The organism is Silanimonas sp. (genome assembly GCF_027530345.1).
Lineage (GTDB): Bacteria > Pseudomonadota > Gammaproteobacteria > Xanthomonadales > Xanthomonadaceae > Silanimonas.
The window spans coordinates 1-111,304 of sequence record NZ_JAPZQK010000002.1 but is presented as its reverse complement, the minus strand read 5'-3'; the positions used below and the strand labels follow the sequence as shown (position 1 = coordinate 111,304).

Annotated in this window: 105 protein-coding genes, 12 tRNA genes and 1 other RNA gene; 86 read left to right on the top strand and 32 right to left on the bottom strand. The window is 69.3% G+C overall.

Annotated features, from left to right (window positions below; genetic code table 11):
• The first annotated feature begins 1 nt into the window (after position 1).
• Positions 2–1,093, top strand: a complete 1,092-nt coding sequence (gene cgtA / locus O9255_RS00730; protein ID WP_297864905.1) for an Obg family GTPase CgtA — start codon at positions 2–4, stop codon at positions 1,091–1,093.
• Positions 1,094–1,195: 102 nt separating this feature from the next.
• On the opposite strand, the gene rpsT is transcribed toward cgtA, so the two are convergent.
• Positions 1,196–1,465, bottom strand: a complete 270-nt coding sequence (rpsT, locus tag O9255_RS00725; protein ID WP_297864904.1) for a 30S ribosomal protein S20 — start codon at positions 1,463–1,465, stop codon at positions 1,196–1,198.
• 119 nt (positions 1,466–1,584) lie between these two features.
• Here rpsT and murJ point away from each other — a divergent pair, with 119 nt between their 5' ends.
• From murJ to O9255_RS00680, 9 genes are all read left to right on the top strand, one after another.
• Positions 1,585–3,144 carry a murein biosynthesis integral membrane protein MurJ gene (murJ, locus tag O9255_RS00720; RefSeq protein ID WP_297864903.1) on the top strand — a complete coding sequence of 520 codons (1,560 nt, stop codon included), beginning with the start codon at positions 1,585–1,587 and terminating at the stop codon, positions 3,142–3,144.
• A gap of 21 nt (positions 3,145–3,165) precedes the next feature.
• On the top strand, positions 3,166–4,140 hold the full coding sequence (locus O9255_RS00715) for a bifunctional riboflavin kinase/FAD synthetase (protein WP_297864902.1): 975 nt from the start codon (positions 3,166–3,168) through the stop codon (positions 4,138–4,140).
• Complete coding sequence (ileS, locus tag O9255_RS00710) at positions 4,137–7,016, top strand: isoleucine--tRNA ligase (protein WP_297864901.1); 2,880 nt, start codon at positions 4,137–4,139, stop codon at positions 7,014–7,016. The genes O9255_RS00715 and ileS overlap by 4 nt, the downstream gene beginning before the upstream one ends.
• Positions 7,017–7,025: 9 nt before the next feature.
• Entirely contained in the window at positions 7,026–7,547 is a 522-nt protein-coding gene (gene lspA / locus O9255_RS00705; protein ID WP_297864900.1) for a signal peptidase II, read from the top strand.
• Positions 7,544–8,500 carry a 4-hydroxy-3-methylbut-2-enyl diphosphate reductase gene (ispH, locus tag O9255_RS00700; protein ID WP_297864899.1) on the top strand — a complete coding sequence of 319 codons (957 nt, stop codon included), beginning with the start codon at positions 7,544–7,546 and terminating at the stop codon, positions 8,498–8,500. The genes lspA and ispH overlap by 4 nt, the downstream gene beginning before the upstream one ends.
• A 37-nt stretch (positions 8,501–8,537) precedes the next feature.
• A tRNA-Thr gene (locus O9255_RS00695) sits at positions 8,538–8,613 on the top strand.
• An 81-nt stretch (positions 8,614–8,694) separates the two neighbouring features.
• Complete coding sequence (locus O9255_RS00690) at positions 8,695–9,741, top strand: hypothetical protein (protein ID WP_297864898.1); 1,047 nt, start codon at positions 8,695–8,697, stop codon at positions 9,739–9,741.
• Positions 9,742–9,812: 71 nt separating this feature from the next.
• Positions 9,813–11,207 (top strand): DNA repair protein RadA, encoded by a 1,395-nt coding sequence (radA, locus tag O9255_RS00685; RefSeq protein ID WP_297864897.1) that lies wholly within the window; start codon positions 9,813–9,815, stop codon positions 11,205–11,207.
• Positions 11,208–11,222: 15 nt separating this feature from the next.
• Complete coding sequence (locus O9255_RS00680; RefSeq protein ID WP_297864896.1) at positions 11,223–12,074, top strand: DUF1444 family protein; 852 nt, start codon at positions 11,223–11,225, stop codon at positions 12,072–12,074.
• Positions 12,075–12,086: 12 nt separating this feature from the next.
• On the opposite strand, the gene ccsA is transcribed toward O9255_RS00680, so the two are convergent.
• On the bottom strand, positions 12,087–12,893 hold the full coding sequence (gene ccsA, locus O9255_RS00675) for a cytochrome c biogenesis protein CcsA (protein ID WP_297864895.1): 807 nt from the start codon (positions 12,891–12,893) through the stop codon (positions 12,087–12,089).
• Positions 12,894–12,997: 104 nt separating this feature from the next.
• Between ccsA and ffh the strand changes: the two genes are divergently transcribed.
• The 6 genes from ffh (at position 12,998) to O9255_RS00645 (ending at position 17,102) form a co-directional block, all read left to right on the top strand.
• Positions 12,998–14,374, top strand: coding sequence for a signal recognition particle protein (gene ffh, locus O9255_RS00670; protein ID WP_297864894.1), 1,377 nt, complete (start codon positions 12,998–13,000; stop codon positions 14,372–14,374).
• 149 nt (positions 14,375–14,523) lie between these two features.
• Positions 14,524–14,772 carry a 30S ribosomal protein S16 gene (gene rpsP / locus O9255_RS00665; protein ID WP_297864893.1) on the top strand — a complete coding sequence of 83 codons (249 nt, stop codon included), beginning with the start codon at positions 14,524–14,526 and terminating at the stop codon, positions 14,770–14,772.
• 43 nt (positions 14,773–14,815) lie between these two features.
• Complete coding sequence (rimM, locus tag O9255_RS00660) at positions 14,816–15,322, top strand: ribosome maturation factor RimM (protein ID WP_297864892.1); 507 nt, start codon at positions 14,816–14,818, stop codon at positions 15,320–15,322.
• Between the two features lie 11 nt (positions 15,323–15,333).
• Complete coding sequence (gene trmD / locus O9255_RS00655; RefSeq protein ID WP_297864891.1) at positions 15,334–16,086, top strand: tRNA (guanosine(37)-N1)-methyltransferase TrmD; 753 nt, start codon at positions 15,334–15,336, stop codon at positions 16,084–16,086.
• Positions 16,087–16,179: 93 nt separating this feature from the next.
• A complete protein-coding gene (gene rplS / locus O9255_RS00650) occupies positions 16,180–16,557 on the top strand; it encodes a 50S ribosomal protein L19 (protein ID WP_297864890.1) in 378 nt (125 codons plus the stop codon).
• A gap of 71 nt (positions 16,558–16,628) precedes the next feature.
• On the top strand, positions 16,629–17,102 hold the full coding sequence (locus O9255_RS00645) for a S4 domain-containing protein (protein ID WP_297864889.1): 474 nt from the start codon (positions 16,629–16,631) through the stop codon (positions 17,100–17,102).
• 3 nt (positions 17,103–17,105) lie between these two features.
• On the opposite strand, the gene mutS is transcribed toward O9255_RS00645, so the two are convergent.
• A complete protein-coding gene (mutS, locus tag O9255_RS00640; RefSeq protein WP_297864888.1) occupies positions 17,106–19,694 on the bottom strand; it encodes a DNA mismatch repair protein MutS in 2,589 nt (862 codons plus the stop codon).
• A 50-nt stretch (positions 19,695–19,744) separates the two neighbouring features.
• On the opposite strand from mutS, the gene O9255_RS00635 reads away from it, so the two are divergent.
• The 21 genes from O9255_RS00635 (at position 19,745) to O9255_RS00535 (ending at position 35,675) form a co-directional block, all read left to right on the top strand.
• Positions 19,745–20,254, top strand: a complete 510-nt coding sequence (locus O9255_RS00635; protein ID WP_297864887.1) for a CinA family protein — start codon at positions 19,745–19,747, stop codon at positions 20,252–20,254.
• Between the two features lie 77 nt (positions 20,255–20,331).
• Complete coding sequence (lexA, locus tag O9255_RS00630) at positions 20,332–20,976, top strand: transcriptional repressor LexA (protein ID WP_297864886.1); 645 nt, start codon at positions 20,332–20,334, stop codon at positions 20,974–20,976.
• 174 nt (positions 20,977–21,150) lie between these two features.
• Positions 21,151–22,185 (top strand): recombinase RecA, encoded by a 1,035-nt coding sequence (gene recA, locus O9255_RS00625; protein ID WP_297864996.1) that lies wholly within the window; start codon positions 21,151–21,153, stop codon positions 22,183–22,185.
• On the top strand, positions 22,182–22,721 hold the full coding sequence (locus tag O9255_RS00620) for a regulatory protein RecX (RefSeq protein WP_297864885.1): 540 nt from the start codon (positions 22,182–22,184) through the stop codon (positions 22,719–22,721). Before recA ends, O9255_RS00620 begins: the two co-directional genes overlap by 4 nt.
• A 107-nt stretch (positions 22,722–22,828) precedes the next feature.
• Positions 22,829–25,483, top strand: a complete 2,655-nt coding sequence (gene alaS, locus O9255_RS00615) for an alanine--tRNA ligase (RefSeq protein WP_297864884.1) — start codon at positions 22,829–22,831, stop codon at positions 25,481–25,483.
• 180 nt (positions 25,484–25,663) lie between these two features.
• Positions 25,664–25,879: a carbon storage regulator CsrA gene (csrA, locus tag O9255_RS00610; protein WP_297864883.1), complete on the top strand. Its 216-nt coding sequence runs from the start codon at positions 25,664–25,666 to the stop codon at positions 25,877–25,879.
• A 42-nt stretch (positions 25,880–25,921) separates the two neighbouring features.
• Positions 25,922–26,014, top strand: a tRNA-Ser gene (locus O9255_RS00605).
• Positions 26,015–26,164: 150 nt separating this feature from the next.
• Positions 26,165–26,241: transfer RNA gene (locus O9255_RS00600), tRNA-Arg, on the top strand.
• Positions 26,242–26,360: 119 nt separating this feature from the next.
• A tRNA-Pro gene (locus O9255_RS00595) sits at positions 26,361–26,437 on the top strand.
• A 70-nt stretch (positions 26,438–26,507) separates the two neighbouring features.
• Positions 26,508–26,584, top strand: a tRNA-Arg gene (locus O9255_RS00590).
• 11 nt (positions 26,585–26,595) lie between these two features.
• Positions 26,596–26,672: transfer RNA gene (locus tag O9255_RS00585), tRNA-His, on the top strand.
• A gap of 54 nt (positions 26,673–26,726) precedes the next feature.
• Positions 26,727–26,802: transfer RNA gene (locus O9255_RS00580), tRNA-Lys, on the top strand.
• A 34-nt stretch (positions 26,803–26,836) separates the two neighbouring features.
• A tRNA-Leu gene (locus O9255_RS00575) sits at positions 26,837–26,921 on the top strand.
• 103 nt (positions 26,922–27,024) lie between these two features.
• Positions 27,025–28,323, top strand: a complete 1,299-nt coding sequence (gene tig, locus O9255_RS00570) for a trigger factor (RefSeq protein ID WP_297864882.1) — start codon at positions 27,025–27,027, stop codon at positions 28,321–28,323.
• Between the two features lie 18 nt (positions 28,324–28,341).
• Positions 28,342–28,965 (top strand): ATP-dependent Clp endopeptidase proteolytic subunit ClpP, encoded by a 624-nt coding sequence (clpP, locus tag O9255_RS00565; RefSeq protein WP_297864881.1) that lies wholly within the window; start codon positions 28,342–28,344, stop codon positions 28,963–28,965.
• A gap of 106 nt (positions 28,966–29,071) precedes the next feature.
• Positions 29,072–30,361 (top strand): ATP-dependent Clp protease ATP-binding subunit ClpX, encoded by a 1,290-nt coding sequence (clpX, locus tag O9255_RS00560; protein WP_297864880.1) that lies wholly within the window; start codon positions 29,072–29,074, stop codon positions 30,359–30,361.
• 123 nt (positions 30,362–30,484) lie between these two features.
• Positions 30,485–32,950: an endopeptidase La gene (gene lon / locus O9255_RS00555; RefSeq protein ID WP_297864879.1), complete on the top strand. Its 2,466-nt coding sequence runs from the start codon at positions 30,485–30,487 to the stop codon at positions 32,948–32,950.
• Between the two features lie 195 nt (positions 32,951–33,145).
• A complete protein-coding gene (locus O9255_RS00550) occupies positions 33,146–33,418 on the top strand; it encodes an HU family DNA-binding protein (protein WP_297864878.1) in 273 nt (90 codons plus the stop codon).
• 16 nt (positions 33,419–33,434) lie between these two features.
• Positions 33,435–33,509 (top strand) — tRNA-Val (locus O9255_RS00545).
• A 10-nt stretch (positions 33,510–33,519) separates the two neighbouring features.
• A tRNA-Asp gene (locus O9255_RS00540) sits at positions 33,520–33,596 on the top strand.
• A gap of 69 nt (positions 33,597–33,665) precedes the next feature.
• Entirely contained in the window at positions 33,666–35,675 is a 2,010-nt protein-coding gene (locus O9255_RS00535; protein WP_297864877.1) for a peptidylprolyl isomerase, read from the top strand.
• 135 nt (positions 35,676–35,810) lie between these two features.
• On the opposite strand, the gene O9255_RS00530 is transcribed toward O9255_RS00535, so the two are convergent.
• Positions 35,811–36,608 (bottom strand): enoyl-ACP reductase, encoded by a 798-nt coding sequence (locus tag O9255_RS00530; RefSeq protein ID WP_297864876.1) that lies wholly within the window; start codon positions 36,606–36,608, stop codon positions 35,811–35,813.
• Positions 36,609–36,689: 81 nt separating this feature from the next.
• Complete coding sequence (locus O9255_RS00525; protein WP_297864875.1) at positions 36,690–37,913, bottom strand: lytic transglycosylase domain-containing protein; 1,224 nt, start codon at positions 37,911–37,913, stop codon at positions 36,690–36,692.
• 45 nt (positions 37,914–37,958) lie between these two features.
• On the opposite strand from O9255_RS00525, the gene O9255_RS00520 reads away from it, so the two are divergent.
• The 4 genes from O9255_RS00520 to O9255_RS00505 are packed head-to-tail and all read left to right on the top strand — an operon-like array spanning position 37,959 to position 41,302.
• Entirely contained in the window at positions 37,959–38,639 is a 681-nt protein-coding gene (locus tag O9255_RS00520) for a methyltransferase domain-containing protein (RefSeq protein ID WP_297864874.1), read from the top strand.
• Between the two features lie 22 nt (positions 38,640–38,661).
• Positions 38,662–39,111 (top strand): ribonuclease HI, encoded by a 450-nt coding sequence (rnhA, locus tag O9255_RS00515; protein ID WP_297864873.1) that lies wholly within the window; start codon positions 38,662–38,664, stop codon positions 39,109–39,111.
• Positions 39,108–39,818, top strand: a complete 711-nt coding sequence (dnaQ, locus tag O9255_RS00510; RefSeq protein ID WP_297864872.1) for a DNA polymerase III subunit epsilon — start codon at positions 39,108–39,110, stop codon at positions 39,816–39,818. The genes rnhA and dnaQ overlap by 4 nt, the downstream gene beginning before the upstream one ends.
• On the top strand, positions 39,815–41,302 hold the full coding sequence (locus O9255_RS00505; protein ID WP_297864871.1) for a serine/threonine-protein kinase: 1,488 nt from the start codon (positions 39,815–39,817) through the stop codon (positions 41,300–41,302). Before dnaQ ends, O9255_RS00505 begins: the two co-directional genes overlap by 4 nt.
• Before the next feature lie 3 nt (positions 41,303–41,305).
• On the opposite strand, the gene O9255_RS00500 is transcribed toward O9255_RS00505, so the two are convergent.
• Together O9255_RS00500 and O9255_RS00495 are read right to left on the bottom strand one after the other, a co-directional pair.
• On the bottom strand, positions 41,306–42,010 hold the full coding sequence (locus O9255_RS00500) for a protein phosphatase 2C domain-containing protein (protein WP_297864870.1): 705 nt from the start codon (positions 42,008–42,010) through the stop codon (positions 41,306–41,308).
• 13 nt (positions 42,011–42,023) lie between these two features.
• Positions 42,024–44,912 carry an autotransporter outer membrane beta-barrel domain-containing protein gene (locus tag O9255_RS00495; protein ID WP_297864869.1) on the bottom strand — a complete coding sequence of 963 codons (2,889 nt, stop codon included), beginning with the start codon at positions 44,910–44,912 and terminating at the stop codon, positions 42,024–42,026.
• A gap of 114 nt (positions 44,913–45,026) precedes the next feature.
• Between O9255_RS00495 and O9255_RS00490 the strand changes: the two genes are divergently transcribed.
• The 4 genes from O9255_RS00490 (at position 45,027) to O9255_RS00475 (ending at position 48,871) form a co-directional block, all read left to right on the top strand.
• Entirely contained in the window at positions 45,027–47,024 is a 1,998-nt protein-coding gene (locus O9255_RS00490) for a caspase family protein (RefSeq protein ID WP_297864868.1), read from the top strand.
• 99 nt (positions 47,025–47,123) lie between these two features.
• Positions 47,124–47,214, top strand: a tRNA-Ser gene (locus O9255_RS00485).
• 47 nt (positions 47,215–47,261) lie between these two features.
• Positions 47,262–48,446, top strand: a complete 1,185-nt coding sequence (locus O9255_RS00480; RefSeq protein ID WP_297864867.1) for an acyltransferase — start codon at positions 47,262–47,264, stop codon at positions 48,444–48,446.
• Between the two features lie 14 nt (positions 48,447–48,460).
• Positions 48,461–48,871, top strand: coding sequence for a DUF6165 family protein (locus O9255_RS00475; protein WP_297864866.1), 411 nt, complete (start codon positions 48,461–48,463; stop codon positions 48,869–48,871).
• Here the strand turns inward: O9255_RS00475 and O9255_RS00470 are convergent, their stop codons facing one another.
• Positions 48,872–49,918 (bottom strand): glycosyltransferase family 9 protein, encoded by a 1,047-nt coding sequence (locus O9255_RS00470; RefSeq protein WP_297864865.1) that lies wholly within the window; start codon positions 49,916–49,918, stop codon positions 48,872–48,874.
• 27 nt (positions 49,919–49,945) lie between these two features.
• Here O9255_RS00470 and O9255_RS00465 point away from each other — a divergent pair, with 27 nt between their 5' ends.
• Together O9255_RS00465 and O9255_RS00460 are read left to right on the top strand one after the other, a co-directional pair.
• Positions 49,946–50,680: a 3-deoxy-D-manno-octulosonic acid kinase gene (locus tag O9255_RS00465; protein WP_297864864.1), complete on the top strand. Its 735-nt coding sequence runs from the start codon at positions 49,946–49,948 to the stop codon at positions 50,678–50,680.
• Positions 50,677–51,444: an MBL fold metallo-hydrolase gene (locus O9255_RS00460; RefSeq protein WP_297864863.1), complete on the top strand. Its 768-nt coding sequence runs from the start codon at positions 50,677–50,679 to the stop codon at positions 51,442–51,444. Before O9255_RS00465 ends, O9255_RS00460 begins: the two co-directional genes overlap by 4 nt.
• On the opposite strand, the gene ffs is transcribed toward O9255_RS00460, so the two are convergent.
• Together ffs and O9255_RS00450 are read right to left on the bottom strand one after the other, a co-directional pair.
• An RNA gene (gene ffs, locus O9255_RS00455) (signal recognition particle sRNA small type) lies at positions 51,431–51,527 on the bottom strand. The genes O9255_RS00460 and ffs overlap by 14 nt on opposite strands.
• Positions 51,528–51,564: 37 nt before the next feature.
• Positions 51,565–51,657 (bottom strand) — tRNA-Ser (locus O9255_RS00450).
• A 153-nt stretch (positions 51,658–51,810) separates the two neighbouring features.
• On the opposite strand from O9255_RS00450, the gene dnaX reads away from it, so the two are divergent.
• The 4 genes from dnaX to O9255_RS00430 are packed head-to-tail and all read left to right on the top strand — an operon-like array spanning position 51,811 to position 54,943.
• Positions 51,811–53,571 (top strand): DNA polymerase III subunit gamma/tau, encoded by a 1,761-nt coding sequence (dnaX, locus tag O9255_RS00445; RefSeq protein ID WP_297864862.1) that lies wholly within the window; start codon positions 51,811–51,813, stop codon positions 53,569–53,571.
• A 3-nt stretch (positions 53,572–53,574) separates the two neighbouring features.
• Positions 53,575–53,904, top strand: a complete 330-nt coding sequence (locus O9255_RS00440; RefSeq protein ID WP_297864861.1) for a YbaB/EbfC family nucleoid-associated protein — start codon at positions 53,575–53,577, stop codon at positions 53,902–53,904.
• 34 nt (positions 53,905–53,938) lie between these two features.
• Entirely contained in the window at positions 53,939–54,538 is a 600-nt protein-coding gene (gene recR / locus O9255_RS00435) for a recombination mediator RecR (RefSeq protein ID WP_297864860.1), read from the top strand.
• Between the two features lie 60 nt (positions 54,539–54,598).
• Positions 54,599–54,943, top strand: a complete 345-nt coding sequence (locus tag O9255_RS00430) for a histidine triad nucleotide-binding protein (protein ID WP_297864859.1) — start codon at positions 54,599–54,601, stop codon at positions 54,941–54,943.
• 6 nt (positions 54,944–54,949) lie between these two features.
• Here O9255_RS00430 and O9255_RS00425 read toward each other — a convergent pair whose 3' ends face one another.
• Genes O9255_RS00425 through O9255_RS00415 form a run of 3 tightly spaced genes read right to left on the bottom strand, consistent with a single transcriptional unit; the run spans position 54,950 to position 58,859 of the window.
• Positions 54,950–56,914 carry a DUF3488 and transglutaminase-like domain-containing protein gene (locus O9255_RS00425; RefSeq protein WP_297864858.1) on the bottom strand — a complete coding sequence of 655 codons (1,965 nt, stop codon included), beginning with the start codon at positions 56,912–56,914 and terminating at the stop codon, positions 54,950–54,952.
• A complete protein-coding gene (locus tag O9255_RS00420; RefSeq protein ID WP_297864857.1) occupies positions 56,911–57,897 on the bottom strand; it encodes a DUF58 domain-containing protein in 987 nt (328 codons plus the stop codon). The genes O9255_RS00425 and O9255_RS00420 overlap by 4 nt, the downstream gene beginning before the upstream one ends.
• 2 nt (positions 57,898–57,899) lie before the next feature.
• A complete protein-coding gene (locus tag O9255_RS00415; protein ID WP_297864856.1) occupies positions 57,900–58,859 on the bottom strand; it encodes a MoxR family ATPase in 960 nt (319 codons plus the stop codon).
• Positions 58,860–58,890: 31 nt separating this feature from the next.
• On the opposite strand from O9255_RS00415, the gene O9255_RS00410 reads away from it, so the two are divergent.
• On the top strand, positions 58,891–60,450 hold the full coding sequence (locus tag O9255_RS00410; RefSeq protein WP_297864855.1) for a glycosyltransferase family 39 protein: 1,560 nt from the start codon (positions 58,891–58,893) through the stop codon (positions 60,448–60,450).
• 18 nt (positions 60,451–60,468) lie between these two features.
• On the opposite strand, the gene O9255_RS00405 is transcribed toward O9255_RS00410, so the two are convergent.
• The gene (locus O9255_RS00405; protein ID WP_297864854.1) at positions 60,469–60,969 is read right to left on the bottom strand and encodes a hypothetical protein; all 501 of its coding nucleotides are present in this window, start codon (positions 60,967–60,969) and stop codon (positions 60,469–60,471) included.
• Between the two features lie 144 nt (positions 60,970–61,113).
• Between O9255_RS00405 and O9255_RS00400 the strand changes: the two genes are divergently transcribed.
• The 13 genes from O9255_RS00400 to O9255_RS00340 all read left to right on the top strand — a co-directional run bounded on the left by O9255_RS00400 (position 61,114) and on the right by O9255_RS00340 (position 71,724).
• Positions 61,114–61,647, top strand: coding sequence for a YceD family protein (locus O9255_RS00400; protein WP_297864853.1), 534 nt, complete (start codon positions 61,114–61,116; stop codon positions 61,645–61,647).
• 3 nt (positions 61,648–61,650) lie between these two features.
• The gene (gene rpmF, locus O9255_RS00395; protein ID WP_297864852.1) at positions 61,651–61,845 is read left to right on the top strand and encodes a 50S ribosomal protein L32; all 195 of its coding nucleotides are present in this window, start codon (positions 61,651–61,653) and stop codon (positions 61,843–61,845) included.
• Positions 61,846–62,015: 170 nt separating this feature from the next.
• Positions 62,016–62,990, top strand: a complete 975-nt coding sequence (locus tag O9255_RS00390; protein WP_297864851.1) for a beta-ketoacyl-ACP synthase III — start codon at positions 62,016–62,018, stop codon at positions 62,988–62,990.
• Positions 62,991–63,090: 100 nt separating this feature from the next.
• Positions 63,091–64,032 carry an ACP S-malonyltransferase gene (fabD, locus tag O9255_RS00385; protein WP_297864850.1) on the top strand — a complete coding sequence of 314 codons (942 nt, stop codon included), beginning with the start codon at positions 63,091–63,093 and terminating at the stop codon, positions 64,030–64,032.
• A 57-nt stretch (positions 64,033–64,089) separates the two neighbouring features.
• Entirely contained in the window at positions 64,090–64,833 is a 744-nt protein-coding gene (gene fabG / locus O9255_RS00380) for a 3-oxoacyl-ACP reductase FabG (RefSeq protein ID WP_297864849.1), read from the top strand.
• Between the two features lie 107 nt (positions 64,834–64,940).
• The gene (gene acpP / locus O9255_RS00375; protein ID WP_297864848.1) at positions 64,941–65,180 is read left to right on the top strand and encodes an acyl carrier protein; all 240 of its coding nucleotides are present in this window, start codon (positions 64,941–64,943) and stop codon (positions 65,178–65,180) included.
• A 94-nt stretch (positions 65,181–65,274) separates the two neighbouring features.
• Positions 65,275–66,513, top strand: coding sequence for a beta-ketoacyl-ACP synthase II (gene fabF / locus O9255_RS00370; protein ID WP_297864847.1), 1,239 nt, complete (start codon positions 65,275–65,277; stop codon positions 66,511–66,513).
• Positions 66,514–66,517: 4 nt separating this feature from the next.
• The gene (locus O9255_RS00365) at positions 66,518–67,939 is read left to right on the top strand and encodes an aminodeoxychorismate synthase component I (RefSeq protein ID WP_297864846.1); all 1,422 of its coding nucleotides are present in this window, start codon (positions 66,518–66,520) and stop codon (positions 67,937–67,939) included.
• Complete coding sequence (pabC, locus tag O9255_RS00360; protein ID WP_297864845.1) at positions 67,929–68,717, top strand: aminodeoxychorismate lyase; 789 nt, start codon at positions 67,929–67,931, stop codon at positions 68,715–68,717. The genes O9255_RS00365 and pabC overlap by 11 nt, the downstream gene beginning before the upstream one ends.
• The gene (gene mltG, locus O9255_RS00355; protein WP_297864844.1) at positions 68,717–69,748 is read left to right on the top strand and encodes an endolytic transglycosylase MltG; all 1,032 of its coding nucleotides are present in this window, start codon (positions 68,717–68,719) and stop codon (positions 69,746–69,748) included. Before pabC ends, mltG begins: the two co-directional genes overlap by 1 nt.
• A gap of 1 nt (position 69,749) precedes the next feature.
• The gene (gene tmk / locus O9255_RS00350) at positions 69,750–70,391 is read left to right on the top strand and encodes a dTMP kinase (RefSeq protein ID WP_297864843.1); all 642 of its coding nucleotides are present in this window, start codon (positions 69,750–69,752) and stop codon (positions 70,389–70,391) included.
• A complete protein-coding gene (gene holB, locus O9255_RS00345; protein WP_297864842.1) occupies positions 70,388–71,371 on the top strand; it encodes a DNA polymerase III subunit delta' in 984 nt (327 codons plus the stop codon). The genes tmk and holB overlap by 4 nt, the downstream gene beginning before the upstream one ends.
• Complete coding sequence (locus O9255_RS00340) at positions 71,371–71,724, top strand: PilZ domain-containing protein (protein ID WP_297864995.1); 354 nt, start codon at positions 71,371–71,373, stop codon at positions 71,722–71,724. The genes holB and O9255_RS00340 overlap by 1 nt, the downstream gene beginning before the upstream one ends.
• Before the next feature lie 9 nt (positions 71,725–71,733).
• On the opposite strand, the gene O9255_RS00335 is transcribed toward O9255_RS00340, so the two are convergent.
• Genes O9255_RS00335 through O9255_RS00325 form a run of 3 tightly spaced genes read right to left on the bottom strand, consistent with a single transcriptional unit; the run spans position 71,734 to position 73,620 of the window.
• Positions 71,734–72,132, bottom strand: a complete 399-nt coding sequence (locus O9255_RS00335) for a hypothetical protein (RefSeq protein WP_297864841.1) — start codon at positions 72,130–72,132, stop codon at positions 71,734–71,736.
• Complete coding sequence (gene tesB, locus O9255_RS00330; protein WP_297864840.1) at positions 72,132–73,004, bottom strand: acyl-CoA thioesterase II; 873 nt, start codon at positions 73,002–73,004, stop codon at positions 72,132–72,134. Before tesB ends, O9255_RS00335 begins: the two co-directional genes overlap by 1 nt.
• Positions 73,005–73,053: 49 nt before the next feature.
• Positions 73,054–73,620: an N-acetylmuramoyl-L-alanine amidase gene (locus O9255_RS00325; protein ID WP_297864839.1), complete on the bottom strand. Its 567-nt coding sequence runs from the start codon at positions 73,618–73,620 to the stop codon at positions 73,054–73,056.
• A 63-nt stretch (positions 73,621–73,683) separates the two neighbouring features.
• Here O9255_RS00325 and O9255_RS00320 point away from each other — a divergent pair, with 63 nt between their 5' ends.
• The 3 genes from O9255_RS00320 to O9255_RS00310 all read left to right on the top strand — a co-directional run bounded on the left by O9255_RS00320 (position 73,684) and on the right by O9255_RS00310 (position 77,173).
• Positions 73,684–74,244 (top strand): hypothetical protein, encoded by a 561-nt coding sequence (locus tag O9255_RS00320; RefSeq protein WP_297864838.1) that lies wholly within the window; start codon positions 73,684–73,686, stop codon positions 74,242–74,244.
• Positions 74,244–76,412 carry a bifunctional 23S rRNA (guanine(2069)-N(7))-methyltransferase RlmK/23S rRNA (guanine(2445)-N(2))-methyltransferase RlmL gene (rlmKL, locus tag O9255_RS00315; RefSeq protein WP_297864837.1) on the top strand — a complete coding sequence of 723 codons (2,169 nt, stop codon included), beginning with the start codon at positions 74,244–74,246 and terminating at the stop codon, positions 76,410–76,412. Before O9255_RS00320 ends, rlmKL begins: the two co-directional genes overlap by 1 nt.
• Positions 76,413–76,531: 119 nt before the next feature.
• On the top strand, positions 76,532–77,173 hold the full coding sequence (locus O9255_RS00310; RefSeq protein WP_297864836.1) for a methyltransferase domain-containing protein: 642 nt from the start codon (positions 76,532–76,534) through the stop codon (positions 77,171–77,173).
• Between the two features lie 21 nt (positions 77,174–77,194).
• On the opposite strand, the gene O9255_RS00305 is transcribed toward O9255_RS00310, so the two are convergent.
• The 6 genes from O9255_RS00305 to O9255_RS00280 form a co-directional block, all read right to left on the bottom strand.
• Positions 77,195–78,619 carry an alpha-amylase family protein gene (locus tag O9255_RS00305; RefSeq protein WP_297864835.1) on the bottom strand — a complete coding sequence of 475 codons (1,425 nt, stop codon included), beginning with the start codon at positions 78,617–78,619 and terminating at the stop codon, positions 77,195–77,197.
• A gap of 237 nt (positions 78,620–78,856) precedes the next feature.
• The gene (locus O9255_RS00300; RefSeq protein WP_297864834.1) at positions 78,857–79,666 is read right to left on the bottom strand and encodes an ABC transporter permease subunit; all 810 of its coding nucleotides are present in this window, start codon (positions 79,664–79,666) and stop codon (positions 78,857–78,859) included.
• Complete coding sequence (locus O9255_RS00295; protein WP_297864994.1) at positions 79,663–80,520, bottom strand: ABC transporter permease subunit; 858 nt, start codon at positions 80,518–80,520, stop codon at positions 79,663–79,665. The genes O9255_RS00300 and O9255_RS00295 overlap by 4 nt, the downstream gene beginning before the upstream one ends.
• A gap of 140 nt (positions 80,521–80,660) precedes the next feature.
• Positions 80,661–81,803 (bottom strand): polyamine ABC transporter ATP-binding protein, encoded by a 1,143-nt coding sequence (gene potA / locus O9255_RS00290; protein ID WP_297864833.1) that lies wholly within the window; start codon positions 81,801–81,803, stop codon positions 80,661–80,663.
• Positions 81,804–81,807: 4 nt separating this feature from the next.
• Entirely contained in the window at positions 81,808–82,938 is a 1,131-nt protein-coding gene (locus O9255_RS00285; protein ID WP_297864832.1) for a polyamine ABC transporter substrate-binding protein, read from the bottom strand.
• A gap of 104 nt (positions 82,939–83,042) precedes the next feature.
• Complete coding sequence (locus O9255_RS00280) at positions 83,043–85,073, bottom strand: 3-hydroxyacyl-CoA dehydrogenase NAD-binding domain-containing protein (protein ID WP_297864831.1); 2,031 nt, start codon at positions 85,071–85,073, stop codon at positions 83,043–83,045.
• Positions 85,074–85,232: 159 nt separating this feature from the next.
• Between O9255_RS00280 and rpoE the strand changes: the two genes are divergently transcribed.
• Positions 85,233–85,811: an RNA polymerase sigma factor RpoE gene (gene rpoE, locus O9255_RS00275; protein ID WP_297864830.1), complete on the top strand. Its 579-nt coding sequence runs from the start codon at positions 85,233–85,235 to the stop codon at positions 85,809–85,811.
• A gap of 8 nt (positions 85,812–85,819) precedes the next feature.
• The gene (locus O9255_RS00270) at positions 85,820–86,491 is read left to right on the top strand and encodes a sigma-E factor negative regulatory protein (RefSeq protein WP_297864829.1); all 672 of its coding nucleotides are present in this window, start codon (positions 85,820–85,822) and stop codon (positions 86,489–86,491) included.
• Here the strand turns inward: O9255_RS00270 and O9255_RS00265 are convergent.
• Entirely contained in the window at positions 86,455–86,910 is a 456-nt protein-coding gene (locus tag O9255_RS00265) for a hypothetical protein (protein ID WP_297864828.1), read from the bottom strand. The two genes, O9255_RS00270 and O9255_RS00265, sit on opposite strands and share 37 nt — an antisense overlap.
• 59 nt (positions 86,911–86,969) lie before the next feature.
• Here O9255_RS00265 and O9255_RS00260 point away from each other — a divergent pair, with 59 nt between their 5' ends.
• The 7 genes from O9255_RS00260 (at position 86,970) to recO (ending at position 93,904) form a co-directional block, all read left to right on the top strand.
• Entirely contained in the window at positions 86,970–88,427 is a 1,458-nt protein-coding gene (locus tag O9255_RS00260; RefSeq protein WP_297864827.1) for a Do family serine endopeptidase, read from the top strand.
• A gap of 76 nt (positions 88,428–88,503) precedes the next feature.
• Entirely contained in the window at positions 88,504–90,303 is a 1,800-nt protein-coding gene (gene lepA / locus O9255_RS00255) for a translation elongation factor 4 (RefSeq protein WP_297864826.1), read from the top strand.
• A 9-nt stretch (positions 90,304–90,312) separates the two neighbouring features.
• Positions 90,313–91,131, top strand: coding sequence for a signal peptidase I (lepB, locus tag O9255_RS00250; RefSeq protein ID WP_297864825.1), 819 nt, complete (start codon positions 90,313–90,315; stop codon positions 91,129–91,131).
• Between the two features lie 16 nt (positions 91,132–91,147).
• Complete coding sequence (locus tag O9255_RS00245; RefSeq protein ID WP_297864824.1) at positions 91,148–91,510, top strand: DUF4845 domain-containing protein; 363 nt, start codon at positions 91,148–91,150, stop codon at positions 91,508–91,510.
• Between the two features lie 10 nt (positions 91,511–91,520).
• Positions 91,521–92,213, top strand: a complete 693-nt coding sequence (gene rnc, locus O9255_RS00240; protein WP_297864823.1) for a ribonuclease III — start codon at positions 91,521–91,523, stop codon at positions 92,211–92,213.
• Positions 92,210–93,124 carry a GTPase Era gene (gene era / locus O9255_RS00235; RefSeq protein WP_297864822.1) on the top strand — a complete coding sequence of 305 codons (915 nt, stop codon included), beginning with the start codon at positions 92,210–92,212 and terminating at the stop codon, positions 93,122–93,124. The genes rnc and era overlap by 4 nt, the downstream gene beginning before the upstream one ends.
• Before the next feature lie 9 nt (positions 93,125–93,133).
• Complete coding sequence (gene recO / locus O9255_RS00230) at positions 93,134–93,904, top strand: DNA repair protein RecO (protein WP_297864821.1); 771 nt, start codon at positions 93,134–93,136, stop codon at positions 93,902–93,904.
• On the opposite strand, the gene O9255_RS00225 is transcribed toward recO, so the two are convergent.
• Positions 93,860–94,528: a response regulator gene (locus O9255_RS00225; protein ID WP_297864820.1), complete on the bottom strand. Its 669-nt coding sequence runs from the start codon at positions 94,526–94,528 to the stop codon at positions 93,860–93,862. The two genes, recO and O9255_RS00225, sit on opposite strands and share 45 nt — an antisense overlap.
• A gap of 109 nt (positions 94,529–94,637) precedes the next feature.
• Between O9255_RS00225 and O9255_RS00220 the strand changes: the two genes are divergently transcribed.
• The 8 genes from O9255_RS00220 (at position 94,638) to O9255_RS00185 (ending at position 102,976) form a co-directional block, all read left to right on the top strand.
• The gene (locus O9255_RS00220) at positions 94,638–96,626 is read left to right on the top strand and encodes a hypothetical protein (protein ID WP_297864819.1); all 1,989 of its coding nucleotides are present in this window, start codon (positions 94,638–94,640) and stop codon (positions 96,624–96,626) included.
• Positions 96,627–96,757: 131 nt separating this feature from the next.
• Positions 96,758–97,423: a YdbL family protein gene (locus O9255_RS00215; RefSeq protein WP_297864818.1), complete on the top strand. Its 666-nt coding sequence runs from the start codon at positions 96,758–96,760 to the stop codon at positions 97,421–97,423.
• 45 nt (positions 97,424–97,468) lie between these two features.
• Positions 97,469–98,842, top strand: coding sequence for a 23S rRNA (uracil(1939)-C(5))-methyltransferase RlmD (rlmD, locus tag O9255_RS00210; protein WP_297864817.1), 1,374 nt, complete (start codon positions 97,469–97,471; stop codon positions 98,840–98,842).
• The gene (locus O9255_RS00205) at positions 98,842–99,351 is read left to right on the top strand and encodes a CYTH domain-containing protein (protein ID WP_297864816.1); all 510 of its coding nucleotides are present in this window, start codon (positions 98,842–98,844) and stop codon (positions 99,349–99,351) included. The genes rlmD and O9255_RS00205 overlap by 1 nt, the downstream gene beginning before the upstream one ends.
• Positions 99,345–100,352 (top strand): beta-N-acetylhexosaminidase, encoded by a 1,008-nt coding sequence (gene nagZ / locus O9255_RS00200; RefSeq protein ID WP_297864815.1) that lies wholly within the window; start codon positions 99,345–99,347, stop codon positions 100,350–100,352. Before O9255_RS00205 ends, nagZ begins: the two co-directional genes overlap by 7 nt.
• 11 nt (positions 100,353–100,363) lie before the next feature.
• Positions 100,364–100,921, top strand: coding sequence for a hypoxanthine-guanine phosphoribosyltransferase (locus O9255_RS00195; protein ID WP_297864814.1), 558 nt, complete (start codon positions 100,364–100,366; stop codon positions 100,919–100,921).
• Positions 100,918–101,664 (top strand): S-methyl-5'-thioinosine phosphorylase, encoded by a 747-nt coding sequence (locus tag O9255_RS00190; RefSeq protein WP_297864813.1) that lies wholly within the window; start codon positions 100,918–100,920, stop codon positions 101,662–101,664. The genes O9255_RS00195 and O9255_RS00190 overlap by 4 nt, the downstream gene beginning before the upstream one ends.
• A 25-nt stretch (positions 101,665–101,689) precedes the next feature.
• On the top strand, positions 101,690–102,976 hold the full coding sequence (locus O9255_RS00185) for an NAD(P)/FAD-dependent oxidoreductase (RefSeq protein ID WP_297864812.1): 1,287 nt from the start codon (positions 101,690–101,692) through the stop codon (positions 102,974–102,976).
• Positions 102,977–102,986: 10 nt separating this feature from the next.
• Here the strand turns inward: O9255_RS00185 and O9255_RS00180 are convergent, their stop codons facing one another.
• The 6 genes from O9255_RS00180 to O9255_RS00155 are packed head-to-tail and all read right to left on the bottom strand — an operon-like array spanning position 102,987 to position 109,844.
• Entirely contained in the window at positions 102,987–104,039 is a 1,053-nt protein-coding gene (locus O9255_RS00180; RefSeq protein WP_297864811.1) for a GGDEF domain-containing protein, read from the bottom strand.
• Positions 104,040–104,050: 11 nt separating this feature from the next.
• A complete protein-coding gene (locus O9255_RS00175) occupies positions 104,051–105,868 on the bottom strand; it encodes an ABC transporter transmembrane domain-containing protein (RefSeq protein ID WP_297864810.1) in 1,818 nt (605 codons plus the stop codon).
• Positions 105,869–105,900: 32 nt separating this feature from the next.
• The gene (locus O9255_RS00170) at positions 105,901–106,455 is read right to left on the bottom strand and encodes a YigZ family protein (protein ID WP_297864993.1); all 555 of its coding nucleotides are present in this window, start codon (positions 106,453–106,455) and stop codon (positions 105,901–105,903) included.
• Positions 106,456–106,493: 38 nt separating this feature from the next.
• Positions 106,494–107,426, bottom strand: a complete 933-nt coding sequence (locus O9255_RS00165; RefSeq protein ID WP_297864809.1) for a hypothetical protein — start codon at positions 107,424–107,426, stop codon at positions 106,494–106,496.
• Positions 107,423–108,016: an RNA polymerase sigma factor gene (locus tag O9255_RS00160; RefSeq protein WP_297864808.1), complete on the bottom strand. Its 594-nt coding sequence runs from the start codon at positions 108,014–108,016 to the stop codon at positions 107,423–107,425. Before O9255_RS00160 ends, O9255_RS00165 begins: the two co-directional genes overlap by 4 nt.
• A gap of 25 nt (positions 108,017–108,041) precedes the next feature.
• On the bottom strand, positions 108,042–109,844 hold the full coding sequence (locus O9255_RS00155) for a VWA domain-containing protein (protein ID WP_297864807.1): 1,803 nt from the start codon (positions 109,842–109,844) through the stop codon (positions 108,042–108,044).
• Between the two features lie 88 nt (positions 109,845–109,932).
• Between O9255_RS00155 and O9255_RS00150 the strand changes: the two genes are divergently transcribed.
• Positions 109,933–110,409: a hypothetical protein gene (locus tag O9255_RS00150; protein WP_297864806.1), complete on the top strand. Its 477-nt coding sequence runs from the start codon at positions 109,933–109,935 to the stop codon at positions 110,407–110,409.
• Positions 110,410–110,594: 185 nt separating this feature from the next.
• Here the strand turns inward: O9255_RS00150 and O9255_RS00145 are convergent, their stop codons facing one another.
• On the bottom strand, positions 110,595–111,122 hold the full coding sequence (locus tag O9255_RS00145; RefSeq protein ID WP_297864805.1) for a hypothetical protein: 528 nt from the start codon (positions 111,120–111,122) through the stop codon (positions 110,595–110,597).
• Between the last annotated feature and the right edge of the window lie 182 nt (positions 111,123–111,304).

Genomic DNA, 111,304 nt, shown 5'->3' with positions numbered 1-111,304 from the left:
CATGAAATTCGTCGACGAAGCCGAGATCGCCGTCCACGCCGGTAACGGTGGCAATGGCTGCATCAGTTTCCGCCGCGAGAAGTTCATCCCGCTCGGCGGCCCCGACGGCGGTGATGGCGGCAATGGCGGCAGCGTCTGGCTGGTCGCCGACGAGAACCTCAACACCCTGATCGACTTCCGCCACCAGCGCGTCTACCGCGCGCAGCGCGGGCAGAACGGCATGGGTCGCGACATGTACGGCAAGGCCGGCGAGGACGTCATCATCCGTGTGCCGGTGGGTACGGCCGTCTGCAACGTCGCCACCGACGAGATCATCGGCGACCTCACCGAGCACGGGCAGCGCCTGCTGGTCGCCAAGGGCGGCGATGGCGGCAAGGGCAACATCCACTTCAAGACCTCGGTCAACCGCGCGCCGCGCAAGGCGACGCCGGGTTGGCCGGGTGAGGAACGCGAGCTGCGCCTCGAGCTGAAGCTGCTTGCAGATGTCGGCCTGCTGGGCTTCCCGAACGCCGGCAAGAGCACCTTCATCCGCGCCGTCTCGGCGGCGACGCCGAAGGTGGCCGATTACCCGTTCACCACGCTGTATCCGAACCTCGGCGTCGTCAGCGTCGAAGCCTTCAAGAGCTTCGTGATCGCCGACATCCCCGGTCTCATCGAAGGCGCTGCCGATGGCGCCGGCCTCGGTGCGCTGTTCCTCCGCCACGTGCAGCGCACCCGCCTGCTGCTGCACCTCGTGGACATGGCGCCGATGGACGAGGGCGTCGACCCGGTCGAGCAGGTGCGCGCCATCGAGCACGAGCTGCGCAAGTACGACCCGGCAATGCTGGAGAAGCCGCGCTGGCTGGTGCTCAACAAGGCCGACCTGCTTGATGAAGAGGAGACCGCCGAGCGCGTTGCCGATGTCGTGCAGCGGCTCGACTGGAAGGGCCCGCACTTCGTCGTTTCGGCCATCAGCCGCGAAGGCACGCGCCCGATCATGCTCAAGGTCCAGCAGTTCTTCGACGACCTGAAGCACCAGGCGGCGGAAGCGGCCGAGGACGCCGCGTGGGTCGAGCGGAACACGCCGGCGCCGCGGACAGGCGAGGGCGCCTGACGGCGCCCGTTTCCGTCAGCGAAGGACAACAAAAAAGCCGGCGCAGTGCCGGCTTTTTCGTGTTCCATGGCCCTTGCGGGCCACGGAAGGCTGCGCCCGTGATCAGGCGGCCTTGAGGGCCTTGATGTGGCCGTTCAGGCGGGCCTTGTGGCGGGCAGCCTTGTTCTTGTGGATCAGGCCACGCGAGGCGTAGCGGTCGAGGATAGGCTGCGCGATGGCGAACGCGGCCTCGGCGGCAGCGGCATCCTTGGCATCGATGGCCTTGACGACCTTCTTGACGGCGGTACGCAGCATCGAGCGCTGGGCCGAGTTGCGAGCATTGCGAACAGCGGCCTGCTTGGCGCGCTTCTTGGCGGACTTGATGTTGGCCACGGACGGCTCCTGCGTGAAACTGGGTAAGATGGTGCACGAAAGACCGCGGAGTATTGGGGAAAAACCTTGGTGCGTCAAGAAGTAAGCGGCTTTCCGGCCCCAGTGTTCAGGAAATCGGCGTGAAGAAGCCCGCTTTGCTGCGGTCCAGCGCGGTTTTCAGCGCCATGACCCTGCTGTCTCGCCTCGCCGGCTTCGCCCGCGACGTGCTTCAGGCCAGCCTGTTCGGCGCCTCGGCGGCCATGGACGCCTTCGTCATCGCCTACCGGATCCCGAACTACCTTCGGCGCATCTTCGCCGAAGGGTCCTTTTCGTCGGCCTTCGTGCCCGCCTACTCGGCCCTGAAGGAGCAGGGCGACCGCGAGGCCGTCCGGGACTTCCTCGACCATGTGGCCGCCGCGCTGTGCGCCGTCGTGATCGTCGTGGCGGGGCTCGGCATGCTTGCTGCGCCCTGGATCGCCGCGGTCTTCGCCCCCGGGGCGCTCGACGAGCCAGGCCAGATCGACGCCATCGCGTCGATGCTGCGGATCACCTTCCCGTACCTCGTGTTCATCTCGATGACGGCGCTCGCCGGCGCGGTGCTGAACAGCCATGGCCGGTTCGGTTTGGCGGCGGTGACTCCGGTGCTGCACAACGTCGCGATGATCGCGGCGATGCTGGCGCTGGCGCCGCTGTTCGAGGTGCCGCCGATGGCTTTGGCCTGGGGCGTGCTGCTGGCGGGCGTGCTGCAGTTCGCCCTGCTGTGGCCGGCGTTGGGTCGGATCGGGGCAAGGCCGCGTTTCCGCCTCGATTTCCGCCATCCGGCGGTGCGCAAGGTCGGGGCCCTGATGCTGCCGACGCTGTTCTCTTCCTCTGTGGCGCAGCTCAACCTGATCGTCGGCACCATCTTCGCCTCGCTGCTCGTCACCGGCAGCCAGACTTGGCTGTACAACGCCGACCGGCTCAGCGAGTTCCCGCTCGGCCTGTTCGGGGTGGCGATCGGCACGGTGATCCTCCCGCACCTCAGTTCCCGCCACGCGGCCGGCGATGCCGAGGGCTACGCCAAGGCGATCGACTGGGGGCTGCGGATGGTCCTGCTGGCCGGCGTCCCGGCCGGCGTCGGCCTGCTGATGCTGGCCGAACCCCTGGCCTCGGCGATGTTCCAGCGCGGCGCGTTTTCGGCCGACGACGCGAAGATGACCGGCCTCGCGCTGTCGGCGACGGCGATCGCCGTGCCCGCCTTCATGCTGACGAAAGTGCTGCTTCCCGCGTTTTTCTCGCGCTCGGACACGAAGACGCCGATGCGCGCGGCCGTCGCGACGGTGTTCATCAACATCGGGCTGACCGCGGCGATCACCACGCCGCTCTGGCAATACGGCGTCCACGGGGCGCACGCGGGCATCGCGCTGGCTACCGCGCTGGCCGGCATCGCGAACGCGGCGCTGCTCTGGGCATGGTTGCATCGCGATGGCCTCTACCGGACCCAGCCGGGCTGGGGGCGTTACCTGTTGCAGGTCCTGTTGGCCGCCGCACTGATGGCCCTCGCCTTGGGCGCCCTGCGCAGCTGGCTCGGTGATTTCACCGCCATGGCCGAGTGGCCGAGGATCGCGGCCGTGCTGGGCTGCGTCGCCGCCGGTGCCGGTGTGTACGCCCTGTCGCTGCTGGCGCTGGGCATCCGTCCGCGGCAGGTCTGGGCCCACTGAGGCCGCTATACTCGGCGGCTTATGAGCCTGCTGTTCCGTGACATCGGGGGCGCGTCGCCCACCCCCGCCGGCAGCGTGGTCTGCATCGGTGCGTTCGACGGCCTGCATCGGGGTCATCAGGCGCTGATCGGCCGCGCCCGCGCCCGTGCGCGCGAGCTCGGCCTGCCGCTCGTGGTGCTGAGCTTCGAGCCGCTGCCGCGCGAGTTCTTCATGGCCCCGGAGCCGCCGGCGCGCTTGATCCTGCCTGCCGCGAAGATCGCCGGCCTGCAGGCGTTCGAGGTCGATGTCATCGGCCTGCTGCGCTTCAACCCGGCGATGGTGGCGATGGCCGCCGAGGACTTCGTCCGCGCCGTCCTAGTCGCGAAGCTGCACGCCCGCGAGGTGTGGGTGGGGCCCGATTTCCGCTTCGGCCACCGTCGCGGCGGCGATGTCGCGCTGCTGCAGCGGATGGGCGCCGAGCTCGGCTTCGCCACCCATGCGTTGCCGCTGGTGGAGGACGCCGGAGAGCGCGTCTCCAGCACCGCTGTGCGCGCCGCGCTGGCGAATGCGGAACTCGACCGCGCCGCGGTGTTGCTGGGGCGGCCGTACGCCATCCCCGGCCGCGTGGTGCGCGGCAAGCAGCTCGGCCGAACGCTGGGCTACCCGACGGCGAACCTGCGTTTCGGCGGCAAGCGCCCGCCGATGCACGGCATCTTCGCCACTTGGGTGCACGGCGTCGGCGACCAGCCGATGCCGAGCGTCTCCAGCCTCGGCACGCGGCCCACGGTGAATGGCAAGGAGCCGCTGCTTGAAGCGCACCTGTTCGACTTCAACGGCGATCTCTACGGCAAGCGCCTGAGCGTCGAGTTCGTGGCCAAGCTGCGCGACGAGCTGAAGTTCGACGGCCTGCCCGCCCTGATCGAACAGATGGATCGCGATTCGGCGCAAGCGCGCGCGATCCTCGCCGGCCTCCCGAAGGCCGGCCATCCCCATTCCTTGAGCCTGACGACGCCGTGAGCATCGACTACAAGAGCACCATCTCGCTGCCGGACACGGCCTTCCCGATGCGCGGCGACCTGCCGAAGCGCGAGCCCGCCACGCTGCAGCGCTGGCAGGATGGCCGTCTGTACGACCAGGTGCGCGCGAATGCCGCCGGCCGCCCGCGCTTCGTGCTGCACGATGGCCCGCCCTACGCCAACGGCAACATCCACATCGGCCACGCGGTCAACAAGATCCTCAAGGATCTCGTCGTGAAGTCGAAGCTGCTGGCCGGCTTCGACGCGCCCTATGTGCCGGGCTGGGACTGCCACGGCCTGCCGATCGAACTCGCCGTCGAGAAGAAGTTCGGCAAGGTGGGCGACAAGCTCGACGCCGCCGCGTTCCGGCAGAAGTGCCGCGAGTACGCCGCCGAGCAGATCGCCGGCCAGTCGCGCGATTTCCAGCGCCTTGGCGTCCTCGGCGACTGGGACCACCCCTATCGCACGATGGACTTCCGCTTCGAGGCCGACATGGTCCGCGCCTTGGCGAAGATCGTCGACCGCGGCCACCTCGTGCGCGGCGCGAAGCCCGTGCACTGGTGCTTCGATTGCGGTTCGGCGCTGGCCGAAGCCGAGATCGAGTACGCCGACAAGACCTCGCCGATGGTCGACGTCGCCTACGACGCGAAGGATCCGAAGGCGCTCGCCGCCAAGTTCGGCGTCGACGCCGAGGATGCCATCGTCGCGGTGCCGATCTGGACCACCACGCCCTGGACGCTGCCGGCCTCGCTGGCGGTGACGCTGGGTGCCGAGCTCGGCTACGCGATGGTCGAGGGCCCGGCGCGCGACGGGCGCCGCGTGCTGCTGGTGCTGGCCGAGGCGCTGGTCGAGAAGGCGCTGGCGCGCTACGGCGTGGCCGAAGCGAAGGTGCTGGGTCGCGTCGAAGGTCGTGCGCTCGAGGGCCTCGTGCTCGCGCATCCGTTCTACGCGCGCGAGATCCCGCTGATCCTCGGCGACCACGTCACCGCCGACGACGGCACCGGTGCGGTGCACACCGCGCCCGGCCACGGCCAGGAAGACTTCGTGGTCGGCAAGCTCTACGGGCTCACCGATCGCTACACCGCCGCGCAGATCAACCCGGTCGACGGCAAGGGCCTGTACCTGCCCGGCACGCCGCCGATCCCGACGCCGGAGGGCGAGGTCGCCATCGCCGGCGCGCATCTGTGGAAGGCGAACGACCTCATCGTCGCCGCGCTTGCCGCCCGCGGCGTGCTGCTGTCCTCGGGCAAGCTGCACCACAGCTACCCGCACTGCTGGCGCCACAAGACGCCGGTGGCGTTCCGCGCCACGCCACAGTGGTTCATCTCGATGACGCAGGCGAACCTGCGCGCCGACGCGCTGGCCGCGATCAAGGGCGTGCAGTGGTTCCCGGACTGGGGCGAGGCGCGCATCAGTGCCATGGTCGACGGCCGCCCGGACTGGTGCATCTCCCGCCAGCGCACCTGGGGCGTGCCCATCGCGCTGTTCACGCACCGCCTCACCGGCGAGATCCATCCGCGCACGGCCGAGCTGATGGCCGCCGTGGCCGCGAAGATCGAGCAGGGCGGGGTGGACGCGTGGTTCGCGCTCGATGCCGCCGAGTTGCTCGGCGCCGAAGCCTCCGACTACGAGAAAGTCACCGACATCCTCGACGTCTGGTTCGACTCCGGCGTCACCCACGAGGCCGTGCTCGCCGCGCGCGCCGACGAGGGCTTGGGCAAGCCCGCCGATCTCTACCTCGAAGGCTCCGACCAACACCGCGGCTGGTTCCAGAGCTCGCTGCTCACCGGTGTGGCGATGGATGGCGTGGCGCCGTACCGCCAGGTGCTGACGCACGGCTTCACGGTCGATGCGCAGGGCCGGAAGATGTCGAAGTCGATCGGCAACGTGGTCGAACCGCAGAAGGTCATCGACCAGATGGGTGCCGACGTGCTGCGCCTGTGGGTGGCCAGTACCGACTACCGCAACGAGATGTCCGTTTCCGACGACATCCTGAAGCGCACCGCCGACGCCTACCGCCGCATCCGCAACACCGCGCGCTTCCTGCTCGGCAACCTCGCGGGCTTCGACCCGGCCACCCACCTGCTGCCGAACGGCGAACTGCTGTGGCTGGACGCGCAGGCCGTGGCCCGCGCCGGCGAGGTGCAGGCCGAGATCACCGCGGCCTATGCCCGCTACGACTTCGCCGCCGTCGTCGCGGCGCTGCAGAACTACTGCACCAACGACCTCGGCGCGCTGTACCTCGATGTCACCAAGGACCGCCTGTACACCATGCCGGTGGACAGCCGCGGCCGCCGCTCGGCGCAGTCGGCGATGTTCCGCATCGCCCACGCGCTCACGCGCTGGATCGCGCCGATCCTGAGCTTCACCGCCGACGAGCTCTGGCAGCACCTGCCGGGTGCGCGCGAGGCCCACGTGCTGTTCGCCACCTGGCGTACCGACCTCGATGCCCTGCCTGCGGGCGGTGCGCTCTCGAAGGAGACCTTCGCCGCGCTGCTGGCGCTGCGCGAGGCGGTGGCCAAGGTGCTGGAGCCGATGCGCGCCGGCGGTGCGATCGGCGCCTCGCTCGAGGCCGAAGTCGACCTGTACGTCGACGACGCCACGCTCGCGACGCTGGCGCCCGTCGCCGACGAACTCCGCTTCCTGTTCATCACCAGCGAGCTGCGTCTGCACCCGGTCGCGGCCAAGCCCGCCGAGGCGGTCGCCGCCGATGGCGTGGCCGGGGCCTTCGTCCGCGCCGTGGCCAGCGGTGCGGCGAAGTGCGTGCGATGCTGGCACTACCGCCATGACGTCGGCACCCACGCCGACCATCCCGAGCTCTGCGGCCGCTGCGTCGACAACGTCGACGGCGCGGGCGAAGACCGCCGCTTCTTCTGATCGCCGCCCGTGACCGTTCCGACCTCCAACGCCGCGACCTCGGCGCTCGCCGGCCCCAATGCGCTGGCATGGCTGTGGCTGTCCGCCGTCGTCATCGTCCTCGACCAGGCCAGCAAGCTCTACTTCCTGTCCATCCTCGAGTACGGCGGCCCCACGATCCCCGTCATCGACGGCTTCTGGGAATGGCAGCTGGCGAAGAACCACGGCGCGGCTTTCAGTTTCCTCGCCGGGGCGTCGGGCTGGCAGCGCTGGTTCTTCAGCGCGCTGGCCATCGGCATCAGCGGCCTGCTGGTGCATTGGCTCCGCAAACTGCCGCGCGGCCATTGGCACGAGGCCCTGCCGTTCGCGCTCATCATCGGCGGTGCACTGGGCAATCTCATCGATCGCGTGCGCTTCGGCTATGTCGTGGACTTCATCCACTGGTATTGGGGTGAGCGCAGCTGGCCCGTGTTCAACGTGGCCGACTCGGCGATCGTTGCCGGTGCGGTGCTGCTCGTGATCGCCAGTTTCTTCAGCGGGGAACGGAAATGAGCTTCGACGTCCTGCTCGCGAATCCTCGCGGTTTCTGCGCCGGCGTCGACCGCGCGATCGAGATCGTGGACCGGGCGCTCCAGCAGCTCGGTGCGCCGATCTACGTCCGTCACGAGGTCGTCCACAACAGGTTCGTGGTGGAGGACCTGCGGGCCAAGGGTGCGGTGTTCATCGAGGACCTCGCCGACGTGCCGTCCGGAGCCACCCTGATCTTCAGTGCCCACGGCGTGTCGCAGGCGGTGCGCAACGAGGCCGCCGAGCGCGGCTTCAAGGTGTTCGACGCGACCTGTCCGCTGGTGACCAAGGTCCACATCGAAGTCACGCGGCATTGCCGCGCGGGTCGCGATGTCGTGCTGATCGGGCATGCCGGCCACGTCGAGGTCGAGGGCACGATGGGGCAGTGGCGCAAGGAAGCCGGTACGGGCTCGATCTACCTGGTCGAGGACGTCGAGCAGGCGGAGCGCATCGCCATCGCCCAGCCCGACAACGTGGCGTTCACCACGCAGACGACGCTGTCGGTCGACGACACCAAGGACATCATCGCCACGCTGCAGCGGCGCTTCCCGGCCATGCAGGGCCCGCGCCACGACGACATCTGCTACGCCACGCAGAATCGCCAGGACGCCGTGCGTGACCTGGCAGCGCGCTGCGACCTGATCCTCGTGGTCGGCAGCCCGAGCAGCTCGAATTCGAACCGCTTGCGGGAGCTGGCCGAGAAGAACGGCGTCGAGGCCTACCTCATCGACGGGGCGGAGCATGTCGATCCGCGCTGGGTCGACGGCAAGCGCTGCGTGGGCGTCACAGCCGGTGCATCCGCACCTGAACTGCTGGTTCAGGGCGTGATCGCGCGACTGGCTGAACTGGGCGGTGGGGCGGCGACGGAGCTTTCCGGCAAGCCCGAGGACGTGGTCTTCGCCCTGCCCAAGGAACTCCGCATCAGCCTGGTCGATTGACCGCGGCCCCACGGCCCCCTAAAATCCCGCGTCTGATGCCGGTGTAGCTCAGTTGGTAGAGCGGCGCATTCGTAATGCGTAGGTCGGGGGTTCGAGTCCCTTCTCCGGCACCATCAGCCCCCCTCCAGCGCGTCCAACGGAACCCGATGGGCTTCTTCCGTCGCACGGTACACGCGCTTCCCGCCGCTCTCCTGTTGTCCGCATTGCTGGTTGGCTGTGCGGGCCCCTACGGACCGTCGCCGTCGGCCGATCGCGTGCCGTTCGCGGTGCTGGGCGATTCCGATTCCCATGCCTACCAGGACCGCGTCACGTTCGCCGAGTCGGGTTCCGAGCGTGGCGGCCTCCAGCGTGCGACGACCCTGCAGTGGACCGAAGTCCTCGTCCGGCTTCGTGGCGACGAAATCGACCCCGGTGGATGGGGCGAATGGGGCCTTCGCGGCCGATGGGCGGCGCCGCTCGGATGGCTGGGCGTCGATCGTCGCTCGCCGCGCAAGCAGGACCACGAGTTCAACTACGCCTGGTCGGGCGCGCGTTGCGCCGACCTCGTCGAGGGCCCGGGGCGGCAGGCCCCACGCCTGGCCGAGCGCGTGGCGGTGCAGCCCGAAGCGTGGCGCACTGGCGTCGTCGTCGTTCGCATCGGCATCAACGACCTCGGTACCGGCGAAGCGCTCGACGCCTTTGCCCGCGAGGGTGACAGCGACGCCAATCGTCGCCGCGTCGACGCCTGCCTCGCATCCATCGATCTCGCCCTGCGCCAGCTGGCGGACGTGCAGCCGGAACTGAACGTGTTGCTGGTCGGTGTGCTGGACAACGTCGACTGGCCACGTTGGCGCGACGACTACCGCGATCCCGAGGCGCGTCGGCGTATCGCCGCGATGCTGGATCGCTTCGACGACGGATTGCGTGCGCGGGCCGCATCGTTGCCGAATCGCGCTTTCTTTGACGACCGGGCCTTCTATCGCGGCCTGGTCGGTGCGCGTTCCGACGACGGCCGTCCGGCCTATCGCGGGATCCCCGTGCGCGATGCGGGCGGGACCGTGGCCTGGTCCGCGGCCTTTGGCGAGGACGATGGTCTCGCGCATCTCTATCTCGCCGATGGCCATGCCGGCACTGTGCTGAACGCGCACTGGGCGCAGGCCTTCGCCGCTGCGCTCAAGGATGAATTCGGTGCACCGCTCACGCCGATCTCCGATGCGGAGCGCGATGCCTTCCTGATGGAACTGTCGAAGGCAGCCCCCTAGGCTTCGCGCGGCGTCTCGTGCCCTGCGACCCGCGCATGGCAATCTGGCGTTCTGATCCAAGGAGCATCGGCGTGGCGGTTACCGGCAGCAAGTCCAAGGCGAAGACGGCCTACGTCTGCACCGATTGCGGTGCGAGTTACTCGAAGTGGCAGGGGCAGTGCGAAGCCTGCGGCGCGTGGAACACGCTGTCGGAGATCGTTGTCGAGCCGGCAGCGGCGAAGTCGAATCCCCGCCACGGGAACTGGGCCGGCGCGCCGGAGCAGGCCCGCATCACGCCGTTGGCATCGGTGAAGCACGAGGCCGAGTCCCGCGTGTCCACCGGCATCGGCGAACTGGACCGCGTGCTCGGTGGCGGGCTCGTCGAAGGCTCGGTGGTGCTGGTGGGCGGCGACCCGGGCATCGGAAAATCGACCCTGCTGCTGCAGGCCATTTCGGCCATGGCCGCGCGGGTGCCGGGCCTCTACGTCACCGGTGAGGAGAGCCTCTCCCAGGTCGCGGGGCGCGCGCAGCGCCTCGGCCTCGGCATCGACGGCGTGCAGGCGCTTGCCGAGACCTGCGTCGAGCGCATTCTCTCGCAGGCGGCGCAGGCCAAGCCGCGGCTGATGATCGCCGACTCCATCCAGACGCTGTGGTCGGAACTGCTCACCGCGGCGCCCGGCTCGGTGAGCCAGGTGCGCGAGAGCGCGGCGAAACTGGTGCGCTTCGCCAAGGAAACCGGCACGGCCGTGTTCCTCGTCGGCCACGTCACCAAAGAAGGCGGCATCGCCGGCCCCCGCGTGCTGGAACACATGGTCGACGCCGTCCTCTATTTCGAAGGCGAGGCCGGCAGCCGCTTCCGCGTGCTCCGCGCCTTCAAGAACCGCTTCGGCGCCGTCAACGAGCTCGGCGTGTTCGCGATGGGCGACAAGGGCCTGCGCGAGGTGTCGAACCCTTCGGCGATCTTCCTGTCCGGCGCGCGCTTGCCGCAGCCCGGCAGCGCGGTGATGGTCACGCGCGAAGGCACGCGGCCGCTCCTGGTCGAAGTGCAGGCCCTCGTCGATCAATCCCCGCTCGCCAATCCGCGCCGCGTTGCCCTCGGCCTCGAGCAGAACCGCTTGGCCATGCTGCTGGCCGTGCTGCATCGCCACGGCGGCGTCGGCGTGTTCGACCAGGATGTGTTCGTCAACGTCGTCGGCGGCATCCGCGTGCAGGAAACCGCCGCCGATCTGCCGGTGCTGCTTGCGGTGCTCAGCTCGTTGCGCGATCGCCCGCTGCCTGAGAAGACCATCGCGTTCGGCGAAGTTGGTCTATCCGGCGAATTGCGGCCGGTGCCGAATGGCGAGGAACGCCTGAAGGAAGCTTCGACGCACGGCTTCAAGCGCGCCGTGGTGCCGAAAGCCAATGCGCCGAAATCCGGTCGCGTCGGCGAGATGGAAGTGATCGGTGTCGAGCGGCTGTCGGAAGCGCTCGAGCAAGCCACGGACTGAACAGGAGGGTCGACGATGGGATGGTGGGATGCACTGAAGTCCGCGTTGTTCGGCGCGCGACGTCCGGCGCTCGACCCGGATGCCTTCACCGAGGACATGGCCAGCCGCCTGCGCGCCGCGATGCCGGGTCGGACGGTGGCCGTCAGCAGCTGTCTTTCGCTTTCGATCGAGGGCGCGGACGGCCTGCAGCAGGTGTTCCTCGACAACGCCTATCGCTTCGCGGCCGAGGCGGCCGACGACGCCGGACGCGAGGCTGTCATCGCTGCCTGGTTGGCTTCGAGCACCGGGGCTGCCGCGAGTGACGCGGCCGGGATCGACGACATCGTGCCCGTGTTGAAGTCGCCCGACTGGTTCGATGCGTTGCCGGCGCGCGAGGACGGTCGCCCCGTCGGCCATCGCAGCGAAGCACTCAACGCGCACCTCGCCATCGTCTACGCCATCGACACGCCGCACAACGTCGCCTATGTCGGCGAGGACTGGTTCGTCGATCGCGGCATCGGTGTCGATGGCCTGCGTCGTCGCGCCGTCGACAACCTGCGCGCGAAGTTGCCGCGCCTCGAGGTGCAGCGCGGCGGCGGGCTGAACATGGTCGTCGCTGGAGGCTACTACGAAGCCTCGATCGTGCTTCTCGACGAATTCTGGGTTCGGGAGAGGGAACGCCTCCGCGGCGACCCGGTGATCGCGATTCCCGCGCGCGACGTCCTCGTGTTCGGCGACAGCGCCGACCCCAAGGTGGTCGCCGAACTGCGCCGACACGCGACCGAAATCCACGCCGATGCGGCCTACGCCCTCTCGCCGGTGCTTTTCCAGCGTTTCGCGGACGGGCGCATCGAGCCCTTCCAGCCCTCGGAGCGCATCGAGGCCTGAGGCGGCGAACGCTCAGCGCGCCAGCAGGAACTCGTAGACGAAGCGGCTGCCGAAGAACGCCAGCCCGAGCAGCAGCATGGCGGCCAGCGTCCAGCGTGCGGCCTTGGCGCCGCGCCAACCCCAACGCCAATGGCCGAACAGCAGGGTGGCCAGGACGGTCCAGCTGAGCAGCGACAGCACGGTCTTGTGCATCAGGTGCTGTGCGAACAGGTTCTCGACGAACACCAGGCCCATCGCCAAGGCCAGCGTCAGCAAGGCGAAGGCCGCGACCAGCGTGCGGAACAGCAGGCTCTCCGACTGCGTCAGCGGCGGCAGGATGCGCACGATGCCGGTGATGCGGCGCTGCCGTAGGGCGCGCTCCTGCAGCCATAGGCCGGCCGCGAACAGCGCCGCCAAGGCAAGGGCCGCGTAGGCCAGCAGGGCCAGCCAAGCGTGCATCAGGATCGGCCAGGGGAGATCGTTGCTGCCGCTGCCGGGTTGCGCGCCGAGGGCGTAGGTCAGCACGCAGACCGCGGCCACGGGGAACACCACCACACCGAGGGCTTCGAGCCGTTCCAGCTTCGCCGCCGCGACGGTCAGGGCCGCCATGCCAAGGCTGACGAGGGAGAGCGCCGCGAAGAAGTGCAGGTCCGGTGCGCCTTTCACGTGCCCGGCCCAAGCGTGCAGGCCGAGCTGCAGCAGGACGCCGTTGCCCGCGAGAAGCAGCGGCCACAGCGCACCGTGCGCCGATCCACCGACCTGCAGGCGACGCACCAGCCCGAAGGCGGCGAGCGCGTAGGCGAGCGCGGCGAAGGCCGCGAGGATCAGGACCGTGGGCATGGCTGAAGTGTCGCACAGCGCCCCTCGAAACGAGAACGCCTCGCATCGGCCCCGGGGCTATACTTCGCGCCCCGCTTTCCCGCGTCCCAGCAGCGCTTTCCGCCATGTTCGAGTCCCTGACCCAGCGCCTTTCCGGCACCCTCCAGCGCCTCCGCGGCCGCGGCCGCCTGAGCGAAGAGAACATCCGCGAGAGCCTGCGCGAGGTCCGTATCGCCCTGCTCGAGGCCGATGTCGCCCTGCCGGTGGTGCAGGCCCTGATCGAACGCATCAAGGTGCGCGCGGTCGGGCAGGAGGTGCTGCAGTCCCTGACGCCCGGCCAGGCCCTGATCAAGGTCGTCCGCGACGAGATGACGCTGGTGATGGGCGGGCAGGGCGCCGAGCTCTCGCTGGCCCAGCAGCCGCCGGCGGTGATCCTCATGGCGGGTCTTCAGGGCGCTGGCAAGACCACGACGGTCGGCAAGCTCGCCAAGCACCTGAAGGAGCGCCGCAAGAAGAAAGTGATGGTGGTCAGTTGCGACGTCTACCGTCCGGCCGCCATCGCGCAGTTGCAGACGCTGGCCGGCCAGGTCGGCGCGCTGTTCCATCCCTCCGAAGCCGGCCAGAAGCCGGTCGACATCGCCCGGGCGGCCATCGACGCCGCCAAGCGCAACGTCGCCGATGTCCTGATCGTCGACACCGCGGGCCGCTTGGCCATCGATGCCGAGATGATGGCCGAGATCAAGGCCCTGCACGCCGCGGTCGATCCGGTCGAGACACTGTTCGTCGTCGACGCGATGACTGGCCAGGACGCCGCCAACACCGCCAAGGCCTTCGCCGAGGCGCTGCCGCTCACCGGCGTGGTGCTCACCAAGACCGACGGCGACGCCCGGGGCGGCGCGGCGCTGTCGGTGCGCTACATCACCGGCAAGCCGATCAAGTTCGTTGGCGTCGGCGAGAAGCCCGACGGCCTCGACGTGTTCCATCCCGAGCGCGCCGCGGGCCGCATCCTCGACATGGGCGACGTGCTGTCGCTGGTCGAGGAGGTCGAGCGCAGCGTTGACAAGGACAAGGCCGCGAAGCTCGCCGAGAAGGTCGCCAAGGGCAAGCGCTTCGACCTCAACGACCTCCGCGACCAGATGCTGCAGATGCAGAACATGGGGGGGCTCACCGGGCTGATGGACAAGCTCCCCGGCATGGGCCAGATCCCGGACAGCGTGAAGGCGCAGGTCACCGGCAAGGAAGTGCCGCGGATGATCGCGATCATCAACTCGATGACGCCGAAGGAGCGCCGCAACCCCGACCTGCTGAATGGCTCCCGCAAGGCGCGTATTGCTCGCGGTTCGGGCACGTCGGCGGCCCAGGTGAACCAGGTCTACAAGCAGTGGCAGCAGATGGAGAAGATGATGTCCAAGCTGTCGAAGGGCGGTATGAAGGGCATGCTGCGCGGGATGCAGGGCATGATGGGCGGCCGCGGTTTCCCGGGCGGCGGCTTCCCGCGCTGAGGGCCGGTCCGGCGAGTCTGAACGGCACCCCGGCGCCACCCCCGCTTCGCCTCACCGACTTTGCCTTTTGAGGCTGGCCCCGCTAGACTTTCCAATCCCCTGCCCCTGAAAGGGCAGGTATGACCCCAAGAACTACAGAGCAAACAGCAATGGTCAAGATCCGCCTGGCTCGCGGTGGCGCCAAGAAGGCCCCCTTCTACCACGTCGTCGTCACCGATGGCCGCAACGCCCGCGATGGCCGCAACATCGAGCGCGTTGGTTACTACAACCCGGTCGCCCGTGGCGCCGAGAAGCGCGTCGAGATCGACGCCGATCGCGTCAAGCATTGGGTGTCGCACGGCGCGCAGATGACCGACAAGGTCGCGCTGCTGGTCAAGGAAGCGGCCAAGGCCGCCTGATCCCGTTGCGCCACGGCCCGCCCGCTGGCGCACGAGACCTGCAATGAGCACCGAGCGCCGCATCCTGTTGGGCAGGGTGATCGGCGCGTTCGGCGTTCGGGGTGAGCTGAAGCTCGAGTCCTGGACGAATCCCCGCGACGCGCTGTTCCGCTACAAGCCCTGGATCCTCGTCCATCGTGGCGAGGAAAGCCTCGTGTCCGGGGCCAAGGGCAAGTTGAACCCGAACGGTTCGATCACGGCCCGCCTCCCCGACGTGGAAACCCGCGACGACGCCGAGGCCATCGTCGGCGCCGAGATCTGGGTGCTGCGCTCGCAGCTGCCGCCCTCGAAACCCGGCGAGTACTACTGGGTTGATCTCGAAGGCCTGAAGGTAGCGACGATCGACGGCGTCGAGATCGGCACGATCTCGCATCTGTTCAACAACGGCGCCAACGACGTCATCGCCATCAAGGGCGAGCGCGAGCGCTATCTGCCGTACACCCCGGACGTCGTGCGCGAGGTCGACCTCGACGGCGGCCGCATGCTCGTCGACTGGGATCCCGAGTTCTGATCGGCGCGCCCATGCGCATCGACGTCCTCACGCTGTTTCCGGATTTCATCGCCCAAGCGGCTGGTGTCGGCGTGGTCGGTCGCGCCGCCGAGCGTGGGCTGATCACGGTGAAGGGCTGGAACCCGCGTGACTACGCCACCGGCAATTACCGGCGCGTCGACGAGCGTCCGTTCGGCGGCGGCCCGGGCATGCTGATGTTGCCCGAGCCCCTCGAAACCTGCCTGGCCGCAGCGCGCACCGACGGTGCCTCGGGCCCGGTCATCTATCTCTCGCCACAGGGGCCGCGCTTCACGCAGGCCAAGGCCCGTGCACTCGCGGCCACGCCCGGATTCCTCCTGCTTTGCGGCCGCTACGAGGGCGTTGATGAACGTTTCCTCGAAGCGCATGTCGATGAAGAGCTGTCGATCGGCGATTACGTTCTGTCCGGCGGTGAGCTGGGCGCGGCGGTGGTCATCGATGCCGTCGGGCGCCTGCTCGACGGAGCCCTGAACGATGCGGCCTCGGCGGTGCAGGACAGTTTCGAGGACGGCCTGCTCGACTGCCCGCACTACACCCGCTCCGAAAGGCTTGGCACGTCGGGCGTGCCGGACGTGTTGCTCTCCGGCGACCACGCGAAGATCGCCCGCTGGCGCCGGCAGCAGTCGCTGGGCCGGACCTGGCTCCGCCGCCCGGACCTCCTGGCCCGGATGGACCTGAGCCGCCAGGACCGGGCCCTGCTCGCCGAATTCATCGCCCGTCAAGTTTCGAGCCCCGACAGCCCCTAGCGCCGGCTGTCAAGACGGGGGTATACTTTCCGACTCGCCCGGGCGCATGCCTGCGTGGCGCGGCATCTAGAAGAACTACACAGGTTTAAAGCCATGAGCCAGCTCAACAAGTCGATCGTCGCCCAGTTCGAGGCCGAGCAGATCCAGCGCCAGCTTCCGGAGTTCAGCCCCGGCGACACGGTGATCGTCAACGTCAAGGTGAAGGAAGGCAATCGCGAGCGCGTGCAGGCCTTCGAAGGCGTGGTCATCGCCAAGAAGAACGGCGGCCTGAACTCCTCGTTCACCGTCCGCAAGATCTCGCACGGCTTCGGCGTCGAGCGCGTGTTCCAGACCCACAGCCCGGTCATCGACTCGGTCGAAGTGAAGCGCTACGGCAAGGTCCGCGCCGGCAAGCTTTACTACCTGCGCGATCTCGAAGGCAAGGCGGCTCGCATCAAGGAAGACCTGGCGGCTCGCAAGTCGGCCCAGTAATCCCGGCTGCGCAAGCGCCAACCCCGGACGGCCGCCTCGCGCGGCCGTTCGTGTTTCCGGCCTCCGCCTCCATGATCCTTCCGAAGCGACGACGCCACCGCCGACTCGAAGCGCCCGCCGGCACGCCTTCGGGGGCTGCGGGGCCCGCTGCGGAGGACACGGCGTGCGTGCGTCTCGATCTCTGGCTCTGGGCGGCGCGCTTCTTCAAGACCCGCGCGCTCGCGAAGAAGGCCATCGAACTCGGCCAGGTGCGCATCGACGGCCAGACCCTGAAGCCGAGCCGCACGGTACGTCCCGGCGTCGTGCTTGCCGTCGAGCGGGCTGGCGAGCGTTACGACGTCGAAGTCCGCGGCGTAGCCGACCAGCGCGGTCCGGCCAGCGTGGCGCAGCAGCTGTACGTTGAATCCGAAGCGTCGATCGCCGCCCGCCTCGCGGAGCGCGAGAAACGCCGCTTCGAGGCACAGGGCTACCATCCGCCCGAGACGCGCCCGAACAAGCGCCAGCGCCGCCTGATCCAGGCCTTGGGCGACCTCGACGCGCTGTAGCGGCTACAGCATCGCCTTGATCCGATAGAGCGCTTCCAGCGCCTGCTTCGGCGTGAGTTCGTCCGGGTCCACGGCGGCCAGCGCATCGAGCGCCGGCGGGGGGCTGCGGAACAGTGCCATCTGCGCCGGCTGTTCAATGGCGGCCGGTGATGTCGCGGTGGCCGGCATGTCACGGCTGCGCTGCTCCAGTTCCGCGAGCGTGCGTCGTGCCTCGCCGAGCACCGCGCGCGGCAGGCCCGCGAGGGCCGCCACCTGCAGGCCGAAGCTGCGGTTCGCCGGGCCGTCCTTCACCGCGTGCATGAAGACGAGCTTTTCGCCGTGCTCGACGGCGTCGAGGTGCACGTTGGCGATGCCGTTGCTGCCGTCGCCGGCCAGCGCCGTTAGTTCGAAGTAGTGCGTGGCGAACAGCACGAAGCCGCGATTCACGTTGGCGAGGTGAAGGGCGCAGGCCTGCGCCAGCGCGAGGCCGTCGTAGGTCGACGTACCGCGGCCGATCTCGTCCATCAGCACCAGCGACTGTGGCGTGGCGTGGTGGAGGATGTAGGCCGTCTCGCTCATCTCGACCATGAAAGTCGACTGGCCTTTGGCGAGGTCGTCGCCGGCGCCGATGCGGGTGAGGATGCGGTCCACGGGCCCCAGCACGCAGCGCGAGGCCGGCACGAAGCTGCCCGCGTAGGCCAGCAGCGCGATCAATGCCGCCTGCCGCATGTAGGTGCTCTTGCCGCCCATGTTCGGGCCGGTGATTACCAGCATCCGCCGCTCGGGCGACAGCGCGAGGTCGTTCGGTTCGAACGGGGCTTCGCGCACGGCCTCGACCACCGGGTGGCGGCCGCGTTCGATCGCGATGCCCGGCTCGGCCACCAGCTGCGGTTCGACCCAGTCCAGCGCAAGCGCGCGCTCGGCGAAGGCCGCCAGCACGTCGATCTCGGCCACCGCCTCGGCGGCGGCTTTCAGCGGGTTCAGTACGGCGTTGAGGCCGTCGAGCAGGTCTTCCCAGAGCTGCTTCTCGCGCGACAGCGAGCGATCACGCGCCGAGAGCACTTTGTCCTCGAACTGCTTCAGCTCGTCGGTGATGTAGCGCTCGGCGCCCGTCAGCGTCTGCCGGCGGCTGTAGTGCAGCGGGGCCTTGTCGGCCTGGCCCTTGCTGATCTCGATGTAGAAGCCGTGGACGCGGTTGTAGCCGACCTTCAGCGTCGCGATACCGGTGGCGGCGCGCTCGCGCGCTTCGAGGTCGAGCAGGAACTGATCGGCGTTCGTCGAGAGCACGCGCAATTCGTCGAGCTCGGCGTCGAAGCCCTCGGCGATGACGCCGCCGTCCACCAGCTTCAGCGGTGGCTGGGGCGCAATGGCTTTCTGCAGCCAATCCGAGGTGTCGGCGTGCTCGCCGAGCCGGGCGAGCAGGGCGGCGAGGCGGGGCGAATCCAGCGGCGCCAATGCCTCGCGCAGGGCAGGGAAGAGCGCGAGGCCATCGCGCAGGGTGGACAAATCGCGCGGGCGCGCCGAGCGCAGGGCCACGCGCGAGAGGATGCGTTCGAGGTCGCCGACGCGGCGCAGGGCTTCGCGCAGGCCATCGAAGGCGCGGGAGTCGAACAGGCTGCGCACGGCGTGGTGGCGCTCGGCCACGACCGCCTGAGTGCGCAGCGGCCGGTGCAGCCAGCGCCGCAGCAGGCGGCCGCCCATCGGCGTGATCGTGCTGTCCACCACGCCCAGCAGGGTGTGCGCCGTGTTGCCGTCGACGCGGGTGTCGATCTCGAGATGCCGCCGCGTCGCGGCGTTCAGGGCGATGGCCTCGTCCGCAGCCTCGACGGCGATGGCCGTCAGGTGCGGCAGCTGCTGCTTCTGCGTCTCCTCGACGTAGCCGAGCAGGGCGCCCGCGGCGGCCGTCGCCAACGCTTTTCCTTCGAGGCCGAAGGGCGAGAGGTCGTGCAGATGGAAGAAACGCAGCAGGGCGCGGCGCGCGCTGTCGGCGTCGAACAGCCACGGCGCGCGACGACGCGCACCTTGGCGCTGGGTCACCGCGCTGGGCCAGCCGTCCTCGTCCGGCACGAGCACTTCGGCCGGCTCCAGCCGAGCGAGCTCCGCCGCGAGTGCGTCTTCGTCGGCCACTTCGTTGGCGAGGAAGCGGCCGCCGGCGAGGTCGGCCCACGCCAGACCGAAGCCGCCGCTTTTCGACGACGCGCCCCCGCGCACCACCGCCATCAGCAGCGTGTCGCGACGCTCCTGAAGCAGGGCCTCGTCGGTGACGGTGCCTGGGGTGACGATGCGCACGACCTTGCGCTCGACGAGGCCCTTGGCCAGCGCCGGATCGCCGATCTGTTCGCACACCGCCACCGATTCGCCCAATGCGACGAGGCGGGCGAGGTAGCCCTCGTAGGCATGCACCGGCACGCCGGCCATCGGGATCGGCTGGCCGCCGGACTGTCCTCGCTGCGTCAGCGTGATATCGAGCAGGCGCGCCGCCTTGCGGGCGTCGTCGTAGAACAGCTCGTAGAAGTCGCCCATCCGGAAGAACAGCAGCAGGTCCGGGTGCTCCGCCTTGGCGGCGAAGAACTGCTTCATCAGCGGGGTGTGCTGCGGGGCGTCGCTGGCCATTCGGAACGTGCGGGCTGACCGGTCGGGCAAGGGCCGGCTAGTCTAGCGGGATGGACACGCCCCACCTCCCCACCGATGCCGAGTTGGCCGCGCTGGCGCGGCAGCTCGCCGATGCCCTCATCGCCCAGCGCCTGTTCGTCAGCACCGCCGAAAGCTGCACCGGCGGCTGGATCGCCAAGACCCTCACCGATCTCGCCGGCAGTTCGGGCTGGTTTGACTGCGGCATGGTCGCCTACAGCTACGAGGCCAAGCAGGCCATGCTCGGCGTGCGGCCGCAGACCCTCGAGCGCGAGGGCGCGGTCAGCCGCGAAACGGTGATCGAGATGGTGTCGGGCGCGCTGGTGAATTCGGCGGCCTCGGTGGCCGTCGCGGTGACGGGCATCGCCGGCCCTGGCGGCGGGACGGTCGACAAGCCGGTCGGCACCGTCTGGATCGGCTGGAAGCGTCGTGGCGGATACCCGAAGGCCGAGGTGTTCCACTTCGCCGGCGACCGCGAGGCGGTGCGGCGCCAGACCATCGCGGCGGCGCTGCGGGGACTGCTGGGCTTGACCGCCGGCTGACGGGAAGTGGGGCGGGGGCACCCCTCGCAGGGCCTTGGGGGTTGTGGTGTTTGCTGGTTAGTAGTATTACTACCCACATGCCGCTGACCGACGTCCAAACCGCCATCCTCGAACTGATCGCCGAACGCATCGAGTCGGAGGGCATGCCGCCTTCGCAGACCGAGATCGCCCGTGCTTTCGGCTTCAAGAGCGTGCGCGCCGCGCAGTACCACCTCGAGGCCCTCGAGACCGCCGGAGCCATCGAGCGCCTGCCGGGCAAGGCCCGCGGCCTGCGCGTTCTGCAGGCGCCGGCTAGGGCGCAGTCGGCCCTCCCTCTGGCGCCATCGACTGACGACGACGCGGTGCGCCTCCCGGTGTTGGGCCGTGTGGCCGCGGGCCAGCCGATCGGCGCAGACATCGGTAGCGACGCTACGGTTGTGCTGGATCGCCACGTCTTCCACCCGACGCCCGATTACCTGCTGCGCGTCCAGGGCGACTCGATGCGAGACGAAGCCATCCTCGATGGCGACCTGATCGGCGTGCGTCGCACCGCCGATGCACGCCACGGACAGGTCGTCATCGCCCGGGTGGACGGCGAGATCACCGTGAAAGTGCTGCACTTCGGCGGTGACGGCCTCCGGCTGATGCCGCGCAATCCCGAGCACGCGCCGATCGCTGTCGCCGAAGACCAGGATTTCGCCATCGAAGGTTTGTTCTGCGGCCTGCTGAGGCCGTCGCGATGAACGCCGACGTGCGCAGTCGATGCCTTCGCACTGGGGTGAGCGGTGTTTCCCGCTGCCCGGCGATGTGCCCGGCCCCGATGCTTTCCCTGCGTTCCGCCGCTGTCTCAGTCCGTGCGAAACGCCTCCCCCAGACTCCTTTCCACACCCTCTGACCCGAGACCCGACATGACCGCGATGGACGAAAACAAGAAGCGCGCCCTCACTGCCGCCCTGACCCAGATCGAACGCCAGTTCGGCAAGGGCACGGTGATGCGCATGGGCGACAAGAACGTGGAAGCCGCCGAAGTCATCGGCACCGGTTCCCTGATGCTCGACATCGCGCTCGGTATCGGCGGCCTGCCGAAGGGCCGCGTCATCGAGATCTACGGGCCGGAGTCCTCGGGCAAGACCACGCTGACCCTGCAGGTCATCGCCGAGTGCCAGAAGGCGGGCGGGACGGCGGCCTTCATCGACGCCGAGCACGCGCTCGACCCGATCTACGCGCAGAAGCTGGGCGTCAAGCTCGACGACCTGCTGGTCAGCCAGCCGGACACGGGTGAGCAGGCACTGGAAATCGCCGACATGCTCGTGCGTTCGAACGCCGTCGACGTGGTGGTGGTCGACTCGGTCGCCGCACTGACCCCGAAAGCGGAAATCGAGGGCGAAATGGGCGAGATGCAGGTCGGACTGCAGGCCCGCCTGATGAGCCAGGCCCTGCGCAAGCTCACCGGCAACATCAAGCGCAGCAACACGATGGTGATCTTCATCAACCAGTTGCGCATGAAGATCGGCGTGATGATGCCGGGCCAGAATCCCGAGACCACCACCGGCGGCAACGCGCTGAAGTTCTACGCGTCGATCCGTCTCGACATCCGCCGCATCGGTGCCGTCAAGAAGGGCGACGACATCATCGGCAACCAGACCAAGATCAAGGTCGTCAAGAACAAGCTGGCGCCGCCCTTCAAGCAGATCGTCACCGAGATCCTTTACGGCGAGGGCATCAGCCGCGAGGGCGAACTGATCGACATGGGCGTCGATGCCAAGCTCGTCGAGAAGTCGGGCGCCTGGTACAGCTATGGCACCGAGCGCATCGGCCAGGGCAAGGAGAACGCGCGCGCCTGGCTCAAGGACAACCCGCGCCAGTGCGCCGAGCTCGAGGCCAAGCTGCGTGAGCTCTACGTTCCGGCCGAGAGCCGCAGCGAAGAGTCCGAAGAGCCCGCTGACGCGTGAGTGGCGAGGGCGCTGACGACCGCGAGCCATCCCCGCGTGGTCGTCGCGAGCGCCCTGCGGTTCCTGCCTACCAGCGGGCCCTCGGGCTCCTGGTCCGGCGCGAGCACTCGGCCACTGAGCTGAAGCGCAAGCTGCGCGGGAAGGGCGTCGAGGTCGACGAGCTCGACGCTGCCGTTGAGACCCTGCAGCGGCAGGGCTTCCAGGACGATCGCCGCTACGCCGAGGCCTTGGTTCGAAGCCGTGCATTGGCAGGGCAGGGTCCGATCCGCATCCGCGCCGAGTTGCGCGTCAACGGCGTGCCAGCGGCCGATGTCGACGCGGCGTTCGAGGTGGCGGAAGCCGACGGCCTCGATTGGGCGGACACCGCGGCTCGCGTCGCGGCTCGCTTCCTTCCCGCGCTTCGGGCTGCCGGGCGGGGGGCGGAAGCGATCAAATTGCGTCACAAGGCCGTGAGCTTCCTGCTGCGGCGAGGGTTTTCCCAGGACCAGGCCCGGCAGGCCCTGGCCCTGTGTGCCGAAGGCGACGACGAGCCCTGAGCCAATCCCCGCGCGCCCCCTGCTACCCTTGAAGGCTGACTTTCCGCCTCCCATGTCGGCATGACGCGGCCTCGGCCGTGCCCTTCCGACCCGCCTTCAGGTTCCGCATGAAAACCAGCGCCGAGATCCGCCGCGACTTCCTCGAGTTCTTCCAGTCGAAGGGCCACACGATCGTCCCGTCCAGCCCGCTCGTCCCGGGCAACGACGCCACCCTGCTGTTCACGAATGCCGGCATGGTGCAGTTCAAGGACGTGTTCCTTGGCGCCGAGAAGCGCAGCTACACCCGCGCCGTGTCCTCGCAGCGTTGCGTGCGCGCCGGCGGCAAGCACAACGACCTCGACCAGGTCGGCTACACCGCCCGCCACCACACCTTCTTCGAGATGCTGGGCAACTTCAGCTTCGGCGACTACTTTAAGAAGGACGCCATCTGCTGGGCGTGGGAACTGCTGACCGAAGTCTGGAAGCTCCCGAAGGACCGCCTGCTCGTCACGATCTACCACACCGACGACGAAGCCTTTGCCATCTGGAACCAGACGGTCGGCATCCCGGCCGAGCGGATCATCCGCATCGGCGACAACAAGGGCGCGCCCTACGCCAGCGACAACTTCTGGCAGATGGCCGACACCGGCCCCTGCGGCCCCTGCACCGAGATCTTCTACGACCATGGCGCCCACATCGCGGGCGGCCCCCCGGGCTCGCCGGATGAAGACGGCGACCGCTTCATCGAGATCTGGAACAACGTCTTCATGCAGTTCGATCGCCAGCCCGACGGCAGCCTGCTGCCGCTGCCGGCGCCCTGCGTCGACACCGGCATGGGCCTCGAGCGCCTCGCGGCCGTGCTGCAGCACGTGCACAGCAATTACGAGATCGACCTGTTCCAGCACCTGATCAAGGCCGCTGCGGCGCTGACGGACACGAAGGATCTCGAGCACAAGTCGCTGCGCGTCATCGCCGACCACATCCGCGCCGCCAGCTTCCTGATCGTCGACGGCGTGCTGCCGTCGAACGAGGGCCGCGGCTACGTGCTCCGCCGCATCATCCGCCGCGCCACCCGCCACGTGTGGAAGCTTGGCGCGCTGAAGCCCGAGGGCGTGTTCTGGCGCATGGTCCAGCCGCTGGTCGAGGCCATGGGCGAGGCCTATCCGGAGCTCAAGGCGCAGCAGGGCACGGTGGAAGCGGCGTTGAAGGCCGAGGAGGCCGCGTTCGCCACCACGCTTGATGCCGGCATGCAACGCCTCGATGCCACCCTGTCGAAGGCTGGCGTAGTGCTCGACGGCGAGTCACTCTTCCAACTGCACGACACCTACGGCTGCCCGCCCGATCTCATCCTCGACATCCTGCGCGAGCGCAGCTTGTCGCCCGCTGCCGATGCCATGTCGGTCTACGAGCAGCGCATGAACGAGCAGCGCGAGCGCGCCCGCGCCGCCGGCAAGTTCGGTGGTGGCATCGTCATGCCGGCCGAGCTCATCGCCAAGCTGAATCCCACGCAGTTCCTCGGTTACGAATCGGTCGAGGCCGAAGATTGCCGCGTCGTCGCGCTGCTGCGCGACGGCAAGCCGGTCGAGCGCATCGCCTCGGGCGAGGAGGGCGTGGTCGTCCTCGACAAGACCAGCTTCTACGCCGAGTCGGGCGGCCAGGTCGGCGATACCGGCCGTCTCATCGATGCGCGCGCCGATGCCTTCGAGGTGCAGGACACGCTGAAGCTCGCGGGCCAGTTCCATGCGCACCTCGGCCGTGTCAGCGCCGGTGGGCTCGCGATCGGTGATCGCGTGTCGGCCCGCGTGGACGATGAGCGCCGCCAGGACGTCGTGCTTAACCACTCGGCCACCCACCTGTTGCATGCGGCCCTTCGCACGGTGCTGGGCGAGCACGTCACGCAGAAGGGCTCACTGGTTGCCCCGGACCGTCTGCGCTTCGACTTCTCGCACTTCTCCGCCGTCACGCCCCAGCAGCTCGCCACCATCGAGTCGATGGTGAACGCCGAAGTTCGCCGCAACGCCGAGGCGGAAGTGCACCACATGGGCATGCAGGAAGCGCTCGATTTCGGCGCGATGGCGCTTTTCGGCGAGAAGTACGGTGAGCGCGTGCGCGTGCTGCGCATGGGTGAATTCTCGACCGAGCTCTGCGGCGGCACCCACGTGCATCGCACCGGCGACATCGGCCTGTTCAAGATTGTTTCGGAGAGCGGGGTCGCCGCCGGCGTGCGCCGCATCGAGGCGGTTACAGGGCGCGGTGCGCTGGCCGAGATCGCAGCGCAGGACGCGGTGCTGGAGCAGGCGGCCGATCTCGTCGGCGGTCGTGCGTCCGATCTGCTCGACAAGCTGCGCGGCCTGCTCGATCGCCAGAAGAAACTCGAGCGCGAGATCGAGTCGTTCAAGGCCAAGGCGGCGGCAGGCGCCAGTGCGGATCTCGCGTCGCAGGCTGTCGACGTCGGGGGCGTCAAGGTGGTTGCTGCGCGCCTTGAAGGTTTCGACGCCAAGGGGCTGCGCGATGCCGTCGACAACATCAAGCAGAAGCTCGGCGACGTCGTCGTCATCCTCGCTGCGGCCAACGATGGCAAGGCCAGCCTGATCGCCGGCAGCCACGGCGCCGCGCTCGCCAAGGTCAAGGCTGGCGACCTGCTCTCGCACGTGGCGCAACAGGTGGGCGGCAAGGGCGGCGGGCGTCCCGACATGGCGCAGGGCGGTGGCAATGACGGCGACGCCTTGGTCGCGGCACTCGCGGCGGTTCCAGGCTGGGTAGCCAGCAAGCTCGGTGCCTGAGCGTGCGGCGGATGCTGACGGAGCTTGCCTTTTCCAAGGCCCTGGCGCGTTGCGCGTGAAGTCCAGCGCGCCTAGTATCGGTGGTCTGTGCGGTGCGTCGTGCAGAGCCGATCAGGCTGCGGTGGGCTCGGATGCCGCCGCGGTCCGGTGTAGGAAGAACCCCGGACGAGGAACACGCGTATGTTGATTTTGACCAGGCGGGTCGGTGAAACCCTGATGATCGGCGATTCCGTGACCGTGACGGTCCTCGGCGTCAAGGGCAATCAGGTGCGCATCGGCATCACCGCCCCGAAGGAAGTTGCGGTGCATCGCGAAGAGATTTTCCAGCGCATCCAGCGCGACGAAGCCGGCAAAGGGCCATCCAGAGGCAAAGAAGATTTGCCCGGAGAGGCGTGAGCCGTTACTCTTTGCGCCCGCGCCGATGAGGTGCGGGTCGACGGAGTGATGCCCGAGAGGCCGAAGGGGCTCCCCTGCTAAGGGAGTATAGGGTCAAAAGCTCTATCGAGGGTTCGAATCCCTCTCACTCCGCCACGTCGATGCCGCCCTCGGGCGGCGTCTTCGTCTGGCGGGAATAGATCGCCCGCGCGTTTGCATCAATCGCATGCGTCGCGGTGGTGGTTCAGAAAAGTGGGTTCCGGGGCTTGACGTCCCGACATCCACTCCGCATAATTTCACTTCTACGCGCCCGTAGCTCAGTTGGATAGAGCACCAGGCTACGAACTTGGGGGTCGGAGGTTCGAATCCTTCCGGGCGCGCCATCGATCAAACAAGGTGCTTCGGCACCTTTTTTGTTCGGAGGAGAGACGCGGCATCGCGTCGATCCAGTGGTCCAACACAATTCGCGTGGCAGTCGTTCTTCGCCCGACCGCTTCAAAGCCGGGGTATAGCTCAGTCTGGTAGAGCGCCAGCTTTGGGAGCTGGATGTCGGGGGTTCGAATCCCTCTGCCCCGACCAGTTGCGTGGTCTGGTGGTGTCGATAAGCTGATGCCCCGGCGTCGGGTCCGGTGGGTCCATCCGTTTCTGAGCGCCCGTAGCTCAATCGGATAGAGCACCGGCCTTCTAAGCCGGCGGTTGCAGGTTCGATTCCTGCCGGGCGCGCCAGTTTCAATGTGGTGGATGTAGCTCAGTTGGTTAGAGCACTGGATTGTGATTCCAGGGGTCGCGGGTTCAAATCCCGTCTTCCACCCCAGCCCTTCAGTAGGGCATAATTCGCCTTCGCAGTCGCGTCGGCGACGAGGTTTCCGGGCCGTTAGCTCAGTTGGTAGAGCAGCGGACTCTTAATCCGTAGGTCCTAGGTTCGAATCCTAGACGGCCCACCAAACCTCGAACGCCGCTTCGCCTGCTCCAAAGCCTGCGAGAGTGGCGAAATTGGTAGACGCGCTGGATTTAGGTTCCAGTGGGGCAACCCGTGAGAGTTCGAGTCTCTCCTTTCGCACCAAGCAGCATCCGGTGCGGAGGATTTGAGGCCTGACTCCGCGGGTTTTTTCGTTTCCAGCGCGCGCGACGAGCGCGGCACAACACGCGACATTTCAGGAGTCACCATGCACGTTTCCGTTGAATCCATCGGCAGCCTGGGGCGCAAGCTTTCGGTCAGCGTCCCGGCCGAGCGCCTCGAGAGCGCCGTGGGCAACCGCCTTCGCGAGCTCTCGCGCACGGTGCGCATGAACGGCTTCCGCCCGGGCAAGGTCCCCGCGAAGGTCATCGAGCAGCGCTTCGGCTCGCAGGTGCGTTCGGAGGCTTATTCGGATGTCGTGCGCGACACCTTCGGCGAGGCCCTGCGCCAGCAGAACCTGCAGCCGGTGGGCCAGCCCGAGATCAACGCCGAAGGCGGCGTCGCGGAAGAAATCCGCTATACGGCCACCTTCGAAGTGGCGCCGGACTTCGGCGACATCGACATCACCACGCTGGCGATCCAGCGGGCCGCCGCGTCGGTCGAAGACACCGACATCGACAACATGATCGAGACGCTGCGCCAGCAGCGCCGTTCGTGGAACGTCGTCGAGCGGGCCGCGCAGGCCGGTGATCTCGTCAACGTCGAGAACTTCGCCATGGTCGATGGCAAGCGCCTGCCTGAAGAAGGTGTCGAGCGCGGCGTGACCGTCGTCGGCAGCAACATGCTGTTCCCGGCGATCGAGCAGGCCCTGGTCGGCCTGTCGGCCGGCGAGGAAAAGACCGTCGACGTCACTTTCCCGGGTGACTGGCGCGTCGCCGAGCTCGCCGGCAAGACCGCGCAGGTCAACGTCAAGGCGGCCAAGGTTTCCGAGCAGAACCTGCCGGCGATCGATGAGGCTTTCATCAAGAGCTTCGGCGTCAAGTCCGGCAAGCTCGACAAGTTCCGCGATGAAGTGCGCAGCAACTTGCAGCGCGAGCTGAAGGGCGCGTTGTCGGCCCGCCTGCGCTCGGAGGTGGCCCAGAAGCTGGTCGCCGCCTACGCCCACATCGAACTGCCGCCCCGCCTGATCGAGGCCGAGGCCCGCTCGATGGCCGCCCAGGCCGCCGAGAATGCCCGCCGCCAGGGCCAGAACGTCGGCCAGGTCGACCATGCCCCGTTCATGGCCGCCGCGCGCAACCGCGTTTCGGCCGGCCTGATCGTCGGCGAAGTGGCCAAGCGCAACAACCTGCGCCTTGAACCGAAGCGCGTGAACGAAGCCATCAACCTGATCGCCTCGACCTACGAGGATCCGCAGCAGGTGGTTGATCTTTACCGCAACGACCCCAATCTGATGCAGGGCCTGCAGGCGCGCGTGATGGAAGAGCAGGTGATCGACTGGATCGCCGAGCGTGCGCAGGCGACCGACGTGGCGATGTCCTTCACCGACGCGCTGCGCCCGAACGCCTAAACCGAACCGGAGCGCCCCATGGAACCGACCAAGAGCCTCAACCTCGTCCCGATGGTGGTCGAACAGACCGCCCGCGGCGAGCGCGCGTACGACATCTACTCGCGCCTCCTGAAGGAGCGGGTGATCTTCCTGGTCGGCCCCATCGACGACTACATGGCGAACGTCGTGGTCGCCCAGCTGCTGTTCCTCGAGGCCGAGAACCCCGAGAAGGACATCAGCCTGTACATCAACTCGCCGGGCGGCGTCGTCACCGCCGGCCTGGCGATCTACGACACCATGCGCTTCATCAAGCCGGACGTGAGCACCATTTGCGTCGGCCAGGCCTGCTCCATGGGCTCGTTCCTGCTTGCCGCCGGCGCCAAGGGCAAGCGCTACGCCCTGCCGAACTCCCGCGTGATGATCCACCAGCCCTCGGGCGGCGCGCAGGGCCAGGCGACCGATATCGCCATCCAGGCCAAGGAGATCCTGTATCTCCGCGAGAAGCTGGCCCGCGAGTACGCTGCCAACACCGGCAAGTCGGTGGAACAGATCGAGAAGGACCTCGAGCGCGACCTGTTCATGAACGCGGAAGAGTCGAAGACCTACGGCCTGATCGACGCCGTGCTCGAGCGCCGTCCGGACGACACGGTGCAGGCCGGCTGAACGCCGCCGTTTTCCCCTTCACGCCACGCCAGCACCCCGGGGCTTCCGCTCCGGGGTGCCGGTGCTATTCTCGGGCCGAGACCGCTGCCCCCGGGTTTCCCAAGAAATGACCGACGACCGACCCAGCCGCCCCGCCGACAGTTCCAAGATCCTCTACTGCTCCTTCTGCGGAAAGAGCCAGCACGAGGTGCGGAAATTGATCGCAGGCCCCAGCGTGTTCATCTGCGATGAATGCGTCGAGCTCTGCAACGACATCATCCGCGAGGAACTCGAGGACAAGTCGCAGGCGGCGCGCAGCCACCTGCCGAAGCCGAAGGAAATCCTCGAAGTGCTCGACCAGTACGTGGTCGGCCAGCCGCGCGCGAAGAAGACCCTCGCCGTCGCGGTGTACAACCACTACAAGCGCATCGAATCACGCCAGAAGGGCGACGACGTCGAGCTGGCGAAGTCCAACATCCTGCTGATCGGTCCGACCGGTTCGGGCAAGACGCTGCTGGCCGAGACGCTGGCGCGCCTGCTCAACGTGCCGTTCACGATGGCCGATGCCACGACGCTCACCGAAGCCGGCTACGTCGGCGAGGACGTCGAGAACATCATCCAGAAGCTGCTGCAGAAGTGCGACTACGACGTCGAGAAGGCGCAGCAGGGCATCGTCTATATCGATGAGATCGACAAGATCTCGCGCAAGAGCGAGAACCCGTCGATCACCCGCGACGTGTCGGGCGAAGGCGTGCAGCAGGCCCTGCTGAAGCTGATCGAAGGCACGGTCGCCAGCGTTCCGCCGCAGGGTGGCCGCAAGCACCCGCAGCAGGAGTTCCTGCAGGTCGACACGCGCAACATCCTGTTCATCTGCGGCGGCGCTTTCGCGGGCATCGAGAAGGTGATCCAGCAGCGCAGCACGGAGGCCGGCGGCATCGGCTTCTCGGCCAAGGTGAAGAGCCAGTCCAACAAGGCTGACGCCGGCAAGCTGATGGCCGAGGTCGAGCCGGAAGACCTGATCAAGTTCGGCCTGATCCCCGAGTTCGTCGGCCGCCTGCCGGTGGTCGCGACGCTGGAGGAGCTGGACGAAGCCGCGCTGGTGAAGATCCTCACCGAGCCGAAGAACGCTATCGCCAAGCAGTTCAAGAAGCTGTTCGACATGGAAGGCGTCGAGCTGGAGATCCGCCCGGACGCCTTGGCTGCCGTGGCCCGCAAGGCGCTGAAGCGCAAGACCGGTGCCCGTGGCCTGCGGACGATCCTGGAGTCGGTGCTCCTCGACACGATGTACGAGCTCCCCTCGAAAGAGAACGTCAGCAAGGTCGTGGTCGACGAGTCGGTGATCGAGCACAAGACCGAGCCGTACCTGATCTACACCACCCCGGCACCGGCACCGCAACGTGCCGCTTCCGGCGACTGAGTTCGGGCGCCAACATGAATACCAGCAAGCCCCGCCCGGTTTCCGAGGCGGGGCTTGTTGTTTCCGGGGCAGGGCGTCCCCATCCTGCGTCCATGGGCCGACACCGGCCGCAAGGAGCCTGACATGAGCCGCGAATCCACTCACGACCTGCCGATCCTGCCGCTGCGCGACGTGGTGGTGTATCCGCACATGGTCATCCCGCTGTTCGTCGGGCGCGACAAGTCGATCAAGGCGCTCGACGTGGCCATGGCCGCCGACAAGCAGATCCTGCTGCTGGCGCAGACCAGCCCCGAGACCGACGACCCCGCCGGCAGCGACCTCTACCGCATCGGTACACTCGCCACCGTGCTGCAGTTGCTGAAGCTGCCCGACGGCACCATCAAGGTGCTCGTCGAAGGCGTGTCGCGCTTCAAGGTGAGCGACGTGCGCGATGTCGAGGGCGCGTTGATGGGCCGCGGCGTGGTGACCGAGTCGATCGCTGGCGATGACGAACGCGAGGCCGATGTGGCCCGGCGCTCGCTGCTCGCCCTGTTCGAGCAGTACCTGAAGACCAACCGCAAGCTGCCGCCGGAATTGATGACGACGCTGTCGGGCATCGATGATCCGGAGCGCTTCGCCGACACGGTAGCCGCGCACGTCAGCGCGCGCCTCGTCGACAAGCAGAAGGTGCTCGAGACCGCGAAGGTCATGGAACGCATCGAGATGCTGATCGGCCTCGTCGAAGGCGAGATCGACGTGCAGCACATCGAGAAGCGCATCCGCGGCCGCGTGAAGTCGCAGATGGAGAAGAGCCAGCGCGAGTACTACCTCAACGAGCAGATGAAGGCCATCCAGAAAGAGCTGGGGGATGGCGAGGAAGGCACGAACGAGGTGGACGAGCTGGCGAAGAGGATCGCCAACGCCGGCATGCCCAAGCCCGTCGAGGCCAAGGCCAAGGCCGAGCTCAACAAGCTCAAACAGATGTCGCCGATGTCGGCGGAAGCCACTGTCGTGCGCAACTACATCGACTGGCTGGTCGGCGTGCCGTGGAAGAAGCGCAGCAAGGTGCGCAAGGACCTGAAGGCCGCGCAGCAGGTGCTGGATGCCGACCACTTCGGCCTGGAGAAGGTGAAGGACCGCATCCTCGAGTACCTCGCGGTGCAGTCGCGCGTGTCGAAGATGAAGGGACCGATCCTGTGCCTCGTGGGCCCGCCGGGCGTGGGCAAGACTTCGCTGGGCCAGAGCATCGCAAAGGCGACGAACCGCAAGTTCGTGCGCATGTCGCTGGGCGGCGTGCGCGACGAGGCCGAGATCCGCGGCCACCGTCGCACGTACATTGGTTCCATGCCCGGACGGATCGTGCAGAACCTCAACAAGGTCGGTTCGAAGAACCCGCTGTTCGTGCTCGACGAGATCGACAAGATGTCGATGGACTTCCGCGGCGACCCGTCTTCGGCGTTGCTGGAAGTGCTCGACCCCGAGCAGAACCACAGCTTCAACGACCACTACCTCGAGGTCGATCTCGACCTCTCCGAGGTGATGTTCGTCGCCACGTCGAACTCGCTGAATATCCCCGGCCCGCTGCTCGACCGCATGGAGATCATCCGCATCCCCGGCTACACCGAGGAGGAGAAGCTCAACATCGCGACGCGCTACCTGCTGCCGAAGCAGCTGAAGGCCAATGGCCTGAAGGACGGCGAGCTGGTGGTGGCGGAATCGGCGCTGCAGGACGTAGTGCGCTACTACACGCGTGAGTCCGGCGTGCGCAGCCTCGAGCGCGAAGTCGCGAAGATCTGCCGCAAGGTGGTGAAGGAGATTGCACTCGCGGGCCCGATGCCGGTTTCGAAGAAGACGGGCAAGGCGGCGGCACGCAAGGCCATCCAGGTCAATGCGAAGAACCTCGACAAATACCTCGGCGTGCGCAAGTACGACTTCGGTCGTGCCGAAGCGCAGAACGAGGTCGGCCTCGTCACCGGACTCGCGTGGACGGAAGTCGGCGGCGACCTGCTGCAGATCGAAGCCAGCCTGTCGCCGGGCAAGGGCGCGCTGCTGCTCACCGGACAGCTCGGGGACGTGATGCAGGAATCGGCCAAGGCGGCGTACACCGTCGTGCGTTCGCGCAGCGCCGCATTCGGCATCGACCCGGACTTCCACCAGAAGTTCGACACCCATGTGCATGTGCCCGAAGGCGCGACGCCGAAGGACGGTCCGAGCGCCGGCATCGGCATGGTCACCGCGCTCGTCTCGGCGCTGACCAAGGTGCCCGTGCGCGCCGACGTGGCCATGACCGGCGAGATCACGTTGCGCGGGCGCGTGCTGCCGATCGGCGGCCTCAAGGAGAAGCTGCTCGCGGCGCTGCGTGGCGGCATCCGCACCGTGGTGATCCCGGATGAGAACCGCAAGGATCTCGTCGACCTGCCGAAGTCGGTGCTGCAGGGTCTCGAAATCATCCCCGCAAAGTGGATCGACGAGGTGCTCGACGTGGTGTTGGAGCGCCCGCTAGTTCCCGTCGCCGCCGCGGCCAAGGAGGAGGCGCCCGCCACGGCCGAGACCACCAAGGAAAAGGTCAAGGCCGACGACGGCGGAGCCGACGCCGGACGGGCGCACTGACCGCGAAAACGCGCGCGACTGGAATCGCTGCAAGCCGCGCCGTTGCTGCGTTTGGCTTGTTGCGACGCTGAAATGCCGCTGGTATAACGGCACGCAGCCCCGGTCCACGCACCGGCGGGCTGAATGCCGCTGGCGCCCGCAGGACGGTGCGCCGGCAGAACACATCCGCGGGGAAGCCCGCCCAGGGAGTCAAGAATGAACAAGTCTGATTTTGTCAACGCTGTCGCTGATGCCGCCGAGCTGTCGAAGGCCGATGCCGGTCGCGCCGTCGACGCCGTGGTCGAGACCATCAAGAAGGCGCTGAAGAAGGGCGACACCGTGACGCTGGTCGGCTTCGGCACCTTCGCCGTCCGCAAGCGCGCCGCCCGTCAGGGCCGCAATCCGCAGACCGGCGCGACCATCAAGATCAAGGCCTCGAAGTCGCCTGCATTCAAGGCTGGCAAAGCGCTGAAGGATGCAGTAAACTAACGTCCTCGCTCGCCTAGGGTGCTTAGCTCAGCGGTAGAGCGTCGCCCTTACAAGGCGAGGGTCGGGGGTTCGAAACCCTCAGCACCCACCAAGTTTTCGGCGGAGTGGTAGTTCAGTCGGTTAGAATACCGGCCTGTCACGCCGGGGGTCGCGGGTTCGAGTCCCGTCCACTCCGCCACTTTCTACTCAAAGGCGCCGCAAGGCGCCTTTGTTTTTTCCAGACCTCGCGTTGGAGCCTGCGCTCACCATGTTGGAAAGAATCCGTGAACACACGTCGGGTTGGTTCGCTTGGGTCGTCATCGGCCTGATCATCTTCGCCATGGCGTTCTTCGGCATCGAGCAGTATTTCCAGACCCGCATCGATACCTATTCCGCGAAGATCGAATCGCCGCCGACCTGGTGGCGCGATGCCCCTTCGGATGGCGCGACGGGCCGTCTCGCCCGTGCCTTCGTCTGGGACAGCGTCGAGATCTCGCAGGCGGAATTCCGCGAACGCTTCGATCGCTATCGCGAGCAAGTGCGCGCGCGTGCCGGCGACGCCTATGACGCCGAACAGGTGGAAAGCATCGAGACCAAGCGTCTCGTGCTGGACGGCCTCGTCGACGAGAAGATCCTCGAGATCGCGGCACAGCGCGACGGCGTGGCGGTGGATGCCTCGCAGATCCGCAAGGCCATCCTCGAGATCGACGGCATCACGCAGGACGGCGAGTTCATCGGCGAGGACGCCTACAAGATCTGGCTGCAGTCGCGCGGCCTGACCGCGGCGGGTTTCGAAGCCCTGATCGCCCGCCAGCTGACGACGTCCACCCTGCCCAACGCCGTCGCCGAGAGCGGCCTCGTGGGTGATGCCGAACTGGAGAGCCTGCTGAAGCTTCAGCAGGAAACCCGCGATCTGCGTTTCGTCGAGATCCCGCCGCCGGCGCTGCCAGCGGACGCCACCAATGATGCCGCCCTCGCGGAATGGCATTCGGCCAATGCGGAGCGCTACAGCACCGAGGAGACCGTCACGATCTCCTACCTCGAGTTGGACGTCGCGAGCATTGCCGTGGCTTCCGAACCGACGGAGCAGGACCTCCGCGATCGCTACGAGAGCGAGAAGGGCCGTTTCGGCACCGAGGAGGAGCGCGTCGCTGCGCACATCCTCGTCGCTCTCCCAGCGGATGCGGACGACGCGGCCATCGAGGCCGCGCGTGCGAAGGCAGCGGCTATCGCTGAACAGGCGCGTGCGGAAGGCGCTGATTTCGCGGCCCTGGCCGCGGCGAACAGCGAGGACCTCGGCTCGAAGGATCTGGGCGGCGATTTGGGCACGATCGCCCGTTCGACCGAGGATGCGCCGGGCCTCTATCCGAAGCCCCTTGAGGATGCGGTGTATGCCTTGGCCGAGGGCGGCGTGAGCGATCCGGTTCGCACCGACGCGGGCTGGCACGTGATCAAGCTGACGCAGCTGGTGGCGGGTTCGCAGCAGCCGTTCGAGGCCGTGCGCGACCAGCTCGCCGCGGAGTTCGGCGAATCGGAGCGCGAGCGCCTGTTCAACGAGAAGAGCGGCACGCTGATCGACGCGATCCTGCGCGAGCCGAACTCGCTGCCGGCCGTCGCGCGCGCGATGGAGGTCGAGGTCAAGGCGACCGAGCCGTTCACCCGCGCCGGAGGTGACGGCGTGGCGGCGATCGAGGCGGTGCGCGCGGCCGCGTTCTCGCGCTCGCAGAAGGACGATCGCCTCGTCAGCGATCCGATCGAGATCGGCCCGAACCAGGTCGTCGTGCTGCAGGTGACCGAGCATGCGCCGTCGGCGCTGCGCCCACTCGCCGAGGTCCGTGACCAGGTGCAGGCCGATCTGCAAGCCGACCGCTTGGCCACCGCGGCCCGCGAGCGCGCGGAAGCCCTGCTGGAGCGTGCGCGCAAGGGCGAGACCCTCGAGGCGCTGGCGACTGAACTCGGCATCGTGCCGCAGGACAGCAATGGTGTTGCGCGCCAGGCCGGCTTCCCGGACCCGGCGATCGCGACCGAAGCGTTCCGCCTGCTCCCGATCGAAGCGGGCAAGCCCGCGGATGTCGGGTTGGCTGAATTGAGCGGCGGCCGTTTCGCCCTCGTTGTGGCGACGAAGGTGACGCCGGGTGACACCAGCACGCTGACGCCGGATGTGCGCTCGCAGATCCGCGCGCAGCTTGCGCAGATGCGCGGCGACATGGAGCGCCAGGCCTTCGTGAAGGCACTGCGCGGCCAGTTTGAGGTCACGGTTGCCGAAGAGCGCCTTTGATTCGGGGCGGCCCCGGCCGCCCGCGAAACGATTCCCGGCGGTCCCTCCAGGAAACGGAAAAGCCCGGCGAAAGCCGGGCTTTTCCGTTGCTGCGCCGGGGCGGCGTGCCGCCTGCGCCCGCGATGCCGACGGGACTCAGTGGCTGTCGCTGTCCAGCCCGGCCATGCCGAGGATGCTGTAGCCGCCATCCACGTAGGTGACTTCGCCGGTGATGCCGGCCGCGAGGTCGGAGCACAGGAAGGCGGCGGCGTTGCCGACGTCCTCGATGGTGACGTTGCGGCGGATCGGGGCGACCTCCTCGACGTGCTTCAGCATCTTGCGCAGATTGCCGACGCCGGACGCGGCGAGCGTCTTGATCGGGCCGGCAGAGATGCAGTTCACGCGGATGCCTTCCGGGCCGAGGTTCAGCGCGAGGTAGCGGACGCTGGCTTCGAGCGCGGCCTTGGCCACGCCCATCACGTTGTAGCTCGCGAGCGCGCGCTCGGCGCCGAGGTAGCTGAGCGTGAGGATGGCCGATTGGCGGTTCGCCATCATCGGACGCGCGGCCTGCGCCAGCGCCGACAGCGAATACGCCGAGATGTCGTGGGCGATGCGGAAGTTCTCGCGCGTCAGGTGGTCGAGGTAGCCGCCGTCCAGCGCTTCGCGCGGGGCGAAACCGATCGAGTGCACGAGGATGTCGAAACCGTCCCAGTGCTTGCCGAGCTCGGCCATGCAAGCGGCGATCTGCGCGTCGTCGGCGACGTCGAGCGGGATGACGATATTCGAGCCGTATTCGGCGGCGGCGTCCTCGACGCGCGATTTCAGCTTCTCGTTCTGGTAGGTGAAGGCCAGCTCGGCGCCTTCGCGACGCATGGCCTCGGCGATGCCGTTCGCGATCGAGCGCTGGCTGGCGATGCCGGTGATGAGGGCGCGCTTGCCCGCAAGGAAACCCATGGAACCTCCGGATGGTCAGGCGTCGACGACGCCGCAGCGCGACAGTGTGACGACGCGCGAGGGCCGCGCCAACTGTACGCCTCAGTCTGGAATGCGCAGGGTTCGCCCGATGCGCAGCGGGCGCGCCGCGTCGATGCCGTTGAATGCGGCGAGGGCGCGCACTGTCGTGCCGTAGCGGCGGGCGATGCGCCAGAGCGTTTCGCCGGAACGGACGGTGTGCTCGAGCGGCGCCTCGGCCGGCGCTTCCTCGTTCCCGGCGAAGGGCGCGGACGACGAGGCGATCGGCGCCATCGCGACGGCGGAGCCCACCGGGACGAGCAGGCGGCGCGGGGCGCCCGACCGGCCGATGCCCGAGCGGTAGGCCGGATTCCAGCGGGCGAGGGTTTCGGGTGCGGTGCCCCAAGCGCGGGCCACGGCATCCAAGCGGGTTGCACCGTCCGGTGCGCGGCGCACTTCGAGCGGGGTGAAGGCGTCGACGGGCAGGGTCAGGCCGTGACGGGTGGGTTCGGCGATCAGGCAGGCCAGGGCGTGGAGCTTCGCGACGTAGGCGTAGGTGACGCTCGACAGGCCGGCGGGGAGCCGGCGCTCGCCCGAAACCCGCGATGCGCCGTCGCGGGCGAACGCGCGGCGGAGCCGTCCCTCTCCAGCGTTGTAGGCCATGGCCGTTGCCCGCCAATCGCCGAACTCGGCGTGGAGGGCGGCGAGGTAATCGAGCGCGGCGTCGGTAGCGTCGACCGGCGACAGGCGGCCGTCGTAGCCGCGCCCCACCTGCACGCCGTGGTTGCGCGCCGTGCTGCCGATCATCTGCCACAGCCCGGTCGGGCCCCCCGGGCCGCGGGCTTCCGGGCGATAGCCGCTCTCCACGATCGGAATCAGCGCGAACTCCCCGGGGAGCTTGCGGGCTTCGACGGCTTCGACGACATAGGCCATCAGCGGCAGCGCTTCGCGCAACTGACGCTCGAAGCTGGCGGGATGTCCGGCATAGCGCCGGCGCCACTGGCGGTTGTGGTCGCCGCGCACGCAGACCGGCGGGGCGAAGGATTCCGCCAAGCGCTCGAACAGCACGCGGCCGTCGGCGATCCGGGCGGGGCGAGCGGGTTCGGCCTCGGGCTGCGGGGCAGCGGCCCGGCGCGGCGGGGGCGGAGCGAGCTGCAGCGGCTCGCTTGGCTCCTCGACGGCGACGGGGTCGGGCGGCCCGGGAGGCGCCGGGGCCGGCAGTGTCGTGCAGCCCGCGGCGAGCCCGCAAAGGGCCAAGGCGGCCAAGGCGTGACGGATCAGGCGGGCAGGTCGGGAGGGCAGGGGCACGGGCTCAACATCGGGCACGCGGCCCTTTGCCGCACAATCGCGACCATGCCGGCCCTCCAACTCCCCCGTCAAGCCGAAGCCCTGAACCGCTGGCTGGCCGATCCCCCCGCCCGGGGCTTGCTGCTCGGCGCGCAATCCGCCTGGACCGAACACGGCGCCGATGGCGGCGGACAGGTGTCGCTGCGGATGCTTCCCGAACTGGACTGGCTGGTCCCAGAGCCCGCCGCCTGCTTCGCGGAGACGTGGACGCTGGCCCCCGACGCGGGCCGGTGGCAAGGGGCCTGGCGCTCTGACCTGCACACGTTGCCGATGGCCAGCGCCGCGGTGAGCCGGATCGACCTGCGCTTCGTCCTCGAGTCGGTGCCCTCGCCCGAGCGTCTGGTCTCGGAGTGCGCGCGGGTCCTGCGTCCGGATGGGCGACTGCTGGTGTTCGGCCTGAACCCGTGGGGCTTGGCCCGGCTGCGCTGGGCGCGGCATGGCGTGCGGGCCTTGCCGTGCTCTCGTATCGTCGATCTGCTGCGCGGCGAGGGGCTCGACGTCGTGGCGCAGCGCACGCTTGGGCCGCGTTGGCGGCCGGCCGCCCTCGATGTGGCCCCCGTGCCGGCGCGCATGGACTGGGGGCGCGTGGCTTGGGCCCTGCTGGCGGTGCGCCGCGATATTGGTCTGACGCCCCTGCGCCGTCCCGCCGCAGCCTGGCGCGCCTCCCCCGGGGTACCGGCCGCCTGAGCCGGGCCCGTATCATCGGGCCATGAAGTCGATCGAAATCCATACCGACGGTGCCTGCCTCGGTAACCCGGGGCCGGGCGGCTGGGCCGCACTGCTGCGCTTCAACGGTACCGAGCGCGAGCTCGCCGGCGGCGAGGCGCAGACCACCAACAACCGGATGGAGCTGATGGGCGCGATCGCTGCACTCGAGGCGCTGAAGGAGCCTTGCGCGGTCGTGCTGCACAGCGATTCCAAGTACGTGCTTCAGGGCATCAGCGAGTGGATGCCGGGCTGGAAGCGCAAGGGTTGGAAGACGGCAGGCGGCGGCGCGGTGAAGAACCAGGACCTCTGGCAACGCTTGGATGCCGCGGCGGCGCAGCACCGCATGACCTGGACGTGGGTGAAGGGCCATGCCGGCCACGTCGACAACGAGCGCGTGGACGTGTTGGCTCGCACGCAGGCCGAGCGCTATCGCAGCGGGGCCACGGCGTGAGGCAGGTCATCCTCGACACCGAGACGACCGGCCTGTCCTGGGAAAAGGGCAACCGCATCGTCGAGATCGGCTGCGTCGAGCTGATGGAGCGCCGCCCCACGCGGCGGCATTTCCAGCGCTACCTCAATCCCGAGCGCGAGATGGAGCCGGGCGCGGCCGAGGTCACCGGCCTCACCTGGGATTTCCTCCGCGACAAGCCGCTCTTCCACGAGGTGGCGCAGGAGTTCCTCGACTTCATCCGCGGTTCGGAACTGGTGATCCACAACGCGGCCTTCGACGTCGGCTTCTTGAACGCCGAACTGGCGCGGTTGGGCCCGGAATACGGCCGCATCGACGATCACGTGATCGGCGTGCTCGACACGCTGGCGCTGTCGAAGCAGCGTTTCCCCGGCCAGCGCCATTCGCTCGATGCACTGTGCAAGCGCCTCGGCGTCGACAACGGCCATCGCACGCTCCACGGCGCGCTGCTCGATGCCGAGCTGCTGGCCGATGTTTACCTCACGATGACCTCCGGTCAGGGCGAGTTCTCGCTCGGCGCCGACGCCGGCGAAAACGGGACGTCCCGTGCCGCGGAAACCGCGCTTCGCCCCTTGGCGGCCGTGGTGCGCCGGGGCATCCTCCCCGAGGAAGCCGAGGCGCATGCGGCCCGCATGGCGGGCATCGCGAAGAAGGCCGGCGGCACGGTGCTCTGGGGGAGCGAGGCATGAATTCGACGGTGCTGCTGCAGGCGGTGGACATCGCTATTCCCGGCTACCGCATCCTGCGCACGCTGGGGCAGGGCGGCATGGCCTCGGTGTTCCTCGCCGTGCAGGAGTCGCTGGATCGCGAAGTCGCACTGAAGGTGATGGCACCGGCGCTCGCCGCCAACCCCGAGTTCGCCGAGCGCTTCCTGAAGGAAGGCAAGCTCACCGCCAAGCTGCAGCACCCGAACGTCGTGACCATCCACGACATCGGCATGCACAACGGCATCTACTACCTCTCGGCGGAGTTCATCCCGCGCGGCACGCTGAAGGAACGGATCACCGACGAGGGGCTGTCGGTGGGCGAGGCCCTCAATGTGCTTTCCGACATTGCGCATGGCCTCGACTACGCGCACGAGAAGGGCGTGGTGCATCGCGACGTCAAGCCGGGCAACGTGCTGTTCCGCAAGGACGGCCGCGCCGTGCTGGCCGATTTCGGCATCGCCAAGGCGATGGATGGCGGCACCAGTTCGACGATGGCGGGCATGTCCGTCGGTACGCCGGATTACATGAGTCCCGAGCAGGCGCGCGGCGAACCCGTGGACGGCCGCTCCGACCTCTACAGCCTCGGCGTGATGCTGTACGAGATGCTCACGGGCCGCCCGCCTTACGAGGCGCCCGACGCTTTCTCCGTGGCGCTCTCCCACATCACCGAGCCCATCCCTACCCTACCGCCGCAGCACGCGTGGTTGCAGCCGCTGCTCAACGGCCTGATGTCGAAGATGGCCGGCGAGCGCTACAACACCGGCGCCGCGGTGATCGCTGCGGTGCAGCGCATGCTGCCGACGGCCCCGCCGGGCGCCGTCGACGTGCAGGCGTTCGAAGCGCGCGAGGGCATGGCGCGCTCGGCGCCGGCGGCCACGCAGCAGCGCACGCGCGTCAGCGACAAGGCCGCGAAGCAGGCGGGCACGGATGAGGCGTCGAACCCTTGGCCCCTGCGCATCGGCTTGGGCGTCGTGGCGACCGCTGTTGTGGGCGTGCTGCTGTGGGCGCCGTGGCGCTCGGCCGAGCCCACCTTGTTGCCGACGCTGGTCTCGGAGCAGCCGGTGGCGGGCCCGGGCGTGGCGACCTTCGAGACGCCGGGCGAGACGGGCGTGGCAGCCGCGACGATGAGTGCGGACGAGATGGATCTGGCGCTGCGGCAGGCGGAGGCGTACCTCCAGCAGGGCACCCAAGTGGTGGGGAGCGAGGGCGTTGGCCTCCGCGGTCACGAGGACACGGCGCTTGGCAAGTTCCAGAGTGTGCTCTCGGCGGATCCGACCAACCCAGCGGCGATCGCTGGTGTTGCGGCGGTGGCGGCCTACTACCGGGATTCGGCCACCAAGCTCTGCGCTGCCGAGCGTTGGATCGGCTGCGCGACGGTCGCGGGTTACGGCTTGGAAGCCCTGCCCGACGACCCCGAGCTGCTCAAGCTGAAGGAAACCGCTGAAGCGGCCCAGCGCGGCCTCTGAGCCTCAGGCGCGGCGCAGCAGCACCGCGGTGACGTTGTCGCTGCCGCCGCCGTCGAGTGCGGCGGCGATCAGGTGGTCGACGCATTCCTGCGCACTGATGTCCTTCTGCGCGACCGCCTTGGCGATCATGCCGTCGTCGACTTCCTCCGTCAGGCCGTCGCTGCACAGCAGGATGGCCATGCCCGGGCGCAGCTCGCCGGCCACCGTCTCGACGTTGAGCTTGTCCGGCTCGGTGACGCCGAGCGCCTTGGTGACGACGTTGCGGTAGGGATGGCTGCGCGCCTGCTCCGGCGTGAGTTGCCCTTGGTCGATCAGCTCCTGCACATAGCTGTGGTCGGAGGAGACCTGCTGCAGCTTGCCGTTCCACAGGTAGGCGCGGGAATCGCCCACCCAGGCCAGTTCGAAGCGATGGTTCGGCGCCACGCGAACGGCCACCACGGTGGTGCCCATCGGCATGCTTTCGTTGCGCCGCTTCGACTGCCGGATGATGTCCTCGTTGGCGCGAAGAATGGCCTCGGCCAGCGACTTGCCGGCGCGCACCTCGCGGACGATGGCATCGCGCGCGAGGGCACTGGCCACTTCGCCGGAGTCGTGCCCGCCCATGCCATCGGCCACCAGCCAGAGTCCCAACTCGGCGTCGCCGTAGTAGGTGTCCTCGTTGAGTTCGCGGCGGAGGCCGACGTGGCTAAGGTGGCCGAATTCGATCATCGCCAGATCCTACTCAGAACTCGCCACGGATGCCCAGCGCGAGATTGGTCTGGGTGAAACCGGACTTGCCGATCACCCGTTCCACGTAGACGAAACCGGAGCGCCCACCGGCGAACAGCACCGACAGGCCGCCGCCGATGCGGAAGAAGCTGCTGTCGATCGGCTCCCCTTCGATGCTGAAGCGCGTGGCGCTCGGGTCGGCGAGGAAGCGGGCACCGACGCGCTGCGGGTCGTCGCGGTACTCGTGCTCCCACTCGACCTGCAGGTGCGGCATCAGGATGCCCCAGTCGCGGCTGAGCGCCGTGCTGAACTTCGTGCCGATGACGCTCGCCAGCGAGGTGTGGGTGCCGGGGAAGATCTCCAGCGCGAGGCCGCTGCCTGCGCCGCTGCCGATCACCTCGCGGCCGGCGTCGAAATCGATGCGCGAATACAGCAGTCGGCCATAGGGCCCGATGTTCCAGGTGCCGGCCTGGTAATCGCGGCCCACCGTGCTGGCCACGGAGAGCAGGTCGCCGTCGAGGCGTCCGCGGGCGGTCTGGTCGATGGTGCTGCTGCCGCCCGGGCCGGTCAGCGTGTAGCGGATGCGGCGCAGGGTCTCGTAGTCGTTGCGGCCCCAGGTCAGGACGGCATCCGTGTACCAGCTCTCGTCACGGTAGAACGTGGCGTAGGCCGACAGGCTGTAGCCGTCTGCATCGACGTTGCCTTCGCCACTGGCCAGCTCGGTGTCCTGCTTGGTGTAGCCGAGCGACGCACCGGCCACGAAACCGTCGTTGAAGCGGTAATCGACGCCGGCGGTCAGGCCGTTGATGTCGAAATCGTAGGCCGGCGTGCGACGACCGGCCTCGGACTCGCCGCGGCCGATCGTGCCGGAGACGAAGTAGCCCCAGCGGTCGAATCCGGCACCGGCTTCGGTGGTCTGGTCGGCATTCAGCGCCTTCCCGACGAAGCTCGTGACGGGGATCGCGCCGGCCGGCGAGGCCAGCGCCAAGCCGCCGAACGCACTGCCCTGGGTGCCCGATCGCAGGGCGGCGATGCGCGCCTTGAGATTGTCGAGCTGCGCCTGTCCGGCCTGCAGCGCGACGTTCACCATGGCCAGCGTGGTGTCGGGCAGCAACTGGTCGAGGGCGTCGGCGATCTGGCCGGGATTGGCGCCGGCGAAGCTCTGGCAGCGCGCGAGCAGGTCGCTCTGTTCGGCGGTGCGCTGCGCGACGGGAATGCGCGCGATGGCCGCGCAGGCGTCCTGGATCACGCCGCCGAGTTCGCGTTCCGGGCCCGTGAGGCCCGGCAGGTTCTCGAGGTTGTTCGCGGTGGCCGCCACCGTGGTGCTCAGGCCCGGCGTGGCGGGAACGCTGGCTTGGATGCTGACGACGCCACTGCTGTTCGGGCCCAATGTGACCACGGCACTGACGCGGCCGTCGGCCCCGGTGACCTTGGTGATTTTCGCCATGGGGCCACCGTCGCCGGCGACCGTCGCATCGCCGTCCACCCGGATGTCCACCATCACGCCCTGTTCCGGTTGGCCGTTGCCCCGCACCTCGATGACGATCGGGTTCGGCAGCGGTAGGCCGGGAATGCCCTGCTGGTCGCCGCCGGACACGAGGGCGAGGGTGCGCACGAAGGTTGAGGTCACCGCGAAGTCGACGGTGGCGCTGGTGTCGTCGGCGCGTGCCGCGCGGACGACGATCGCTCCGGGCGTGGCGCCGAGCTGCAGTCCCGCTTGAGCGCGTCCTGCGGCATCGGTGGCCGGGATCGGGGATGACAGCGTGGCGTCACCGGATACGACGGTCCAGGTGATGCCGATGCCCGGAGCGGCGATGCCGTTGTCGCGCGCTTCGACCACCAGTGGGTTGGGCAAGGCCGTGCGCGTCGGCGCGTTCTGGTTGTTGCCGGAGACCGACACCATCGTCCGCGTCAGCGTCGAGGTCAGCGAGAACGTGGCATTGGCCGTGGGGTCATCGGTACGGCTCACCCGCACCACGATGGGTCCAGGCGCGGCGCCGAAACGCACCGTCGCCTGGCCTTGCCCGGCGGCGCCGGTCACGGCGTCCGCCGTCGTGATCGCGGCGTCGCCCGACACGACGGCCCAGTTCAGTCCCACGCCCGCCGCGGCGACGCCGTTGTCGCGGGCCTCGACGACGAGCGGGTTGGAGGCCGCCGTGCGGGTCGGGCCCCTCTGGTTGTTGCCGTTCACCGGGACGATCGTGCGCACCGTCGGTGGCTGCACATTGATGGTGTAGTTGATGAAGAAGTCGGAGTTGTCGACACGACTGGCGGAGATGGTGGCCGCACCCGTGCCCGGCCCGAAGGTGGCGACCACGCTCGCGTTGCCGGTGGCATCCGTGTTCGTCGAGGTGGAAGACAGCGTCACCGGGCCGCTTGCGAACCACACGATCGTCGTGCTCGCGGGCGTTCCGCTGTCGTCAGCGGTTACCCGGACGATGGTGGACGTGCCCCCCTCCGCGTCGAAGCTCACAGGCCCGACGGGGCTGAGGTTGCGGATGACCGGCACCGTCGCGGTGATGGTGTAGTTGATGATGAAGTTCGCCGGCGACCCGAAACAGCCCGCCGTGCACTCGATGCGCACCACCATCGTTCCGGCGACAGGGCCGACGTTGATCAACGAGTTCCGCGAGCCGGGCAGGTTCGTCTCCGACGGTGGGGAGACGTTGCCTCCGGTGGTGTCGGTGACGATCGACGTCGTTGTGGTGATCGCGGTGCCGCAGCCGCCGCCGCCGACCGTGTAGTCGACGCTAAGGCTGTCGCCGGTGTTCGCGACCAGCGTGGTCACGCCGTTGGGCGTGATCTCGCAGTTGATCGTCGCGAGCGCCGGCTGCGCGAGCATCGCCAGAGCGGCAAAGGCGAACAGCCGCACGCAGCGGCCAAGCAACGCGGAACTGGTCATCGAAGACTCCCCGGGGGCTGGCCACGCGTCGCATTTCCCCATGCGGGCGTGTATACACGTGGCCACGAGTATAGCTACGAAGCCGGCCGCGTCCGGCAACTGCCCGGAGGCCCCATGGCCGGTCGTCCTGCCCGTGTTTCCCGCGTCCCGACCTCGTCCCGACTCGCATCCGCCCTCGCGGTGTTCCTCGTTTCACTGGCGGCCGGCGCCTCCGCGCCCGTGGCGGCCCAGGACGGCCCCAGCGTCCGCAATGCCGAGGATCTCCTGGTCGTCGATTGCCTGCTGCCGGGGCAGATCCGCCAGCTTGGCCGGCAGGCCAGCTTCATGAGCGCGCGCCGGCCGATCCGCACCACGCAGGCGGATTGCGAGATCCGCGGCGGCGAGTACGTCGCTTACGACCGCGCGAACTACCAGACCGCGCTGAAGGTGTGGCTGGATGCAGCGATGGGCGGCAGTGCGGAAGCACAGAACGCTGTCGGGGAGATCTATGCCAAAGGACTCGGCATCGAACCCGACTTCGGCATGGCCTTCCAGTGGTTCAAGAAGGCGGCGGAGCAGGGCGACAAGCGCGCCATGATCAACCTTGGCTGGTTGTACGAGGAGGGCCTTGGTGTCGAGCGCGACGCGGCGAAGGCGGTGAACCTCTACCGGCAGGGCGCCGGCATCGAGGATGAATTGCTGTATGCCTCGGTGGTGCAGGTCGAAATCGACCAGCGTGACCAGCGCATCGAGGGCCTCGAGCAGGATGTCGCGCGGGAGCAGGCCGCGGCCGAAGCCCTGCGCGCGGAAGTGTCTCGGCTTCGGTCGCAGCTGGCCGAGCGACGTGCCGCCCTCGCCAGCGCACGCGCTGAACTCGCGGACACACGGCAGAAGCTCGAGGCGGCGAAACAAGCCGAGGACCCGGCGCTGCAACGCCTGTTGGAAAACACGCTGGCCGAGCAGGAATCGCAGATCGGTCGCCAGCGTAACCTGATCGCCGGGCTGGAGCGCCAGGTCGGCGCGGGCGGCGGCATGGCCGCGCGTCTCGAACTGATCGACCCGCCGCTGGTGGCGATGCGCGGCCGACCTGCCGCGGTAGTGCGTGGCGGCCCTGGCGAACGCACGATCACGGGTCGCGTGGCCGGTGCGGGCGAGGTCAAGAGCGTCACCATCAATGGCACCGACGTGCCGCTCAGCAGCGCTGGCCTGTTCCAGGCCAAGTTGCAGGCAGCGGAGGCGGGCACGCCGGTGAAAGTCAGCGCGACCAAGGCCGATGGTGGCGTTGCCACGCTCGAGTTCACCCTGATGACGGCCGGCGGTGGCTCGGCCATCGCCGCGGCCGAGACCACGTCGCCCAACGCCGCGCTGGGCCGCTACTACGCGGTGGTCATCGGCAACGACCGCTACGGCAATCCCGATTACCCGGACCTCCGCAGCGCGGCCAAGGACGCGACGGCGGTGGCGCGGTTGCTGGAGCAGCGCTACGGCTTCGAGACGCGGCTGCTGCTGAACGCCTCGCGGCTCGAGACGCTCACCGCCCTCGATGCCCTGCGCAAGACGCTCGGCGAGAACGACAACCTGTTGATCTACTACGCCGGCCATGGCGAGCTCTCGGATTCCGGTGAGGGCCATTGGGTGCCGGTGGATGGCCTGTCCGGCCGTTCGGAATCGTGGATTTCGAACCGCGCGCTGAGCGAAGTGCTCGACACCTTGCCCGCCAAACGCGTGCTCGTGGTGGCCGATTCCTGCTACTCCGGCACGATGACGCGCGCGTCGGTGCCGATCGCCGATGCCAGCCTCGATGCCGCCGGCCTCGGCCGTTGGCTTCGCGAGGCCACGGCCGGGCGTTCCCGCCTCGCCCTGACCTCGGGGGGCGTCCAGCCGGTGCCGGACACGGGTCCCAGCGGGCACAGCTACTTCGCCCGCGCCTTCCTCAACGTGCTCGAGGACAATCGCGGCGTGCTCGAGGCGACGCGGCTGTTCCAGGACGTCTCCGCCTCGCTCGCGCTGGCGACGCTGGATGCCAGCGTCGTGCAGGACCCCCAGTTCGCCCCGATCCGCTTCGCCGGCCACCAGAGCGGCACCTTCGTCCTGCAGGCGCGGGGCGCGGGCGCGTCGGCGGGAGGGCGCTGAGCCTTGCGGCCCGTCGCGGCAGGGCTGGCGCGAGGCGAGGGGAGGCTGTAAGATGCGCGGCTCGATCAGCCGCTGCACCACCGCGGCCGAGAGACCACCGGAGAGGTGGCAGAGTGGTCGATTGTACCTGACTCGAAATCAGGCGTACGTTTATAGCGTACCGAGGGTTCGAATCCCTCCCTCTCCGCCAGATCAGGAAAGGCGCCCCTTTTGGGGCGCTTTTCGTTTTTCCGCGCCATGAACGACCGCCGCCTGCCCGCCCTGACCGGACTCCGCGGACTCGCCGCGCTCTGGGTCCTCGTCTTCCACGCCTGGGCACTGTCGGGTGCCGCCGGGGCTGGGCTGCCTGCACCGATGACAGCACTGCTAGGCGCGGGATGGCTGGGCGTCGACGTGTTCTTCGTGCTGTCGGGGTTCCTGTTGGCCCGTGGGCTTGGAGATGAACTCGCGGGTGGGGAACGGCGCCCCGACTGGACTGCCTTCGCGCTGATGCGCGTGGCGCGCATCCTTCCGGCCTACTACGCGCAATTGGCGGTGTTCGCCCTGCCGGCCGCCGCCGTCTTGCTGACGCCCGCCATCGCGTGGACGCCCGCGTCGAACGGCGAGACGCTGGCCCATGTGGCCCTCTGGCTCAACGCCTGGCCCTGGATGCCGGCGCATCTGGGGCCGTGGTGGAGCTTGCCCGTGGAAGCGGGCTTCTATGCGGTCCTGCCCTTGCTCTGGTGGGCGTGGGGGGCATCGCGGCGGATGCTCGGGCTGCTGCTCGGCGCGGCGATCCTCGCGGTGGCGTGGCGCTTCGCGATGCATGACGTCACGGCCATCGAACAGCGCATCGGTTGGTCGGAGCACCTGCCGGGCCGGCTGGTGCAGTTCGTCGCGGGCATGGCCCTGGCGCGGTGGATGTCGACTGGAGAGCGCAAAGGCCGTGGCGGCATGGCTCAGGAGTCCCTCGGCGCCGCTCGGGCGCCCCTGTGGGCTGATGCCTTGGCCCTGCTGGCCTTCGCCGTGCTGGTGCTGCTGCCGCAACTCGGCGGCGATCGCGCATACGTTGGAATCATCGATGCGCGCGTTTGGACATGGTTCTGGCCCTTGTTCACCGCCGCGCCGGTCGCGGTGCTGCTGGTATCGCTGGTGCGTGCCCCGGAGGGCCGGGTCGCGCGCGCGCTGGGCAGCGCGCCGCTGGTCGCGCTGGGCACGGTCAGTTTCGGCCTCTACCTGTGGCACTACCCGGTGCAGTGGGCGCTGCGCGCGGCCCTCGGCGGCTACGTCCCGCCGACCTGGGGTTTGGCGGGTTACGTCGTCGCCAGCCTGCTCGTCTCGCTGGCCGTCGCGGCCCTGTCCTGGTGGGCCATCGAGCGCCCCGTCCTCGCCGCCGCCCGACGCTGGCGGGAGCGCCGCCGCGCTAAACTGCGCGCCCCGTGAACGGAGTACTCCCGATGTCCGAGATCAGCGTGCCGGTGTCGTTCGGCGAACTGCTCGACAAGATCGCCATCCTCGAGATCAAGTCCGAGCGGATCCGCGATGAGGCGAAGCTGGTCAACATCCGCCGCGAGCTCGACGCGCTGCGCGCGACCTGGGCGGCGCATCCGGCATCGCGGGTCGACATCGCCGCGCTCCTCGTGGCCCTGAAGGCGGTCAACGAGCGCCTGTGGGTGATCGAGGACGACATCCGCATCAAGGAGAAGGCGCAGGCCTTCGACCAGGAATTCATCCGCCTCGCCCGTGCCGTCTACTTCGAGAACGACGAGCGCGCCAAGGTGAAGAAGGACATCAACCTCGCGCTCGGCTCGACCTATGTCGAGGAGAAGAGCTACGAGGACTACAAGGTGCCCGGCGCGGCGCGCTGATCAGCGCCCGAGGTCGGCAGCGCAGGCCTCGAAACGCTCGATGACCTCGTCAATGCCGATGAGGTCCATGACCCCTTCGAACTCGACGCGCTTGCCCCAGGGCAGCGCCGTGGCGGGCTTGCGCAGGAAGCGCTCCGCCGCCTCGGCATAACGGTTCGGCGACCAGCGGCGGTCGGAGTACGGACCGCTGCGCTCGGCATCGGTGCAGGCGTGCAGGGCGATGACGCGGCAGCCCATCGCATTCGCCATGTGCACCGGCCCGGAATCGGGGCCGAGCAGGATCGAGGCGCGCCCGCAAAGTGCGAGGAAGCGCTTGAACGTGTCCTTGCCGATGAGGTCGAGGACGCGCTCGCGCCCGGTCATGGCCGCGAGGATGGCATCGCCGACCTCGCGCTCCAGAGCGCTTGGCCCGCCACACAGCACCACGCGCCAGCCGCGCGCCAGCGCTTGGGAGGCGACCGCGGCGTAGCGCTCGGCTCGCCAGTTGCGCAGTCGATGGCTGGAGCAGGGCGAGACCAGCAGGGTGGGCGTCTCGCCGGGAAGCTGCGCCGAAGCCCAGTCGTGGGCCTCGTCCGGCACCGGCAGGCGCCATTCGACGCGGTCCTGGGGGCATCCGAGGGCTTCCGCGAACTGCCCGAAGGCATCCAGCACATGGTGGCCCCCGGGAAGGATGCGCTCGTTGACGACGAGCCCGTGGCCTTCCTTGCTGCGCGCGGCGTCGTAGCCGATGCGGCGGTCTGCGCGCACCAACGTCGACAGCACGTTCGCGCGGAAGGCGAGCTGCATCTGCAGCAGGGCATCGAATCGACGTCCAGCGAGCGTCGCACGGAGTTGCTTCAGTCCCGGCCAGCCCGACTTTTTGTCGAAGACCACGAACTCCACGCCCTCGAGCCCCTTCAGCATCGCCGCCTCGGCCTTGCCGATGATCCAGGTGATGGCGATGTCGGGGCGATGGCGTTGCAGCGTCCGGACCACGGGCACGACGTGCGTGGCATCGCCAAGTGCGGACAGCCGCAGGATGCAGACGGAAGCGGGCGGAGAGGGCACGGGAAGGGCCTTGCTAGACTGCCGCGGATGATAACGTCCGCGCCCGCCAGCCAACCTGCGCTCCAGCTGCATGCCGCCACGGCATGGCGCGAGCGTGCGCGAGCCGAGTGGTTCGATGTGTCGCGCTATGGCGCGAACGCCCTGCCGATCGGCGTCGGTGGCCGCGGCGACGCCTGGTATGTCGAAGGGCCGTTCGGCGCCGGCGTGCTGCGCCATTACCGTCGCGGCGGCCTGATGGCGCGGCTCAGCACGCGACACTACCTGTGGCTGGGCGAGCGTCACGCACGCTGCGTGCGCGAGGTCGATTTGCTCGAGGCCTTGGTGGCCGCGGGCCTGCCGGTGCCTGCGCCCATCGCGGGGGCGTGGTGGCGTGAGGGCTTCTTCTATCGTGCGGCGCTGTTGATGGCGCGCGTGCCGGTCCGTGCCGACCTGATGAGTCTGGTGCACGAGGACGTCGCGAGTGCGCCGTGGGAGGCCGTGGGCACCACTTTGGCCCGGTTCCACCGCTTCGGGGCGCACCATCCCGATCTCAATGCGCGAAACGTGCTGCAGCGGACGGACGGTGGCATCACGCTGATCGACTGGGACCGCGGTACGTCGGGCCACGCACCGGGGCGGTGGTGCGAGGACGAGATCGCCCGCCTCGAGCGTTCGCTACTGAAGTACCGGCGCCACGTGGACCCGGCGCGCATCGGCCAAGGCATGGCGCGATTGCGCGCGGCGTGGCGCGAAGCGATGGTCTCGAACGGAGCGGCGCGATGACCTGGACGCTCCACCTGCTGGGCGTGGGCAATGCCGGCGCGGCCCCCGTGCTCGGCGCAGCCTCCGCCGTCATCGAGCGCGATGGCGCGCCGTTGCTGATGATCGATTGCGGGCAGGAAGCGCTGAGCGCCTTCCTCGCCACCTACGGTCGTTTGCCCGAGGCGCTGTTCATCACCCATGTGCACATGGACCACGTTGCCGGCCTCGAGCGGTTGTTCTATTCGGCGTATTTCGATCCGGCCCTGCGCGGCCGGGTGCGGCTGTACGTGCCGGCGCCCGTGGTGCCGCACCTGCAGCGGCGGCTTGCGGACTATCCCGGCGTGCTCGCCGAGGGTGGTGCGAACTTCTGGGACGCGTTCCAGTTGGTGCCGGTGAGCGAGTCGTTCTGGCACGCCGGCTGGCGGTTCGACGTCTTCCCCGTTCGCCATCACCGCCCCGACACCGCCTTCGGCCTGCGCCTGCGCGGCAGCGTGGTGTGGACCGGCGACACACGGCCCATCCCGGAGGTGCTGGCCGCGGTGGCTGACGATGGCGAGGTGATCGCGCACGACTGCGGGCTGCACGGCAATCCGTCGCATTCGGGTCTGGACGACCTTGAGCGGGAGTACCCGCGTGAGCTGATGGCCCGCTGCGTGCTCTACCACTATGCGAGCGACGCCGACGGCGAGGCCATGCGCGCGCGCGGCCAGCGGGTGGCGAGGGCGGGGGAGCGGCTGGCGCTGCAGGCGCCGACGGCGGAGCGGGTGACGGCCCCGCCAGCGTGACTCCGGCACCCGAATCAGCCGATACCGTTGCTCCCTTCCGGGCCTGGCGGGGTTTTCAGCCTATCGTCGCGGAGGCGCCAACGGGGCCGCCATAGAGGGTTCCGCTCAACAGCTTCGAAGTGGCGGACAGGGCGGGATTCGAACCCGCGAAGCGGGGTTTAGCCGCTTACACACTTTCCAGGCGTGCTCCTTCAACCGCTCGGACACCTGTCCACGCTCGTGCTGCACTCCCTTGGGCGGCCTCCGGCCTGCCTCAGGGAGCCGCGGATCATACCGGCCGGGCGGCGAGGGCACAAATGAACGGGGATTCGCGTGGCGCCGGGACGGCCCGGTTGGCACAATGCCCGTCGGTTTCCGGGGTGCGGCATGGCCTATCTCGTTCTTGCTCGAAAGTGGCGTCCGAAGCGCTTCGCCGAACTCGTCGGGCAGGAGCACGTCGTGCGTGCCCTGTCGAACGCGCTCGAATCCGGCCGCGTCCACCATGCCTTCCTGTTCACCGGCACCCGCGGTGTCGGCAAGACCACCATCTCGCGCATTTTCGCGAAGTCGCTGAACTGCGAGCGCGGCAGCGGCGCCGACCCCTGCGGCGTCTGCAACGTCTGCGTCGATGTCGACGCCGGCCGTTTCGTCGACCTGATCGAGATCGATGCCGCCAGCCACACCGGCGTGGACGACGTCCGCGAGCTGATCGACAACGCCCAGTACTTGCCTTCGCGCGGCCGTGTGAAGGTCTACCTGATCGACGAAGTCCACATGCTGTCGAAGAGCGCGTTCAACGCGCTACTCAAGACGCTGGAGGAGCCGCCGGAACACGTGAAGTTCCTGCTCGCCACGACCGACCCGCAGAAGTTGCCGGTCACGGTGTTGAGCCGCTGCCTGCAGTTCAACCTGCGCCGGCTGGAGCAGGAGCAGATCCACGGCCAGATGCGCCGCATCGTCGATGCCGAGGGCATTCCCGCCGACGAGCCGGCACTGGCCCTGCTCGCCCGCGGAGCGGACGGCTCGTTGCGCGACGGCCTGTCGCTGCTCGACCAGGCCATCGCGTATTCGGGCGGGCAACTCACCGCCGAGGCCGTGCACGCGATGCTCGGCACGCTCGACCATCAGGCCATCGGCGGGCTGCTGGCGGCGCTGGCGACCTTCGATGGCCCATCGCTGCTCGCGCAGATCGAAGCGATGGCCGCTTTTTCGCCGGACTACGCCCAGGTGCTCGACGACGTGGCCGCGGCGCTGCACGCCGTTCAGGTGAAGCAGCTCGTGCCCGAAGCGGCGCGCGCCGTCGACGGCGTGGATACGGAGGCGCTGGCCACTCAGGTGCCGGCCGAACTGGTGCAGCTCTGGTACCAGATGGCGATCAACGGCTCGCGCGACCTCGCGCTGGCGCCGACGCCGCGCGTCGGTTTCGAGATGGGGTTGCTGCGCATGCTGGCGTTCAAGCCGATGCCCGCTGGCGATGCGCCGGGGCCGCGCGGCGGCGAGCGCGCGACCGATCCGGCGCGGCCGCCCGCCACCGATGTCTCGCGCAGCGTCGCGGTGCCGGTCGTCGATGCGCCGGCCCCACGCAAGGCGCCGCCGTCGCCGTTCGCGCGCGCGGTCGAGCCCCCGCGTTCCGTGGAGCCGCCCCGCCCGCCGACGCCGTCGCCTTTCGTCGAAGCCGCGTCGATGGACGGTAGTGCGGCGCGGATGATCGAGCGACCTGTCGTCGAGGCGACGCCCGCGTCGGCGCCGATCGCCTCGAACGAAGACTGGTTGGCGGCGCTGCAGCGCCAGGCGCTTGGCGGTCCTGCGGGCCAGCTGGCCGCGCATGCGCGCTTCGTCAGTGGCGATGCCGACAGCCTCACGCTCGCGCTGCTGCCCGAGGGCGAAGCGATGAAGTCCGACATCAGCGTCCGTCGCCTGGCCGAAGGGCTCGCGCCGCTTTACGGCCGCCCGCCGCAGCTGCGTTTCGTTGATGCGCCGCGTGGCGAGACTTCCGGCGCCGAGACGCTGTTCGACCGCCAGCAGCGGCAGAAATCCGAGCGCCAGCAGGACGCCGAGGCGCGTTTCCTTTCCGATCCCGTCGTGAAGCAGCTGATGGCGCAGGGCGCCAAGCTCGTCGACGGGTCCATCCGACCGATCGAGGAGTAAGCCATGTTCAAGGGCAACATCGCGCAGGCCATGCAGATGGCGCAGCGCATGCAGGACAACATGAAGAAGGCGCAGGACGAGCTGGCCGCGCTGGAAGTCACCGGCAGTGCCGGTGGCGGCCTGGTCAGCGTCACGCTGAGCGGCAAGTTCGACGCCCGCAAGGTGCATGTCGATCCGCAGGCGCTCGGCGATGCCGAGATGCTCGAGGACCTGCTGCTGGTCGCGTTGAACGACGCGGTGGCGAAGGTCAACGAGGAATCCGGCAAGCGCATGTCGGCGGCGACGGCCGGCATGCCGATCCCGCCCGGGATGAAGGGCATGTTCGGCGCGTGAGCCCCAAGCGCGCGAGGACGCGGACGGCGGGCGCATGAGCAGTCCCCTGCTCGAGCAGCTCATCGAGGGTTTGCGCGTGCTGCCGGGCGTGGGGGCGAAGAGCGCCCAGCGCATGGCCTACCACCTGCTGGAGCGCGACCGTGAAGGCGCGTCGCGGCTTGCGGAGCGCCTGCAAGCCGCGGTCGAGCGCATCCGCCATTGCGTGCAATGCCGGGATTTCAGCGAAGCCGAAGTCTGCGCGATTTGCGCCAGCGCCTCGCGCGACCGCAGCGTGCTGTGCATCGTCGAGACGCCGGCGGACCGCCTCGCCATCGAGCAGGCCACGGGCTACCGCGGCCTGTACTTCGTGCTGCAGGGTCGGCTTTCGCCGCTGGATGGGATCGGGCCGCGCCAGCTCGGGCTCGACCTCCTCGGCGCGCGCCTCGCCGCCGGCGAGGTGCGGGAGATGATCATCGCGACCAATCCCACCGTCGAAGGCGAAGCCACGGCGCACTACCTCGCACAGATGGCGCGCGCCGCCGGCGTCACTCCGAGCCGGCTCGCGCAGGGTTTGCCGCTGGGCGGCGAACTCGAGTATGTCGATCGCGGCACGCTGGCGCACGCCTTCGGGCAGCGCAGCGAAGCATCGGGCTGAGACGGGCTACTCCGCGCCGCGCCGCGCTGGCATGCTCGCGGCGGACCGTTGGAGCCGACCATGCCCGAGACGATTTTCGACAAGATCATCCGCCGCGAGATTCCCGCCGACATCGTCTTCGAGGACGACCACGTGCTGGCCTTCCGCGACATCGCGCCGAAGGCGCCGGTGCACGTGCTGTTCATCCCGAAACAGCCCATTGCCACCCTCAACGACGCGTCGCCCGCGCAGGCGGAACTCCTGGGCCGGCTGATGCTCGCCGCGGCGGGCTGGGCGAAGGCCCAAGGCTTCGCCGAGAACGGCTACCGCGTGGTGATGAACTGCAATGGCGACGGCGGCCAGACGGTGTTCCACATCCACCTGCACCTGCTGGCCGGTCGGGCGATGGCCTGGCCGCCGGGCTGAACCCGCTCAGCGCGGGCGATGGCGCTTGAGCGCCTCGATCAATGCCGCCCGCTCGTGGTTGGTATCGGTGTTGGACGGCGCATAGCGCTGCGCGATGAACCGGCGCACGAGGCTCTCCGCGTCGTCCGCAGCGGAGGCCGTCGACGCGCGTGAGCGCAGGCGCTGGAGGAAGGCCTCGGCGGTCTCGTTCGATCGCTTCTCGAGCCCCTGTTTCGCCCAGCGCCTGAGGAACCCGCGCCAGGCGCGCAGCAGGGGGTCACGTTCGCCCTTCGGTGGCCACATCAGCACCAGCAGGGTGAGGCCAAGGGCGATGCCGGCGGCAATGACGAAGGCCTGCCCCACCTGGGTCGCACCGGCGCCGCGCCAGCCGAGGTTCTGCAGCAGCTCGGCTTGGCGCAGCGCGTCGTAGCGCACCACGAAGTTGTTCCAGGCCTCGCGCAGGCTGTCACCGATGTCGAACACCGGCTGCAGGGCTCCTGCACTCGAGCCGCCAGTGCCCAGCATGTCGTCGAGCGTGTCGTAGATGCGCTCCGGTGCCACGGCCGCGGTCGGGTCGACGCGCACCCAGCCTTCACCGTCGAGCCACACTTCGCTCCACGCGTGGGCGTCCATCTGTCGCACCACCCAGTAGCCGCCGACGCGGTTCGGTACGCCGCCGGTGTAGCCCGTGACCACGCGCGCGGGGATGCCAGCGCCACGCATCAGGATCACGAAGGCCGAGCTGAAGTGCTCGCAGAAGCCTTCCCGCGTATCGAACAGGAACTCGTCCGCCGTGTGGCGCCCCAGCGGCGGCGCCGAGATGCTGTAGGCGTGTTCCGCGTTGAACCATTCCAGTATGCGTCGGATGTAGGCGCGCTCGTCCACGGCGGCATCGCGCCATTCGCGGGCGCGCTGCAGGGTGCGCGGGTTGTAGTCGTCAGGCAAGCGCAGGAAGCTCTGCCGCAGGCTGCCATCCAGCATCGGCTCGTAAGGCTGCGGTGGTAGCGCGCGCAGTCGGTGCTGGCTGAGTGCGCGCAGGGGGGTGCGACTGCGCAGCGTGGCATCGAAGCCCAGCTCGAGGTCCGGTGACCAGCCCGTCGGGGATTCGAGGGCGAAGACGTAGCGGCGATCGGTGGGTTCGAGCGTCAGCGTATAGGCGACACCGCCCGTCGGCGGTGCGCTGGGCAGTGGCGGTGCCGGGAAGCCGCCGAGCCATTCGCTGCGCGTCCACGCGCGCCCGTCGAAGCGTGTCAGCACCGGCCCCCGCCAATACAGCGTTTCGCTCGGCGGTGTCGGGCCGTCGAAGCGCACCCGGAACGCCGGCTTGTCACTCCCCATCAGGTCGATCCAGTCGCCCGGGGCCATCGATTCGCTGAGGCCGGTGCGGGCGACGGCGTTCTCCGGCAGGCCCCAGAGTGGCGTGGGCAACCGTGGGAACAGCCAGAAGCCGACGAGCGCCAGCGGCGTGGCGAGTGCCAGCGAACGCAGCAGTCCAGGAAGCTCGCGGCGCAACGGCTTGGGCGCGGCCGGCGCTTCCGCCAACCGTCCCATGGCCAGCAGCACGCCCATGGCGGCCAACAGGCCGAGGGCGAGGGTGATCGGCCCTTGGTCCTGCAGGAAAGCGGCGAACGGCGCGAACAGGGCATAGGCGACCACGCGTTTGGCGTCGTCGAACTCGCGCAGCTCGGACAGCTTCAGCACCAGCATCGATAGCATCAGCGCGCTGCCAGCGTCGCGTCCCACCCGGAAGCCGAACCCCATCAGGACGGCGCCGGTGATCACCACGACCAGCAGCAGGCGGAGCGCGAGCGGGAGCGGCTTGCGAAGAGCGCTCCAGCCCGACACCAGGGCGACCGCGCCGATGCCCATGCCAACCGTCTCCGGCAGGTGCAACAGCAGGGGCAGGGCGGCGGCCAGCACGGCGACCACCACGGCGCGTCGCAGCGACGGGGTCAGCACGGGGGCGCGCGCGGCTGCAGGGGCAACACTCATGCGCCGGCCTCCGGCAGCAGGGCCAGCGCCCGCAGGCAGGCGTGGCGATGCTCGGTCCCGCGGGCCGGCCCCAGCGTGGTGCCGGGGATCTGCAGGCGATAGCGCCGGCCTTCGCGTTCGGCCTCCAGCACCCATCGCGCCAGCCGGGCGATGCGCTGCTCATGCGGCAGTTGGCGCAGCGCCTGCCAATCGAGCATCACGTCGCGCGCAACGCCGGCTTCGTACTCGCGGACCATCAGGCGCTCGAGTCGGGCACTCGCTTTCCACGCGATCTGGCGCGGTGCGTCGCCATTCCGGTAGTCGCGGAGGTGGTGGGTGTCCTCGCCGCTGCGCTGGGCGCGAGGCTGTCGCGCGCCGTCGCTGGCTGTGCCCGGTAACGGCGGGCCGCTGCGCTCCAGCGCCGGGTAGACGAGAACGCGCTGCTGCGGGCGCCACCAGCTCCAGGCGCGCGCGAGGCCGAGTGGGCGCGTGGTACTCAGGCGCAGTCGACCGAGGTCCATCAGGCCGCGTCGCGCGGTCGGGATCGTCAGCTCGACCTCGGCGTCCGCGCCGGTGACGAGCAGGCTGGCGGGCAGGTCCACGGCCTCGCCGGTCGCGGCGCGAAGCTGCACCCCTTCGCGCGACCGTTTACCGGATTCGAGGCGCAGCCTCAGCGCCAGCGATTCACCCGCGTGCACCGGCTCGGCATGCAGCGCGGTGATGCGCAGGCCGGAGAGCCGGAGGTGCGCGAGCACCACGCCGTTGTGGACGATCGCCGCCAGCAGGAAAGCCAGCATCAGGCCGGGGTTGTTGTTGTAGTTGAGCGCGCCGAGCAGCATGCCCAGCACCAGCACGCCGACCAGCAGGCCCTGCCGCGTCGGCAAGACGTAGATGCGCTTGCGGTCGAGGGTGATCGGCAGCGGCTCGGGCTTCCGCCCGCGTACGAAGGGCAGCCGCGCGAGGCGGTCCTCGATGCGCTCGAGCACGTCGGGCCGGGACGGCATCGTCAGTCGACCGCCACCGCTCCCAGGATCGAGGCCGCGAGCGCGTCGCGGCGATCGCCCTCCGCGTCGGCTACGAGGCGGTGCGCGGCGACCGAAGCGAACAGGGCCTGCACGTCGTCCGGCAGCGCGTGGGCGCGGCCCAGCAGCAGCGCATGCGCGCGCGCGCCGCGCAGCAGGGCCAGTCCGGCGCGGGGCGACAGGCCGACACGCACGCCGGCATGGCGACGGCTTTCGACCAGCAGCCGTTGCACGTAATCGAGCAGCGCATCGCTGGCATGCACGCCATCGACGGCCCGCTGCAGTGCGAGCACGTCGTCGGCGCCGAGGCGCGGCATCGTCTCGTTGATCATCAGGCGCCGGTCACGGCCCGCAAGCATGGCGCGCTCGGCCTCGGCATCCGGGTAGCCCATCGACAGGCGAAGCAGGAAGCGGTCCATCTGCGAGTCGGGCAGCGGGAAAGTGCCGGAGAGGTCGACGGGGTTCTGCGTGGCGATCACGAAGAACGGAGCCGGCAGCCGATGCGACACGCCATCCACGCTGACCTGCTGCTCGGCCATGGCTTCGAGCAGGGCGCTTTGCGTGCGCGGCGGAGCGCGGTTGATCTCGTCGGCCAGCAGCAGCTGGGTGAACACTGGGCCCGGATGGAAGCGGAAGCTGCGGTCGTTCTGGTCGTAGACCGACACGCCGAGGATGTCGGAGGGTAGGAGGTCGGCCGTGAACTGCATGCGCTGGAACTCCAGGCCCAGCGTTGCCGCCAGTGCGCGCGCCAGCGTGGTCTTGCCGAGGCCGGGAAGGTCTTCCACCAGCAGGTGCCCCCCCGCGAGCAGCGCGGTGAAGGCCAGCCGTACCTCGCGCCGCTTGCCCAGCACCAGCGTGTTCACCTGCTCGATCGCCGCGTCCAGGGCGGCGCGGGTGTCCACAGGTAGGATGGCGGCCGGTTTCGGGGGAGCGTGCATGGGCATTTCGGCTGCAGGGGAAGGCGTCGAGTCTCGCATGGCGGATTCGTCGGCCCGCGTGAAGTTCATCGCGCTCTGGGCGCTGCTGCTGGTCGCGAAACTCGCCTTCGCCGCGAGCATGCCCCTGTTCGGCGACGAGGCCTTCTACGCGTGGGAGGCCCTGCATCCCGCGTGGGCCTATTCCGACCTGCCGGGTGGCACGGCCGCCGCCGTGGTGGTGGGTTCGGCCTTGTTCGATGGGCTGCCGCTGCCTCGCGAGCTCGGCGTGCGACTCGTCTTTCTCCTGGCCGGTGCCGCGATCCCGTGGCTGGTGGTCCGCATCGCGCGCCGTCTGGGCACGTGCGAGCAGGCGTGGCGTGCGGGGCTTTGGAGCCTGCCGATCCCGCTGCTCATGCCGATGGGCGTGATGGCCTTGCCCGACGCTTTGATGACGCTGGCGGCCCTGCTCGCCCTCGATGCCTGTGCCGGCCTGCTGCATGACGACGAGGCGCCGCGAGGCCGGCTTTATGCACAGTTCGCGATCGCCCTCGCCCTCGGCGCACTGACCCACTACCGTTTCGGCCCGATCCTGCTAGTCGGTGCCGCCGCATTCTTCGCGGCGGGTGGGTGGCGCCGGCGCGGGGATGCCGGCCTTTGGCTGGCGCTGCTTGTCGGTGCCGCGGCTTGGTGGCCGATCATCCAGTACAACCTCGAGATGCAGGGTGCGGGCCTGCACTTCCAACTCGTGGAACGGCATCCCTGGCACTTCAACGCGAAAGGCCTGTTGCAGCCGCTGCTGCAGGCGGTGATCACCACGCCGCTGCTCTACGGCCTGTTCGGCTGGGCCCTGTGGGCGAATCGCCGGGCGGCGAAGCCCGCCGTGCGTTTCGTCGCACTGGCCGGCGGCGGGCTCTGGCTGCTCTACGCGTTGCTCGCGCCCTTCGTCGACAAGGCGCGGTTCTCCTTGCACTGGCCCGTTCCCGCCTACCTGTTGGCCGCGGCCTTGCTTCCGATCGCCCTTGATGCCGCAAGGAGTCGTTGGGCCGGGCGTCTGGTGCCTTGGGCAGCGGGCATGGCCGCGGGTGCGACGGCCCTGATGCTGGCGGCCTTCGTCCTGCCTTCGTCGCCGAAGCTGGCGGCACGCACCGCCGGGACCGCGTTCTATCCGGACAACTTCGTCGGCTGGGAGGAGATCGCCAGTTCGCTGCGGCCTCGACTGGCGCCCAGCGACGTCGTGGTTGCCGACCACTTCATGCTCGCCGCCCAGCTCAGCTTCTCGCTCGGTGACCGCGCCGAGGTGTTCGTGCTCGACCACTGGAACAACCACAAGCACGGCCGGGCGCCACAGATCGCCCTCTGGGGTTACGACGAAGCGGCGCTGTCGCGGATCGCGCCCGGCACGCGGGCTTGGATCGCCTTCGAGGTCGCCGAGACGCCGGAGCGCGACCACGCGGCGTGGGTGGCGCGCCCGTGCCGATGGTTCGAATCCGTGGAGTACGTCGCCACGATCGATGGTCCCGGCGGTGGCAAGCGCTTCTGGCTGTACCGCGGCGTCCGCCGCGCGGGCTCGATGGAGCCGACCGACCTCGTCTGCGACGCCCGGCCGCCCGTCCGCTAGGTCAGGGCCGCCCGCTCCTCAGGCTTGAGGGCCTTCACCGTCGGTCGCGCGCCGCAATGAAGCGGGTTCGCGCAGCGCGGCTTCATGGGCCGCATCAGTGGCCTGGGTGAGGGCGTCGCCCGCGGATTCCAGTGCGGCCAGCTGTTCGGCGAGGCGGTTGTGGGCCCGCTGCAGTGCAGCGCGGGCGTCGTCGAGTTCGAGGCGGGTGGCGCGCAGGCCGTTCGACTGGATCCAGAGGCGGTGCTGCAGCAGGTCGCGTTTGGCTTCGCGGATCAGCGGCTCGCCGTCCAGCGCCTGTTGTGCACCCGAGCCCAGATCGCCCGCCAGCCGGCCGACGACGCTCCGCCAGGCCGTCATGCGCTCGCTGGCGCGGGCCAGAAGGATCTGGACGGCATCGGCGAGGTCCAGCAGTTCGCGCAGGCGCCGCTCGCGGACCCGGCGCCCGCGGTAGACGATCCCCACCACGGCGGCGACCAGCACAAAGGCGACGAGGGCGAAGGTGGAAAAACCGAAGTCCATGCGTAACCGGGTTGGAGGGCGGGTCTCGAGTGTGCCCCCCGCGCTTCACGCAGGGCAACGCGGGGCCGCGGGGGGATGGGCGTCTGAACGGCCCCAGGTCCTTGATTTGACACAGGGGGCGGCCCTCCTTACCCTTGCGCGCTTATGTCCGCGACCTCGCTTTCCGTGGTGGACGCATGGCGGATGGTTTCCGCCGCGCGTATCTTCACCGGCCGCGTCCCGCTGTCCTCCTTCACCCGGCTCGCCGGCCTGCTGGCGGACACCGAGGGCGAGTGCCGCTACGAGATCGAGTTCGGGCGTGATCTCTCCGGTCTGGCGACGATCGACATCGTCGCCGAGGCCGAGTTGCCGCTGGTTTGCCAGCGGTCGCTCGAGCGCTTCCTGTACCCGGTGTCGTCGCGGCAGCAGCTTGGTCTGCTGGCCGACGAATCGGAAGAGGCCGCGCTCCCGGAAGGGGTCGAGCCCGCCCTGGTGGGCCCGGATGGCACGTTGCACCCGCTGGAGCTGGTCGAGGACGAACTGATCCTCGCGGTGCCGGCCTTCCCGGTGAAGCCGGGCAGTGCGGAAGTGGAGGCGGTCTGGAACGACGCCACCGCCGAAGTGGAAGAAGAACAACCCAGAACCAACCCTTTCGCCGCGCTCGCCGCGCTGAAAGGCCGCAAGACCCTCGGAGATTGACCCATGGCCGTCCAGAAATCCCGCGTCACCCCGTCCCGTCGTGGCCAGCGCCGCTCGCACGATGCGCTTTCCGCCAAGCAGCTCGCCACCGACCCGACCAGCGGTGAGACGCACCTGCGCCACCACGTCACCGCCGACGGCTTCTACCGCGGCAAGAAGGTGATCGACACCAAGTCGAAGGTTTCCGACGCCGAGTGATCGGCCGGCATGGCGCCCTGCGCCAGCCTTCAGACTGTCCTCGAAGGGCTTGCCAACGGCGGCCCTTCGGGTGACGCTGCGATGACGCGACGGTTCGCCCCGTCGCGTTTCGTTTTTCTGCGCCACCGTACGCCCGCGAAGGGCGTCGGGGTGCCCTGGAGCCTTCGAGAATGACCGTCTATTCGCGCATCGCTGGCACCGGCAGCTACCTGCCGGAGAAGATCCTCACCAACGCCGACCTCGAGAAGATCGTCGAGACCTCGGACCAGTGGATCCGCGAGCGCACCGGCATCCAGCAGCGCCATATCGCTGCCGAAGGCCAGACCACCGTCGACCTCGCCGAACAGGCCGCGCTGCGCGCCATGGAGGCGGCCGGCGTGACGGGCGCCGACCTCGACCTGATCGTCATGGGCACCACCACGCCCGACATCATTTTCCCGAGCTCGGCCTGCCTGCTGCAGGCGCGCCTCGGCGCCAACGGTTGCCCGGCCTTCGACGTCAACGCCGCCTGTTCGGGCTTCATTTTCGCACTCACCACGGCCGACAAGTTCATCCGCTCGGGCGCGGCGAAGACGGTGCTGGTCGTCGGCTCCGAGACCTTGACGCGCATGCTCGACTGGTCGGACCGCAACACCTGCGTGCTGTTCGGCGATGGTGCCGGCGCGGTGGTGCTGAAGGCCGACGCCGAGACCGGCATCCTGAGCACGCACCTGCATTCCGACGGCGGCAAGAAAGAGCTGCTGTACAACCCGGTCGGCGTGTCCGCGGGCTTCAAGCTCGACGAGAAGAACGCCGGCGTGCGCGTGTTGATGGCGGGCAGTGACGTCTTCAAGTACGCGGTGAAGGCGTTGGACAGCGTCGTGGACGAGGCCCTCGAGGCCAATGGCATCGACAAGGCCCAGCTCGATTGGCTGATCCCGCACCAGGCCAACCTGCGCATCATCGAAGCGACGGCCAAGCGCCTCGCCATGCCGATGGACCGCGTGGTGCTCACGGTGCACAAGCACGGCAACACCTCGGCGGCGTCGGTGCCGCTGGCGCTGGACGAAGCCGTGCGTTCGGGCAAGGTGCAGCGCGGCCAGCTGGTGCTGATGGAGGCCTTCGGCGGCGGCTTCACCTGGGGCTCGGCGCTGATGCGCTACTGAGCCCACGGGCTCGGCGGGGCGGCGCCATACCGCCTCGTACAGACGGATTCGCGCGGGCGGCCCTATCATGGCCGCCCGTCTCGTTTTCCGGACCCGCTGCATGACTGCACCGCTCGCCTTCGTGTTCCCCGGCCAGGGCTCGCAGAGCATCGGCATGCTCGCCGAACTCTCCGAGCTGAACCCCGGCGTGCGCGCGACCTTCGACGAGGCCAGCGACGGTGCGGGCGTGGATCTCTGGGCGCTGTCGCAGGGTGGCCCGGAAGAGCAGCTCAACCGCACCGAGTACACCCAGCCGGCCCTGCTCGCCGCCAGCGTCGCCGTGTGGCGACTGTGGCAGGCCCGCGGCGGCGCCACGCCGCGCGCGCTGGCTGGGCACAGCCTTGGCGAGTACAGCGCCCTCGTGGCCGCCGGTGCACTGACGCTCCGCGACGCGGCCCACCTCGTGCGCCTGCGCGGCCAGCTGATGCAGGACGCCGCGCCCGCCGGTACCGGCGCAATGGCCGCCGTGCTCGGCGCCGAGGATGCGGTGGTCGAAGCCGCCTGCGCCGACGCTGCCCATGCCGAAGTGGTCGTGCCGGCCAATTACAACTCGCCCGGCCAGATCGTCATTGGCGGCCATGCCGCGGCCGTCGATCGCGCCATCGCCTTGCTGGCCGAGCGGGGCGTGCGCAAGGCCGTCAAGCTCGCCGTTTCGGTGCCGTCGCATACGCCGCTGATGCGCGAAGCGGCCAACCGGCTGGCCCAGGTCGTGGCGGGCCTGGACTGGCGCGCCCCGTCGATCCCGGTCGTGCAGAACGTCGATGCTGCGGTGCACGCTTCGGTCGAAGCCATCGCCGAGGCGCTCGTGCGCCAGCTCTACCTCCCGGTGCAGTGGACGCGCTGCGTGCAGGCGCTCGCCGGCATGGGCGCAACCACGCTCGTCGAGTGTGGCCCCGGCAAGGTGCTCACTGGCCTCGCCAAGCGCATCGACAAGTCGATCGACGGCAAGTCGACCTCGACACCCGCGGATTTCGACGCTGCGCTGGGTGGCCCCGCGGCCTGAGCCGCGCCGCGCGCACCAGCGGTGTTCCCTTTTCCTTGATCCTTACGCCGAATTGCCATGTCCAACGAACTGAACGGTGAAATCGCCCTCGTCACCGGTGCCAGCCGCGGCATCGGTGCCGCGATCGCCGACCTGCTCGCGTCGAAGGGTGCGACCGTCATCGGCACGGCCACCACCGAGTCCGGTGCGGCGGCCATCGGTGAACGCCTCAAGCCGCTGGGCGGCCATGGGCGCGCGCTCGACGTCACCGACGGCACTGCCGTCGAGGCGCTCATTGATGCGCTCGCCAAGGAATTCGGCGCGGTGGGCATCCTCGTCAACAACGCCGGCATCACCCGCGACAACCTGCTGATGCGGATGAAGGACGAGGACTGGAACGCCATCATCGACACCAACCTCAGCTCGATCTTCCGCACCAGCAAGGCGGTCATGCGCGGCATGATGAAGGCGCGCAAGGGCCGCATCATCAACATCGCCTCCGTCATCGGGGTCACCGGCAATGCCGGCCAAGCGAACTACGCCGCCGCCAAGGCAGGCATCATCGGCTTCTCGAAGTCGATGGCCCGCGAGATCGGGTCGCGCAACATCACCGTCAACGTCGTGGCACCCGGTTTCATCGAAACCGACATGACCCGCGACCTGCCGGAAGAGGCCAAGGCCAAGATGCTCGCCGACATCGCGCTGGGCCGCCTCGGTAGCCCCCGCGACATCGCCGAGGCCGTGGCCTTCCTGGCCGGCCCGGCGGCCGCCTACATCACCGGCGAAACCCTGCATGTCAACGGCGGCATGCACATGGCATAGAATCCGGCCCGCAAGCCTGAATCCGGCGGCCCGCTGCTTAGACGCGCACGGCCCCGCCCCGACAACAAGCGTCTGAAACGTTGCATACCCGGGAGGGATCAAGACCCATGAGCACCATCGAAGAGCGCGTCAAGAAGATCGTCATCGAACAGCTGGGCGTGAAGGAAGAGGACGTGACCAACACGGCCTCCTTCGTCGACGACCTCGGCGCCGACTCGCTGGACACCGTCGAGCTGGTGATGGCCCTCGAGGAAGAGTTCGAGTGCGAGATCCCGGACGAGGAAGCCGAGAAGATCACGTCGGTCCAGCAGGCCATCGACTACATCAAGGCGCACGTCAAGGCGTAAGCCCGATTGCGTCAGGCGCCGCGTCCTTCACGGGGCGCGGCGTTTTGTTATCGGCGGACCTCGCCGCCGGAATCCGATCCAAGGAGTGCTCCTCATGAGCCAGCGTCGCGTCGTCGTCACCGGCATGGGCATCGTCTCGCCCGTGGGCAACACCCTCGCCAGCGCGTGGGACAACATCCGCAACGGCCGCTCCGGCATCGGGCGCATCACCCACTTCGACCCTTCGGCCTACACCGCGCAGATCGCCGGTGAGGTGCGCGATTTCGACGTCAAGTCGATCGTGCCGCCGAAGGACGCGAAGAAGATGGACACCTTCATCCACTACGGCCTCGCCGCGTCGTTCCAGGCGCTGGACGATTCCGGGCTGGCGATCACCGAAGCGAATGCGGAGCGCATCGGCGCGCTGATCGGCTCGGGCATCGGCGGCGTGCGTGGCATCGAGGAAACCGCCATCGACCTGCACACCGGCGGCCCGCGCAAGGTTTCGCCGTTCTACGTGCCCAGCACGATCATCAACATGCTTCCGGGCCAGCTTTCGCTCATCAAGGGCCTGAAGGGACCGAATTTCTCCGCTGTCTCGGCCTGCGCCACGGCGAACCACAGCGTCGGCATGGCGATGCGCATGATCCAGTACGGCGACGCCGACGTGATGGTGGCCGGTGGCGCCGAGCACGGCTGCACCCCGACCTCGGTCGGCGGCTTCTGCTCGATGCGCGCGCTCTCCACGCGCAACGATGATCCGACCCGTGCCTCGCGCCCCTGGGACAAGGACCGCGACGGCTTCGTGCTCGGCGACGGCGCCGGCATCCTCGTGCTTGAAGAGTACGAGCATGCGAAGGCCCGCGGTGCGCGCATCTATTGCGAGCTTGTCGGCTTCGGCGCCAGCTCCGACGCGTACCACATGACCGCGCCCAGCGAGGGCGGCGAAGGTCCGGCGCGCTGCATGGCGGCCGCGCTGAAGGATGCCAAGGCCAACGCCACCGACGTGCAGTACCTCAATGCGCACGGCACCTCGACGCCGCTCGGCGACCTCGCGGAAACGCTGGCGATGAAGCGCGCCTTCGGCGACCACGCCTACAAGATGATGGTCAGCTCGACGAAGTCGATGACCGGCCACCTGCTGGGTGCCGCGGGCGGCGTCGAAGCGATCTTCTCGATCATGGCGATGGTCGATGACGTCGTGCCGCCGACGATCAACCTCGAGAACCCGAGCGAGGGCTGCGACCTCGACTACGTGCCCAACGTCGCCCGCGACGCCAAGCTCGACCTCGTCGTGTCGAACGGTTTCGGCTTCGGCGGCACCAACGCCACGCTGGTGTTCCGCCGCCTGTGACGCCATGAGCGCGACGGTCCGCGAATTGCCCGCGGGCCTCGACCTGCTCGCGCTGAAGCGCGCCGCGCCGGAGGAGTTTCCGCTGCTGTTGGAATCGGCAGCCCAGGGCGGCAAGGCGCGCTGGGACCTGTTGCTGGCCGGTGGCGAGAGCGGGCTCTATTTGGGTGCGGACGGCGTGACGCGGCGCGAAAGCGGGCATGCCGTCGCCGGTCGTTTCCTCGAGGTCCTCGATCACGCCCAATCGGAACTGCGCGATCGCTTGGCTCGCATCGCCGCCTGCCGGGAGGGCGCTGACGACGTGCTCGACGCCGGGGCGGCCGACCTGCCATACCGCGGCGGCTGGGCGCTCTATCTCGGCTACGAGCTCGCCGCGCAGGTGGAACCTAGCCTGCGCCTTCCGGCGTTCCGCGGCGGCTTGCCCGTGGCCGCGGCCCTGTTCTGCCCGGCGGCGGTGCTTCGCGATCGCGCGAGCGGTCGCTGTCTCGCCGTGGCGCTGCCCGGGCATGAGGCATGGCTGGCGCGCATCGCGAACGTCGTCGATGGGTTGCGACCGGCCGGGGATTCGCTGCAGGCGGCCAGCGCGTTGCCGAAGCCACCAAGGCTCACCGAAGACGCCGACCAGCGTTTCCTCGACGGCGTGGCGCGGGTGCACGAGTACCTGCGCGCCGGCGACGTGTTCCAAGTGAATCTTTCCCGCGGCTGGCGGGCGGGTTTCGAGGCTGCCCCCGATCCCGTCGCGCTCTACGCCGCGCTGCGGCAGGCGAACCCCGCGCCGTTTGCGGGCCTGTTCGCGTTGCCCGGCGGCAGCGTCGCGAGTTCCTCGCCGGAGCGTCTGGTGTCGATTCGCGGGCGGCGCATCGAGACGCGGCCGATCGCCGGCACGCGCCCGCGCTTCGAAGGCGATGACGACGCGGCGCGCATCGCCGAGCTCGTTGGCCATCCGAAGGAACGCGCCGAACACGTGATGCTGATCGACCTCGAGCGCAACGACCTCGGCCGGGTCTGCGCGCCGGGCTCGGTGCGCGTCGATGAACTGATGAGCGTCGAGAGCTACGCGCACGTGCACCACATCGTCAGCAACGTGTCCGGCGATCTGCGCGACGGTGTGACCGCCGGGCAGGCCATCGCGGCGGTGTTCCCCGGCGGCACCATCACCGGCTGCCCGAAGGTGCGCTGCATGCAGATCATCGCCGAGCTGGAGGGCGAGGGCCGCGGCCCTTACACCGGTGCGATGGGCTATCTGGATGCCGGCGGCGATATGGACCTCAACATCCTGATCCGCACGCTGTGGACGGACGGGTGCGACGTGGCCTTCCGCGCCGGCGCGGGCATCGTGGTGGATTCGCGCGCCGACAAGGAACTGATGGAGACCCGTGCCAAGGCCCGCGGCCTGCTGCGCGCGCTGGGGTACGGCGATGGGGCCTGAGGCCATCGACCGCGGCCTCGCCTACGGCGACGGCCTGTTCGAGACGATGCGTGCGTGTCGGGGCACCTTGCCCTGGTGGCCCCGGCATCGTGCGCGGCTGCTCGCCGGCGCAGCGCGGCTCGGCATCCCGATGCCTTCCGATGTGGCGCTCGACACCGCGCTGGCCGATGCCGTGCAGGCTTCGCCGGAGGGCGTGATCAAGTTGATCCTCACGCGAGGCGCCGGCACGCGCGGCTACGCGCCGACGCCCGGTGCGGCGCCGACCCTCCTCGTCACGGCATCGGTCGCCCCGGTGGCGGCGGCCCCAGCCCTCGCGGTCGATGTGCTGGCGCTTCGCCTTGGCGTGCAGCCGGCGTTGGCCGGCATGAAGCACCTCAATCGTCTCGAGCAGGTGCTCGGCGCTCGCGAGGCCGCCGAGCGCGGACTGGATGACGGCCTCATGGTCGACGTGGACGGGTTCCTCACCTGCAGCACGCGCGCCAACCTGTTCGCGCGACTCGACGGGCGCTGGATCACGCCGCCGGTCGATCGCGCCGGCGTGGCCGGCGTGGCGCGCGGCGTGCTGCTGGACACCTGGTCGCCGTCGGGCGGGCTTCACGTGATGCCCTTGCCGATGGATGCGTGGCCGCGTGTCGATGCGCTGCTGCTGAGCAATGCCGTGCGGGGTATCCTGCCGGTCGGCCGCTGCGGCGCACGAGCGCTCGATCCGCGGCCGGTGGGCTTCGCCGAGGCCCGCGCCGCGTTGGCGGCGTCCCATCCCGCTTTCCGCGAGTCCTGATGCGTTCCCTGCTGCGCAAGCTCTTCCGCTTCCTGGTCAAGCTCGGCCTCGTGCTGGCCCTCGTCATCGCCGTCGGCGGCTACTTCGCGTGGCGGCACTTCGAGGCCTTCGCCGATGCGCCAGCCGGAGCGCCGGAAGGCACCACGGTTGTCGTCGCGCGCGGCGATTCCTTCGTGCAGGTGCTGGGCAAGCTGCGCGCTGTCGGCGTCGAGGCCGGCCACGACCTCGAATGGAAGGTCCTCGCCACCCGCATGCAGGCGTTGCCGCGCATCCAGGTCGGCGAATACGCCCTCGACCCGGCGCTGACGCCGCGCCAGCTGATCGAGAAACTCGTGCGTGGCGATGTCATCCGCTACCGCTTCACGATCGTCGAAGGCTGGTCGATGCGCGACCTTCGCGCCGCGCTCTCCCGTGATGCGGTGCTGGAGGACGACCTCTCGGCGCTCGACGACGTCGAGTTGATGGTTTCCTTGGGTCGCGAGGGCGTGCCGGCGGAAGGGCGCTTCCTGCCTGAGACCTACCTGTTCACACGGGGCGAAACGACGGTTTCGCTGCTCGACCAGGCCGCGGACGCGATGGATGCGGCCTTGGCCGACGCCTGGGCGGCGCGCCAACCCAACCTGCCGTTCGATTCCCCCGAACAACTGCTGACCCTCGCCTCGATCGTCGAGAAGGAAACCGGCAAGGCCAGCGAACGCCCGGAGATCGCCGGCGTGTTCGTGCGCCGCCTGCGCATCGGCATGCGCATGCAGACCGACCCCACCGTGATCTACGGCCTCGGCGCGGCCTTCGACGGCAACCTGCGCCGCCGCGACCTCGAAACCGATACCCCGTTCAACACGTACACGCGCTTCGGCCTGCCGCCGCACGCCATCGCGATGCCGGGCCGCGCCGCGCTGATGGCCGCCGCGCAGCCGCTCGATGGCGAGACGCTGTACTTCGTCGCCCGCGGCGACGGCAGCCACCAGTTCTCGCGCACCTATGCCGAGCACCGGCGCGCCGTCGTGCGCTACCAGCTGGGAGGGCGTTGAGATGGCGTCCACCCGTGGCGCGCTGATCAGCCTCGAAGGCGGCGAGGGCGCGGGCAAGACCACCGTGCTCGTCGCCTTGCGGGCGCGCCTCGAGGCGCGCGGCCATGCCGTGGTCGGCACGCGCGAGCCCGGTGGCACGCCGGCGGGCGAAGCCATCCGCGCGCTGCTGCTCGACCCCGCGCAGCCGCTGGTGCCGAGTACGGAGCTGCTGCTGATGTTCGCCTCGCGCGCGCAGCTCGTGGAGACGCTGGTGGAGCCGGCGCTCGCGCGCGGCGACATGGTGTTGGCCGACCGCTTCACCGACGCCAGCTTCGCCTATCAGGGCGGCGGACGCGGCCTGCCGATGGGCGTCATCGCCGATCTGGAACGCGTGTTCGTCGGCCGCGTACCCGACTTCACCCTCCTGCTCGACCTCGATGTGCAGGCCGGTCTTGCGCGTGCCCGCTCACGCGGTGCGCCGGCGGACCGCATCGAGCGCGAGAAGGACGAGTTCTTCGAGCGCGTGCGCGGTGCGTACCGTGCCCGCGCCGCGGCGCAGCCGCAGCGCATCGCCGTGGTCGATGCCTCGCAGCCGGTCGAGGCCGTCGTGCGTGACGCCTGCGCCGCGCTCGATGCCTTCCTCGATCGCTGGAGCGCGCCGTGAGCCTCGCGCCCTGGCAGCAGCAGCGGCTCGATACCGCGCTGGCGGCCTGGCGCGCCGGACGGCTCGGCCACGCCCAGTTGCTTTGCGGCCCCGAGCAGCTCGGCAAGCGCGCGGTGGCCGACGCCCTCGCGGCCCGTTTGCTCTGCGATTCACCGAAGGACCAGCCGCCCTGCGGTCGCTGCCGCGGTTGCGCGCTGCGCGAGGCCGGGACGCACCCTGATTTCCGCATCATCACCTTCGAAGAGAACGCCAACACCGGCAAGCTGCGCACCGAGCTGGTGATCGACCAGGTGCGCGCCCTGAGCGGCTCGATGCAGATGACCGCGCAGCGTGGCGGCGCGCAAGTGGTGCTGATCGATCCGGCTGACGCGCTGAACACCTCGGCCGCCAACGCGCTGCTGAAGACGCTCGAGGAACCCGCCGACAACCGCTTCCTGCTGCTTGTGAGCGCGGCGCCGCAGCGCCTGCCCGCGACGATCCGCAGCCGCTGCCAGCGCATCGAATTCTCGGTCCCCGAGCGGGAGGTCGCGCTGGGCTGGCTGGCTTCGCAAGGCCACCCGGCTCCCCGCGCCACCGAGGCGCTCGACGCCGCCCAGGGGCATCCCGGCCTCGCCGATGCCTGGCTGCGCGCCGGGCATCTCGCGCTGCGCGACACCACGCTGAAGGAGTGGGCCGGCGTGGCCCGCGGCATCGCCTCTCCGCTCGGCATCGCGCAGCTGTGGATGGCTGAGCCCGCCCTCGCTGGACTGCGCCTGCGCTTCGTGGCCGATGCGGCGGTCGCGCTCGCGCGCGGGATCGCCGGGGCACCGGCCGTGGCCGGATTGACCCCGCCCGCCGATGTGGACAAGCTGGCGGCGTGGTTTGACCAGCTGAATCGCCTGCGCCTGCAGCTGTCCGCCCCGCTCAAGCATGAATTGGCCCTCGCGGGCCTCCTCGCCGAGTGGCGCGGCCTGATGGCGACAACGGAGACACGTCGATGATTGGAGCCGGTGGTGCCCGCCAGGGCATTCTTTCCCTCGCCATCAAGGACAAGGGCTCGCTGCACACGTCCTACATGTCCTTCCTGCGCGGCGGCGGCCTGTTCGTGCCGACGACCAAGCGCTACCAGATCGGCGACGAGGTCTTCCTGCTGCTGACGCTGCTCGACGACAAGGACCGCCTGCCGGTCGCCGGCAAGGTCGTGTGGATCACCCCGACGGGTGCGCAAGGTGGCCGGGCTGCCGGCATCGGCGTGCAGTTCGCCGAGACCCCCGAAGCGGAAATGGTGAAGGGCAAGATCGAAACCCACCTCGCCGGCATCATCGATTCCGACAAGCCGACCGCCACGATGTGACGCCCGCGCTCAGCGCGCGAGGTAGGGCCCGAAGAACGTGAACAGCGCGATGATGATCACGATCATCATCAAGAGCACCGTGCGCAGGCGACGCGGGTCGATGCGGGGCTTCTTCTCTTCGCGCAGCTGGAACTGCAGCTCCTGCGGGAGGTAGCTTTCGCGCTGGCCGGGCTCCATGAGCCCCGCTTCGCGCAGCAGCCGGCGCGCTTCCGGCAGGTCGCCGTTGTGGGTGACGTAGAGCACCGCGGCCTTCGCGGAATCCGGCGTCTCGCGGAAGCTGAAATTCCGCCGCCGGCCGCCCTTGTAGGAGCGGCCGTTCTGGATGCTGGTCTCGATGCCGGCCTCGTTGAGCAGGGTCGCCGCGCCTTCGACCTGTTCGACGCGCAGCGAGCGGTAGACCTCGCGCATCAGTCCTCGCCCTCGACGATGCGGATCATGCCTTCCTGGGCGGTACTGGCCACCAGGCGGCCGTCGCGCGAATAGATGCTGCCGCGGCCGAGGCCACGCGCGCCTTGGGCGGTCGGGCTATCGAGCGCGTACAGCAGCCAGTCGTCGGCGCGGAACGGGCGGTGGAACCACATCGCGTGGTCGATCGATGCCATCTGCACGCGCGGGTCGTAGTAGCTGATGCCGTGCGGCAGGGTGGCGGTGCCGAGCAGGTGGAAATCCGACGCGTAGGCCAGTAGCGCGCGGTGCAGCAGGGGCGTGTCGTCGACCCGGTCGATCAGCCGGAACCAGACCTGCTGGTAGGGCGGGCGCTTGGCCGGCTTCAGTTCATCGCGCGGATAGACGGGGCGAACCTCGAACGGCACCTGCCGCGACAGCCAGCGCTGCATCATCGGCGGGAGCTTGGCGAGCAACTCCGGTGCGGGCATGACCATCGGCTCGAGGTCTTCCGGATCGGGGACCTCGGGCTTGTTGATCTGGTGCTCGGCGCCGGGTTCCTCGATGTGGAACGAACTGGCGAACACGCAGATCGGCTGGCCATGCTGGATGGCGGTGACGCGCCGCGTGCTGAAACTGCGGCCGTCCCGCGTCCGATCCACCGAATAGACGATCGGGGCCTCGATGTCGCCGGGCCGCAGGAAGTAGGCGTGCAGGGAGTTCACGTGCCGGGCCGCGTCGACGGTGGCTTGGGCCGCCGCGAGGGCCTGCCCCATCACCTGGCCGCCGAACACGAACTTCGTGCCGATGTCGCGGCTCTGGCCGCGGTAGAGGTTGTCCTCGAGGCGCTCCAGCTTCAGCAGCTGGACGAGGTCGGCGACGACGGGATGGGTCATGGCGGCACGGGCGTTGGATCGCGGCCGCGAAGTATAGCGTTCGCCCTGTTCAGGGCTTCAGGCGCTCCAGTCCACAGGCTTCGAGCACCTGTGTCCAGGGAAACAGCGGCCCGGGATCACGCTTGCGCCACACCGTGAGCGACGGGTCGTCGCTGGCTTCCACCCGCGCGGTGTCGAGGTCTTCGTGGCCGGCGATGAAGCGGAGGGACGGAAAGCGTTCGCGCAGGTCGGCGAGCAGCGAGAGCAGCGCAGTCAACTGTGCGTCCGTGTACGGCTCGTCCAACGCCTGGTGGCGGCTGTCGTACCAGTGCGGGTAGCGGCCGGTGTTGACGATCTCGACGCCGATCGAGCGCGGGTTCCATCCCCGCACGTGGTTGGCGATGCGCTCGGGTTCGACGTAGCAGACGAGCGTGCCGTCGCGGTCGATGTAGTAGTGGCCGCAAGCACCGGTACCGGTGTCCGGGTAGAGCACGCGCTCGCCGAATTCACGCGCGCTGGCGAGCGTGGGCGTTTCGGTGCAGTGCATGACCACGAGGTCGATGCTGGCGGGGTCGCGTCGCGGCAGGCGCTCGGTGTAGGGCAGCGGCTGGTAGGGCGCGGAGTCAGGGTCGGCCATGGGCCGGATGCTAGCATCGCGACCCTTGGCGCCCTGGCGCCGCGCTTCACGAGTGAACCCCGCATGGCCCGAGGCCACGTCATCCTGTCGCATGGCCTCGAAAGCGGCCCCGAGGCCACCAAGGTCTCGGCCTTGGCGCAGGTCGCCGAACACCTCGGCTGGAGCCATGAGCGTCCGGACTACCGCGATCTCGATGCCGGCCGTCGCCCCGAGGACATCGCGGCGCGCCTCGCGCGGCTGCAGGCGCTCGCTCGCGCCCACACCGGGCCGCTGGTGCTGGCCGGTTCGAGCATGGGCGCCTTCATCAGCGGCGAAGTGGCGGGGCATCTGGCGGGCGGCGGCGGCACCTCGTCCACTGGCCCGACGCTGTTGGGCCTGTTCCTGATGGCGCCGCCGATCGCGATGCCGGGCTGGTGGCCGACCCCGCTGCAAGCGCCGGCGTCCCTTCCGACGATGGTGGTGCACGGCTGGGACGACGAACTGATCCCGGCCGCCGCCGTCATCGACTGGTGCGCCGCCCGCAAGGCCGAGCTCCGACTGGTGGATGATTCGCATCGCCTCGCCGCGCACGTCGATTACAGCGCGAGCGCTTTCGCCGACCTCCTGAAGCGGGTGGACGCCTGATGCAGTACTTCGTGCCCTGTGGCCGCGGCCTCGAATACCTGCTGGCTGACGAGCTCCTCGCGTTGGGTGCCGACAAAGCCACCGCCGCGCAGTCTGGCGTGAACGTCGAAGGCGAGGCGGAGAGCCTGTTGCGCTGCGCGCTGTGGTCGCGCTTCGGCAGCCGTGCGCTGTGGCCGCTGCTCGAATTCGACTGCGCCAGCGAGGACGACCTGTATGCCGCGGTGCACGCGATCGACTGGCGCGAGCACCTCGAGCCGGAAGGCACGCTGGCCGTGCACGCCACGGTCTCTGGCCCCGGCTTCAACCACTCGCGCTACGCCGCGCAGCGGGTGAAGGACGCGATCGTCGACCGGCTGCGCTTCGACACCGGCACGCGGCCGTCGGTGGACGTCGACAACCCCGACCTGCGCCTCGATCTCGTGGTGCGCAAAGGCAAGGCGATCCTTTCCGTGGACCTCGCCGGCCCGCTGCACCGCCGCGGCTGGCGGCAAGGGCAGGGCGATGCGCCGCTGAAGGAGAACCTCGCCTGCGCCGTGCTGGCACGCGCCGGATGGACGCGCGAAGCGCTGGCCGCCGCGGACGCCGTCGGCACGCCGCTGGCCCTGCTCGATCCGATGTGCGGCAGCGGCACCGTGCTGGTGGAAGGTGCCCTCATCGCGGCCGACACCGCGCCCGGCCTGTTGCGCCACGGCGAGGAGCCGCCGACCCGTTGGCGCGGCTTCGACCATGCGTTGTGGCAGCGGCTGGTCGAGGAGGCCAAGGGGCGTGACCATCGCGCCGACCTGCCGGCGCGCTTCTTCGGGGTCGACCTCGACATGCGCATCGTCCAGCAGGCGCGCCGCAACGCCGAAGCGGCGGGCGTGTTCGACGCCATCGACTTCCGGACCGGCGATATCGCCGATCTGCAGCGCCCCTGCGAAGGCCCCGGCGTGGTCGCCTGCAACCCGCCCTACGACGAGCGCCTGGCCGCCGACGAAGCGCTTTATGCGGCGATCGGTTCGGCCCTGCAGCGGGCGGTGCCCGAGTGGCGCGGCGCGATCCTTTGCGGCAATGAATCGCTGGCGCATGCCACGCGGCTCAGGGCTCGCAAGCGCTACGCGATCAGCAATGGCGCGCTGGAGTGCACGCTGCTGGCCTGCGATTCGTTTGCGCCGCCGCCGCCGCGCGTGGAGGGCGAGGCGCGCGCGCTGAGCGAGGGCGCGCAGATGATCGCCAACCGGCTGAAGAAGACCTTGAAGCATTCGGCGCGCTGGCGTGAGCGCGAGGGCGTCACCTGTTTCCGCGCATACGATGCCGATCTGCCCGAGTACGCGGCCGCCGTCGATGTCTATGCCGAGGACGATGATGAGGGCGAAGCGCGCACCTTCCTGCACGTGCAGGAGTACGCGCCGCCGGCCAGCGTGGCCGAGCACGATGCGCGCCGCCGCTTCGGCGAATTGCTCGCGGCACTGCGCGAGGTCTTCGGCGTGCCGAAGGAGCGCATCGCCACCAAGACGCGCGCGCGCGGCAAGGGGGGCAGCAAGTACGGACGGATGGACGAGCGGCAGGAGGCCTTCATCGTCCGCGAGGGCGCCGTGCGGCTCGAGGTGAACCTGTTCGACTACCTCGACACCGGCCTCTTCCTCGACCATCGCCCGCTGCGCACGCGCATTTTCGAAGAGTCGAAGGACGCGCGCTTCCTCAACCTGTTCTGCTACACCGGCGCGGCCACCGTGCACGCCGCCGTGGGCGGCGCGGCCAGCACCACGTCGGTCGACCTGAGCTCCACCTACCTCGAGTGGGCCGCGCGCAACATGGCCATCAATGGCCAGGTCGGACCGCAGCACCGCTACGTCAAGGCCGACGTGATGAGCTGGCTGCGCGCCGAGAAGGGCGAATACGACCTGATCTTCTGCGACCCGCCGACCTTCTCGAACAGCAAGGACAAGGACGACTTCGACGTGCAGAAGCACCACGTCGACCTGCTGGGTGCGGCGATGCGCCGATTGGCGCCCGGCGGTGTGCTGCTGTTCTCGAACAACTTCCGCCGCTTCAAGCCCGACCTCGAGACCATCGGGAAATTCGCCGAGATCGAGGAGATCACGCCGGACACCATTGGGCCGGATTTCGAACGCAACCCGCGCATCCACCGCGCGTGGCTGTTGCACCGCGGGCGGCCGCGCGACTGAGGTGCGGGCCGCGATGCAGGTGCCTTGGGGGGGGCAAGAACCCAGCCAAGGGGAGGCGTAACGCCAGTGAAGGCCCCGCCGTGGCATGCTGGCGCACCTGCTTCCTGATCCGGCCATCCATGCGCGATTCGACCGTCGACGACCGCTTGGCCCGCTGGGCCTTCTTCCGGCAATGGTTGAAGAACCCGCTGGGCGTTGCGGCGGTTTCGCCGTCGAGCCCACAACTGGCGCGCCAGATGATCGCGGCGCTGCCGCCGAAGTCCAGCCGGCTGATCGAGCTCGGTGGTGGCACCGGGGCGATCACGGAGCAGCTGCTCCGCCATGGCATCGCGCCGGCGGACCTGATGGTGTTGGAGCTTAACGAAGCGATGCACCAGACGCTTCGCCAGCGCTTCCCGGACATCCACCTGCACCTCGCCAATGCCGCCGACGTCCAGCGCATCGCGCGGGAGAGCGGTTTCCTCGGTGCCGGCCCCGCCGATGCGGTGGTCTCCGGCCTGGGCCTGCTGTCGATGCCGCGGCCGCTGCAGCGCGATATCGTCTCTGAAGCCTTCGCCTGTTTGCGCCCGGATGGACGCTTCGTGCAGTTCACCTACGGGCCGGCCAGCCCGGTGGCCCGCGAGGTGCTCGACGACCTGAAGCTCACCTCGCGCCGCGCCAGCTTCACCTGGTGGAACGTGCCGCCGGCGACGGTGTACGTCTACGAGCGGCAGCGTTCGACGGCCGTGCAGGCCCAGCCGATGGGGCGCCGCGCCGGTTGAGCCCGACGCGGCGCAGGGCGATCAGCGCAGCCACATCCGTGCGCGGCGCGGCGGCAGGTTGAAGGTGTAGGTGCCATTGGTGATGCGAACGACATTCGTGCTGTCGAGGGCATCGCGGTAGTCGGTGTTCCACCAGAGCACGCTGTTGTTCATGTTCACCGGCACGGCCACCGAGTTCCCGCACTTGTTGATGGCGACGATGCCGCGGTCGCCGCGGCGGAAGATCAGATGGCAGTCACCGGAGGCCAGTACCTGCTGGTCGGTGCCCTGCGCGGTGTTGTGGAAGCGCACCATCGCCTTCAGGTCACTACGGTTCCACGCGTTGACCCAGCGGTTGTCGCCACTCTCGTTGTTGTCCGAGTACAGCATCGGCACGCCGCCGTTGCGGCCGAAGATGTACGCGTAGGCCAGCGTCTCGTCGGTCGGGTCCATGATCAGGTAGCGGAAGCCGGCGTTGTTCGGGATGTCGTGCGTGATGGTGAAGGTGATCGCGCGCGAGGGTTGCAGTGCCTGTCCCACCGCCAGCGGATCCACCAGCTGGCTCATGCGGCCACCGAAGCCGAAGGCACTGCGCATCTGGTTGTGCAGCGGGAAGTCGTAGGCCGCGTGGTCGGTGTCGCGCAGGTAGGGCGCGAGGAAACGGTCGTACTCGCCGTTGCCGGCACCGCCGCCGGTGATGACCTCGCCGAACACGTGCATGCCCGACTTGATCGTGGGCGTCAGCACGGCATTCATGAAGCTCGCCGGCATGTGCTTGGCGGCATCAATGCGAAAGCCCTTCACGCCCATGGTCTTCAGGGCCTGGAGGTACTGCTGCTGTTGCGCGACGACCCAACTGTTGCCCACGAGGTCCGGCAGGCCGGCGTCGCCGCCGCCGCCGCAGAGGCGGTAGTTCTGCACTTCCCAGACGTTGTTGTAGTCGACGATGCAGCGCGCCGGGCCGAAGTCGTTGCCGGAGAGCACGTTGAAGCGCAGGTCGCCGAACAGTCGGATGCCGTTGTAGTAGGCGGTGTTGCTCGCGTACGTCGAGAGCACCGCGCTGCCCGGATAGTTCAGGTCGCTGCGCTTGAAGGCCTCGTTCGCCATGTGGTTCATGACGATGTCGGCGTACACGCGGATGCCGCGCTGCTGCAGGGCCGTGACCATGTTGCGGAAGGCGGTGGTGTCGCCCAGCGGGCTGTGGATCAGCCGGAAATCCTGCGGCTGGTAGCGCGCCCACCAGGCGCTGCCTTCGCTCTTGTAGGCCGGCGAGACCAGAACGATCCGGTAGCCGGCATCGCGGATCTGGTCGGCGCGCGCCTGCACGTCGGCATAGCGCCAGTTGAAGGCGTGGAGGATGGCGTCGGCCTGGGCCGCGGGTGCGGCGATCGCCGCCAAAACGAGGAAGGCGAGGGTACGGAACGAAGCACGGAGCGCCCTGAACGGGCGGAAAGCACGGGAGATCATCGTTGTGGCTCCAAACGTGGGAGGGAGCGCTTCGAGCACGGGCCGGGTCGGCCATCCTTGCGACTGCGGTGCGTCCTGGGTGGAACGTCTGCACGACGCCCGGCCCTGAGTTCCAGGCGCGTCGGTGAGCAGGACCGGGGGGCTTGCTCGGTTTAGAGCCTAGGCTCTAACGACGTTGGTCGTCGGCTGAATACGTATGCAGCTCGTCGCATGCGGTGGCCCGCAGCAATCGCGGCATCACGCCGTGTTGCGCGCGTTGCGATGCATCAGCCAGCCGGCGAGGCTCACGCCGATGCACACCGCCACGATGATGAGCGTGGCCAGCGCATTGATCTCGGGCGTCACGCCGAAGCGCACCTTCGAGAGGATCAGCACGGGCAGGGTGCTTGAGCCCGGGCCCGACGTGAAGCTGGCGATGACCACGTCATCCAGCGACAGCGTGAAGGCGAGCAGCCAACCGGCCAGCAGGGCCGGCCAGATCAGCGGCAGCGTCACGAGGAAGAAAACCTTCCACGGCCGCGCGCCGAGGTCCATCGCCGCTTCCTCGAGGCTGTGGTCGGTCTGCGCAAGCCGCGAGCGCACCACCACGGTGACGTAGCAGACGCAGAGCGTCACGTGCGCGATGGTGATGGTGTCGATACCGCGGCCTTCCGGCCAGCCGATGAGCTGCTGCAGCGTGATGAAGAGGAACAGCGCGCTGATGCCGAGCATCACGTCGGGCATCACCAGCGGCGCGGAGCTCAGCAGCGAGAGCATGCCGCGGCCCTTGAAACGCCCGAAGCGCGAGAGCGCGAGGGCGGCCATCGTGCCGATCACCACCGCCAGCGTGGACGCCATCGCGGCGATCAGCAGCGACAGCAGGGCGGCGTCGATGACCGCCTGGTTCTCCAGCAGCCGGCCGTACCACTGCAGCGAGAAGCCCTTCCACAGGCTCACCGAGCGGGTCTCGTTGAAGGAGAACGCCACGACGCTGGCGATCGGCAGGTACAGGAAGGCGTAGCCGAAGGCCATCAGGGTGTAGAGGACGAAAGGTCTCCGCAGGTTCATGTGCGCTGCGCTTCCTTCTCGGCGCGGCGTTCCTGCGAGGCTTCGAAGAGCAGCATCGGCACGACGATCAACACCAGCATCGCCACGGCCACCGCCGCGGCCAGCGGGTAATTGCGGGCATTGAAGAAGTCCTCCCAGATGCGCGAGCCGATGCTCAGGGCTTCCGGCCCACCGAGCAGGGCGGGGATGACGTACTCGCCGACCGCCGGGATGAACACCAGCAGCGAGCCGGCGATGATCCCCGGCAAGGAGAGCGGCAGCGTCACCGAGAGGAAGGCGCGCCACGGCTTCGCACCGAGGTCGGCCGCCGCCTGCAGCAGGGTGAAGTCGAGCCGCATCAGGTTCGCCACCAGCGGCAGCACCATGAAGGGGAGGTAGTTGTAGGTGATGCCGACATACACCGCGAACGGCGTATCGATCAGTCGGATCGGCGCGTCCGTCGCGCCGATCGCCATCAGCAGCTGGTTCACCATCCCGTTGTCGCGCAGCAGGCCGGTGAGCGCATAGGTGCGCAGCAGCGAACTCGTCCAGAACGGCAGCACCACCAGCACCAGCAGGAACATGCGCCAAGCCGGCGTGGCGCGGGCGATGCCATAGGCGATGGGGTAGCCGAGCAGCAGGCAGCCCAGCGTGGAGATCGAGGCGAACTGCAGGGAGTTCAGATAGCTCTCGACGTACAGCGGGTCGGTGAGCAGGGTCGCGTAGCCCTTGAAGCTCAGGTTGATCTGGACGAGGCCCTGCTCGCCGATCGCCACGAGGTCGGAGTAGGGCGGCACGCCGCCGGTGCGCTGGGCGACGCTGATCTTCAGCACCACCAGCAGCGGGGCGAGGAAGAAGGCCAGCAGCCACAGCATCGGGATGGCGATCACCACGTAGCGCCCGCGGCTGCCGCGCAGTTCGCGGCCGAGTGCGCCGATCTGCCGGAACAGGCCGACGACCACCTGGAACCAGAGGTCCCACCAGGCGCCGCCGTCGTGAGGGGCTGGGCGCTGCATCAGGCGGTCAGCACGATCGCGTCGCGGGCGTGCCACACGAGGTACAGCACGTCGCCCCAGTTGTAGTGCGGGTCGGCGCTGCGCGCGGCGTGGGTTTCCTGCACGCGCAGCACGAAGCCGTCGTCGGTCTGCAGGTGGTAGATCGAGACATCGCCGAGGTAGGCGATCTCGACGACGCGGCCGCGCACGACGTTCTCCACGCCGTGGGGCTCGGCTTCGGCGACGTCGATCTTCTCAGGGCGGATGGCCACGTTCACGTCGGTGCCCATCGGGATGGGCTCCACGTAGCGCGCCCAGACATCGAGCTCGACGTCGTGGCAATGCACCAGCACCCGCTCATCCTGCTGGTCGACGACGGTGCCGCGCAGCATGTTCACCGCGCCGATGAACTCGGCGACGAACTTCGAGTTCGGGTACTCGTAGAGGTTCGAGGGCGTGGAGACCTGCACGATGCGCCCGGCATCCATCACCGCCACGCGCGTCGACATCGTCATCGCTTCCTCCTGGTCGTGGGTGACCATGACGAAGGTGGTGCCGGTGCGCTCCTGGATGTTCACGAGTTCGAACTGCGTGTGTTCGCGCAGCTTTTTGTCCAACGCGCCGAGCGGCTCGTCGAGCAGCAGCAGCTTCGGCGCCTTGGCCAGCGCCCGGGCCAGGGCCACGCGCTGCCGCTGGCCGCCGCTGAGTTGGTCCGGCTTCCGGCGGCCCAGTTGGCCCATCTTCACGAGATCGAGCATGGCGGCCACGCGGTCGCCGATCTCGCTGGCCGGGCGCTTGTCCTGCTTGAGGCCGAAGGCGATGTTCTGCTCGACCGTCATGTGCGGGAACAGCGCGTAGCTCTGGAACATCATGTTCACCGGCCGCTCGTAGGGCGGCACGTGCGTCATGTCGGTGCCGTCGATCAGCACGCGGCCTTTGTCCGGCACCTCGAAGCCGCCGAGGATGCGAAGCAGCGTCGATTTGCCGCAGCCCGAGCCGCCCAGCAGGGCGAAGAACTCGCCGCGGAAGATATCGAGCGAGACATCGTCCACGGCGTAGGTCTTGCCGAAGGTCTTGGTGACACCCTCGATGCGGAGGATCGGCTCCGCGTTCGGGTCCTGCCAGGGATCGACCTGGGCCTGCCGGCGCGCGGGCGTGCTCATTGGCTCAGCCGCCGCTCTTGATGGTCGTCCAGGCGCGCTGCCGCGCGTCGTTCTCCTCGAGCGGCAGTTTGCGCGTGTCGACGAGCTTGCCGATCACGTCTTCCGGCGGGTACACGGCCGGATCGTTGCGGAGGTCCTCGCTCACCAGCGCCTTGGCCGGTGCGTTCGCCGAGGCATAGCCGACGAACTCCGTGACCGGCGCGATGACGTCGGGCTTGAGCATGAAGTCGATGAACGCGTGCGCTTCGGCCTTGTTCGGCGCATCGGCCGGGATGGCCATGACGTCGAACCAGCGGATCGCGCCCTCCTTGGGAATGACGTAGGCGATCTCGACGCCGGTGCCGGCCTCCTCGGCACGGGCCCGGGCTTGCAGCACGTCGCCGTTGTAGCCCAGCGCCACGCAGATCTCGCCGTTGGCGAGGTCGTCGATGTAGCGGCTGGAATTGAAGTAGCGGATGTTCTGGCGGATCGGTGCGTAGGTCTGTTGCACGAGCTCGATCTCGCCGTTGCCCATCCCGTTCGGGTCGCGGCCCTTGAAGAACAGGGCGGCCGAAAAGGCTTCCTGCTGGTCGTCGAGGATGGCGATGCCGCAGCTCGCGAGCTTGCCGCTGATGGCCGGGTCGAAGATCGCCGACCAGCTGTCCAACATGAAGTCCGGCCCCATCACTTCGGCGACCTTCTGCTTGTTGTAGCCGATCGCCGTGGTGCCCCACATGTAGGGGACGATGTGGTTGCCCTCCGGGTCGGCGGCGGCGAGGCCGGCAGCCAGCGCCGGATCGACGTTGGCGAGGTTCGGCAGCGCGGCTTTGTCGAGCGCGGCGTAGAGGTTGTTGGCGATGTGCTGCTGCGCGAACGGCGCCGACGGGAAGATCACGTCGTAGCCGCTCTGCCCGGCGACGAGCTTCGCGTCGAGCGTCTCGTTGTCGGCATAGACGTCGTAGACCACTTCGATGCCCGTCTCCTGCGTGAAGCGCTCGAGGGTCTCCGGCGTGATGTAGTCCGACCAGTTGTAAACGTTCACTTGGCGCTTGCCGTTGCCGTCCGGCTTGGCGGCGTCGTCGGCAGGCGCGTCAGCTTGCCCCCCGCAGGCAGCGAGAAGCAGGGCGGCGGCGAGGGCGGTCAGGGTCGGACGCATGTGGAACTCCTTGAAAAGCGAAGGCCGCATGGTCGATGCGGCCTCTAGAGGTGTCAACGCGGACGGGCGAGGCGGCTCGCGCCGCCTTCACCCCGGCTCCGGGCTCAGAGCGCGTCCCAGCCGGGGCGCGGCTTGAAGCGGTCGCCGTGCTTGGCGGCCAGGGCCTCCAGGGTGGCCTTCAGCTTGGCCGGGCCGGCAGCCCGCGCGTGGGCGATGGGGCCACCGCGGAAGGGGGCGAAGCCGGTGCCGAAGATCACGCCGGCATCCAGAAGGTCGGCGTCGGCGACGGTGCCGTCGGCGAGGCAGCTCACCGCTTCGTTGACGAGCGGCAGGATCAGGCGGTCTTCGAGGTCTTCCGGTGCCTTGTAGTCGGCGGGAACCTGCGGCTTGACGGCCTTGCTGTTCTCCCACTTGTACAGGCCCTGGCCGTCCTTCTTGCCGCGCTTGCCTTCCTCGACGGTCAGGCCCTCGGGCAGGGGCTGGCCGTGGAAGGCCGCCATGATCTTGCCGACGCTCGCGGCCACGTCGAGGCCGACGGTGTCGACCAGTTCGATGGGGCCCATCGGCATGCCGAACTTCAGCGCAGCCTTGTCGATCACCGCGCCCGGCACGCCTTCCTTGAACAGCAGGATGGCTTCCTGCATGTAGGGCGCGAGGATGCGGTTGACGAGGAAGCCCGGCGTGCCCGCCACCGGCACCGGCAGCTTGTCGATGGCCTTGCAGAAGGCAGCGAGGCGGCGCGTGGTCTCGGCATCGAGGCCGTCGTGCTGGACGATTTCGACCAGCGGCATCATCGCCACCGGGTTGAAGAAGTGCAGGCCGGCGAAGCGGGCGGCGTCGGTGCGGCCCTCGCGCAGGATCTCCAGCGCGATCGAGCTCGTATTGGTCGCCAGAATCGCGCCGGGCTTCAGCGTTTCCTCGGCCTTCTTGAACAGCGCATGCTTGGCCTCGGCGTTCTCGTAGATGGCCTCGATGACGAGATCCGCCTTGGCCACGCCGGCGCCGTCGACATCGGCCTGCAGGCGGGCGCGGGTCTCGGCGCGCTTGGCCTCGTCCTTGATCTTCTTCGCGTAGAACTCGTCGGCGCGCTTCAGGGCCGGCTCGATGAACTTCATCTCGCGGTCCTGCAGGGTCACGTTGAAGCCGCGGAAGGCGGCCCAGGCCGCAATGTCGCCGCCCATCACGCCCGCACCCACCACGTGCACGTGCTGGATGCCGTGGTCCTTGCCGCCGAGGCCCTTCAGGCGCTCCATCAGCAGGAACACGCGCACGAGATTCATCGCCGTCGGACCGGTGGCGAGCTTCGAAACGGCCTTGGCCTCGGCCATCAGCGCCTTGCCGACGTTGCCGACGCCGTTGCGGCGCCAGGCCTCGATCATCGCGAACGGCGCGGGGTAGTGCTCCTTGCGGGCCTTCCGCGACACCTGCTTCACCATCATGTTGGCGAGCACCTGGCGCGCCAACCAGGTGTTGGTGGCCCAGGCCGTGAGGCGCTGCTTCAGCGGGCGCTGGATGCCCTTCTTCGCCAGCTCGATGGCGGCGTCTTCCAGCAGCGCGCCTTCCACCACCTTGTCGACGAGGCCGATGGCCCGCGCCTGCGAGGCACGCAGGCCGCGGCCGGTCAGCATCAGGTCGAAGGCGGCGGGTGCGCCGAGCAGCTTCAGCGCGCGCACGCTGCCGCCCCAACCCGGGTAGATGCCCAGCTTCACTTCCGGCAGGCCGATGCGGGTGTTGTCGGCGTTGCTGGCCACGCGGTAGCGGCAGGCCAGCGAGAGTTCGGTGCCGCCACCCATGCAGTGGCCGTGGATGGCCGCCACCGTGGGGAAGGGCAGCTTGCTGATGCGGTCGAACAGCAGCTGGCCGGAGCGGATCCAGTCGAAGGTCTCGCCGCGCGCGTGGATCGCCTCGAAGCCCTTGATGTCGGCGCCGGGGATGAAGCCGGCCTTCTTGCCGGAGATGAACACCACGCCCTTCGGTTTTTCGATGGCGAGGCGCTCGACCAGGGAGGCGAGCTCGTCGAGCACGCCGCGGGAGAGCGCGTTGACGTTCTGGTCGGCGCGGTCGAGGGTGAGCACGACGATGCCGTCCGCACGCACCTGGGTGCGCCAATGCTGCAGGCGAAGACCTTCGAACATGGGGAGTCCGTACGGAAGAGTAGGGTGATGGGCCGGTATCATCCGGGCTGCACTTTCCCCCGGTCAAATCGGCCGGGAACTTTTCTTCGAAAGTCCGGTCTAGGCCTGCGTTCCATCCGCGGCCGATCCCGGCGCCAAGCAGCCAGGAGCGGGCCCGGGATGGGCGACGACCCCAACGACCTCCAACTCGTGCAACGCGTCCAAGCCGGTGACCGCTCTGCCTTCGACCTGCTCGTCCGCAAGTACCAGTACCGCATCGCGGCCCTGGTGCGGCGTTACATCCGCGACGAGGCCGAGGCTGAGGACGTGGTGCAGGAGGCCTTCATCCGCGCTTGGCGCGCCCTGCCGCAGTTCCGCGGCGACGCCCAGTTCTACACCTGGCTCTACCGGATCGCCGTGAACACCGCCAAGAACCACCTCGTCAGCCTTGGCCGCCGCCCGGCCACCGACGACATCGACGATGAGGAGCTCACGACCGTCCGCGAGGCCGAGCGCCTGCATGACGTGGCGACGCCGGAGCACGAGGCCCTGCGCAACGAGATGGAGGCGCTGGTGCTGGCCGCCGTCGACGGCCTCGCCCCCGAGCTGCGCGAGGCACTGACCCTCCGTGAGGTCGAGGGATTGAGCTACGAGGAGATCGCCGAGCGGATGCAGTGCCCCATCGGCACCGTGCGCTCGCGCATCTTCCGCGCCCGCGACGCCATCGACGCCCGATTGAAGCCGCTGTTGAACCCATGAGTACGCCGATGTCCCCGAACGCTCCTGCCGGCCCCGATGACTTCCGCGAACAGCTGAGCGCCTGGCACGACGGCGCCTTGGCCGACGAGGCCTCGCGATTCGTGCTGAAGCGCTTGCTCAGCGACGACGCGCTGCGTGCCGAAGTCGGTCGCTGGCAGGTGATCGGCGATGCGCTGCGGCGCCAGCCTCACCAGCGTCCCGCGGGGGATCTGCCGGCTCGCGTGGCCGCGGCGATCGCGGCGGACGAGGCGCGAGGGGCTGCCCACGCGCCCGCGATCCCGGGCGTCTTCCCCGTGCGTTCGGGTTCGCTGCGCTGGCTGGCGACGGCCGCGGCGCTGGGCCTGGTGGCTGTCCTGATGTGGCCGTCCGACCCGGTGCCGGTGGCTGGCGACGCCGGAACCCTCCTGGCCGAGGCGCCCGTTCCCTCGGCCGCGACGGTGCTTCCGGCACGGCCAAGCCCCCCGTTGCCGATGCCGCCGCGGCGCGCGGAAGCGAGCCCCTCGGCCTCGCTCGTGGCCGCCGTTCCGCCGCTGGTGCGTGCCCCGCAGCCGACCGCCGAACAGCTCGCGCCGCTGCCTGCCGTCGATGCGCCGAGCCGTCCCTGGCCGCGTAGCGCGTCAGAGCAGGACGTCTACACCGTGGACTACAGCGTGCCGGCCGCCGCGCCGCCACGGCAGTGACCCCGACTCCACTGGCCGCCGGGGAGGCGATCCGCCGTCGCGCCGTCGTCGTCTCTGCCGAGGACGGGCGGCTCGCGCTGCGCTGGACGGAATCCCAATGCCGCGGCTGCGTCGGGTGCGGCGGCCGATGCGGCCTCTTCGCCGCCGACGATGCCGGCGTGGTCCGCCTCGAGCACGACGCTCAGGCGCTGCAGCCAGGCGCCGCCGTTGATGTAGAGGTTTCCGCGCCCCGACTTCGCCATGCCGCCATGCGGGCCTACGGCTTGGCGCTCGTCGCTCTGATCGCCGGTGCTGTCCTCGGCCATGCCCTCGGTGCCCGGTGGGGCGCTGCGAATGCCGGCGCACTCGTCGGGCTGCTGCTGGGAACTTTCCTTGCGGGCGTGTTGACCAAGCGCCTCGATGCCTCGCCGCCGCTGCATGTGCGGCCTTGCCCCGAATGCCCTTCCGAACTCGAGTCCGACCCCAAGGAGCTCCTACGATGATGACCCCGGTCCGTCTGCTTCCCCTCGTCCCCGTGCTGGCCGCCGCGCTGCTGGCGCCGGCCGCAGTCGACGCGCAGACCGCCACGCCCGCGTCCCCGGCTGCAGCGTCCGCACCGCTCGTCCAGCTGCCCGACTTCACCCGCTTGGTCGAGCAGGTCTCCCCGGCCGTCGTCAACATCGAAGCTACGAGCACGCCGGGCGCGGGCGCCAAGGCGCAGGGAATGCCCGAAGGCGAGGAGATCCCCGAGATTTTCCGCCGCTTCATCGGTCCCGGTATGCCCCAGCCACAGCAGCGCGGCGGCGTCTCGCAGGGCACCGGCTTCGTCACCAGCGCCGACGGCTACATCATCACCAACCACCACGTCATCGACGGCGCCGACAAGGTGATCGTCCGCTTCAACGATCGGCGCGAGCTCGAGGCGAAGATCGTCGGCTCCGACGCGCTGTCCGACATCGCGGTGCTGAAGGTCGAAGCCACCGGCCTGCCGGCCGTGCGCATCGGCGACGCGCGCAGCCTCAAGCCGGGGCAATGGGTCGTGGCGATCGGCTCGCCCTTCGGCTTCGACTACTCGGTGACGGCCGGCATCGTCTCCGGCGTGAACCGCCGCAGCCTCGACCCGGGCCAGCAGTACGTGCCCTTCATCCAGACCGACGTCGCCATCAACCGCGGCAACTCCGGTGGCCCGCTGCTCAACGTGCGGGGTGAGGTGGTCGGCGTGAACTCGCAGATCTTCAGCAACACCGGCGGCTTCATCGGCGTGAGCTTCGCGATCCCGGTGGACGTGGCCATGAACACCGCGCGACAGTTGCGCGAGAGCGGCACCGTGCGCCGCGGCGTGCTCGGCGTGCAGATCGGCCAGCTCACCCGCGAACGGGCGCAGGAGCTGGGCCTGCCGCGCCCGGTGGGGGCCTTCGTGAACAGCGTCAACAACGGCAGCGCGGCCGACAAGGCCGGCATCCGTCCGGGCGACGTCATCACCGCCTTCAACGGCCGCGAGATCCTCACTGCCTCCGATCTGCCGCCCCAGGTGGGCCTGCTGCCTCCCGGCAGCCGCGCCACGGTGACGGTGCTGCGGGATGGCGGTCGACGTGACCTGGTCGTGTCGCTCGACGCCCTCGATGGCGCCACCGCGGGCGCGCCGGCGACCCCGGTCGCCCCGGCCGCCGCCCCGGCCAACGCGCTGGGCCTGGCGACGGAGGCGGTGGATGCCGCCACCCGCCAGCGCTTGGGCCTGCAGGCCGGCGAGGGCGTGCGGATCAGCCGCGTCGGGTCGGCCCTGGCCCGCCAGGCCGGCCTGAATCCCGGCGACGTGGTCCTGGCCGTCAACGGCCGAGACGTGGGCACGGCGGCGGCCTTCGAGGCCGAGCTGGGCAAGGTGAAGGCGGGCAGCATGCTGCGCCTGCTGGTGCGCAACGCCAGCAGCACCGGCTTCGTCGAGCTGCCCATGCCGTGAAGGCCGCTCGGGGCAGGCCCGTATGCGACAATCGCAGGCTTGCCCGAACGGGCACCGTCTTCCCGGCACCGACCCCATGCAGCACATCCGTAACTTCTCGATCATCGCCCACGTCGACCACGGCAAGTCGACGCTCGCCGACCGCATCATCCAGCTCTGCGGCGGCCTCGAGGATCGCGAGATGGAGGCGCAGGTGCTCGACTCGAACCCCATCGAGCGCGAGCGCGGCATCACCATCAAGGCCCAGTCCGTCTCGCTGCCGTACACGGCGAAGAACGGCCAGACCTACCAGCTGAACTTCATTGACACCCCCGGCCACGTCGACTTCAGCTACGAAGTGTCGCGCTCGCTGGCGGCCTGCGAGGGCGCGCTGCTCGTCGTCGACGCCGCGCAGGGCGTCGAGGCCCAGTCGGTGGCGAACTGCTACACCGCGGTCGAGCAGGGCCTCGAAGTGGTGCCTGTGCTCAACAAGATCGACCTGCCGACGGCCGATACCGAGCGGGCGAAGCGCGAGATCGAAGCGGTGATCGGCATCGACGCCGAGGACGCGGTGGCCATCTCGGCCAAGACCGGCCTCAACGTGCGCGACGTGCTCGAGGCGATCGTGGCCCGCATCCCGCCGCCGAAGGTCGGTGACACCGACAAGCTGCAGGCCCTGATCATCGACTCCTGGTTCGACAACTACCTCGGCGTGGTCTCACTGGTGCGCGTCATGCAGGGCGAGATCCGCAAGGGCGACAAGATCCAGGTGATGTCGACGGGCCGCGTGCACGAGATCGACAGCGTCGGCGTGTTCACGCCGAAGCGGAAGATCAAGGACGCGCTGCTGCCGGGCGAGGTGGGCTTCCTCACCGCGTCGATCAAGGACGTGCACGGCGCGCCGGTCGGCGACACGCTCACCTCGGCGCGCGATCCGGCGGCCTCGCCGCTCCCGGGCTTCCAGAAAATGCAGCCGCGCGTGTTCGCCGGCCTGTTCCCGACGGCCGCCGACGATTACCCGGCGCTGCGCGAGGCCCTCGAGAAGCTGCGCCTCAACGACGCCGCCCTGCAGTTCGAGCCGGAGAGCTCGGAGGCCATGGGCTTCGGTTTCCGCTGCGGCTTCCTCGGCATGCTGCACATGGAGATCGTGCAGGAGCGCCTCGAGCGCGAGTACGACCTCGACCTCGTCACCACCGCCCCCACCGTCGTCTACGAGCTGGTGCAGACGGATGGCGAGGTGATGAAGCTGGACAACCCGGCACGCCTGCCGGCGGTGAACAAGATCCAGGAAATCCGCGAGCCGATCATCCGCGCCAACATCCTCACGCCCGAGGAGTACATCGGCAACATCATCAAGCTCTGCGAGGAGAAGCGCGGCAGCCAGATCGGCATCACCTACCTCGGCAGCCAGGTGCAGATCGCCTACGAGCTTCCGATGGCCGAGGTGGTTCTCGACTTCTTCGACCGCCTGAAGTCGGTGTCGCGCGGCTATGCCTCGCTCGACTACCACTTCCTGCGTTTCGAGGCCGGCCCGTTCGTGCGCGTCGACGTGCTCATCAACGGCGACAAGGTCGATGCCATGTCGATGATCCTGCACCGCGCCCACGCCGATCGCCGCGGCCGTGACCTCTGCGAGCGCATGCGCGAGCTGATCCCGCGGCAGATGTTCGACGTCGCCATCCAGGCCGCCGTCGGTTCGCAGATCATCGCCCGCTCGACGGTCAAGGCGATGCGCAAGAACGTGCTGGCGAAGTGCTACGGCGGCGACGCCACGCGCAAGAAGAAGCTCCTCGAGAAACAGAAAGAGGGCAAGAAGCGCATGAAGCAGTTCGGCAAGGTGGAAATCCCGCAGGAGGCCTTCCTCGCGGTGCTGTCGGTCGACAACAACTCCAAATAAGGACGCCGCGTGAAGCTCGATTTCGCCCTGATCCTCACCGCCCTCACGCTGCTCTGCGGCGCCTTCTGGGCGGTGGACAAGCTGGTGCTGGCCAAGCGCCGCGGCCCCGACGGCAAGCCGAACGAGACGGTCGATTTCTTCGCTTCGCTGTTCCCGGTGCTGGCGATTGTCCTCTGCCTGCGGAGCTTCGTGTACGAGCCCTTCCGCATCCCGTCCTCGTCGATGATGCCGACGCTGCTGATCGGCGACTTCATCCTCGTCAACAAGTTCGCCTACGGCGTGCGGCTGCCGGTGACCAACACCGTGCTGTTCGATACCGGCGCACCCGAGCGCGGCGACGTGGTGGTGTTCCGCTATCCTGGGCGCAACCCGCCCGTGGCCACCGATCCGCCGGTCGGCACCGACTACATCAAGCGCGTGATCGGCCTGCCCGGCGACGTCATCGGCGTGCGCCAGAACCGCCTGACGGTGAACGGCAGGCCGATCGCCTACGGCGAAGAAGCGATCTACGTCGGCGCCGGTGCCCCCGCGGCCATCGAGATGACCGGCGCCACCCGCGTCAGCGAGGCCCTCGCCCCGGGCAAGGAGCACGCCATCCTGGACAAATGGTCGCGCCAGATGGCCTTCGGTGACGGCGAGTACGTGGTGCCGGAAGGGCACTACTTCGTGCTCGGCGATAACCGCGTGGCCTCCGACGACGGGCGCTTCTGGGGCTTTGTCCCCGAGGCCAACCTGGCCGGCCGCGCCGACGTGATCTGGCTCAACTGCGCCAACTGGGCTTGCATGGACAGCTTCGATTGGCGTCGAATGGGCGAAGTCATCCGCTAAACCCCCGGGGTCGCCCATGCACCAGCGTCAGCGCGGCATCAGTTTCATCGGCTTCATCGTCGTCCTCGCCGTGGTCGGCTTCTTCCTGTTCCTCGGCATGAAGATCGGCCCGACGTACATCGAGTACTACTCGATCCGCAACGCGGTCAACAAGGTCGCTGCCGAGGCGCAGGGGGGCGACATCAATGAGATCCGCAGGGCGATGGACCGGCAAATGACGATCGACTACGCCGACTCGTACAAGGCGGAGTTCGTGCGCGTTATCCGCGACGGCAACCAGCTCAACCTCGTTCTGAATTACGAGATCCGCAAGCCGCTGATCTACAACCTCGACTTCGTCGCCAAGTTCCAGCACTCGGCGCCGATCAGCCAGCCTTGACGGCCCTCGCGTGAGTGCCGGTTTCGGGCATCGCTTCGCCGACCCCGGCCGGCTGGACACGGCGCTGCGCCACCGCAGCGCCGGGGCGCCGCATAACGAGCGGCTGGAATTCCTCGGCGACGCTGTATTGGCCCTGCTGATCGCGGAAGCCCTGCACGAGCGCTGGCCGCAGGCCGACGAAGGCGCCCTGACCCGGGCTCGTTCGGCCTTGGTGCGGGAATCCAACCTCGCCGGCATCGCGCGCAGCCTTGGCCTTGGCGACCGGCTGCAGCTCGGCCCCGGTGAGATGAAGTCCGGCGGTAAGCACCGCGATTCGATCCTCGCCGACGCCCTCGAGGCGGTGGTCGGGGCGATCTACCTCGATGGCGGGCTCGAGGCCTGCCGGATGGTCGCCCTGCCGTGGTTCGAGGCCGGGCTGGCGGCTATGCCGACCGGCAAGGTCGACAAGGACCCGAAGACCCGGCTGCAGGAATGGCTGCAGGCCCGCCAGTGGGCGCGGCCTGAGTACGAGCTGGTGGAGGCCCGCGGGCCCGACCATTCGCGGCATTTCCGCGTGCGTGCCCGGGCCGGCGAGCCCCTGCTCGAGGTGGACGGCGAGGGCACGTCGCTCCGCAATGCCGAACAGGCCTCCGCTGAAGCCCTGCTGGCCGCGCTGGAGCGCGAGCATCCGAAGGGCCGCGGCGCCGCTACACTGCCGGCATGAGCGACACCCTCGATACCGACACCCCGCACCGCGCCGGCACCATCGCCGTGCTCGGCCGCCCCAACGTGGGCAAGTCCACCCTCGTGAACGCACTGGTCGGCGCCAAGGTGAGCATCGTCTCGCCGAAGCCGCAGACCACGCGCCATCGCCTGCTTGGCATCGCCACGTTCCAGGACGGCCAGATCGCGCTGGTGGACACGCCCGGCCTGCACCGCGACCAGAGCGGGCGAGCGATGAACCGCTACATGAACCGCGCCGCCCGCGGCGCCGTCGAGGACGTCGACGGCGCGGCCCTGGTCGTCGAAGCCGGGCGTTGGACCGACGAGGACACCCTCGCCTACAAGGTGCTGCGCGACGCCGGCGTGCCGGTCGTGCTGGTCATCAACAAGGTCGACAAACTGGTCGAGAAGGGGGCGCTGCTGCCCTTCATCGCCGAAGTCACCAAGGACCGCGAGTTCGCCGCGGTGCACCCGATCGCCGCGCGCAAGCAGGACGGCCTGCGCCCGCTGGTGAAGAGCCTGATCTCGGTGCTGCCGGAATCGCCGCCGCTGTTCGCCGAGGACGAGATCACCGACCGTAGCGAACGCTTCCTCGCCGCCGAGCTGGTGCGCGAGCAGTTGATGCGCAAGCTCGGGCAGGAAGTGCCCTACTCGACGACCGTCGAGATCGAGAAGTTCGAGGAAGAAGGCGACAAGCTGCGCATCGCCGCCATCATCTGGGTCGAGCGCGACGGCCAGAAGGCCATCGTGATCGGACAGGGCGGCGAGATGTTGAAGACCATCGGCAGCGCTGCGCGCATCTCGATGGAAAAGCTCTTCGGGCGCCGCGTCTTCCTGCAGACCTGGGTGCGCGTGCGCGAGGGCTGGTCGGACGACGAATCCGCGCTGCGCCAGTTCGGCTACGGCGAGTAACGCCTCGCCGTGCGCGTCGGCGGTGAACGCGCCTTCGTGCTGCATGCGCGGCCTTGGCGCGAGACCAGCCTGCTGGTCGAACTGCTGAGCGAGCACCACGGCCGCATCGGCGTGGTGGCGCGCGGCGTGCAGGGGGCGAAGCAGCAGGCGCGTCGCGCTGCGTTGCAGCCTTGGCAGGCCATCGAATTCGACGCCGCCCAACGCGGCGAACTGTGGACCTTGGCGCGCTGGGAGGCCGTGGATGCCGCGCCGCGGCATGCCGGCGACGCGGCGCTGGCGGGCTTCTACGTGCACGAGCTATTACTCCGGTTGTTGCCCCGTCAGGACGCCGTTCCCGAGGTGTTCGTGCGCTACGCGGCCTTGCGCGAGGAACTGGCGCAGGTGACGCCGCCGACCGGCGCGCAGCCGCTGGCTTGGACGCTGCGCCGCTTCGAACGCGACCTGCTGGACGCCCTCGGCCTCGGGCTGCCCTGGGGCGAAACCGCCGAAAGCGAGGCGCTCGACCCGGCGGCGCGCTACCGCATTGATCCCGAGCATGGCGCCTGGCGGGATCGCAGCCATGCACCGGACAGCCTGCGCGGCAGCGCGCTACTGGCGCTCGCTGAGGACCGCTGCCCGCCGGCCGAAGAGCTGGGCGAGTTGCGTCGCGGGCTGCGCGCCATCCTGGCGCATCATCTCGGCGGCAAGCCCCTGAAGGCTTGGAGCCTGATGTCCGAGGTCGCGCGGGTGGGGCGTTCAGCCCCCGGGGCTGGCGAGCGCCTCGTCGATCCGCCGGAGTAGCCGCGTCGCGGCTTCGCCGTTGGTCGGTTCCGCATGAAGCGCCTCGACGGCACCCGCCAGTGCGGTGGCGCCGACGAAACCACAGCCAGCGCGCATCTGATGCAGGACGGCACGAAGCCCGGCGCTGTCGCTGTCGGCAAGCGCGGCAACCACCCGTTCGCGCTGGCGGGGCAATTCCTCGATGAACAGGGCACGCATCCGTCGCAACGCGGCATCGGAGCCGCCGAGCGCCGAGAGCGCCCGGGCATCGTCCCAGGCCGCGGTGGACGCTCCGAGCCAGGGCGCCAAGGCCTGTCGCAGCGCCGCCTCCGACAGTGGCTTGCCGAGGGCCTCGATGAACCCGCTGGCCATCAGGCGTCGACGTCGCTCGGCATCGAGTTCGGCCGTGAGTGCCACCGCCGGCGTGCGGTTGGAGAGGGCGCGCTGGCGGGCCAGCCAGCCGTCGCCCTGCCCGTCGGGCAGCGAGACATCGAGCAGCAGGAGTGCATATTCGTTGTCGGCACAGAGCGCACCGGCGTCCGCCAGGGTCCGGGCGGTGTCGACGATGCCGAACGGCGCCAGACTGCTGCGGGCGAATTCGCGGCTGGCGGGGTCATCTTCGACCACCAGGAAGCGTAGGCTCACGGATCCCTCCTCGATGCGTTCCTCAAGCAGGATGCCGGCCCTCGCGGCGACCCACTATAGGAAAATTCTGACGCGGCTCGCCTCCCTGGCGGCGCTTGGGTTGGCGTTCATGCTCGCGGCCCCCGAGGTGGGCGCCCGTGAGCTGCGCGTCGCCATAGGGCGCGTCGACGCCGGCGCGGCCCGGGCCGAGACGGTAGCGATGAGGCTCCGAACGGGAGCGGCCGGCGCCGAGCCCGTTGGGCTGACGGTGGAAGCCGGCCTAGTGACGCTCCCGGCCGTCGCCCTGCGCCTGGACCGCGTGGCGTGGACCTGCGAGCGCGTGCTGACCTTGGAACCTCTGGCCTGTGAAGGGCCCCTGGAGGTCGGCGGCCGCGCGGCCGGCCGGCTGGCCGTCGATCTTTCGGAGGCGCGCACCCAAGCGCATTGGTCGCAGGGGCGGCGGTCGATTCGCGTCGACAAGGATCTCGCCTCGCCATGGCGGGTGGCGGCCCAGCGCATCCCGTTGGTCTGGCTCGAGGATTTCGCGAAGCAGCTCTGGGCCGGCGGCCGCATCAGCGATGGCATGCTCTCGGGGTCCCTGTCAGTGCCTGTCGAAACGCCCGAAACCCGCGTCGACGCCGAGCTGCGGCTGGACGGCCTCGCCTTCGATACCCCGGACGGCCTGCTGGCAGGTGCCGGCCTGACCGTCCCCCTGACGCTGCGCTATGTGACGACGCCCGCGTCGGCAGCGGCCCCGGAACGAACCCGCCTCACGCTGCGTGGGGCCCTGAAGGCCGGCGAGCTGCTGGTGAGCCCGATCTATCTGGCCGTTCCAGCCGCCGGAGTGGGCCTGCAGCTGGATGCCGAATCCGAGGCGGGCGGCGGCTGGCGGCTCTCGCATTGGCAGTGGGAGGACGCGGGTGCGCTGACGGCGGTGGGCGATGCGTCGCTCGATGCGGCCGGCAACGTGACGGGGCTCGCGGCGCGCTGGCGCTCGCCGGACCTGGCCGGTCTGCGCGCGCGCTATCTCGATGGTGTCCTCGCGCCCGCGGGCTTCGGAGAACTCCAGTTGGCCGGGCAGGGGAGCGGCGCCTTCGGTTTCGATGACGAAGGGCTCTCGGCCCTTGATGTCGATCTCCGCGAAGCGATCGCGATCGACCCGAAGGGCCGCTTCTCGCTCGCCGGGCTCGACGGCGGCGTGCGCTGGTCGCGCGATTCGGCAGTGGCGAACAGCCGTTTCTCGTGGCGCGCGGCTGCGCTGTACGGCATCGGCATCGAGGCGGGCCAACTCGACTTCCGCAGCAGCGAAGGCCAGCTCGCGCTTGCGGCGCCGCTGCGCACCGGGATGCTCGGCGGGCACCTGCGGCTCGACCGGCTGGTGTGGCGGCCGGCGCGTGGTGAGGCGCCGCTGCGGATCGAGATGGGGCTGGCCCTCGAAGCGCTCGACCTCGGCAGCCTGTCGCAGCGCCTCGGCTGGCCGGACTTCGAAGGCACGATCGGCGGCACGCTGCCGAACGCGCTCTATGAGCGCAATCGCGTGAGCTTCGAAGGCGGGCTGGCCATGCAGCTGTTCGGCGGTGAGGTGCGCATCGACGATCTCGCGCTCGAGCGGCCGTTCGGCGTCGCGCCCTCACTGGCGGCCAACGTCCGTTTCCAGGACATCGACCTCGCGCCACTGACCGGCGCCTTCGGTTTCGGCGAGATCACCGGCCGCCTCGACGGACGCATCCGCGATTTGCGCCTCGTCGACTGGACGCCCGTGGCCTTCGATGCGCGGCTGCTCACCGATCGGAACTGGGAGGGCTCGCGCCGCGTCAGCCAGCGCGCGGTTCAGGACATTTCCGACCTCGGCGGCTCCGGCCTGATTGCCGGCCTGCAGGCGCGGCTGCTGCGCACCTTCGACGATTTCGGCTACGACCGCATCGGCATCGGCTGCGTGCTTAAAGACAACCGCTGCGCCATGAGCGGCCTGAAGAAGCGCGGCGACGGCTACGTGATCATCGATGGGCGTGGCCTGCCGCGGATCGAGGTGGTCGGCTTCCGGCGCAGTGTCGATTGGCCGACGCTCGTCTCGCGGCTGAAGGACGCTACCGAAGGCGACACGCTACGCATCGAATGAGGGAGGCCTCGCGTGGCCGGCGAGCGTCGTCGCCAGCCTGAACGCCGGGCGACGGTGGCAGGCCATCGGCTTGCGCGGCGCGCGCGCCACGGCGTTAGCATCCAAGACATCCCGCCATCGAGGTGATCGCCATGCGCCAGCCCCTGCTGAAGCTCTCCGCCCTGCTGCTGCCCGTTGCGTTGCTGGCGTCGTGTGTGACGATCAACGTGTACTTCCCGGCTGCCGAGGCCCAGAAGGCCGCAGAGGAATTCGTCGAGGACGTGATTGGCGATGCGCCCACGGCCAGCGGCGGTTCGGCCAGCCTCGAGCGCGGCGAAGCCGCCCGCTTCGTCGCGGCGACGGTCGAAGGTCGTGACGTCGTTCCGGCCCGCGTTTTCTCGCACACCGAAACGCGTTTCGACCCGGTCGGGTTCTTCATCACCAGCGCACACGCGCAGGAAAACGTCGACATCCGCATCCGCACGCCGGCCATCCAGGCCATCCAGACGCGGATGGCGGAGCGCTTCCAGGGCACGCTGGCGCCGCTCTTCGACGCCGGAGCAATGGGCTTCGGCAACGACGGTCTCGTGGTGCTGCGTGACCCGGCCAAGGTGCCGCTGGCACAGCGCACCGCCGCGAACCAGGCCGTCGCCGAGGAAAACCGTGACCGCAACGCTGTCTACCGCGAGATCGCCGTGGCCAACGGCCATCCGGAGTGGGAGACGCAGATCCGCCAGACCTTCGCCAAGGAATGGGTGGCCCAGGCCCGCGCCGGCTGGTGGTACCAGGACAGTGCCGGGGCCTGGAAGCAGAAGTAAGCCCGGGCGTGCGAAAATCGCGCCCCGTTCTTCCCGAGCTTTCCCGTGGCGCGACAGCGGCAACGACTGGACCCTGATTTCGAAATCGCCATCGACGGCCTGACCCACGACGGCCGGGGCGTCGGCCGCCGAGATGGCAAGGCGGTGTTCGTGGCCGGTGCGTTGCCCGGCGAGCGCGTGCGGGCGAAGCAGACCGCGAAGAACCGCCACTTCGACGAGGCGGCGGCTTTCGAGGTACTCGAGGCCTCGGCCGATCGCGTGGCGCCGCGCTGCGCGCACTTCGGCACCTGCGGTGGCTGCGCCATGCAGCACCTCGACGAGGCACGGCAGATCGAGGCCAAGGACCGCGTGCTCACCGAGAACATGGCGCGCATCGGCCACGTCGAGCCGCGCGAGTGGTTCACGCCCATCCGCGATGCCCAATGGGGCTACCGCCGCAAAGGGCGCCTCTCGGTGCGCTGGGTCGAGAAAAAGGCCAAGGCGCTGGTGGGCTTCCGCGAGCAGGACCCGCGCTTCGTCGCCGACCTGACCGAATGCCACACGGTGATCCCGGCCGTGGGCCAGCGGATCCAGGCGCTGTCGGCGCTGGTGGAATCGCTCGAAGGTCGTCGCACGATCCCGCAGATCGAGTTCATCGCTGGCGACGGCGCGCTGGACGGTGGTGTGTCGCGCGAGAGCGGCGCGCTGGCGCTGGTGTTCCGCCATTTGGAGCCGCTGTCGGCTGGCGACCTCGAAAAGCTGACGGACTTCGCCAAGCGCGAGGCGGTTGCGGTGTTCCTGCAGCCGGGCGGCATCGATACGGTCGCACCGCTGTGGCCCGAACACGTCGACCTGCATTTCGACTTGAGTGCCGCTGACGTCGGCGCGGCCGAGGGCGTTCGCCTCCAGTTCCGCCCGCTGGACTTCATCCAGGTCAATGCCGGCCTGAACCGCCAGATGATCGCGCGGGCCATCGATCTGCTCGACCTCAAGCCCGGCGAGCGCGTGCTGGATCTGTTCTGCGGCCTCGGCAATTTCACCTTGCCGATCGCGCGACGCGGCTTCGATGTCGTCGGCGTCGAGGGCGATGCCGGGCTGGTGGCGCGGGCGCGGCAGAACGCGGAAGCCAATGGCCTGCCGAACGCGCGCTTCTTCGCTGCCGACCTCGCCAAGGACCTCTCGGCCGAACCGTGGATGCGCGATGGCTTCGACAAGCTGCTGATCGACCCGCCGCGCGCCGGGGCCGCCGAAGTGCTGGCCCAGCTGCCGCTGAAGAACATCCCGCGCATCGTCTACGTGAGCTGCCACCCGGGCTCGCTGGCGCGCGACGCCGGCTTCCTCGTCAAGGAGCGCGGCTACACCCTGCTCGGCGCCGGCGTGATGGACATGTTCCCGCACACCGCGCACGTCGAGTCGATCGCCGTGTTCGAGCGCCGCTGATGGGCATCGAGATCGAGCGCAAGTTCCTCGTGGTGGGCGACGCGTGGCGCGCGCAGGCCTCGCGCAGGCAGCGCATGGCGCAGGGCTACCTCAACGACGCGGCATCGCTGCAGGCCGGCGCGCAGAAGGCGTCGGTGCGTGTTCGGATCGCGGGTGAGCAGGCCGCGCTGAACCTGAAGTCGCGCGAGCTCGGGGCCTCGCGGCAGGAGTTCGAGTACGCCATCCCGCTGGCCGATGCGGAAGCCCTGCTGGCGCTCTGCGTCGGTGGCGTCATCGACAAGACGCGGCATTACGTCACCATCGGCGCCCATTTGTGGGAGGTCGACGAGTTCCACGGCGACAACGCCGGGCTCGTCGTCGCCGAGATCGAACTGGGCGCGGTCGACGAGGCCTTCGAGAAACCGTCATGGGCCGGTGCGGAAGTCACCGAACACGCCCGCTACTACAACCTTGCGCTGTCGGCCCGGCCATACGCGCAGTGGACCGACGAGGAGAAACACGCGTGCTGATCTTCGGCATCGCCGGCACGGAACTTACCGCGCAGGAGCGCGACTGGCTGCAGCATCCGCAAGCGGCTGGCGTGATCCTGTTCAAGCGCAACTTCGCCTCGCGCCAGCAGGTGACGGAACTCGCCGCCGCCATCCGCGAGGCTGCACCGCGCCAACAGCTGCTCTGCGTCGACCAGGAAGGCGGCCGCGTGCAGCGCTTCGTCGAGGGCTTCACCAAGCTGCCGGCGCTGGCGCCGTTCGGTCCGCTGCATGATCGCGACCCCGGCGCTGCGCTGCGCCTCGCGCACGAGCACGCTTGGCTGATGGCCAGCGAGGTCCGCGCCATCGGCCTCGACCTCAGCTTCGCCCCGGTGGTGGACCTCGGCCGCGGCAATCTCGCCATCGGCGACCGCGCCTTCCACGCCGACCCGCAGGTGGTCGCCGCCTTCACCCGCGCCTACGTGCAGGGCATGCACGCCGCCGGCATGGCCGCGACGCTGAAGCATTTCCCGGGCCACGGCTCGGTGCTGGAAGACACGCACTTCGATGAAGCCATCGACCCGCGTCCGCTCGTCGTGCTGGAGCGCGAGGACCTCGTGCCCTTCGCGGCCGGCATCGAAGCGGGCGCCGAAGCGGTGATGCTGGCCCACGTCACGTACCCGGCCATCGCGCCGGAACCGGCCGGCTACTCGCCGTTCTGGTTGAAGGATGTGCTGCGCGATCGCATGGGCTTCCGCGGCGTGGCCTTCTCCGACGACATCGGCATGGCCGCGGCGGAATCGGCCGGCGGCATCCAGGCGCGCATCGATGCCCACCTCGACGCCGGCTGCGACGTGGTGCTGGTCTGCGCCCCGGCGCTGGTCGAGGACAGCCTCAAGGCCTGCGACCACCGCGGCCCCGCCAACACGGCCGCGCTCACCGGCCTGATGGGCCGTGGCGCGCTGGGCTGGCAGGGACTGCTCGCCGATGCCCGCCGCCCCGCCATCCAGTCCGCGCTTGGCGCGTCCCCGTTCATCGCCTGAGGCTCCCCCCAATGACCCGCCCCCTGCTCGCCGATGCGCTGCGCGATTCGCGCGTGATCCATGACCGCGCAGCCATCGATGCCGCCATCGCTCGCGTCGCCGCCGAGCTCCGCACGGTGTACGCCGATGTCGCCGAGCCGCCGTTGTTCCTGACCGTGATGAACGGCGGGATGCTGTTCGCCACCGGCCTCGCGCTGGAGGCCGGCTTCGACTTCGAGTTCGACTACCTGCACGCCACGCGCTACCGCGGCAAGACCACCGGCGAGACGCTGGTGTGGCTGCATCGCCCGCAGACCGCGCTGAAGGGCCGCCGCGTGCTCGTCGTGGACGACATCCTCGACGAGGGCAACACGCTGGTCGGCATCACCCAATGGTGCCGCGACCAGGGCGCGTCGGAAGTGCGCGTGTCCGTGCTATGCCGCAAGGTCCACGACCGCTGCGCGCCCGATGCGAAGGCCGAGCACATCGGCCTCGAGGTGCCGGACTTCTACGTCTACGGCTACGGCATGGATTTCCACGAGCAGGGCCGCAACCTGCCGGCCATCTACGCCTGGGAGCCGAAGGCATGAGCCGCGCGATCGATTTCGCCGTGATCGGCGGCACCGGCCTGTACAAGCTGGCCGAACTCGAGGGCGTGGAGACGCACAGCGTCGAGACGCCCTACGGCACGCCCTCAGCGCCGGTGCGCATCGGTGGCTTCGGCCCGCACCGCATCGCCTTCATGGCCCGCCACGGCGAAGGCCACGCGATGCCGCCGCACCGCATCAACTACCGCGCCAACCTGTGGGCGCTGAAGTCCATCGGCGCGACCCGCGTCGTCGCCGTCAATTCGGTTGGCGGCATCACCGAGGCCTGGGGCCCGCGCGTCATCGGCGTGCCCGACCAGATCATCGACTACACGCACGGCCGCACGGTGAGCCTGTGGGACGGCGAGGGCGAAGCCCTGCACGTCGATTTCGGCGACCCGTACACGCCCTCGCTGCGCCGCGCGCTGGTCGAGGCTGCGAAAGCCGCGGGCGTGCCCGTGGTCGACGGCGGCTGCTACGGCGCCACGCAGGGCCCGCGGCTGGAGACCAAGGCCGAGATCGAACGCCTGCGTCGCGACGGCTGCGACCTCGTCGGCATGACCGGCATGCCGGAAGCCGCGCTCGCGCGCGAACTCGGACTCGACTACGCCTGCCTCGCCATCGTTGCGAATTGGGCGGCGGGCCGCGCGCCGACCGACGAGGTGATCACCCTCGAGGACGTGCTGGCGAACATGGCCGCCGCCACGGAGCCGCTGCCCGGCATGCTGCGGGCCTTGAAGGCCTGAGCCTCGATCGCGGCCCCCGACGCGCATGAGGCCCCTCGACATCGCCATCGTCGGCTACGGCACCGCCGGCCAGGCCTTGGCCGTGCTGCTCTCGCGCGACGGTCATCGCCTGCAGGTGTTCGAACAGGCCGAAGCGCCGCGACCGGTCGGCGCGGGCTTCCTGCTGCAGCCCACCGGGCTGGGCGCGCTCTGGCAGATGGGCTTGCTCGATTCCGTCATGGCGCATGGTCGGCGCATCGATCGCCTGTTCGGCGACACGCCGCGCGGCGACGGGCATCGCGCGGTGATGGACATGCGCTATGTCGGTCTCGACGCCCGCCTGTTCGGCTGGGGCCTGCAGCGCGGCGCGCTGTTCGAGGCGCTGCGGGCGGCTTGGCCCGACCACGACCGCATCACCACGGGGACGCGGATCGAGCGCGTCGACGATACCGGTACGCTGGTGGACGCGCGCGGCCAGCGCCACGGCCCTTTCCATCTGGTGATCGCTGCCGATGGCGCGCACTCGGCGTTGCGCCAATCGATGGCGGGCGTGGCGTCGATGGATGCCGTCTATCCGTGGGGCGCGCTGTGGTGCCTGTGCGAGGACCGCGGTTGGGCGCATCCGAACGAGCTTCGCCAGCGGTATCGGCAGGCCCGCAAGATGGTCGGCGTGCTGCCCGTGGGCACGCGGCCCGGTGATGCGCGGCCGATGCTGAGCTTCTTCTGGAGCCTGCCGCGCGAGGCCTTCGAGGCCTGGGAACGCGAGGGCCTCGACGCGTGGAAGGCGGAACTCGCGGCGCTGTGGCCGGAAGCGGCCGAACTCGTGGCCGGCATTTCCGAGGCGGGAACGCTCGCCCGCGCGACCTACCGCGACGTCGTGATCGACGGCCCCTGGCATCGCGGCCGCTTGGTGTTCTGCGGCGATTCCGCCCACGCGATGAGCCCGCAGTTGGGGCAGGGCGTGAACATGGCCCTGCTCGACGCGCTCGCGCTGCGCTATGCGCTCCGGACGATGCTGGAAACTGCTCCCGCGGACGCAAAGGCCCTCGATGCCGCTCTTCGCACCTTCGCCGACGAGCGCCGTCGCCATGTCGGGATCTACCAGTTCTGGAGCCGCTGGCTGACGCCGGTCTTCCAAGGTGAGCAGGACACCATCGCGGCGCTTCGCGACGCGCTGTTCGTGCCGATGGGCCGCCTGCCGGGCGGGCGCGGCCAGATGCTGCGCGTTTTGACGGGCACGCAGCGGGGCTGGCTGGGGCGGCATGCGTTGCCCGAGGGTCTACTCGAGGCGCTGTCCATGGCAGGCAGTGGGGACCCCGCGATCCCGCGCTGAGCTTCCGCGCTCAGCGGCGGTCGGTTTTCTCCGCGTGCAGCGCGTGCTCGGCGTCGCGCATCACGCGCTCGGCGTTGAGGCCGGCGCGGTCGATCAGTGCCGCACCGATGCACAGCTCGATGCGCGGCATCGTTTCGTTGGTGAGGTTGTCGGCGAGCACGGCATCGATGATGCGCTCGGCGGCGACGGCGGCCTGCAGTTCGGGGTTCGACAGGCGGTTCAGCAGCACGGCGAAGTCGTCATCGCCGAGGCGCGCCACGATGTCGTGGCCGCGGGTGCAGCGGTGAAGCACGTCCGCCACGCGCTGCAGCACGGTGTCGCCCACCGCGTGGCCATGCGCCTCGTTGATGCGGTGGAAGCGATCGAGGTCGATGAAGAGCACGGCGCTGTTCTGGCTGGGCGACCAGTGGGCCGCGCTGGTGCTCAGCGCCGTCTGGAAGGGTTCCAGCTTGAGCAGGCCGGTGAGGACGTCGAGGTCGCCATGGCGACGCTCGCCGGCTTCGCGGTGGCTCGTCTGCGAGAACGCGCCGGCGAGCAGGCGCTCAGGGTCTTCGGGGCGATCAGCGAGCAGCGTGCGCGCGACACTCGCGGCGATGATGCCCGCGCCGATGCGCAACAGGTTCACCGCGGCGTCGGAGTAGCCGTGCGCCGTGCGCCAGCCGGCCATGAGTACGCCGGCCGGCGTGCCGGAGACATCGACGGGAACGGCGACGAGTGCCGCCGATTCGCTGCGCAGGCACAGGCTGCGATCGACGCGCGCGTCGGTCATCGTGTCGGGGGCGAGGGCCACGTTGCGGCTGAGCAGGGCCGAACCGCCGAGGCTGCCGGTCACGCCACCGCGCGAGCCGACAAGGGTGGCGAAACTGCCGACAGTGGCGACATGCACGAGTTCATCGCCCTCGCGCCGTTCGAAGGCCAAGCCGTCGGCGCCGCAAGCGTCCTTCAGCTCGGCCAGCAGGCGGGGCAGTACGTCGGCGGGGCGACCGCGGAGTTCGGCGAGGGCGGCCATCGCGCCGAGGGCGCGGGCCAGTCGATCGGCGTCGGACAGGGAGGCGTCGAACATCGGGGCCACTGTCAAGGAAGTGGGCCAAGCGTAGTCGAAGCCGGGGCGGCGGGCGACGGCCCATGCCCGAACTGGAGCCGCGCCAGCTCGGCGTACAGCCCGCCCTTGGCCTGGAGCTCCGCGTGCGTGCCGACATCGACGATGCGGCCACCGTCCATCACCACGATGCGGTCCGCCTTCAGCACGGTAGCCAGCCGGTGGGCGATCACCAGCGTGGTGCGGCCCGCCATGAGGCGCTCCAGCGCCTGCTGGATCATGTGCTCGCTCTGCGCGTCGAGCGCCGAGGTGGCCTCGTCGAGCAGCAGCACCGGCGCGTCCTTGAGGAGGGCGCGGGCGATGGCCACGCGCTGCTGCTGGCCGCCGGAAATGCGTGCCCCGCGCTCACCCAGTTCACTCTCGTAGCCCTGTGGCAGCGCACGGATGAAGTCGTCCGCCTCGGCAAGGCGCGCAGCCTTCGCGATGTCCTCGTCGGTGGCGTCGAGGCGGCCGTAGCGGATGTTCTCGGCCGCACTCGCGGCGAAGATCATCGGGTCCTGCGGCACGAGGGCGATCGTGCTCCGCAGCGCCTGCGGGTCGAGGGCGCGCAGGTCGATGCCGTCGAGGGTGATGCGGCCCTGCTGCGGGTCATGGAAGCGCAGCAGCAGCTGCAGCACGGTGCTCTTGCCGGCACCTGAGGGGCCGACCAAGGCGACCGTCTCGCCAGGGCGCACTTCGAGGTCGAGGCCATCCAGCGCGGCATCGTCCGGACGCGTGGGGTAGTGGAAGCGCACGCCCTCGAAACGGATCGCGCCGTGCACCGGCGCGGGCAGCGGCGTCGGCACGGCCGGCGCGGTGATCTTCGACTCCTCGGCGAGCAGATCAGCGATGCGCTGCATGCCGCCACCCGCGCGCTGTACTTCGGCCCAGACCTCGGTGAGCGCACCGACCGAGCCGGCGCCGATCAGCGCGTAGAGCATGAACTGGCCGAGCGTGCCCGCGCTCATGGTCCCGGCGATCACGGCCTGCGCGCCGCTCCAAAGCACCAGCACGATGGCGCCGAAAAAGAGAACGATGGCCGTGGCGGTCAGCAGCGCTTGCAGCCGCACGCGCTTGGCGGCGGCATCGAGCGTGGCGCGCAAGGCATCGCCGAAACGCTGCCGCTCGTAGGCCTCGCGGGCGTAGCTCTGCACGGTATGCATCGCGCCGAGGGTTTCGCCGGCACGGGTGTTTGCCTCGGCCACGCGGTTCTGCGAAGTCTCGCTGGCCTTGCGCACGCGACGTCCGCCGAGCGCGATCGGCAGCACCGCGAGCGGGATGCCGACCACCGCGAGCCCCGCGAGCTTCGGGCTGGTGACTACGAGCATCGCGAGGCTGCCCAGCACCGTCACGACGCTGCGCAAAGCCACCGACATGCTGGAGCCCACGACGCTGCGCAGCAGCTCGGTGTCGGCCGACAGCCGCGACACCAGCTCGGCGGAGCGCGAGCGGTCGTAGAAGGCCTGGTCGAGCGAGAGGAAGTGTCCATAGAGCTTGGCGCGCAGGTCGACCACGACGCGTTCGCCGAGGATCGACACGAAGTAGAAGCGCAGCGCCGTCGCGAGCGCCAGCAGCACCGCCACGCCGAACATCAGCAGGAACCAGCGGTCGATGTCGCCGCCGGCGCTGAAGCCCTGGTCGATCATGTGCTTCACGGCGACGGGGAGCGACAGCGTCGCGGCCGACGACAGGGCGAGCGCGCCGAGCCACGCCGCGAGCAGGCGTCGGTGCGGCGACAGGAAGGGCAGCAGGCCGCGCAGCGAATTGACGCTCTGGCGCGGGCTGGGCTTGGAGGACGGTGCGGGATCGCTCATGCCGCCATTGTCGCATTGCCCCGGGCGCGGGCTCAGCGTTCGCGGAAGACCCGCGACAGCCCACGGGTGGCGTCCCGCAGGCGCTCCTCGAAGGCCTCGACGGCGTCGTTCGGCAGGTCACAGCTGATCCGCAGGCCTTCGGCGTCGAATTGTTCCTCGCCCTTCACGGCACCGAAGGCCGCCAACGCCGCATGCAGGGCCTGCACGTGGCCGAATCCGACCTGCACGACCAGCGATTCCCAGTGGACGATGGCCTTCCGCGGCGCGGTGCGCAGGGCCTCGGCCGCGGCACCGCCGTAGGCGCGCACCAACCCGCCGGCGCCGAGCTTGATACCGCCGAACCAGCGGGTGACCACGACGGCGATGCCATCGAGCCCTTGCCCGTCGATGGCGGCGAGGATGGGTTTGCCGGCGGTGCCGGCCGGTTCGCCGTCATCGCTGAAGCGGTAGGCGGCGCCGATGCGATAGGCCCAGCAGTTGTGGGTGGCCTCTGGCACGGAAACGCGTTCGATGAAGGCGAGGGCGGCCTGCGGGGAATCGACCGGCTCGGCGCGGGCGAGGTGCCGGCTTTTCTTCACCTCGAGCATCGCCTCGGCCGGCCCGGCCAGCGTTTCGCGGGGCGCGCTCACTCGTCGTCGCGGGAGAGGCCGTCGATGCCGGCCGCCTGGCCGAAGTCGATCAGGTCCTGCGGCAAGGGCTTGCGCGGGTAGCGTTCGATGAAGCCTTCGAGGCTTTGCCGCGCGCCTTCGGTGTCGCCGCGATCGATGCGCGCGCGGATGCGCTGGATCCACGTCTGTGGCCCGGCCTTGCTGTCTTCCGACACCACGGTGGCGGCGTCGACGCCAGCCACGCGCGAGCCGAACACGGTGATGCTTTCGAGGGAGGCGGATTCGTCCGCCGCGTCGTCCGCCAGTGATCCGCCGGGAGCTGCCGCGGGGGCAGGCGCGGGCGCCATGCGCATCGTCGACTGCTCGCGGGCGCGCTCGGCTTCGGGTCGTGCTTCGGCCATGGCTGCCGGTGCCGCTGGCGCGGGTAGCGCTGGAGGTGCCGGTGGCGGCGCGGCAGGCGCGCTGGCAACGGCCGCCTGCGGAGCGGGCGCTTCCATCGGCGGGGGAGGCGGCGGTGGCGGTGCGATCGTGCGCGCGGGTGTCGCCGCCACGCCGATTTCCACGCTGATGTGCTCCTCCGGCGCGGGCGGCAGCGGCGCGGCAGGCTGCACGTCGGGCTCGGCATTCGCCGCGCTCGGTGCCACTTCCTCGCGCAGTTCGGTGCCGACGAGGTCGAAGGACTCGGTGCCGAAACCGCCCATGCGCCACACGAGGCCGGCGGCGAAGACGCAGCTCGCGGCCACGCCCAAGCCCCAGGCGATGCGCGGCGCGCGGCGCGCGCGCGGTTGCGCCTCGTCCTTCTGCGCCGGCGTGGTGACGACGGCATCGCGCGCCATCGCGAGGATGCGCGCATCGAGGGCCGACGGCGGTTCGCCGGCCGGCAGCGCGCGCAGCACGCGGGCGAGCTCGCGCTCGTCGGCGTCCAGCGGGTCGTGGCGGTCGGTGCTCATCGGTTCGATCCTGTCGCGGCTTGCGCCTCGGGGCCATCGCGTTGGCCGCCCAGGCGGGCTCTCAGTTTGTCCATCGCATAGCGCAGCCGCGATTTCACGGTTTCGCGGCCCGCGCCGGTGATCTCGCCGATCGCCTCCAGCGAGAGCTCCTGCTCCAGCCGCAGCACCACGACTTCGCGCTGGTCGGGGGGCAGGGCTTCGAGGGCGCGCTGCAGGCGGCGGCGTTCCTCGAAGACGGAGAGCGTGTGCTCGGGCGTTTCCGGATCGGCCTCGCGCTCCAGCCGCGCCATGTCGTCTTCGCTGGCCATCGGGCGGTGCGTCGCCGCACGCCAGTGGTCGGTGAGCCGGTTCGTCGCGATCTGGTACAGCCAGGTGCTGAACTTCGCCTCGGGCCGGTAGCGGTCGCGCGCGGTGACCACCTTCTGCCAGACGTCCTGGAAGAGCTCCTCCGCCGTGGCCTGCACGCGCACCTGGCGGAGGATGAAACGGAACAGCGGGCCGCGGTGGCGCGCGTACAGCGGCTCGAAGGCCTCGGCCTCGCCGGCCGCATAGGCCAGCATCAAGGCTTCGTCGCTGCGCTCGGCATCCATGCTCGGGAGCGTAGGCGAATTCGCCTCATTCGGACACTGCCAGCGCAGGCCGTTCGGCCTCTGGCAGGGATTCGCCGTCGAGCGTCGCGGCCTGTCGCACCATCCGACGCAGTTCGTCGCGGCTGGCGGCATCGCGCGCGTCCGGCGCGGCAGCGAAGGCCGCATCAACCCAGCGAGCCACCTCCGGCCAGCCTGCACCGCCCAGCGCCTCACCGCCGCGCAGGCGCTCGCCGTAGGCCGTCACGGCGGCGGCCCACTGCAGTGCGGGCGATGCCGTGGTGGCTATGTCGGCGCGGCGGACCGGGCGCTCCAGCAGTCGGCTCGCGCCGCCTTCCGGCGCCTTGTACCGAAGGCGCACGGTGGCCAACTCGCCCGCGGCACCGGTGGCAGGCGTGCGTGCTCCGGCGGCGTACTTCAGCGGCGCGTTCCATTCCCCGCCGCTGCCCACCAGCGCGATCTCGTAAAGGGCCGTCACGTCGTGGCCCGCGCCGATCTCGCCAGCATCGACCGCGTCGTTGGCGAAGTCCTCGCGCTTCAGCTGGCGGTTCTCGTAGCCGACGAGGCGGTACTCGGCCACCTGCGCCGGATTGAACTCGACCTGGATCTTCACGTCCTTGGCGACGGTCAGCAGGGTGCCGGCCATTTCGTCGCGCAGCACCTTGCGTGCCTCGCGTGGGCTGTCGATGTAGGCATGGTTGCCGTCGCCGATGTTCGCGAGCTGCTCGGCCATCGCGTCGTTGTAGTTGCCCTGTCCGAAGCCGAGCGTTGACAGGGCGATGCCGTGCTTGCGCTGTTCGGCGACGAAAGCCTCGAGCGTGGTCTGGTCCGTGGTTCCGACGTTGAAGTCACCGTCGGTGGCCAGCACGATGCGGTTCACGCCGCCGTCGATCTTCGCCTCGCGGGCGATGCGGTAAGCGAGTTCGATGCCGGCGCCGCCATTGGTGGAACCGCCGGCTTCGAGGCGATCCAGGGCTTCCAGGATCGTGGCGCGTTCGGCACCGGAGGTGGGCGGCAACACGAGGCCGGCGCTACCCGCGTAGACGACCAGGGCGATGCGGTCCTGTGGGCGCATTTGCAGCACCAGTTCGCGCAGGGCCTGCTTCACCAGCGGAAGCTTGTCGGCGTCCTGCATCGAACCGCTGGTGTCGACGAGGAAGACCAGGTTGCTGGGCGGCAGCTCGGTGGCCGGCACCTCGTAGGCCTTCAAGGCGACGCGCATCAGCAGGCGGCGGGCGTTCCATGGTGCGGGGGCCACCTCCGTGTGCACCGCGAACGGCTGGCTTCGCGAGGCGGGCGCTTCGTCGGCGTAGTCGAAGTAGTTGAGCAGTTCTTCGACGCGCACTGCGTCGGCGGGCGGGCGCTGGCCCCAGCCGATCATGCGGCGCAGGTTGCTGTAGCTGCCTGTGTCCACGTCGATGCTGAAGGTCGAGACCGGCTGCTCGGCCACGCGCTGCACCGGGTTCGGTGGCACATCGGCATAGCGCTCGGTATTGGCCTCGGGAAGCGCGGCGAAATCCGCGGCCGGCGCGGCCACGGACGGCGCGGCGAAGCCCAACTGGGCGGAGGGCGCAGGCGGTGCGGGGGGCGGGGCGGGCGCGTAGGCGACGTCGGCGATGGCGTTCGCTCCGGCGCTGCGGACCCGTGCGCCGTTCACGACCAACGATTCTAGCCGCCGGGATTCCTGTTCGCGGCTGCGCTCTTGCAGGACGGCCGGTTCCTCGGGCGGTGGCGTGCTGGCGACCTCGTTGGAGGAGCGGCAGCCCGAGAGGGCCAGCAGAACGGCGGTCGCGAGCAGGGTTTGGGCGGTGCGGTTGGGACGGGTCGACATGGCGTGGCTCCGGGGTGGGTGACGGCTTCAACGCCCGAAGCGAAGGAACGGGGTTGAAGCCGCCCGCGCTCGGGCGCAGGCTCCGCGCATGCGCTTCCGTCTCGCCTTCCTGCCGCTCTGGCTGGCCCTCCTCGCCGCGTCGGGGCTTCAGGCCCGCTCGTCGGAATGCGGCTTCATCAAGGACCCGGATCGCCGCGCGGCCTGCCGTGCGGAGGCCGACGGAAGCAGCAGCGAGTGCGGCTTCATCCGCGATGCCGACCAGCGGGCCTACTGTCGGGCCAAGCAGGAAGGCAGTGAATCCCAATGCGGCTTCATCGGCGATGCCGACCTCCGTTCGCGCTGTCGGGCCGAGACCGGTGGCGGTGGGAGCCAATGCGGCTTCATCCGCGATCCCGACCAGCGCGCCTTCTGTCGCGCCACCACGGACGGTGAATCGAGCCAGTGCGGCTTCATCCGCGACGACGACCTGCGTGCCCACTGCCGCGCCCGCACCGGCGGCGGGGAATCCCAGTGCGGGTTCATTCGCGATCCGGACCGCCGGGCAGCGTGCCGGGCTGGAGGTTGAGGAAAACGGCCATTGCGCGATGCGGCGGTCTTCGGTGCGCCCCAGCGGTCTCGATGAGGCTGCTCGATGGCGGACAGACTGCCTAGGCCAGCAGGATCGCGGTGGCGAGCGGGGCGGTGCTCCGCTCATTGGCAGGCTCTGCTTTCGTCGGCTGGAGCAGCGCTTCGATTTGCGCCCCTGTTGCGCTAGCCATCGAGAGGTGCACGCCTCTCCTGGACGTATCCATCCAGCAGCTTGGCGATCTTCCTCGCCAAGCGGAGATTCTCTGCCGAGTAGGGAAGTCGGATGCCGGGCTGAGGATGGAATTCCTCCGGAAGGTCATCCGGAACCGTTGGTATCCAGTGAGCCCTTGACGCAGCATCCGGAAACGCCTGCAGGACAGTGTTCCAGTCCTTCGCCTCGAGGGCGTCGTCTCTGACCACCCAATACGCCTGAACGGCCGTTCCGCGAAAGTGCGCGGTCAGCGGCCCAAGAAGCGGGAATACGCAATACGCCAACAGTCCTACCAGAAGCGCCCCGGTGCCCGCGATGACCAGCCAGGCGATAAAGAAGATGGCGATCGGCAAGAGGAAAAGACCCGGAAAGATCCAAAAGGCATCCTCGAGCTCCTTTCTGGATGGCATGAACAAGTCAACGACAGGAAACGTGATCAAGGCGAGCGCGCCCCCTGCACATATGAGCGAAAAGAGAAGTCGCTTGATCAGATGCGGCATCAGCACCGTCCAGACTCAGGACAACGAAAAGCCCCGCCTAAGGATGGTCTGAACAACCCGCCAAACCCTCGTGATTTCGCGGCCTGAAGGCCGAAATCGCGTCAATCTGGCCGTATTTCGCGGTTTTTTCGCGCCGCCAGACGGGTTTCCCCGTCCAGCGGACGCACTTACCCCGCCGCCGG

Excerpts from the sequence above, each read along its gene's own strand:
- O9255_RS00215 (WP_297864818.1), top strand. The coding sequence starts at position 96,758 with ATGCGCCAGCCCCTGCTGAAGCTCTCCGCCCTGCTGCTGCCCGTTGCG.
- O9255_RS00495 (WP_297864869.1), bottom strand. The coding sequence starts at position 44,912 with ATGACCAGTTCCGCGTTGCTTGGCCGCTGCGTGCGGCTGTTCGCCTTT.
- O9255_RS00285 (WP_297864832.1), bottom strand. The coding sequence starts at position 82,938 with ATGCGTCCGACCCTGACCGCCCTCGCCGCCGCCCTGCTTCTCGCTGCC.
- O9255_RS00420 (WP_297864857.1), bottom strand. The coding sequence starts at position 57,897 with ATGCCGTCCCGGCCCGACGTGCTCGAGCGCATCGAGGACCGCCTCGCG.
- clpP (WP_297864881.1), top strand. The coding sequence starts at position 28,342 with ATGGAACCGACCAAGAGCCTCAACCTCGTCCCGATGGTGGTCGAACAG.
- O9255_RS00280 (WP_297864831.1), bottom strand. The coding sequence starts at position 85,073 with ATGTTCGAAGGTCTTCGCCTGCAGCATTGGCGCACCCAGGTGCGTGCG.
- O9255_RS00500 (WP_297864870.1), bottom strand. The coding sequence starts at position 42,010 with ATGATCGAATTCGGCCACCTTAGCCACGTCGGCCTCCGCCGCGAACTC.
- fabD (WP_297864850.1), top strand. The coding sequence starts at position 63,091 with ATGACTGCACCGCTCGCCTTCGTGTTCCCCGGCCAGGGCTCGCAGAGC.
- O9255_RS00155 (WP_297864807.1), bottom strand. The coding sequence starts at position 109,844 with ATGTCGACCCGTCCCAACCGCACCGCCCAAACCCTGCTCGCGACCGCC.
- fabG (WP_297864849.1), top strand. The coding sequence starts at position 64,090 with ATGTCCAACGAACTGAACGGTGAAATCGCCCTCGTCACCGGTGCCAGC.
- O9255_RS00205 (WP_297864816.1), top strand. The coding sequence starts at position 98,842 with ATGGGCATCGAGATCGAGCGCAAGTTCCTCGTGGTGGGCGACGCGTGG.
- O9255_RS00535 (WP_297864877.1), top strand. The coding sequence starts at position 33,666 with ATGTTGGAAAGAATCCGTGAACACACGTCGGGTTGGTTCGCTTGGGTC.
- O9255_RS00260 (WP_297864827.1), top strand. The coding sequence starts at position 86,970 with ATGATGACCCCGGTCCGTCTGCTTCCCCTCGTCCCCGTGCTGGCCGCC.
- rimM (WP_297864892.1), top strand. The coding sequence starts at position 14,816 with ATGAGCACCGAGCGCCGCATCCTGTTGGGCAGGGTGATCGGCGCGTTC.
- O9255_RS00465 (WP_297864864.1), top strand. The coding sequence starts at position 49,946 with ATGATAACGTCCGCGCCCGCCAGCCAACCTGCGCTCCAGCTGCATGCC.
- rpsP (WP_297864893.1), top strand. The coding sequence starts at position 14,524 with ATGGTCAAGATCCGCCTGGCTCGCGGTGGCGCCAAGAAGGCCCCCTTC.
- O9255_RS00325 (WP_297864839.1), bottom strand. The coding sequence starts at position 73,620 with ATGGCCGACCCTGACTCCGCGCCCTACCAGCCGCTGCCCTACACCGAG.
- O9255_RS00645 (WP_297864889.1), top strand. The coding sequence starts at position 16,629 with ATGATCCTTCCGAAGCGACGACGCCACCGCCGACTCGAAGCGCCCGCC.
- O9255_RS00520 (WP_297864874.1), top strand. The coding sequence starts at position 37,959 with ATGCCGGCCCTCCAACTCCCCCGTCAAGCCGAAGCCCTGAACCGCTGG.
- O9255_RS00490 (WP_297864868.1), top strand. The coding sequence starts at position 45,027 with ATGGCCGGTCGTCCTGCCCGTGTTTCCCGCGTCCCGACCTCGTCCCGA.
- O9255_RS00170 (WP_297864993.1), bottom strand. The coding sequence starts at position 106,455 with ATGCTCGAGGTGAAGAAAAGCCGGCACCTCGCCCGCGCCGAGCCGGTC.
- O9255_RS00390 (WP_297864851.1), top strand. The coding sequence starts at position 62,016 with ATGACCGTCTATTCGCGCATCGCTGGCACCGGCAGCTACCTGCCGGAG.
- O9255_RS00265 (WP_297864828.1), bottom strand. The coding sequence starts at position 86,910 with ATGCAGCGGCGGCGAGGCATCGAGGCGCTTGGTCAACACGCCCGCAAG.
- clpX (WP_297864880.1), top strand. The coding sequence starts at position 29,072 with ATGACCGACGACCGACCCAGCCGCCCCGCCGACAGTTCCAAGATCCTC.
- O9255_RS00505 (WP_297864871.1), top strand. The coding sequence starts at position 39,815 with ATGAATTCGACGGTGCTGCTGCAGGCGGTGGACATCGCTATTCCCGGC.
- O9255_RS00270 (WP_297864829.1), top strand. The coding sequence starts at position 85,820 with ATGTCCCCGAACGCTCCTGCCGGCCCCGATGACTTCCGCGAACAGCTG.
- trmD (WP_297864891.1), top strand. The coding sequence starts at position 15,334 with ATGCGCATCGACGTCCTCACGCTGTTTCCGGATTTCATCGCCCAAGCG.
- O9255_RS00550 (WP_297864878.1), top strand. The coding sequence starts at position 33,146 with ATGAACAAGTCTGATTTTGTCAACGCTGTCGCTGATGCCGCCGAGCTG.
- rpoE (WP_297864830.1), top strand. The coding sequence starts at position 85,233 with ATGGGCGACGACCCCAACGACCTCCAACTCGTGCAACGCGTCCAAGCC.
- O9255_RS00635 (WP_297864887.1), top strand. The coding sequence starts at position 19,745 with ATGGACACGCCCCACCTCCCCACCGATGCCGAGTTGGCCGCGCTGGCG.
- csrA (WP_297864883.1), top strand. The coding sequence starts at position 25,664 with ATGTTGATTTTGACCAGGCGGGTCGGTGAAACCCTGATGATCGGCGAT.
- acpP (WP_297864848.1), top strand. The coding sequence starts at position 64,941 with ATGAGCACCATCGAAGAGCGCGTCAAGAAGATCGTCATCGAACAGCTG.
- O9255_RS00405 (WP_297864854.1), bottom strand. The coding sequence starts at position 60,969 with ATGGACTTCGGTTTTTCCACCTTCGCCCTCGTCGCCTTTGTGCTGGTC.
- tig (WP_297864882.1), top strand. The coding sequence starts at position 27,025 with ATGCACGTTTCCGTTGAATCCATCGGCAGCCTGGGGCGCAAGCTTTCG.
- O9255_RS00175 (WP_297864810.1), bottom strand. The coding sequence starts at position 105,868 with ATGAGCGATCCCGCACCGTCCTCCAAGCCCAGCCCGCGCCAGAGCGTC.
- O9255_RS00295 (WP_297864994.1), bottom strand. The coding sequence starts at position 80,520 with ATGCTGTGGCTGCTGGCCTTCTTCCTCGCCCCGCTGCTGGTGGTGCTG.
- rnhA (WP_297864873.1), top strand. The coding sequence starts at position 38,662 with ATGAAGTCGATCGAAATCCATACCGACGGTGCCTGCCTCGGTAACCCG.
- O9255_RS00400 (WP_297864853.1), top strand. The coding sequence starts at position 61,114 with ATGTCCGCGACCTCGCTTTCCGTGGTGGACGCATGGCGGATGGTTTCC.
- O9255_RS00430 (WP_297864859.1), top strand. The coding sequence starts at position 54,599 with ATGCCCGAGACGATTTTCGACAAGATCATCCGCCGCGAGATTCCCGCC.
- recA (WP_297864996.1), top strand. The coding sequence starts at position 21,151 with ATGGACGAAAACAAGAAGCGCGCCCTCACTGCCGCCCTGACCCAGATC.
- alaS (WP_297864884.1), top strand. The coding sequence starts at position 22,829 with ATGAAAACCAGCGCCGAGATCCGCCGCGACTTCCTCGAGTTCTTCCAG.
- mltG (WP_297864844.1), top strand. The coding sequence starts at position 68,717 with ATGCGTTCCCTGCTGCGCAAGCTCTTCCGCTTCCTGGTCAAGCTCGGC.
- O9255_RS00300 (WP_297864834.1), bottom strand. The coding sequence starts at position 79,666 with ATGAACCTGCGGAGACCTTTCGTCCTCTACACCCTGATGGCCTTCGGC.
- O9255_RS00305 (WP_297864835.1), bottom strand. The coding sequence starts at position 78,619 with ATGATCTCCCGTGCTTTCCGCCCGTTCAGGGCGCTCCGTGCTTCGTTC.
- rlmKL (WP_297864837.1), top strand. The coding sequence starts at position 74,244 with ATGCAGTACTTCGTGCCCTGTGGCCGCGGCCTCGAATACCTGCTGGCT.
- O9255_RS00150 (WP_297864806.1), top strand. The coding sequence starts at position 109,933 with ATGCGCTTCCGTCTCGCCTTCCTGCCGCTCTGGCTGGCCCTCCTCGCC.
- O9255_RS00165 (WP_297864809.1), bottom strand. The coding sequence starts at position 107,426 with ATGAGCACCGACCGCCACGACCCGCTGGACGCCGACGAGCGCGAGCTC.
- pabC (WP_297864845.1), top strand. The coding sequence starts at position 67,929 with ATGGGGCCTGAGGCCATCGACCGCGGCCTCGCCTACGGCGACGGCCTG.
- O9255_RS00715 (WP_297864902.1), top strand. The coding sequence starts at position 3,166 with ATGAGCCTGCTGTTCCGTGACATCGGGGGCGCGTCGCCCACCCCCGCC.
- O9255_RS00310 (WP_297864836.1), top strand. The coding sequence starts at position 76,532 with ATGCGCGATTCGACCGTCGACGACCGCTTGGCCCGCTGGGCCTTCTTC.
- potA (WP_297864833.1), bottom strand. The coding sequence starts at position 81,803 with ATGAGCACGCCCGCGCGCCGGCAGGCCCAGGTCGATCCCTGGCAGGAC.
- O9255_RS00190 (WP_297864813.1), top strand. The coding sequence starts at position 100,918 with ATGAGCCGCGCGATCGATTTCGCCGTGATCGGCGGCACCGGCCTGTAC.
- O9255_RS00145 (WP_297864805.1), bottom strand. The coding sequence starts at position 111,122 with ATGCCGCATCTGATCAAGCGACTTCTCTTTTCGCTCATATGTGCAGGG.
- era (WP_297864822.1), top strand. The coding sequence starts at position 92,210 with ATGAGCGACACCCTCGATACCGACACCCCGCACCGCGCCGGCACCATC.
- dnaX (WP_297864862.1), top strand. The coding sequence starts at position 51,811 with ATGGCCTATCTCGTTCTTGCTCGAAAGTGGCGTCCGAAGCGCTTCGCC.
- O9255_RS00475 (WP_297864866.1), top strand. The coding sequence starts at position 48,461 with ATGTCCGAGATCAGCGTGCCGGTGTCGTTCGGCGAACTGCTCGACAAG.
- O9255_RS00320 (WP_297864838.1), top strand. The coding sequence starts at position 73,684 with ATGGCCCGAGGCCACGTCATCCTGTCGCATGGCCTCGAAAGCGGCCCC.
- O9255_RS00195 (WP_297864814.1), top strand. The coding sequence starts at position 100,364 with ATGACCCGCCCCCTGCTCGCCGATGCGCTGCGCGATTCGCGCGTGATC.
- cgtA (WP_297864905.1), top strand. The coding sequence starts at position 2 with ATGAAATTCGTCGACGAAGCCGAGATCGCCGTCCACGCCGGTAACGGT.
- lon (WP_297864879.1), top strand. The coding sequence starts at position 30,485 with ATGAGCCGCGAATCCACTCACGACCTGCCGATCCTGCCGCTGCGCGAC.
- tesB (WP_297864840.1), bottom strand. The coding sequence starts at position 73,004 with ATGACCCATCCCGTCGTCGCCGACCTCGTCCAGCTGCTGAAGCTGGAG.
- O9255_RS00530 (WP_297864876.1), bottom strand. The coding sequence starts at position 36,608 with ATGGGTTTCCTTGCGGGCAAGCGCGCCCTCATCACCGGCATCGCCAGC.
- ispH (WP_297864899.1), top strand. The coding sequence starts at position 7,544 with ATGAGCTTCGACGTCCTGCTCGCGAATCCTCGCGGTTTCTGCGCCGGC.
- O9255_RS00180 (WP_297864811.1), bottom strand. The coding sequence starts at position 104,039 with ATGTTCGACGCCTCCCTGTCCGACGCCGATCGACTGGCCCGCGCCCTC.
- O9255_RS00425 (WP_297864858.1), bottom strand. The coding sequence starts at position 56,914 with ATGAGTGTTGCCCCTGCAGCCGCGCGCGCCCCCGTGCTGACCCCGTCG.
- tmk (WP_297864843.1), top strand. The coding sequence starts at position 69,750 with ATGGCGTCCACCCGTGGCGCGCTGATCAGCCTCGAAGGCGGCGAGGGC.
- O9255_RS00335 (WP_297864841.1), bottom strand. The coding sequence starts at position 72,132 with ATGCGCGAGGTCTACCGCTCGCTGCGCGTCGAACAGGTCGAAGGCGCG.
- lepA (WP_297864826.1), top strand. The coding sequence starts at position 88,504 with ATGCAGCACATCCGTAACTTCTCGATCATCGCCCACGTCGACCACGGC.
- O9255_RS00460 (WP_297864863.1), top strand. The coding sequence starts at position 50,677 with ATGACCTGGACGCTCCACCTGCTGGGCGTGGGCAATGCCGGCGCGGCC.
- O9255_RS00415 (WP_297864856.1), bottom strand. The coding sequence starts at position 58,859 with ATGCCCATGCACGCTCCCCCGAAACCGGCCGCCATCCTACCTGTGGAC.
- rpmF (WP_297864852.1), top strand. The coding sequence starts at position 61,651 with ATGGCCGTCCAGAAATCCCGCGTCACCCCGTCCCGTCGTGGCCAGCGC.
- rplS (WP_297864890.1), top strand. The coding sequence starts at position 16,180 with ATGAGCCAGCTCAACAAGTCGATCGTCGCCCAGTTCGAGGCCGAGCAG.
- O9255_RS00480 (WP_297864867.1), top strand. The coding sequence starts at position 47,262 with ATGAACGACCGCCGCCTGCCCGCCCTGACCGGACTCCGCGGACTCGCC.
- lexA (WP_297864886.1), top strand. The coding sequence starts at position 20,332 with ATGCCGCTGACCGACGTCCAAACCGCCATCCTCGAACTGATCGCCGAA.
- O9255_RS00160 (WP_297864808.1), bottom strand. The coding sequence starts at position 108,016 with ATGGATGCCGAGCGCAGCGACGAAGCCTTGATGCTGGCCTATGCGGCC.
- O9255_RS00365 (WP_297864846.1), top strand. The coding sequence starts at position 66,518 with ATGAGCGCGACGGTCCGCGAATTGCCCGCGGGCCTCGACCTGCTCGCG.
- fabF (WP_297864847.1), top strand. The coding sequence starts at position 65,275 with ATGAGCCAGCGTCGCGTCGTCGTCACCGGCATGGGCATCGTCTCGCCC.
- ffh (WP_297864894.1), top strand. The coding sequence starts at position 12,998 with ATGTTCGAGTCCCTGACCCAGCGCCTTTCCGGCACCCTCCAGCGCCTC.
- O9255_RS00410 (WP_297864855.1), top strand. The coding sequence starts at position 58,891 with ATGGCGGATTCGTCGGCCCGCGTGAAGTTCATCGCGCTCTGGGCGCTG.
- O9255_RS00680 (WP_297864896.1), top strand. The coding sequence starts at position 11,223 with ATGGGATGGTGGGATGCACTGAAGTCCGCGTTGTTCGGCGCGCGACGT.
- O9255_RS00185 (WP_297864812.1), top strand. The coding sequence starts at position 101,690 with ATGAGGCCCCTCGACATCGCCATCGTCGGCTACGGCACCGCCGGCCAG.
- recR (WP_297864860.1), top strand. The coding sequence starts at position 53,939 with ATGAGCAGTCCCCTGCTCGAGCAGCTCATCGAGGGTTTGCGCGTGCTG.
- O9255_RS00440 (WP_297864861.1), top strand. The coding sequence starts at position 53,575 with ATGTTCAAGGGCAACATCGCGCAGGCCATGCAGATGGCGCAGCGCATG.
- O9255_RS00245 (WP_297864824.1), top strand. The coding sequence starts at position 91,148 with ATGCACCAGCGTCAGCGCGGCATCAGTTTCATCGGCTTCATCGTCGTC.
- O9255_RS00220 (WP_297864819.1), top strand. The coding sequence starts at position 94,638 with ATGCTCGCGGCCCCCGAGGTGGGCGCCCGTGAGCTGCGCGTCGCCATA.
- ccsA (WP_297864895.1), bottom strand. The coding sequence starts at position 12,893 with ATGCCCACGGTCCTGATCCTCGCGGCCTTCGCCGCGCTCGCCTACGCG.
- mutS (WP_297864888.1), bottom strand. The coding sequence starts at position 19,694 with ATGGCCAGCGACGCCCCGCAGCACACCCCGCTGATGAAGCAGTTCTTC.